The sequence below is a fragment of the Lacihabitans sp. CS3-21 genome (assembly GCF_024343675.1).
Taxonomy (GTDB): domain Bacteria; phylum Bacteroidota; class Bacteroidia; order Cytophagales; family Spirosomataceae; genus Leadbetterella.
Genome location: NZ_RJUD01000016.1, coordinates 1 through 92,544, shown reverse-complemented (window position 1 = coordinate 92,544; position 92,544 = coordinate 1). Strand labels below are relative to the sequence as shown.

Sequence of the window (92,544 nt, the reverse complement as noted above, 5' to 3'; positions counted from 1 at the left end):
CAAAAGAGATCCTGTTAGACGCCAAACAAAAAGGCTATGCAGACAGACAGCTGGCTCATTTGCTTAGATGTAAAGAAAGCGAGGTGACTTCTAAGCGTAAAGGTATGGGCATCAACAGAGTTTTCAAATGTGTGGATACTTGTTCTGCTGAATTTGAAGCCAAAACACCTTACTTCTATTCTACCTTCTCAGCATCCGAAGAAAATCCTGAAAATGAGTCGATTGTATCTGATAGAAAGAAAATAGTTGTCTTAGGTTCTGGTCCTAACCGTATCGGACAAGGAATCGAATTTGATTACTCTTGTGTGCATGGAGTGTTGGCAGCCAAAGAAATGGGCTACGAAACCATCATGATCAACTGTAACCCAGAGACGGTTTCCACAGACCCAGATATTGCTGATAAACTATATTTTGAGCCAGTTTTCTGGGAGAATGTTTTCGATATCATCGAGCACGAAAAACCTGAAGGAGTAATTGTTCAGCTAGGTGGACAAACAGCCTTAAAAATGGCGGAGAAGTTCACCAAATATGGCATCAAAATCATCGGTACTTCATACGAAGCCCTCGATTTGGCCGAAGACAGAGGTCGTTTCTCTGAAAAATTGAGAGAATTAGACATTCCTTATCCGCCATTTGATACCGTAAGAACTGCAGATAGAGCAGTAGAAGTTTCTAAATCATTAGGCTTCCCACTTTTGGTTCGTCCAAGCTATGTATTGGGTGGCCAAAGTATGAAAATTGTCATCAATGAGACCGAACTGGAGCAACATGTGGTGAAAATCCTGAACGATATTCCTGATAACAATATTCTTTTGGATCATTTCCTCGAGAACGCCATAGAAGCAGAAGCCGACGCCATTTGCGACGGAACTGATGCTTACATCATCGGTATCATGGAGCATATCGAGCCTGCAGGTATTCACTCGGGCGACTCTTATGCGGTATTGCCAGCCTTTGATTTGAGCGAAAACGTCATCAAACAAATAGAAGAATATACCAAGCGTATCGCCATAGCCCTTGACACTAAAGGCCTGATAAACATACAGTTTGCCATCAAAGACGAGAAAGTGTATGTGATAGAAGCCAACCCAAGGGCCTCACGCACGGTGCCGTTTATATGCAAAGCCTACCAAGAGCCGTATGTAAACTACGCCACCAAAGTGATGTTGGGAGCCAAAGTGAAAGACTTTGATTTCAAACCAGTGAAAGAAGGTTACGCCATCAAAATACCGGTATTCTCGTTCAATAAATTCCCGAACGTAAACAAAGAACTCGGCCCAGAGATGAAGTCAACCGGCGAAGGCATCTACTTCATAGAAGACCTCACAGACGATTTCTTCTTACAAGTATATTCTGAGAGGAATATGTACATGAGCAGGTAAGCATCTATTTTTATGATATTTAGAAGCCCCTTGGTATTTGCTGAGGGGCTTTTTTTTTTAAAATTGGGTCGAAATAAATTAAAAATTATTGATTTTAACCATCAAAAAATATATAACAAATTTGAATTCAATATTCATAACTAAAATCACACAATCCTAAACTTAAAACATAAAATTCATTATTTTTACTGTTTATTTCTACAACAAACCTTATTTTGAAACGAGTAATATTAATTGTATTAGATAGTGTAGGTATTGGTGAACTGCCCGATGCAGCCAAATATGGCGATGTAGGCAGCAATACCTTAGGACATATAGCCGAGCAATATTCTGATTTACAGATACCTAACTTGGTAAAACTGGGTCTTGGAAACATAGATTTGAGCAACAAATTAGCCAAAACTGACAGCCCAACAGCTGCCTTTGGAAAGGCGACTGAAGTTTCTTCTGGCAAAGATACCACCACGGGTCATTGGGAAATTTCTGGAATTATTCTCGAAAAACCATTCCCAACTTTCACAGAAAATGGTTTTCCGCAAGAATTTATTGAGCGTTTCGAAAAAGCCATTGGTACAAAAACTTTGGGAAATATTTCGGCTTCTGGAACCGCCATAATTGATGATTTGGGAGATGAACATGTAAAAATGGGCTTTCCAATCGTCTATACCTCAGCGGATTCTGTTTTTCAGATTGCTATGCACGAAGGTGTAATACCCATTGAAAGACAATATGAGATTTGCAAAATAGCCAGAGAAATGTTGGTAGGCGAATATGAAGTGGGCAGAGTTATTGCTCGGCCTTTCGAAGGAGAATCTGGAGATTATCGACGCACTAGCCGAAGGAAAGATTATGCCATTTTGCCACCCGAAACCGTTTTGGATGTTTTAAAAGAAAACGAAAAAGGGGTTTTTGCCATCGGTAAAATCAATGATATTTTTGCAGAAAAAGGCATAACGAGATATAAAAAAACGGCCACAAATCTGGATGGAATAAAGGATACAATAGAAGCCATCAAAAATCCAAACGAAAGCTTTGTATTTACCAATTTGGTGGATTTTGATATGCTTTTTGGGCATAGAAGAGATGTGGTGGGTTATGCCAAATGTCTGGAGGAATTTGATAGTTATTTGCCTGAAATGTTGGAAAACTTAAAGGATGATGATTTGCTCATTATCACCGCAGATCACGGTAACGACCCGACACATCATGGCAATGACCATACGCGAGAATACATTCCGATACTAAACATAGGTAAAAACATAAAAAAAGGCGTTAATTTTGGTGTAAGAAACTCCTTTGCGGATATAGCCGCCACAGTGGCTGAATATCTCGAGGTAGAATACAAAACACAAGGAGAGAGTTATTTAGGGCTTATATTTGAACACGGATAAAACTGATAATCACTGTTTATATTTTTGAATAGAACTTACATCAAATAAAATTTGGCTGAAAATATAATTATCTTAAAAAGATAAAAATGACAGAAATAAGAAATGAAGGAATACCCTTCGACACCCAATACTTCGAAAACATCAATATCAATCGGTCGGCGGTAGAACGCAGAGCCGCCAGTTTGGGTGGACGAAGAACCGTAAAGAAAGAATTTCAGGCCGCATGGTTGTTAAAAGCCATCACTTGTATAGATTTGACCACTTTGGCAGGCGATGACACTGCAGGAAATGTTGAACGTCTTTGTGCCAAGGCCATTTCTCCGGTAAGAAAAGACCTTTTGGAAGCTATGGAGATGGCCGACGCCAACATTACCACGGGTGCGGTTTGTGTCTATCACAATATGATAGCCGACGCCAAAAGAAGTTTGGGCAATTCTGGAATTCCGATTGCAGCTGTTTCAACAGGTTTTCCTGCTGGCAAAATTTCTTTTGAACAGAAAGTCGAGGAAATCAAAAAATCTGTAGAAGCTGGGGCTACCGAAATTGATATTGTGATCAGCCGCGAATTGGTTATTAATTCAAAATGGGAAGAACTTTACAATGAAGTAAAAGCTTGTAGAGCCGCTTGTGGCGATGCCCACATGAAAACAATATTGGCCACTGGCGAAATTCCGACTTACACCAAAGTAGCGAAAGCAAGCTGGGTAAGTATGATGGCGGGTTCTGATTTTATAAAAACCAGTACCGGAAAAGAAGCTGTAAACGCAACATTACCAGTCAGTTTAGTCATGATAAGAGCAATTCGAGAATACCAAGAATTGACAGGAATCAAAGTAGGTTACAAACCAGCAGGTGGAATCCAAAAAGCCAAACAAGCCTTAGATTGGTTAATATTGATGAAAGAGGAATTGGGCGACGAATGGTTGCATCCCAATTTATTCAGATTTGGTGCAAGTAGTCTGTTAGGAGATATCGAACGACAGTTAGAACATTACGTAACAGGCAGATATTCTGCGGGTTATCGTCATGCAATGGCATAAAATTAGATTTAAAAAAAAATCTGTCGCCTTCGGCTTCGCTCAGTCAACAGATTTTTAGATGAAATGTACGCTGTTGCCTTCGGCTTCGCTCAGTCAACAGATTTTTAGGTGAAATGAAAAGAGGAAATAGACAAAGTCCAACTCTTAGCGTCTTTGCGAGAAAAAATATAGAAATGAAAGTAAAAGAAATATTTAATACGATGGCTTACGGTCCAGCTCCCGAGAGTGCAGCTCAAGCAAATGAATTTCTTGATGCACACAACAGAACTTTCGAATTGTTCATAAACGGAGAGTGGAAAAAAGCCGAAAAGCATTTTGAAACCATTAATCCATCGAATATGGAGGTTTTGGCCAATATCGCCGAAGCTTCAGAAAGAGATGTAAATGAGGCTGTTACAGCTGCCAACAAAGCCTTAAAAGACTGGGTGAATCTAGGTGGGAGAGCAAGAGCGAGGTATTTATATGCCATTGCCCGACAAATCCAAAAGCACTCCAGATTATTTGCTGTTTTGGAAGCTCTTGACAATGGAAAACCCATTCGAGAAACCCGCGACATAGATATTCCATTGGTAGCCAGACACTTTTATCACCATGCAGGTTGGGCTCAATTAATGGATACCGAACTAAAAGACTACAAAGAAATAGGCGTGATTGGCCAAATTATTCCCTGGAATTTCCCGCTTTTGATGCTTTCTTGGAAAATAGCTCCTGCCTTGGCAATGGGAAATACTGTGGTTTTGAAACCAGCTGAATTCACTTCTTTGACTGCACTTTTATTTGCTGAAATCTGTCAAAATGTAGGTCTTCCCAAGGGAGTGGTAAATATCATTACAGGCCCAGGCTCTACTGGGGCAGCCTTGGTAAATCACAAAGATGTACATAAGATTGCTTTCACGGGTTCTACAGAAGTGGGCAAAATCATCAGAAAAGCCATCGCGGGTTCGGGTAAAAAAGTTTCTTTGGAATTGGGCGGAAAGTCGCCATTTATCGTTTTCGAAGACGCTGATTTGGATTCTGTTGTGGAAGGAATTGTAGATGCCATTTGGTTTAATCAAGGTCAGGTTTGTTGTGCGGGTTCGAGGCTTTTGGTTCAGGAAAGCATCCAAGACAAGCTTTATGACAAAATAAAAGCCCGCATGGAAAAACTTCGTGTAGGTGATGCTATGGACAAATGCATTGATATTGGGGCCATTGTGGCTCCTGTACAATTAAAAACCATAGATGAATTGGTGCAAAAAGGAATAGCAGAAGGCAACCAAATGTGGCAACCTAGTTGGGAATGCCCGAAAGATGGTTGTTTTTATCCTCCTACCCTATTCACCCATGTTTCGCCTTCTAGTACCATTGCACAAGAAGAAATTTTTGGGCCAGTTTTGGTGGCCATGAGTTTCAGGTCGCACCAAGAAGCAATAAAGTTAGCCAACAATACGAGATATGGATTGGCTTGTAGTATTTGGACAGAAAACATCAATTTGGCTTTAGACATCGCTCCAAAAGTTAAAGCGGGAACCGTTTGGATAAACTCCACCAATGTTTTTGATGCTGGTTCGGGTTTTGGTGGCTATAGAGAATCTGGTTTTGGAAGGGAAGGCGGCAAAGAAGGCCTTTTTGAATATATGAAACCCCGTATTGAGGAACAGTTTTCAGATAAACCGATAAATCCTGCAGTTCAAAAATCGAAAATAACCATTACAGATAGCATAAACCGTACAGCCAAAATGTATATTGGCGGCAAACAGGCTCGACCAGACGGTGGTTACAGCATCACTATAAAAAATCCACAAGGAGAAATAGTTGGAGAGGCTCCAGAAGGAAGCCGAAAAGACATCAGAAATGCGGTAGAAGCTGCTCATGCAAACGGCAAATGGGCAGAAATGACTGGACACGCCAGAGCACAAGTTTTATATTATATTGCCGAAAATTTATCGGCAAGAAAGTCGGAGTTTTCAAACCGATTGGTTCAGATGTGTTGTTACGGCAAAACTGATGCAGATGCTGAAGTAGAAAAGTCTATTGACAGAATTTACACCTATGCCGCTCATGCCGACAAATACGATGGTCAAGCTCACCAAACCATTCAAAGAAATGTAACTTTGGCCATGCCTGAGCCAGTTGGGGTAATGGGCATTGTTTGCCCAGACGAAGCTCCACTTTTGGCGTTTATTTCAACGGTAATTCCTGCAATTGCATTAGGAAATAGTGTTATTGTGATTCCTTCAGAGTCAGCACCATTCAGTGCTACTGATTTTTATCAAATATTAGACACTTCTGATGTTCCGGGAGGAACAATAAATATCATCACAGGACCAAAAGATTCCTTGGCGAAAGAATTAGCCAAACATTATGATGTGGATGGACTTTGGTACTTTGGAAACAAAGAAAGCTCAAAAGATATTGAAAGTCTTTCGGCTGAAAACATGAAACGCACTTGGGTAAACTACGGAAAATACCGCAATTGGATGAATAATGAGCAATCAGAAGGTATGGAATTTCTCAGACATGCTTCTGAGATTAAAAATATTTGGATACCTTATGGGGCCTAAATTACCAAGTTTACCCTGTATTTTCAAAAACATATTTAAAAACAAACGCATATAAAACATTATAAATGAGAAGTTTACACTTAGAAGCGGAAGTTGGAGAAATAGCCGAAACCGTATTATTACCTGGAGATCCATTAAGAGCAAAATTTGTGGCGGAAAATTTCCTGACAGACGTAGTCTGTTACAATAAAGTAAGAGGAATGTACGGATTCACAGGGAATTATAAAGGCCAAAAAGTCTCCATACAAGGCACAGGAATGGGCATGGGAAGTGCAGGCATATACATCCATGAATTGATAAATACATACAAATGTCAAAATTTGATTCGTGTAGGTACTTGTGGTTCTATCCAACCACAACTTGACCTTGGTCAGGTAATTTTAGCCATGAGTGCTTCTGGAGACGCTGACGCCAATAGTCTGTTATTCAAGGGAATGCATTATGCTGCCACGGCCGATTTTGATTTGCTATACAAAGCTTATCAACTTGCCAATGAGCTAAATATCAAAACACATACTGGTTCAGTTTTTAGCACCAATACATTTTATGATCTAGAGCCGAATCGTTGGGAAGTTTGGCAAAAACATGGTGTTTTAGGTGTCGATATGGAATCTCAAATATTATTTACTATTGCGAAAAGGTTCGGAGCAAAAGCTTTAGCATTGTTAACCGTAAGTGATAACATCATAACAGGTACCTCTTCTTCGCAACAGGAAAGAGAAAATACTTTTAATGATATGATGAAAATTGCCTTGGGATTGGCTTAAAAACATGAAGTTATGAATATACGAAAATTTGTCGTTAGCCTATTTTTTTTGATTCAAGGCCATATTTCTTTTGCCCAAAATGAAAAACCAAATGTAGTTTTTATTTTGATTGATGATTTGGGATATGGAGATTTGGCTAATTATGGCCATTTAATAGCAAAAACCCCAAATATTGACAAATTTGCGAAACAAGGAATAAAATTCACTAATTTTTATAGCCCATCTCCACTTTGTTCGCCTTCAAGAGCCTCCATGCTTACTGGTCGAACCCCATATCGATTAGGCATTCAGAGTTGGATTCCAGAAGGTGACAATGTATATCTTCGGCAGCATGAAATTACAATCGCCAATCTTTTGAAAAACAATGGCTACCAATGTTTTTTATCTGGAAAATGGCATTTAAATGGAGGATTAAATGAAAAAACGCATTCACAGCCCCAAGATGCGGGTTTTGACAAATGGACTGCTTTACATGCATTCGCAATTCCAAATCATAAAGATCCAATTAATTTCTTTGAAGATGGTAAACCTTTGGGGAAAATTAAAGGGTATTCAGGAACCATTGTTGTGGACAAAGCCATTCAATATCTTGATGAGAGAGATAAAAACAAACCTTTCTTTTTGTATTTACCTATGAATGAGGTACATGGACAAATTGCAAGTCCATCAAAATATTTAAAGAAATACAATAAATATATCAAAGAAGATATCGATCTGGTAAATCTTAAAGATAATGGTCCAGGTGAATATTATGCAAATATTACCTTCATGGATTCCGAAATTGGTAGAGTTCTTAAATATTTGGACAAAAATGGACTGGATAAAAACACCATTGTCGTATTTGCCAGCGACAATGGTCCTGTTACCTCACAGTGGAGAAAGTTTTATGAAATCAATCTCAATGGCAGCACTGGAGGATTTAGAGGTAGAAAAGCTGACCTTTATGACGGAGGCATTCATGTACCAGCTTTAATGAGATTTCCAAGCCAAATAAAACCAGGTTTGGTTTCATCTGAACCTATCCATGGATATGATTTCTTCCCAACAATTTTTTCAATGCTGAATGTGCCGATTCCCAAAGACAGAGAAATAGATGGGATAGATATTTCACCTTTGTTTACTGAAAAACCAATTTCTAGAAACAAACCCTTATTTTGGGCATTCGAAATGCGTCCTTCGGATGACCCTGAGGGGTATTTTTATGCTGCAAGAGATGGAGATTGGAAAATCATCACTGATTTTGAGGTAAAAAAAGTAAAACTATTCAATCTCAAAATAGATAGATTTGAAGTAAATGAAGTAAGTAAAGCAAACCCAGAAATTGTAAATAAACTAAAAACTTATATCTTGGAAATGAAAAAAAGCATAGAATTGGACCCTTTAAGACCAAAAGATGTTAGTGCTCCCAATATGGATTAAGATATCAATCTAAAAACTTCCAAGAGGCCATTTTATCTTTTTTCAATTCTTCTCCTTTTAAAACTGCTTTTACCATTTCTACGGGCATGGTGTTATTTTGTAAAATGGTATCGTGAAATTGCTTTTCAGTCATTTTCCCAGCATCTACCAATTCTTTCTTTAAACTATAAAATTGCAAACCACCAATCATGTAAGCAATCTGATAAAGAGGGCCATATCTACCTGTGAATGAGCGTCTTACTTCTGCTTCTGCATTGGCTCTTTCGTGTCCAACTTTATCCACCAATAAATCAATACATTGCTGTGGAGTCATTTTTTCTAAATGATAATTCAGTGAAAAAATGATTCTGGCACAACGGTGCATTCTCCAAAACAACATACCGATTTTCTCTTCAGGTGTTCTTGGAAAACCTTTATCCCAGAGATTAAATTCCCAATACAAGGCCCAACCTTCAGTCCAAAATGGGGTCCCAAACGTTCTTCGATAAGGCTTATATCTTTGATTCATAAACTGTTGTAAATGATGACCGGGGATCAATTCGTGCTGCACGGTGGCTCTTGAAAAATACGGATTATTCCCTCTCATGCTCATCATTTTATCATCATGATCCATTGCGGCCGTTGGATAAGCAACCATAATTTGTTCACCACCCAAGAAAAATGGACTTACCTTTTGTGCTTCTGCCGAAAGCATTACTGTTCTCCAAGTTTCTTTTGCCAAAGGAGGAACAGTTACCAAATCTCGATCTTCTACATATTTTATGGCTTCCCAAGCCAATTTATTCACATCTTCTTGCCATTGGCCAGGTGGCACATAAGTTTGTTTCACATGCTCTAAAGCCTTCTTCCAGTCATTACCATAACCAAGCTCATTAGAAGCCTTTAGCATTTCTTTTTCGCACCAAGCAAACTGATTATTGGCTTCTGATATTAATTGTTCAGGCCTATAAGCTATAAATTCAAAACTGAGATCTTTTAAAAGTGCATCTCTTCCTAGTGGTTTTCCAATAATACCACTGCCGTCATCTTTTACTAAGGTATTTGAAAAATGTTTCCTAAGCAAACCCTCATATTCCTCCAAAGTCTTCATCAATTTTTTATTTGGGGCCTGCATCCACCAATTGAACTCTGGATTGTACTCGTAATAAAATTTGTATGATTCTTCTGTAGCCTTTATAAGTTCCTTTACAATATCCGCAGCCAATTCTGCCTTTTGCCAACTATCGTAAGGTTTTTTAGTCTTTAGCGTTATTATTTCAGCTCTGATTTCCTTTTCTACTTGATTAAAATCAGCGGCTAACTTATCAGACTTGGGATTGACACCGGCCTTTCTACTTTCATTAAAAACATAAATTGGTTGTGCCTTTTCGATCACATTTTTCACTTCATTGAAAGCCTTAAACTCTAATCCATGGAAATAATTACTCTTGTCTATTTGATTCCTAAGTAACACATAATCAACCTTTTGCTCTTTGGTTAATCCTTCAAAGCCAAGTTTATCTAAGTCTTTTTTTGCATCAGCGTAAAACTTCGAAAATCTCTCAAAATAAACTTCAGATAGATTATTTGGATATTTTCTTTGCAAAGCTGCTTTATCTGCCTGATAACTAGCTACAATTTCACTAAAATCAGTGGCATAAAGATTAAATGTAATTAAAAATAAAAAAATGGTAAATTTCATCTGATGAAGTATTTTTAAAATTAGTTAAACTGAAATGCAAAATATGAAGCTTGACCTTTTCCCGTGTTCTGAATACCATGAAAGGAGCCTGATGGGAGGTAAAACAAATCACCTTTGCCACCTTGAAAAACCTTATCATCCACGCTCATGGTAGCATCACCATCTATCATCAAAATGATTTCTTCGGCTAAATGTTTGTGCGGCTCATGACTTTTTAGGCCTTCATTCAAAAAAGTAACATGCATTTCTAACCTATCAAGCGTTCCTGTTGGTCTATTGAAAAAATCTCTCCTACCTCCTTTATCATGGGCCTTAAAAACCGTTTCATTCCAATCCAACATGGCCGATTTGCCTTTTTCTAAGCCAACACGGGATTTTTTAGATTTATAAATCAATACATAATAACTTGCATTCGTATTGCCAAAATTGTTCATCATTTGATCATCTCCTGCTAATATAACAATAACGCTTCCAGGCCCAAGTTCCTTAGTTTCCTTATTTATCGTAACGGTGAGTTTTCCCTCTTGAACTATAATCAGTTCCTCATCCGTCTCTTGAATATGGGACGGGCGAAGCTGATGTCCGGGTTTCAGGGTGGTATGATGCATTCTCAAGCTTTCCAAAAACTTTGTACCAATAGGTTTAATAATTGAAGTTGAAATTCGATTTTCATCCTCCATTTTGGCTAGACTCTTAAAATTGTAGACAGTACTTTTTAATGTATCTTTTTGGGCAAAAAGTAGTTCTGAACTCATAATAAATAATAATAAGAGTATATTTTTCATATAAAAGGGTTGATAAACTTAACCAAAAATATAAAAAAATCCCACAAAGTTGTTAAACCTTGTGGGATATATAATAGCTGCTAAATTTTATGTCTAGAATTCTCTGTGAATGGCCTCGTCAAAAAGACGTTCCTTGGGTAAATTCCGGAAATAATCGTAGGTTATTTTCAACCCTTCTGCCCTGTCAACTTTAGGTTCCCAACCCAAAATTTCTTTGGCTTTGGTAATATCAGGTTGTCTTTGTTTTGGATCATCTTTTGGTAAATCCAAATAGACAACTTTCTGTGTTGTCCCAGTAAGTTTAATAATCTCCTCAGCAAAATCTTTGATGGTTATTTCTGAAGGGTTTCCAATATTTACGGGTTGAGCATAATCCGACATCAACAATCTATAAATACCTTCCACTAAGTCATCTACATAACAAAACGAACGTGTCTGTGAACCGTCACCAAAAATCGTAATATCTTCACCACGAAGGGCTTGACCAATAAACGCAGGTAATACACGGCCATCGTTCAATCTCATTCTAGGGCCATAGGTATTAAATATACGTATTATTCTAGTTTCCAAACCATGGTAGGTATGGTAAGCCATGGTCATGGCTTCTTGGAATCTTTTTGCTTCGTCATAAACCCCACGAGGACCTACTGGATTTACATGTCCCCAATACTCTTCTGTCTGTGGATGGACCAATGGATCACCATAAACTTCTGATGTAGAAGCAATTAAAACTCTTGCTCCTTTTACTCTTGCCAATCCCAAGCAATTGTGAATTCCCAAAGAACCTACTTTTAATGTCTGAATAGGTATTTTAAGATAATCTATTGGACTGGCTGGCGATGCAAAATGCAAAATATAATCCAATTGACCTGGCACATGAATAAACTTACTTACATCATGGTGATAAAATTCAAAATTGGGCAATTTAAAAAGGTGCTCAATGTTTCTTAGATCACCTGTAATTAGGTTGTCCATGGCGATTACGTGAAAACCCTCTTTCACAAACCTATCGCAAAGGTGTGAACCTAAAAAACCTGCTCCTCCAGTTATTAATATTCTTTTCATATAAAATTAAGATGCTTTAATTGTATCACGTCCTATTGAATAATATTCAAAACCCAATTTGTCCATGTCTTTAAGTTCATAGAGATTTCTTCCATCAAATATAACTTTATTATTCAATGCTTCACCCAATTTATCAAAATCTGGTGTTCTAAATTCTGGCCATTCTGTCATGATCATCAAAGCATCTGCTCCTTGTACTGCTTCGTATTGGCTAGAAGCGTATTTTACTTTTTTGCCTATCTCTTTTCTTACATTTGGAATCGCTTCTGGGTCAAAAACAACCACTTTTGCTCCAGCTCTTTTCAAAGCTTTTATGTTATACAATGCTGGTGCTTCACGAATATCATCCGTATGAGGCTTAAATGCTAATCCCCAAAGGGCGATCGTTTTGCCTTTAATATCTCCACCAAAATAAGCCTTTAGTTGAGGTATCAATTTGGTTTTTTGACGGTCATTTACAAACATTACCGATTTCAAAATCTTGAAATCATATCCATATTCCTTGGCTGTTTTGCCTAATGCTTGCACATCTTTCGGGAAACATGAGCCCCCATAACCAATACCAGGAAATAAGAACCTCTTACCAATACGGCTATCTGTACCAATACCCTTTCTTACGTTGTCAACGTCTGCACCAGCCAATTCGCATAAATTAGCAATTTCGTTCATAAAAGTAATTTTCATGGCCAAAAATGAGTTAGCCGCATACTTGGTCATTTCAGCAGAACGCTCATCCATAAAAATAACTGGATTACCTTGACGTACCAAAGGAGCGTATAATCTTTCCATTATGGCTTTTGCTCTGTCTGATTTCGTTCCAATAACTACCCTATCAGGCTTCATAAAATCGTCTACTGCAACACCTTCTCTCAAAAATTCAGGATTAGAAACCACATCATATTCTACTTTAGCATTCTCAGCTATTTTTGCTGAAACTTTTTCGGCAGTTCCTACCGGAACTGTGCTTTTATCAACAATTACTGCATAATGATCCAAGACTTTTCCTAAATGTTCTGAAACACCAATTATATATTTTAAATCAGCAGAACCATCCTCACCTGGAGGAGTAGGCAATGCCAAAAATATCACTTCTGCATCTTTAATTCCTTCTGCTAGTTCGGTAGTAAAAGTCAATCTACCCTCTTTTCTGTTTCTTTCAAACAAAACCTCTAAACCAGGCTCATAAATTGTAATCTTACCTTTTTTGAGACTTTCAACTTTTTTTGTGTCAATGTCAATACATGTTACATAATTACCAGTTTCTGCAAAGCAAGTTCCTGTAACTAAACCTACATACCCTGTTCCCACAACAGCTATTTTCATATTTTATAATTTTAATAAATGGAATGTTTGACAAAGGTATTACAAAAGAGATACCCAAAAACACATTCTGGTTATTTTTTTACATATAATTTAAAATAAAGGTACATTTTTAATAAAAAACATCATTAAGTGCCATTTTTTGAATACTCCATGTAATGTTTTGAGATTAAAACAAATTATTATATTCCAAAAATTGGAAATAAAAATTGTATTTTGGAAAATAGTATTCCAAAAAAAAGGCATAAAAAACACAGTAATTGTGATGATAACTGGGGAGAAACTAAGCGACTTTCCAAACAAAGGGATACTTAACACCCTTGTAGTTTTTAATTTCCATATCGATGGTGCCAAAAGAAAAATCTATTTCAATTTTTAGAGGCACCCGATTTCTGTCATCTGAAACCCAAATACGTATGGCATTCTCTCCTTTGAAAAGATCATTTTTGGGTAAAATAGGGTTCAATTTCAGCACTCGAATCTTTCCGAATCTTGTATGAATAATGCCTTTCCCAGCATATTTAATTTTCATACTGTAAAGATCCTCATCAAAAAACAATGGCGATGTGATAGTTTGACCAATCGTGAATTTTGAAAAATCTACCGTTCTTAGAAAATAATATCCTGAGATTACATCTTGAATATTATTAGGCACAGCAAAAGTTTTTGATTGTTCCTTTTCAACTTTCACTACTTCATTCTTTTGATGGTCAAAATTAATTACTTGATCTCTTTTGTAACTATTTTCTCTTGCACTATATATGAATCTATGCGGAATAAACGCCAACGTGTCCACATAGCTTCTATAAGTATTTCTCACTTTGAAAACGTCTGTAAGGCCCGCTGTTTTACCAACCACATTGACTTTAAAACAGGGTCTGTTATTTACAGCATAAATTTTCTCGTCCACATCAACTTCTGCCTCTCCGATGGTCAAAAAACCATACTTTACTTTATAGTCATATGATTCACCTGCTTTAAAACTATCATTTTGAATAGTTCTAAAATCTCCCATAAAAGTAAATGAGCAGAAAAATAAGATTATAATAAAATATTTTGAATTCAACATTAACCTGAGATAATTTAAAAGAAACGCACAAAGTTAAAATTAAATATTTAGCCAATAAGCAAAATCCATCATTTGAACCATTAATAAATAAAAAATGCCTCCAATGAGGCATCTTTTATCTATGACAATAAACAAAGTTCTATACGTTCAAATCTTCTTCACTAACATTTTTATCCATCAATGCGTCTGAATTTCCAGCAACAGTGGCCTTAATTTTCTCTTCAATATCAGCCATGAGCTCTGGATTGTCTTTAATCAAACCTTTTACTGAATCTCTACCTTGACCCAGTTTGTTATCAGCATATGAAAACCATGAGCCTGATTTTTTCACGATTTCCAAATCTACAGCTAAGTCTAAAACCTCTCCAGACTTAGAAATTCCTTCACCATACATTATATCAAATTCGATAACTTTAAAAGGTGGTGCAACTTTGTTTTTTACGACTTTAACCTTTGTGCGGTTACCTATAATGTTCGCATCATTATCTTTGATCTGCCCAATTCTTCTAATATCAATTCTTACGGAAGCATAAAATTTCAAAGCATTACCACCCGTTGTGGTTTCAGGACTACCAAACATAACTCCGATTTTATCTCTAAGTTGGTTGATAAATATACAACAACAACCTGTTTTGTTAATCGTACCCGTGAGCTTTCTCAACGCTTGAGACATCAAACGAGCTTGTAGACCCATCTTGCTGTCTCCCATTTCGCCTTCAAGCTCTGCTTTAGGAACCAAAGCCGCTACTGAGTCAATTACACAAATATCAATGGCTCCCGAAGAAATCAAATGCTCTGCAATTTCTAATGCTTGCTCACCATAATCTGGCTGCGAAATCAACAAATTCTTTGTATCTATTCCTAATTTTTCGGCGTAGCCTCTATCGAATGCATGTTCTGCATCAATAAATGCAGCAATTCCTCCTTTCTTCTGTGCTTCAGCTATTGCATGCATGGCCAAAGTAGTTTTACCGGAAGATTCAGGTCCATAAATCTCCACAACTCTACCTTTCGGAAATCCCCCAACACCAAGTGCCAAATCTAATCCCAATGAACCCGTAGATATTACAGGAACATCCATAACTTTGGTATCACTCAGCCTCATTACGGTACCCTTACCGTAAGCTTTATCTAATTTATCTAATGTAGATTGCAATATCTTAAGTCTATCCGAGCTCTCAGCTGCCATTTTTTTCAGTTTAAAGTTTAATACAAAGTTATATAAATTTTTTAGTAAAATTCTGCTACAAAAATTAGCATTAAATACAATCTATTGATAATTAATTAATTAAAATCAACTAAATTACAATTTAGCAATTTTAATCTTCTTCCATTCCACCCTGATTCCACCTCCATCATGTATTTGCAAAGCTATTTTACCGTCTACTACTCCAATAGCTGGGTCATTCAAATAAATCATTTGTTTACCATTTACCCAGGTAGTCACTTCGGTTCCTACTACTTTGATTTTCATAGTGTTCCATTCGTTCATTTTAACATTATCGATTTCTTTGGGCGGCTTAATCAACCAGCCTCTTTTGTAAGATTCATAAATTCCGCCAGAAAAACTTCCAGGAGGTGCTACTTCTGCTTGCCAGCCCGATACTTTTGTTCCCACAATATCAGAATGAAAAAACACGCCACTATTGCCATTGGCCAATGGCTTAAACATCACCGTAAGCTCAAAGTCCTTGAATTTCTGGGTGGTTGCCAAATACCCGTAGCCTTTATCTGGCCCACTTTCGCAAATCAAATTTTTCTTTTCAACATACCACTTCTCGGTACCAAAAATCTCCCATCCAGACAAATCTTTGCCATTGAAAAGATTGACAGGTTTTGGCTTTTGAGCAAAACTAAAAATTGGAATTAACAGAATCAGAAGTTTTTTCATTATATTTCTTAAGGTTTAATTTCTTGAAGTTTAAAATTAGGCAAGAAATTTAAATCTAAAAATTACTTTTGTATTTAAATATTAAAATAAAAAATGAAATTCAGTGATTTGAATCTTAATAAGTCTTTACTAAATGCATTGGAAGACCTAGGCCTAGATTCTCCAACATCTATACAAAGCAAAGTTTTTTCTATTGTGATGTCAGGCAAAGACATGGGCGGCATAGCACAAACAGGCACTGGAAAAACTTTGGCATACTTACTTCCTTTGATGCGTATGTGGACATTTTCTAAAGATAAACTTCCGCAAATAGTCATTTTAGTGCCTACAAGAGAGCTTGTTGTTCAAGTTTTGGAAACTGCCAAAAAACTTGCCACTTACATAAGTTTTGATTGCGTTGGGGTTTATGGTGGTGTAAACATCAAAACACAAGTTTTAGAGCTTGCCCAAGGTTGTGATTTATTGGTGGCTACCCCTGGTAGGTTCATAGACTTAGCAGCCAGTGGTGCTTTAAAAGTGAAAAACATCAAAAAACTAGTTATTGATGAGTTTGACATGATGCTAGACTTGGGCTTTAGACCTCAGCTAGAAACCATTTTTGATAAAATTCCCGAAAAACGTCAAAACTTACTTTTTTCAGCTACCATTTCTGAAGAAGTAGAGGATTTATTAGAGGATACTTTTAAATCACCCGAAATAATTGAAGACGTAGCAGTGGGTACTCCCCATCAGAATATTGAACAAAGAGCCTATTTCATTCCAAACTTCAGAACAAAAATAAATTTCTTGGAAGTACTTCTTGCCAACGATAGCCAAATGACCAAAAACTTGGTGTTTGTAGGAAACAAGGTTTTAGCAGATGCCCTTTATGAAGAACTAAAAATGAGGGAGGTTGAAAGCATAGAAGTGATACATTCCAATAAATCGCAAAATTACAGATTTAGAGTATTAGAAAGTTTTACGAAAGGCGAAATCAGAACCTTGATAGCCACAGATTTGGGATCTAGAGGATTGGATATACCCAAAATTAGCCATGTGATTAATGTGGATATCCCTGAAGTGGCCGAGGATTATATCCACCGAATAGGTCGCACTGGCAGAGGAAATGAAAAAGGAATATCTATCAGTTTAATTTCTGAAAAAGAGCAGGAACTCTTTGACGAAATAGAAACATTGATGAACTACAAAGTAGCCATTGGTGAGACGCCCATTTATTTGGAGATTTCTGATAGCCTAATGCCTTTTGAAATGGAAAAAATTGAAATGAAAATCTTAGCTCCAAAGAAAAAAATAGAAGTTGGGCCAGCATTTCATGAAAAAGCCGAAAAGAATAAAAAGGTAAACAAAAGACGTGATATAGAAGCCGAGAAAAAGGCAAAATACGGTAAAGCTTATAAAAAAGAACGAAAACTTTAAATTTTTTATAAAGTCATTATTCATATGAAAAATTTAGAAAAATCTGTAGACGAGTACGTAGCAAATGTGTCGGAAAATTATCATGATGCGATTCAAAAACTACGTGAGGTGGTGAAAATGAACATCCCTAAGGGATTCGTTGAAATGCTCAATTACGGTATGATTGGTTTTGTGGTCCCGCATGAATTATACCCAAATGGCTACCATTGTGACCCAAAACTCCCACTTCCGTTCGTCAATATTGCGGCACAGAAAAACTTTATCAGTTTTTATCACATGGGCATCTATGCTAAGCCAAGTCTTTTAGAATGGTTTGTGGAACAATATGCAAAGACAAGTACACAGAAGTTAGACATGGGCAAAAGCTGCATAAGATTCAAGAAAGCAGAGCATATTCCTTACGATTTAATCGGAGAATTGATGAAGAAAATGACGGTTGAAAATTGGATTGAAGTTTATGAAACCGCTTTCGTTTCGAATAATAAAAAATAATGAATTATTCAGAAGATATCATTAGAATTTATGGCAATAAAACAAGAATTCGGGTTTGTGGAATTCTTGAAAAAGATGGAAAATATCTATTGGTCAATCATAGCAAGCTAAATGTTGACAATGTTTTTTGGAATTTTCCTGGAGGCGGAGTAGATAATAATGAATCCATAGAGCATACGCTGACTAGAGAATTCAAAGAAGAAACCAATTTAGATATTACCATAGGTAAATTTCTGTTTATCAACCAAGTGATAACTTCTTCGCTTCATGCTATAGAATTATATTTTAGCGTTTTTGCTGAAAATTTTGATAATAAAACTGGATATGATCCCGAGATTGACATTATTACAGAAACTAAATGGATGACGGAAGCTGAAATTTTAAATCTATCTACAAATCATAAACCTGGTTTCTTTTCAAATTTAAAATCGATAAATGATTTAAATTTTCGGTTTCAGGCTTAAATTTGTTTATGAGTGCATCAAATGTATTTAAAGTAATCGACGACAGATTTTCAATTGACCGAATTGAAGATTATGATTTGTTGATTGAAGTGCAGCAAACTCGTTTGAAGTTTTTATTGCGAGAAACCTCCACCAAAACTACTATTTGGTTAGAAGATCATTATTTAGGCACAAATAATAATCCAAGTACTTTCGAAGAAAACCTCAAATCTGTTATTAATCAACATGAATTCCTTAAAGCTAATTTCTGGAATAGCATAGATGTTACTGTCCATTTCCCTTTTTATGGGGTCATTCCAAAAGATTTTTTCACTCCAGATTTATCCGAAAAATACTTAAAGTTGCAATATCCAGAGCTTGCCGTTGAGAAGTATCAAACCGAAAACTTTCCGATTAGAGAGGACCAATTTATTGTTCTAATTCCTAAAGATTTGATAAAGTTGTTTGAAAGTTATTACCCAGGTAAACCTATAGGCTTTTCCAACACATTTGCTAATGCATTACAATATTTTGAAAAACATGATCGGATTCAGAATAAAAATCTGATAATTATTAATGATAGCTGGATGGAGGCTATTTATGTAGAACCCAAAACAGGACACTTAAAAACTATAGCTGTTTCTTTAAAATCTAAAATATTAACTGATTTTTTAAGTGAAATTGAAAAGAACGGCCAATTAAAAACGCTAATTTTTGGAGAAATAACACCATTTTCCACCATCTACCGGCTTATTAAGAACAAACTAAAGGCCCTTGAGTTTGGCGGAATTCCAAGAAACTGCAAATTAAGCCAATATTTTTCTGAGGTTCCTGAGCAGCGATACTTTACGCTTCTCAATGTAGAATTTTGAATTACTTCCTTAGGTAATAATCAAAACCGTTTTGGACTTTTAGATTATAATCAAAATATTCTATAGCCCTCTGAACAGATTTGCTATTCTTGGCAATAAAATAAGGACGCTTGCCTTTCTTATTTACAAGCCTAGTATCCACTTTGTAGATAGTTCCTTCGGGATATTTTGTGATAAATTTACTAGGAATCGCAATCTTAATATCCTCAGGCACTTGTTGTCCATTGATGGTTTTTAGCTTCATTTTTTCAGCCTTAACATCATAAAGAGCTTCGGCATAAACATCGATAAAATAAGTTTTTGTAAACTCTGGTACCTCGTCTATTAATGACAACTGCATAAGATTTGATTTTTATTATAGATTCTAATGCAAAATAATAGCTTTTTTTTGAAATAAAATATGAATGAGAAGTATTTATTTGTACTTTTGCGGAACTTTTCGGAGAAAAAAATCAAAATGGCAGAAGTAAAAATATTCTCAGGCACGAATTCCAAATACTTGTCTAGTAAGGTAGCTTACTACTATGGAAAGGAACTAGGAAAAATCTCTATACAGCGTTTTGCAGATAGCGAGATTTCTGTAAATTTTGATGAATCAGTAAGAGGTTGTGATGTTTTTCTTTGTCAGGCAACATTTCCTAATGCAGATAATCTGATGGAATTGTTGCTCATGATTGATGCAGCAAGAAGAGCATCGGCCCATTATGTGGTAGCTGTTATTCCATATTATGGCTACGCACGTCAAGATCGTAAAGACAGACCGAGAGTGGCAATTGGTGCCAAATTGGTAGCCAATATGTTGAGAGCTGCAGGTGCAGACAGAATTATGACTTTAGACTTGCATGCAGGGCAAATTCAAGGTTTTTTCGACATTCCTGTTGATCATTTAGAAGGAACTTCGGTTTTTGTGCCTTATTTAAAAACTAAGAACATTGAAAACCTAATTTTTGCATCTCCAGACGTTGGTGGTGTATCAAGGGTTAGAAAGTTTGCTAGTTATTTTGAGGCGGATATCGTTATCTGTGACAAACAAAGGAAAAAAGCAAACGAAATAGCAGGCATGCAATTGATTGGTGACGTGAAAGATGCCAACGTAGTTTTGGTGGACGACATGATTGATACGGGCGGAACGATTTGTAAAGCTGCGGAGTTGATTATGGAAAAAGGAGCGAAATCAGTAAGAGCAATTTGTACGCATGCAGTTTTGTCGCACAAAGCACATGAAAATATCAATAATTCGGTTTTTGAAGAAGTAATTGTTTCGGATTCTATTCCGTTGAAACAAGACAACCCAAAAATCAAAGTCATTTCGGTAGCGGAGCTTTTTGCTCATGCCATCGGAAGGATCAGAGACAATGGATCTATTAGTTCATTATTTATAAATTATCAACATCAAATTACATTTTAATTATGAAAGTAACTGAGATTGTAGGGTTTAAAAGAGCGAATCTCGGTCGTCAGGCTGCTCAAGAATTACGTGCTGAAGGCATGGTTCCTGGTATTCTGTATGGCGGAGAAGAGCAAGTATCATTTTATGCACCTGCGTACCTATTCCGTCCATTGATTTTCACTACAGAAGCTTATGAAGTGAAACTGACGATTGATGGCAAATCGTATACTGCGATTTTACAAGACAAGCAATTCCACCCAGTAAATGACCTATTGGTTCATGTGGATTTGTTAGAAATCACACCTGACAAAATTATCACTACTTACATTCCAATCAAATTGACTGGAACAGCAATTGGTGCTAAACAAGGGGGTAAATTGGTTCAAACATTGAGAAAACTCCGTGTTAAAGGGCCAGCTAAAGCTATTCCAAATTTTGTTAACTTAGATGTTACAGACTTAGGTTTAGGAAAAGCTATCAAAGTAAAATCTATTAATCTTCCTGAATTGACCATTCTTGATTCAGAAGCTAATCCAGTAGCAAGTGTGACTATCCCACGTGCATTGAGAGGTACTTTGCAAGCATCTTAAGTAATTTATTGCTTAGAAATATAGAAAGAGCTCCATTTTGGGGCTCTTTTTTATTATAAACTCTTTGATAATAGTTTCTCTTTCAATTCCTCCAAACCAGCAACTGCATTTTTCTGAATAAATTCTACATTCTTTGTACTGAAAGAATAGTTGGGCAAGGACGGATCTACTACATATTTTTGTACTTCAGTGCCCACATATCCTACCAAGCCTGCGGCGGGATAAACTTGAAGACTAGTTCCAACTACGATAAAAATTTCAGCATTCAGACAAATATCAGCGGCAATTTCAATCATGGGTACCATTTCTCCGAACCAAACAATATGTGGTCGAAGTTGACCTCCATCTTCAGCAGTATCGCCTAACTTTACGGACTTTGCTCCTATTTCATAAACCAAGTCCTTGTTTTTTACACTTCTAACTTTTGATAGTTCGCCATGCAAGTGCAAAACATTTGATGAGCCTGCTTTTTCGTGTAAACCATCCACATTTTGGGTAATGATTTGAACATCAAAGTATTTCTCCAATTCAACCAAAATCTGATGTCCTTGGTTGGGTAGTGCCTCTACTGCCTGTTTCCTCCTTTCGTTATAAAAATCAAGAACAATTTGCGGGTTTCTAACCCAAGCTTCTGGCGTAGCTACGTCTTCAATTCGGTAATTTTCCCACAAACCATTGGAATCTCTGAAGGTTTTCAGGCCACTCTCGGCACTCATTCCAGCTCCAGTTAAGACTACTAATTTCTTTTTCATAATAGTTTTGCGTATCTAATTTCACTGAGTTGCACAGAGATTTTTTTTTAATCACTTTACTTATTTGAGTTTCACAGAGTTTTTCGCTACACTCATTTTTCAAAGTCTTCGTTTAAAACTATGTTATCTATGCTTCTATGTGTTTAAAAATTAACACAAAGATTCTCAGAGTTTTACTCAGAGTCACACAGATTATTAGGTCGTAAAAATAAAGATTTGTTCTTGTTTCGTTATAAAAAAGGCATAAAAAAAGCACTGAATTTCAGTGCTTTTATATTTTCTAGTTATCTTTTAAGCCTCAGCCAGTTTTAAGCAATCTTCTAATGTAAGTTCCTCAGGAACAGTCCCCTTAGGAATTTTTACATTTCGTTTTCCTACTTGAATGTAAGGGCCGTATCTGCCATTTAATACCTTCACTTTATCATTTTCAGGATATTCTCTGATGATTTTTTTTGCCGCAGCTTCTTTTTGTTCAACAATTATTTCGGCCACGCGTTTATCGTCAATTGTTAAAGGATCCTCGGTTTTACCGATGTTGTAATAAACCGCTCCATGTTTAATATATGGGCCAAATCGACCTTTGTTGATCACCACAGCCTGACCTTCATATTCTGCCATATCGCGTGGAAGCGAATTATCTGAGCCGCTCAAACGAGCCTCGATTATTTCGATTGCACGCTCCTTTGTTACCGACAATGGGTCTTCACTTTTCTCAAGATTTATATATTTACCATTGTACAAAACATACGGACCATAACGGCCTTCATTTACCACTATTGCATTTCCTTCATACAAGCCTAACTCCAAAGGCAACTTAGGACCTTTCAGAATGGCCAAGGCCTCATCAAAAGTCATGCTGGATATCATTGTTCCTTTTTTAATAGAAACAAACGTAGGTTTGTCTTCGTCTGTGGCTTCGCCCACTTGCAAATAAGGCCCAAATTTACCAATCTTTGCAAATACTTTTTTACCTGAATCTGGATCTACACCAAGTTCGTAAGAACCTGCTGCTTTTGCTCCATTTTCGCCCGTAGCTTCTTCTATTTTAGTATGAAACTCATTATAAAAGTTACCAATCATTTTTTGCCAAGAGACTTTCCCTTCAGCTACTTCGTCAAATTCGTTTTCAACTTTGGCAGTGAATTTGTAGTTCAAAACATCTTCAAAATTCTCCACCAAATAATCGTTCACAATTATTCCTAAGTTGGTAGGGAACAATTTCGATTTCTCTGTACCGTAATTTTCAGAACCTACCGAACTATTGATTTCTCCATCTTTCAACAAAAACTCTTTGAAATCTCTCTGAAAACCAGGCCTGTCTTCCTTAACTACATATTCTCTACGAATAACGGTTGAAATAGTTGGGGCGTAAGTAGAAGGACGACCAATGCCCAATTCCTCTAGTTTCTTTACCAAACTCGCTTCGGTGTATCTCGCTGGAGGTCTTGTAAAACGCTCCGTAGCTTTCATGTGAATCAAATTGAGACTTTGCCCAACAGAAAGTGGTGGCAACATATCTTTGTTTTCTTCATCTTCATCGTCGGATGATTCCAAATATACTTTTAAGAAACCTTCAAACTTAATAACCTCACCCGAAGCTGTAAGTTCCTCAGGCCTTGTAGAAATCGAAATCTTGGCAATGGTCCTTTCTATAATTGCCTCAGACATTTGTGAAGCAATCGCTCTTTTCCAAATCAAATCATATAAACGTTTCTCGTTTCTTTCTGCACCAGCATCAGTTACAGCAAAATCTGTTGGTCTTATGGCCTCGTGAGCTTCTTGAGCAGACTTATCTTTGGTTTTGAATACTCTAGGCTTGGAAAATTTCTCTCCATATGCACTGATTATCTGACCCTTAGCATTTTCCATTGCTTCTGAAGAAAGACTCGTCGAGTCTGTTCTCATATATGAAATCTTACCAGATTCATACAATTTCTGGGCTAAAGTCATGGTTTGCAAAACTGAGAAACCTAATTTTCTCGAAGCTTCCTGTTGCAATGTTGAAGTCGTAAAAGGAGCTGCAGGGCTTTTCGTGGTTGGTTTCACTTCCAAACCTGCAATAGCATAAACGGCAGGTAAACAATCCTGCAAAAACTTCTCAGCTTCAACTTCTTTTTCAAAATTTTTGCTCAATTCAGCCGATAGTACTTTGTTTTTTTCTACCAAAAAATGAGCAACAACTTTGAAGGAAGACTTTGAATCGAAACTTTCAATTTCTCGCTCTCTTTCTACAACTATTCTTACCGTAACCGACTGCACACGACCTGCAGAAAGGTTTTTTCTGTCTCCCGCTCTGATTTTCTTCCAAAGAACAGGTGAAAGCTGAAAGCCCACCAACCTATCCAAAATACGTCTGGCTTGCTGTGCATTTACCAAATCAATATCTATAGTACGTGGAATCTCAATGGCTTTATTTATAGCATTTTTAGTAATTTCTCTAAAAACAATCCTTTTTGTATTGTCGTCCAAACCCAATGCCTCTTTTAAGTGCCAAGAAATGGCTTCTCCCTCGCGGTCATCATCGGTCGCTAACCATACTTCCTTGTCTTTGGCTAGTTTCTTCAGTTCGTTTACTACCTTTACTTTATCGGCTGAAATTTGATAAGTAGGTTCAAATTCCTTGTCTACATCTACTCCAAGCTCTTTTTCGGGTAGATCTCTGATATGACCAAAACTCGATTTTACAATAAAATCACTTCCCAAATACCCTTCAATGGTTTTGGCTTTAGCTGGGGACTCAACAATTACGAGGTTTTTAGACATATATAGAATTTGTAATGAAATACGTACTTTAATCAGCAAAATAAGTACAATTAAGCCATTAAAAGAAAATTTTTTTATAAAATCGGTCTTTCGATGATCATTCGACTGAATGAAAACCTTCAATAAAAGCAATTAAATACCACAATTGGTAAATAAAGAATTAGGCTCAAAAATGGTTCAAAAATCTTGAAATATTCCTATTTAGGTCCTTATTGAATAAATCGATTTCGAAAAAAAAGCATATCAACTCTTAACTTTTCCTATTTTCAAAAAAAAATCTTTAAAATATATACACAGAAGATAATTTTTAAAATTTTGATTTTCAATATTTTACTCCGCCAAAAACTCATTTACAGTACATTTGTTTGAAAAAAATAAAAAAAATCCTATTTCGAATTAGAAATCAATTTGTATTTTTGACAAATTAAAATTCAATTTTAAAATTTATATACTGATGAAAGTATTTGATTTGGACATGATCAAAGCTGCGTATGCTCGCATGCCTGAGAGAGTAGAAGCCGCCAAAAAGTTATTGGGTAGACCAATGACGCTTGCCGAAAAGATTTTGTATTCGCACTTGTGGGACAATTTAGGAGATAAACCTTTTGTAAGAGGAACTGACTATGTTGATTTTGCCCCAGACCGTGTAGCTATGCAAGATGCCACGGCTCAAATGGCCCTTTTGCAATTTATGCAGGCTCAAAGAGACAAAGTAGCGGTACCTTCTACAGTACATTGTGATCACTTGATCCAAGCGAAAGTAGGTGCTACCGAAGATTTAAAAATTGCAAACGAATCAAATAAAGAAGTTTATGACTTCCTTTCATCTGTTTCAAATAAATACGGCTTAGGTTTCTGGAAACCAGGTGCAGGTATCATTCACCAAGTAGTATTGGAAAACTATGCATTTCCTGGTGGAATGATGATTGGCACCGACTCACACACGCCAAATGCTGGTGGATTGGGTATGATTGCCATTGGTGTGGGTGGAGCTGATGCTTGCGATGTAATGGCTGGTTTGGCTTGGGAACTTAAAATGCCAAAATTAATCGGGGTTAAATTGACAGGTTCATTGAAAGGATGGGCTTCTGCAAAAGACGTAATATTGGAAGTTGCTGGTAGGTTGACTGTAAAAGGTGGAACAGGTGCCATTGTAGAATATTTCGGAACGGGTGCTGACAAACTTTCGGCAACTGGTAAAGGAACCATCTGTAACATGGGTGCAGAGATAGGTGCTACCACTTCAGTTTTTGGATTTGACAAAAAAATAGCAAAATATCTGACTGCAACGGGTCGTAGAAATGTAGCCATAGCTGCTGGAAGAATCAAAGAATATTTAAGACCTGACCAGGAGTGTATCGACAATCCTGAGGCCTATTACGACCAAGTGATTGAAATCAACTTGTCGAAATTGGAGCCGAGAATTAACGGTCCTTTCACACCAGACTTGGCTTGGCCGCTTTCGAAATTTGCTGCTGCTGTTAAGAAAAACAACTGGCCAGCAAAATTGGATGTAGGTTTGATAGGCTCATGCACAAACTCTTCTTATGAAGACATGACCAGAGCGGCATCAATTGCTAACCAAGCTTCTGAAAAACATATCAAAGCGAAAGCAGAATATACCATTACTCCAGGTTCTGAATTGGTAAGATTTACTGCTGAAAGAGATGGTCTATTGGCCACTTTTGGTAAAATTGGTGGTGTAGTTTTGGCCAACGCTTGCGGACCATGTATTGGTCAGTGGGCTCGTCATGGAGCTGAAAAGGGTGAAAGAAATTCAATCATTACTTCGTTTAACCGTAACTTTGCAAAAAGAGCTGACGGAAACCCAAATACACACGCATTTGTGGCTTCACCAGAAATCGTGACCGCTTTGGCGATTGCTGGAGATTTGACTTTCAATCCTCAAAAAGATACCTTGACAAACGAAAAAGGCGAACAAGTGAGATTGGACCCACCTTTGGGCATCGAGTTGCCACCATTGGGCTTTGATGTTCTGGATGCAGGTTACCAAAAACCAGCAAGAAGCGGTAAAAACGTTAAAGTGAAAGTGAGTCCGAAATCTGACAGACTTCAATTGTTGGCTCCGTTTGCCAAATGGGAAGGCACAGACATCAAAGGATTGAAACTTTTGATCAAAGCCAAAGGAAAATGTACCACTGACCACATTTCTATGGCGGGCCCTTGGTTGAAGTTCCGTGGACACTTAGACAACATCTCTAACAACTTGTTGATAGGTGCTGTAAACTTTGCAAACGAAGCTACGAACAAAGTTAAAAACCAATTGACAGGTGAATATGGCGAAGTACCAACCGTTCAAAGAGCCTACAAAGCCGCTGGCGTTGGTTCGATAGTAGTAGGTGACGAAAACTATGGCGAAGGTTCATCAAGAGAGCACGCAGCGATGGAGCCACGTCATTTGGGCGTAAGAGCTATATTGGTGAAGTCGTTTGCACGTATTCACGAGACCAACCTTAAAAAACAAGGTATGTTGGGCTTGACATTTGCAAATCCGGCAGATTATGACAAAATAAGAGAAGACGACAGTTTAGATATCTTAGGGTTGACAACTTTCGCTCCAGGAAAACCTTTGACAGTGGTAGCTAACCATGCTGATGGTTCGAAAGACGAAATCGTGGTTAATCATACCTATAACGATGCTCAAATCGGCTGGTTCAAAGCTGGTGCGGCATTAAACATCATTGCAGAGCAAGCTGGTAAGTAATATTTTCGGATTTGCTTTTGTGGAGAATCCCTGGCTGTTTGGCTGGGGATTTTTTTGTGGTAATAACTGCTAGGATATAATAGTAAATTGCAATACCAAATATTTTAGAATATAAAGCTTTGTGATTTTTGTGACTCCTTTGTGTCTTTTGTGTAAAAGTTATACCACAATAGACACAAAGAAATTCCACAAAGTTTCTCAAAGAGCGAAACGCTAAGAATAACTTATCTCAACGATAAAGAAATAAAAAGTAATTTTTAATCACTATTTTTGAAAATTCAAATAAAAGCCCCAATTTGGATAAAGCTTAAAACAAAAGCTTAAAAATAGAGATATACTTATGAAAATAAAATATGATAAGGAAACAGATATTTTGTAAATCAAATTAATTGATTTACCTGTTGATGAGTCAGATATGGAAAAGTAAGGAGTAGTTCTTGATTACTCTGTTGATGGTCAATTGGTAGGAATAGAAATTCTGGATGCCTCTAAGTCATCTGCAAAACCAAATATCGTTGAATACGAATTGGCTTGATTTTCAAAGTTCAAATACAAATCTGCTGGTTTAGCAAGATGGGAAGTAATATTTCTGAATTTATTTTTTTAAAGAATCCCTGGCTTTTTGCTGGGGATTTTTTTGTTTTTGTATCAAGAAATTTTAGATCAAAAATATAGAATTAAAGAAATAGGAATCTTAATAAATACCCAAGCAAAAGAAAATATAAGTAACTTGCTAAGGAACATTGACACAACCCGAAGCAAACGCAATAGAAAAGAATCTCCCACAAAAAAATGATTAAAATAAATCCTAATCATTTATATTTATATTAAAATTAGTTGATAGAAAAACCTCAAAAAAGCTCAATATGAACACCTCCGAAACGCATAATCAACGAATGGCCAGTATGACGTTTGCATCTGTTTATCCACATTATGTGACAAAAGTCGTTAGAAAAGGTAAGACTGTAGAAGAATTGCACCGTGTTATAACTTGGCTGACTGGCTTTGATGATGCTAAAATTCAAGAATTAATCGAGGCGAAAGTTACTTTTGAAACTTTCTTTGCTGAGGCCAATTTACACCCGAATGCAAGCCTGATAACCGGTATGATTTGCGGCTATCGCATTGAGGAAATTGAAAATCCATTGACACAAAAGGTGAGATATTTAGACAAATTGGTAGATGAATTGGCGAATGGTCGTAAAATGGAAAAGATCCTGAGAGGACAGTAATTTTTACATGTGGCCAATGTTGATCTTTTTGAAAAAAAATGAAAAAAAATTCAATAAAATATTTAATAAATAGGTTATAGTTAAATAAGATGCCTATAGCTGTAACTTCTTGGATAAAATTCTAAATAGGTTTTGAAGCATCATTTATTTGGTTTTGCTGCTATCGTTTTTAAGTTTCTTAAAGATTTCAACAAAATAAAAAAGGGATATTGACCATTCAGAGGAACAATTAGGTCCTGACCTCTTTCGATCTAAAAAATGCCATTTAAGTGGCTTAATCTAAAAATAAATGCCAAATGACTACAACCATAATTATATCTATTTGTGTACTACTTCTCTTGGCATATGTATTTGATATTAGTTCGTCTAAAACAAAAATTCCTTCGGTCATTCTTTTACTTACAGTTGGATGGCTGGTCAGGCAAGGGGCTGTTTTTTTTCAGCTTAATGTCCCAGATTTATCTTCAATTCTTCCGATTTTGGGTACGGTTGGGCTAATATTAATTGTTTTAGAAGGTTCTTTGGAACTGGAGTTAAATAAATCAAAACTAGGCTTCATCGGTAAAACTGTCCTTATTTCCTTCTTACCCATGCTATTGTTTTGTTTTGGACTTGCAGCTGTTTTTCAATATTTTGGGCATATTTCTTTTAAAGACGGCCTCGCCAATGCCATTCCTTTTGGCGTAATTAGTAGTGCAATAGCCATTCCGAGTGTTCAAAATCTGATTTCGAAAGACAAAGAATTCATCACCTACGAAAGTAGTTTATCTGATATTTTTGGAGTGATATTTTTTAATTTTATAACGCTGAACGATAACATTGGAACACCATCTGTAGGACATTTTATTATAGAATTATTGATTATTTTATTGGTCACATTTGTGGCTACCATAGGATTGGCGTTTCTTTTGAGTAAAATCAAACATCATGTAAAATTCTTGCCTATTATTCTGATCATTGTTTTGATATATGCGGTTTCAAAAATATATCATTTACCAGGATTAATCTTTATTCTCCTTTTCGGATTGTTTATTGGCAATTTAGACGAACTCAAAAACTACAAATTTATACAAAAACTTCAGCCTGAAAACTTAAACAAAGAAGTGCATAAATTCAAAGAATTGACCTCCGAAACCGCTTTTCTGATTAGATCTCTCTTTTTTTTGCTGTTTGGTTATTTAATTGAAACCCATGAATTGATTAACCAAGAAACCATAATTTGGGCGGTCGCGATTACCCTTTCGATTTTAGTTTTAAGGTTTATATTTTTAAAACTTTTCAATCAGAATATCAAGCCACTACTATTTATTGCCCCACGAGGTTTGATTACCATCCTCTTATTTTTATCGATACCTATTAATCAAGTAACATCATTGGCCAATAAGTCGTTAATCTTACAGGTTATCATTTTGACAGCCATTTTAATGATGATAGGCTTAATGTCTAATAAAACTAAAACGCTTGAAAAAACCGTAGAGGCGGATATTTAAATTCGCAAATCAGCGGGCTAAAAAAAATTATACATGGATAATTTACTCAAACAAATAAGCTTCATAAAAGAAATAGATAAGCTGAAATTCATTCAACGTAAAACCAAGTTATTCCATAGCGACAGGCACGAAAATGATGCGGAGCACAGCTGGCATTTGGCGATGATGGCCTTAGTTTTGGCCGAACATTCAGATAAACCCATAGATATTCTTAAGGTCTTGAAGATGGTTTTAATCCATGATATTGTTGAAATAGATGCAGGTGACACTTTTATATACGATACCACAAAGAGTCATTCAAACACCGAAGAAGAGCTTTTAGCAGCCAAAAGAATATTTGGAATTTTACCTGCGGAACAAGCAGAGGAGTTTATAACCATTTGGGAAGAATTTGAAGAAGGAACTTCCGATGAGGCCAAATTTGCCAAATCGATGGATAGATTGGAACCCTTATTGCAGAATACTTCAAATAATGGCGGCACTTGGGCGGAATTTGGTGTCAGTTACGAAAAAGTTTATGAAAAGAAAAAAGCCATTAAAAATGGTTCTACCTCCATTTGGAATTATGCAAAAAACCTCCTAAATGAAAGCGTAGATAGGGGAATCTTGGCAAAACAAACTGAAGAGTGATTTCTCAGAAAGTTTGGAAAAAAGTTTGATTTATCGGACTGGTTTTTCTCGAAAAAATAAATAAAATTCGATATCTACTTTTGGCATTCTTTTCTTTGGCATTTGGCATAGAAGGTCAGTGAATGTTCTTTTATTTCCAAACCGCTAAATTCTTCTTGTGTATTTTGAATGTTTTGCAGACGTGGGTCACAAAATTCAAAGACTCTGTTGCAGTCAATGCAAATCAAATGACTGTGTTGCTTTCGGCCGAAAGCTTTTTCATATCTTGCGGCGTGTTTGATGCCAAACTGATGCTTGGTTACAAGACCAATTTCTACCAGCAACTCGAGTGTATTATATACCGTGGCTTTACTGATATTGAATTTATGAATGATGATGTCATGGTAAAGCTCGTCTATTTCTACGTGGTCCTCACGCTGATAAATTTCCGCCAAAATCTTGTACCGTTCTTGGGTTTTCCTTAATCCTTTTTCCTCAATTTTTTTATCGAGAATCCTTTGTGCTTTTATAAGAATTTCGTCATTCATAATTTGTTCTTTTTTTGTTTACCCCACCATATCAAAAAACCAGTTACTGGCAAACTCGCTGCCACCAAAGAAAACAAAAATGCCAATACTTTTCCTGTAAAGCCTAAGATTCCACCAGTATGAATATCATACGTCATCCTGATGAGTTTGTCTGCCGTATCCGCATCTTTTAGTCTTCCATATATAGTATCCGTATGGATTTCTTTTAAAGTATATTGATCGAAATATCTGTAATCGATACTCCAAAAAACGCCTTCTTTGGTATTTACATTTGCTCCAATGGCTGAGGCAGGCTCTATGGTATGTATTTCAAGTGAAACTGCATCTGGATGCTCTATTTTCATTTTTTCCCAAACCAAATCTGTGGCTGGCTTTTTAAAATTTGTCTTAATCGCTCTCTGTGAAACAGGTTCAGTGAACAAAAGTTTTTTTTCGCCCCCAGCTGCTTTGTAAATTATGTATGTAAACCACTGGATTCCGAAGAAAATACCTGTTATAGCAATAATGAGCAGCAAAAACGAACTATAAAATCCTAAAATATTGTGTAGGTCATAATTTTTACGTTTCCATTTGGTGATGTCTTTCCAGCGAAACCAAAAACGTTGGCGGGCAGCTGATTTGTTTTTTGGCCACCACAAAAAGATACCCGAAAAAATCATGAAAACAAACAACAATGTGGCATAAGAAGTAAGTGGCTGGCCTATTTTTGGCGGTAACCATAGGTAAAAGTGACCATCCAGAATCCAATGAAAAAATCTATTCTCCATGTTGACCACCTCCAAAACCTTGGCAGTGTAAGGGTTCATGTAGATGATATAATAATGCTCTGGCTCGAAACTATAAAAAATGGCTTCCACATTACGGCCTGGGGCAGGATAATTGATGGCATGAAGATGTGCATGGGGCAAAGTCCTTCGTGCTTGTTGCTCAAAAATAGAGGGAGGTAAAATGGGTTTGTTTTCAATCTTCGAAAACCTAAATGGTTGAGTGGCATCCTGAATTTCTTGCTGAAATGCGTAAATGCAGCCTGTTATGCTAATTATAAACACCACCAGCCCAGTGGATAAACCGAGCCAGAGGTGAATTTTTTGGATAATTTTATTGAGAGTCATGTAATTCAAAATTTATAATTGATGCTCAAACGATAGTTTCTATGGGCCTCTGTTTGGTAATAATAGAACTTGCTCCAAGAATAATACGCTCCTGAAAACACATCCGCATTGAATAAGTTATTAGCATTTACGGCCACCCCAAATTTGCCAAATTGATATGATGTAGCTGCATCAAATCTGGTGTAGGCTGGCATACTTGGATCTATAGATTTATCGTATTCAGCATACCAAGCAGAACGACCTGCCGCATGAGATGCACCGAAGGAAAAGCCCAAGCCTTCAACTTTTCCTGTGGGTACTCTATAGCTCAGCCATGCATTGGCAATGCTTTTGTCTGTTCCAGGTATTTGTGAATTTACTTGGTTTCCGTCGGTATCTTTTGTTACTTTTCCATCGGTATAGGCATAGTTTAGGGTTACATCGAGCCCACTAAACAATTGTCCTCTTAGGTCAAATTCTATTCCAGAAGTTTGTGTTTGTCCAAGCTGAATAGAGAAAAACTGATGATTTGGATCACCTTTAAGTACATTATTTTTGGTGATTTGATATACCGAAGCCGAAGCTGTCCAACGGCCATTGAGCCATTCTCTTTTTACCCCAAGTTCTTTGTTTGTTCCAGTAATTGGGTCAAATTCTTTGCCTTCAAACGTGGCACCTGCTTGAGGGATAAAAGATTCATCCACAACGGCATAAAGACTTGTGTTTTTATTCAGTGAATAGCTAAGCCCAACTCTGGGTGTGAATTTACCAGCATCTACAGAGCCTGACCATGGGTCTTCGTCTCCCGCGGTAGTGTATCTTCCTGCCAATGTTAACCTTAGTTTATCCTTCAAGAGTCTGATTTCGTCTTGTGCATACAATGCCGTGTAAACATTTTTGTAATGTACACCTCTTTGTTTTACACCCAATATTCTGTTATAAACTGGATATGCAGTGGCAGGAACTTGACCATAAACTGGTTGAGTAACAATAAAAGGAGATGAACCCACAATGGCCCCTCCCTGATTCCAATCATGATAAAAGTCTTTGTCACCCATATCCACACCAGCCAATATTCTGTGTTTTATTTTTCCAGTAAACGCATCCCCATTCACAAAAAATTGTCCAACTCGTATTTGCCCTAAAATATCCCAAACAGACTCTGCTCTTTTGAGCGTGTCGCCACTTATGCTACTAGGCCAAAGACTGCTGCCTAGCTGATTAAACTGTAAATAAGCCAATTGACCTGTAAGTTTCCAGTTGTCGTTGATACTGTGAGAAAGGGTGGTAATAAAGGAGTGATCGTTGATTTTGGTTGGTGTCATATTAGATTCCAAAGTAGAAAATCCTTTTGGAAGCGTACCCAGACCGTCTGATGTGTAGACATATGCTGAACCCAGCGGTGACATGTTTACATATTGATAAGTGTATTCTGTAGTTAATGAAGTTCTTGGATTAATCTGGAATTTCAAAACCGGGGCAACAGAAACTCTGTTGTTAAACTCGAATTTGCGATGCGTACCTTTGGATTGTCCCATCAGGTTTAATCTATACTGAATTTTACCATCTTTACTCAACAATCCATCAAAATCTAAAGTATTCCTGTAGGTGCCAAAACTACCGATGGTCATTCCAACTTCGGACTTTGTAATGCCAGTAGGTTTTTTAGTTACAACATTATAAAATCCGCTTGGCTCACCACTTGCCAACATAAAACCAGCAGGTCCTTTTACGAATTCTATACGCTCCACCATGCTCATATCTTCATTTAAAGGACCCCAAGTTTCGGTCACATTCATGCCGTTTCTGAAAGCTGCTATTCTAGAGCCTCGCATCACAATTCTGGCATAATTTTCCCAATGCTCGGAGCGGGTAGCACCACTTACATTTCGAATTACACCCTCTTGCATATCAAAAATTTGCTGTTCTTGTAGAATTTGACGAGTAATTACTTGGATATTTTGAGGTATTTCAAGAAGCGGAGTTTTCAATCGTAAAGAAATAGAAGGATAATCTGTAACATATTTACTTGGATTGGCTATAACCAATAGTTCTTGTAATTGATTGGCGTCTTCTTCCAAGCTAAAATTGAGTGTGAGAATCTCATTATCTTTGAGTTCAACTTTTTCGGATTTAGACTTGAGGCCTACAAAACTGGCAAGCAAGTTGTAAGAACCAGCTTTAAGATTGTTTAAACTGTAATTTCCCTCTTCGTCAGCAATGGTTCCTTTGGAAGTTCCTTTCAAACTGATATTTACAAATTCAGCCGGTTTTCCATCTGAAGTACTGATTTTACCTTTTATGATAGAGGTTTGAGCAAGAGCAAATTGACTAACAAAGAATAGTAATATTAGGTTTTTCATTATTTTTATTTAGACTAATTATAAACAATAGATTAAAAAAGAAGGAGAATTCAATAATTCTCCTTTGAGAGTATTAGAATTTGATACCGGCTGAGAGATAGAAGGTCCGGCCATCTGCTGGTAGAATACCTGGTCCTGGGTAGCCACCAGCTCTACGTGTGAAATATCGTTCGTCTGTTAGGTTATTTACACCTGCTTTCACATTATAATGTTTCAAAAATTTGAAACTTGCTGAAAGATCCTGCACGGAATAAGCTGGAATAAGACCCGTTGTAGCGGCAGAATTGGCAGTTTCGGTATTTGAAGCATCGGCATAGGCTTTGCCTATATCGCTCATTTGCCAAGTCATAGAAAAACCTTTTTTGTTATAAGTAATTCCAAAACGATTGATTTTACGCGGAGCATTTTCTACTCTTTTTCCTGATAAGTTTCCTTCAACCACCTGACCATTCACTACAGAAGTAGTTTTGAAGTCTCTATAAGTAGCATCAATATATGCCAAAGAAGTAAATATACTTACATAACCAATTTTAGAAGTTTTGAAGAAAGCTGTTACGGGGTCAAATTCTACATAACCTTCAAAACCTTGACTAATTGAGCGACCTAAATTTGTACGGAATTGGTAACGCTGATTTGAGGCATTGGTTTGTGTAATTGTACCGATGCGATTATTATAATTTACGTAGAAATAATCAATATCAAAGTTTAGATAATTCCCCACTTTGCCTCGATACCCAAAGTCAAAATTATAACCACGAGCATCTTGAAGGTTTTCATCAATAACATCAGTTGTAGCAGGAGGAGTTAAGTCTGAAATCAAAACTGGGCGATAAGCTTGTGAAATGTTAGAATAAAACTCCGTTTGCGAAGTGAGATGATATTCAGCACCACCACCGAATAATAAAAAGCTACGCTCACGGGTAATAGGTGTTAAATTATTGGCTTGCCCATTAGACAAACTAAAACGCCCCTGCATAATAGAATTGATGTTTTCCAACCTTGCTCCAGCTGTCATCAAAAACCTTTTTGAAAATCTAAAAATATTTTCAAAATAAGCTGCTTTGTTGATATTATTGAAGTTTAAATCACGCGGATATTCACCTTCGACACTAAATTCCATATCCATACTTGTTGAGCCTTTACCTTGCTGCTGACGGTCGATATTACCATTGTAGTAGCGTAAACCACTGGCCACTGTGTTATTCATCCCCAAAAACTTATAGTCAGTAATAAATCTAAGTTCCGAACCAAAATTATTGTAATAATCTCTATCAACTTGGCGACTTGAAGAGAAATTATCAACTGCCGTAATAGCTGCAACATTTCCAACGCTGCTACGCTCTGCTACAACACCAAATGCTTTCCAACTTAATTTTGTTTTCTCAGTGAAAATATACTCAGCCGAAACAGAAGGTACTAACCACGGCGTGCTGAACCAGTTTCTGCTTCTTACACTCTGACGAGCATCTTGAGCAAACTGAGCGTCAGTCAAACCACCAGCTTGTTGGCTTTTATAGGTCATATAAGTTACTTCCGCTCCTATTTTAAACTTATTTGTAATTGCATAACTCAATTCAGCATGAGCATGGTCAGTGTTATAATAACTGTTGTCTCTCCAGCCATCACCGAAACGTTTCTGATAATAAGCCGTATAACTCAAACGTCCTTCTGTCCCACCTATATAATTAAACGTACTAAACAAGCCATTGCTACCGACAGTATTCTGGGATTCGACGGTGATTCTGGTAGAAATATCAGGCTTACGCAGTACGAAATTCATCAAACCACCAAATTGAGGACCATATTGCAAGGAAGAAGCTCCACGAACGATTTCGATGCGATCGACCACTTCCATAGGAGGCGTATAATAGGCTTCTGGATAACCCATTGGATCGGGCGTAATGTCATAGCCGTTCATTCTAACATTAAATTCCCAAGATCGATTTGGACTCAAACCGCGAGAAGCAACGGATAATTGAATTCCAGAACCATCATTTTCCCAAACAGAAATACCAGGAGTACGACTAAAAATCTGACGGCTATTATTCATCGCCAAATTTGCATTGATATGATCAAGTTTTATGACTTCATTTTTTTTCGTTGCATTAATTGTGTAATTATCTATTTCAGCCAAATGCTCATTTCCTCTCACACCTCTACTGGCTACCACCTGAATATCGTTTAAAGTATATGTTTCATCTTCTAATTCAAAATTGACTGTTTTTACCTCATTTTCTCCTAAAGAAATATTGGTTTCTTTCGCCTTTAGACCTAATAAAGTGGCTACCAAAGTATAATTCCCAGTATTTAATCCCTTAATGATGAATTCCCCATTGCTGTTTGTTTGTACTCCTCTTACGGTTCCTTTTAGGATGATATTCGCTCCGACCAAATCTTGCTTTGAACTGTCTGATACTTTTCCAATAATGCTCGATTTTTGAGAAAAAACAGTTAAGTGGAGCATGAAAAGCATTAAAATAGTATATATTCTTGAAACCATTTGATTTTTTTAATTTTTATTTAGACTTCTTATAAATAACGTGACAAAAGTAAATCTAGATTAGAATCATTCCAAATAAAAATAAAAATTATTTAGATTAAATTTAAATAACGATTATTTCTTCTGAATAAATCAAAACCAAACAAATCAATAATTAAAAATAAATATAATTACAAATATTTGACATTCAATAATATAACCAACAACAAACGCTTATATTCGAATACAAACGACTAATAACCGAATAGATTTTCTGCACCACCCCAATTTTGCAACAACAAATCGAAACAAAGCAAATGAAGTTTCGAACATTATAAATTTTTAAACAAAACAAAAAATGAACTCAGTAAAATTAATCGGAAACGTAGGTGCAGATGTAAACGTGATGAAGTTTGACACAGGCAAAAAAGCTAGCTTTAGTTTAGCCACTACCGACATCTACCAAGACAAAAACAACCAAGAAGTAAAAAATACCGCTTGGCACAATGTAATTGCGTGGGGCAAAGTAGCTGATGAATGCGAAAAGTTAATATCAAAAGGAAAATCAGTACTTGTAGAGGGGAAATTGGTGTACAGAAACTATACCAACAGCCAAAACCAAAAGGTATATGTGACAGAAATTCAAGCTTTTAAAGTTGAGGAGTATGTTTTTGAAAAGAAGTAATTCTTATTAAAAAGTGTAGCAAATAATCAAATTAACACATTATCAAATTAACACATTATCAAATTAACACATTATCAAATTAACACATTAATAAAATGAACACAGTAAAATTAATCGGAAACGTAGGTAACAATCCCAACATAAGAACATTTGAAAGAAGCAAATTGGCGAGTTTTAGTCTAGCAACGAAAGAAACTTACGAAAACCAGAACTCAGAAGAAATTACCAATATCCAATGGCATAATATCGTTGCTTGGGGAAAAATAGCTGAGCAATGTGAGGCATTAATAGGAAAAGGAAAATTCATATTGATAGAAGGAAAACTTCAAACCAGAAACTATTTAAACAAAGAAAACAAGAAAGTCTATATAACAGAGGTACTGGCAACCAAAGTTGAAGAAGTGGCCACTAAACCTAAAACCAAGACATTTTTTCTATAATCCCACGCTTTTTTGGAATCGGGAGTCTATATTTTTAGGCTCTCGAAATCCTATTTATAAAAATTTGCTAATATTCTAGTCTAAACTAACGTTTTTAAAAGAACTATAAACTATAAATTCTGAATGCTCAAATCTATACAAATTTGTGCTTTATTAATTCTATTTCTTACCGAATCATATGCCCAGCAATTGGTTACTATCAGTGGTTTTGTGAAAGAAAAAAAAACCAAAGAGCTATTGATAGGTGTGAATATATATTTGCCTAACACTAATACAGGTATTTCGACCAAAACTTATGGGTATTACTCCTTATCCATTCCTGCTCAAGATTCTGTTACTTTGGTATATTCCATGGTTGGCTTTCAAAGAAAAATAATGCGTTTGCCTTTTAACAAAAATCAAAAACTAGATATTGAATTAGAAGATGAAAATTACCTGCAAGAAGTAGTAATTAGTTCTAAATCAGAGCAAAACAAACAAAGCAATTCACCGAACATGTCTAAAATTGATTTGCCAGTAGATCAAATCAAAAATCTCCCAACTTTAATGGGCGAAAAAGACGTTCTCAAAATCATTCAATTGCTACCTGGTGTACAAAAAGCCTCTGAGGGGCAATCTGGTATATATGTTAGAGGAGGCGGCCCAGACCAAAACCTGATAATTTTAGACGATGCAGTGGTCTATAATGCCAGTCATTTATTTGGCTTTTTCTCGACTTTCAATGGCGATGCACTTAAAAGTGTGGAACTGACCAAAGGTGGATTTCCAGCCAGATATGGAGGCAGACTTTCGTCCGTCATTGATTTGACCATGAAAGACGGCAACAAGGAAAAATTCTCTGGCGAAGGTGGATTCGGACTTATTTCGTCAAGACTTTTGCTCGAAGGACCATTGAAATTCAATAAAAACAAGCCAACAAAAGGCTCTTTCCTCGTTTCGGGAAGAAGAACCTACGTGGACTTTGTAATGCGTCCATTCATAAAAGCTCAAAATCAAGAATCAGAAGGCAAACAAACCTCTGGCTATTACTTTTATGATTTAAACATAAAGCTCAATTACGAAATCAATGCAAAAAACAAGATATTCCTAAGTTCTTACCTGGGCGATGACGTTTTCTATAATAAATATACTTCAGAAACAGACAATTCTGACGCTGGCCTAAACTGGGGAAATATAACCAGTACTTTACGCTGGAACCACGTTTTTGGCCAGAAAACTTTCGGAAATGCCTCTTTGATTTATAGCAATTACGGTTTCAATATTTTCACAAAAGAAACACGTTTGAATTCTTTAGAAGCCAACAATTTTACACTCAACTATGACTCTGGTATTGAGGATTATAGCCTAAAATACGATGTAGATTATTACCAAAAGCCCAATATTAGCTTCAGATTTGGCGTTATGGCTACCCACCATACTTTTACACCCGAAGCCCTGATTTTACAGAATGCTTCAAGTGAAGTTAATCTAAATAAGGACAAATCTTACAAAGTATGGGAAAATGCCATTTATACTGAAAGTATTTGGTCGCCAGTACCCAAAATAAAAATAAATGCTGGCCTGAGACTCAGTCAATATTTGATAACAAACGCTCCTCAGCATAGATTAGAGCCAAGAGTTTCAGCGGCTTACAAAGTCAAAGACGATTTGGCCATAAAAGTCTCTTATGCCAACATGAACCAATATTTACATTTGCTGACCAATACAGGTCTTGGCTTACCAACTGACCTTTGGGTGCCTGCAACTGAAAAAGTGGCACCGCAGAGTTCGTCTCAAATAGCGGCTGGTGCGGTGAAAGACATCAACCAAGACAAAGGTATTTCGATTACTTTGGAAGGCTACTACAAAAAGATGAACAACATCATCAGCTATAAAGAAGGTGCTAGTTTTCTTTCTATAAACTCCAATACCAGTGTAGAAGACAATGGCTGGGAAAACAAAGTTACCTCTGGTCAAGGAGAGTCTTATGGTATGGAGTTTTTGGTGCAGAAAAAGGTTGGGAAATTCTCGGGTTGGGTGGGCTATACTTGGTCGAAAACACTTTGGACATTCGAAGAATTGAACTTCGGAAAGTCATTTTATCCCAAATACGACAGAAGACACGATCTTTCTTTGGTGGGAATTTATAAACTTAAACCAAAAATCACCCTTTCTGGCATTTGGATTTATGGTACCGGAAACGCTCTTACAATTCCAATTGCAGAATACCGAGCGTATTCGAGCACCTATATAAGGGGAGACAATTTGGATAATCCTATTGGCTGGAGGAATTTCACCGTGCAGGAATACGGCGAAAGAAACAGTTTTAGAGCTGAGCCTTATCACAGATTAGATTTGGGCATCCAGTTTCACAAAAAGAAAAAACGATTTGAAAGAACTTGGGACGTGAGTATTTATAACGCTTACAATAGGAAAAATCCGTTTTTCTATACCGCCTCCAACGACCAAACATTTTTTGGAACCTCTACTGGTAGTAATACCAACAATACTTTGACCTTAAAAAGGTACTCACTCTTCCCTATTCTGCCATCAATAACCTATAACTTCAAATTCTAGAAATTATGAGAAATAAATTCAATATATTCATAATCAGCTATTTATCCATAATTTTCCTTTCTTGTGAAACGATCATTGATGATATCCCTTTGAGTAGATTTCCAGATTTGCAAGAAAAATTAGTAATGACGAGCTTTCTTTGTCCGCAAGACACGATGATTTATGTAAGTTTGGGAAAATCAATTCCACTTTTCGGCACTGTAAAAATAGACACCACAAAAGTTTTGATTTACACGGGCGATTCGGCGAATTTTCTGAGGGTAAATAATTATGTTTCTGATGCCATTGTTTCGATCAGTGATGGAATAAAAGGCAGTATTTTAAAGTTTAATCCAAAGCATAAATTTTACGAAATATCCAGAAGAGACTTTAGAATAGAATCGGGCAAAACGTATACCATAAAAGCTAAAAGCGGTAACTTAGAAGTGGAAGCATCTACAAAAATACCTTCTCAAAGGGTTAGAATCAATAATTTACAAATTCGACCATTTATGCAAATCACGAGTACATTTTTTGAAAAAGACACCAATATTGGATATCAACTTCAATTTGACTGGCTTGACATTGCCGGCGAACCTAACTATTATAAGGTTTTTGGCGAAATGACCTACCAGCAATTAGAACCCGTGATAAAAAATGTGGAAAATAAAGAAGAAGTTTCAATAGTAGAAAAAACTAAATATGCATATTTCCGCTGGCCAAATGAACAAAGCTCAGCGGTCAGATCATATTACACAGACCAAAATGCGGATGGGAATCAATTTAAAATTGGAGCTGTCAATTTTTTTGAAAACCGGAGTATATTTAGAACAAAGTCAGGGACTTACAAATCAGAAACTGTTCCAGATTCTGACAAAATCATTAGGGTGCAACTCTCCAACATCAGTAAAGAATTCTACGATTATCAGAAGTCATTATCAGAGCATAATCGTACAGATGACAACCCTTTTGCCGAACCGATTCAGGTTTATACCAATGTGAAAAATGGATTTGGCTGTGTGGCGGGCTACAATAGAACTGAAACTGTGGTAGGGACAAAATAAATTTATTATTTTTGAAGAAAAAACCTTCAAATGAAACTCTTCTCAGCAGAAACCTATAAAAATCGTAGAAATAACCTAAAAAAAGCCATTGGTAAAGGCCAAATTTTGTTTCTCGGAAACAACGAAGCCCCAATGAACTATACAGATAATACGTTCAGATTCCGTCAGGACAGTTCATTTCTGTATTATTTCGGAATAAATTTACCTGGACTTGCTGCACTCATAGACATTGATAATGACCAAGAAATCATTTTCGGGCATGAGTTTTCTATCGACGATATCATCTGGATTGGCCCTCATGAAAGTTTGGCTAGTTTAGCTTTTAAAGTGGGTGTTGAAAAAACGATTTCTCCTTCCGAAATCGACAACTACATTTCTAAAAATGCACTTCATTTTTTACCACAATACAGATTTGACAATCAAATATTTCTCTCAGAACTTCTTGATCAAAAAGTAAGCGAACTAAAGCCTTCATTGTCCTTAATTCAGGCCGTAGTAGCTCAAAGATCAATTAAAACAGCAGAAGAGATTCTTCAAATGACAGAGGCGGTGAATATTACTCGTCAGATGCATATTACAGCTATGAAATCTACCTCTGCAGGAAAAATGGAATATGAGGTTGTCGGAAAAATATTAGAAACCATGCATGCCCATAATGCTGAATTATCTTATCCTGTTATTTTTTCGGTCAATGGACAAACACTGCACAATCATTACCATGGAAACAAAATGCAAACTGGGCAATTGGCCATCAATGATTCTGGATGCGAAACCGAGATGGGTTATGCAGGAGATATAACGAGAACGATTCCCATTTCAGGTAAATTCACACAAAAACAAAAAGATATTTATGAAACTGTGCTTGAAATGGAGGTTTCGTCCATAGAAAATTTAAAACCAAATTTGAAGTATCGTGAGGTGCATCTTCATGCAAATAAAATCTTGTTAACCAATCTAAAATCTTTAGGATTGGTTACTGGAAATGTTGAAGATATGCTAACCCAAGGCGTTGGCGGACTATTTATGCCACATGGTTTAGGTCACATGATAGGCCTAGACGTGCATGATATGGAGGCACTTGGTGAAAATCACGTTGGATACAGAGAGGGTTTGGAAAGAAGTACCCAATTGGGTTTAAAATCGCTACGTTTGGCCAAAGAATTAGAAGCTGGTCATGTAATAACCGTAGAGCCTGGCTGTTATTTCATTCCTGAACTTATTACCAAATACAAAGCTGAAGGCAAATTCAAAGAATTTGTAAACTATTCAAAACTCGAAGACTATCTTGATTTTGGCGGTGTAAGAATTGAAGACAATGTCTTAATTACCGAAAGTGGCTATGAAATTTTAGGAGAAGCCATTCCTAAAACTACAGATGAAGTTGAAGAGATAATGAAGTAGCAGTTAGATTTTAAACCGAACATTGGTCAGACAATGGTCGGAATAGCACGAACAGCGGTCAGACGCTAGTCGGACCTGTAAACCAAGCCACTGAAAGAAGGTGGTAATAGGATCGCAAAAACGCAAATAGCGGTCAGACGATACGCGGCCCTGGAAATTAATGTAAGCAACGGTCAGACGATAGTCGGACATGATAATCGCTTCTAATAGAAATGTTAAAAAGGCCGATGCAACTATAATATTACCACTAAATGCAATTCTATATCAAAACCTTGTCACTCAGGTTTGTCTTTTGTCTAACCGTAGACTTTAAATTACCAATATTAAGTTTTATTAGGTCTGAATAGTTACTGACCGCAGTTAGTTACATGAACTTAAATCAGGACCGACTAGCGTCTGACCAAAACTAAATTGAATACTGATTTTCCCTTAAAATCAAGGAACTGGAACTCCAGCACTTTCAGTCCATAGTGCGAACCAATCTTGTAATTCCATTTCAACCTGGCAAGCTTTGGTCAAATTGGCAATTCTACTAGTATCTGCTGTGCCACAAACGGGTAAAATACCAGCGGGATATTTCAGAATCCAAGCAAGAAGTATAATATCAATGGAAACTTCGTATTTCACTGCCAGCAATTCTGCCATCTTTTTCACTCGCAAAGACTGCTCATTATCCTTTTTGAAAACACTCCCCAAAGGCGACCAAGACATCGGCTGAATGCCACGCGTTTGCATATGATTTAAACTTCCATCTAACATAGCCTCAAAATGGGTGATAGAAAACTCAATTTGATTATAAGCAATTTTGGTTTTTGTCTCGATAAAATCAGACTGATGAGGTGTAAAATTGGAAACTCCGAAATCAATAATTTTACCTTCTTGTTTTAGTTTTTCAACAGCATTGGCTATCTCATCTGCATTCATCAATGGACTTGGTCTGTGCAACAAAAGAAGATCGAGATAATCGGTTTGCAGATTTTTTAGCGATTGTTCTACAGACCAAATAATGTAAGAAGACGAATATTCATAGTGTTTAACTGTGTTTTTTCTTTCCTCAGACAGCATTTGAATTCCGCACTTAGAAATTAACTGAATTTTATCTCTTTCAATTTTGCTTCCAGCAAAGGCTTTTCCAAAACTAGCTTCTGTAGTGTAATCTCCATAAATATCGGCATGGTCAAAGGTAGTTATTTCATTCTCTAAACAAGACTGCATCAATTCAATCATTTGTTTTGTATCACAATTTTTTCCCCATACACCCCAAGTCATGGTGCCGGCTATAATTTTTGAAAATGGTTTTGTTATCATTTGATTTTTAATATCTTGACAATTAAGGTTTTGCTTATATATATATTTAAAATTAAATAGACAGTTTAGAAGAATTGCGGATAGAACTTAAATCAGTTTTTTATTCCGATTTTTGATTTTTGAGGTTCTGTTTATGTAAAACCAAAAGTTAAAACTGACCACACTTCAGGTCCGACTGTCGTCTGACCACAATCTCAGAGCTAAATACTATCCGCACTTACATCAGAAAACTTCTGGCCTTTGATTTTTTCTTGGAGTTTTATCAAGCCTCCCAAGAGTGCTTCTGGTCGAGGTGGACAACCGGGCACGTAAACATCTACTGGAATTATTCTGTCGACGCCCTTGACCACATGATAACCATGCTCCCAGTATGGACCTCCACAGTTGGAGCAGCTTCCCATTGAAATAACATATTTAGGGTCGGGCATTTGTTCATAAAGACGTTTGATTCTGTCTGCCATTTTGAAAGTAACCGTACCTGAAATGATAATTAAATCCGACTGACGGGGTGAGTTTCTTGGAAAAATACCGAACCTTTCAAGGTCATAATTGGAAGCGTAAGTGGCCATCATTTCAATAGCACAACAAGCCAAACCAAAACCCAATGGCCAAAGAGAATTCGCTCTTGCCCAATTGGTTAGCTCATCAACAGAAGTCAGAATAACCTCTCCTTCCCCTGATTTCAATCTATCCACAGCCTCTAAAGAATCGAAATTCATGAATATTTTTCGTTAACGTTTTTATAAAGATTTTCAGGAACAGGTGATTTAAAATCATTCTCTTTTTGAACAGGTTTTATCCAATCCAAATGTCCTTTTTTCCATGCATAAAGTAAGCCTAATGCCAAAATAAACACAAAAATAAACATTTCTGTTCCTGCATAAATGGCCCAAACGCCATTGGTTTCTTCGAAAAGCTGTTTATCGCCAAAAACCGTGGCCCAAGGAAAAAGCAAAACCAATTCTACATCAAAAAGAATAAAAATAAGTGCAACGATATAAAATCTTAAGTTAAAAGAAACATGGGCTGTACCTTCAGTTTCTTCCCCAGATTCGTAAACAGCATTTTTCTCAGGATTCGGTCTAGAAGGCCTAAGAAGTCTGGCGATTCCCAAAACCAAAAGCACCAACAAGATACCTGATACAAAAAACAATAAAACGAATCCAAATTGACTAACCATTTCTATTTAACCAAATTAAGTTTGTGAATGCCTAACACTAAAAAAGACTTATTAGTTTTTAAACCTTTAATTTGCTAAACCAATTGCCATAGGCAGTTGCATATTCTTCTTTTTGAGCCACATTTGGCTCAATCACCTTCAAAAGTGTGAGTCCAGCCATGGCCTCAGCAATGTTGGCAAAAAAGCCTGCTCCTACTCCACTGCCCAATGCCGCTCCTTTTGCTCCATGCGTGTCGTACATTTCTACAGGCACTTGAGTCACATTCACCATAGTTTCCGTAAATAATTCACTCAAAAACATGTTGGCATGTCCCGCTCTGATTACGCTCGGCACAACGCCCAAGTCTTTCATCAAATCAAAACCATATTTCATAGAAAATACAATTCCCTCTTGACCCGCTCTGAACAAATGTGCTTGTGAGTGAACATTAAAATCTAAACCCAAAACCTCACCACCATAAAGCTGATTTTGAAGCATCCGCTCCGAACCATTTCCAAAAGGCATCATCACCAATCCGTCTGAACCAATTGCTATTTTCGATGCTTTTTCGTTCATTTCTTGGTAGCTGATACCTCCTCCCATGTTGTCTTTCAGCCAGCGATTCAAAATACCCGTACCGTTGATGCACAACAAAATACCGATTCTATTCTGATTATCCATTCTGTGGTTAACGTGAGCAAACGAATTTATCCTTGATTTTGGATCAAAAGCCACTTGGTCACTTACAGCATAAACCACACCTGAAGTTCCAGCAGTTGCTGCTATTTCTCCAGGATTAACCACATTGAGTGAAAGTGCATTATTGGGCTGATCTCCAGCTTTATAGGCAATCGGTATTCCAGCCTTAATTCCCAAACTTTGGGCTATTTCTAAAGAAACCTCTCCATGATTTGAAAAAACAGGTTTAATGGTCGGAATAATTGACGTCGAAAAACCAAAAGCTTTCAAAACGTCTTCGGAAACTTTGTTTTCTTGAAAATCCCAGAAAATACCCTCCGAAAGACCTGAATTTGTGGCGGTGATTTCGCCCGTCATTTTCATCGCTATGAAATCGCCAGGAAGCATGATTTTGTCACATTTTTCAAAAACAGCAGGCTCATTTTCTTTTACCCAAGCCAGTTTTGCCGCTGTAAAATTACCTGGTGAATTTAATAAGTGGCTTAGTGCTTTTGCTTGGCCTATGGTCTTAAATGCACTATCACCTTGAGCCACCGCACGGCTATCACACCAAATTATTGATGGTCGCAAAACTTTTTGGTCTTTGTCCACCATCACCAAACCGTGCATTTGGTAAGAAATACCTATAGAAACTATCTGCTGGGCATCAAACAAACCAGAGGCCACAACTCTTTTGATGGCTTGCTGTGTATTTTCCCACCACATTTCGGGCTCTTGTTCTGCCCATCCTTTTTGTGGTGAAGATATTTCAGCCTCCACATCAGGATATTGTGCCGAAGCGATTTCCTTTTTAGAATTGGCGTCAACTATCGACGCTTTTATGGAAGATGTACCTAAGTCTATTCCGAGTAAAAACATTTTATTGATTGATTCGATTTACGATTTTAGATTGAATCGATTATTTGATTTACGATTTACTTTATATTTTTTTTATCTAAACTTTTCCCATTCCCTTTGCGAGATGTGACTAAGCGGAGCCGAAATGAGCGGCGGTCTCTGAGCGAAGTCGAAGTGACTTACTCCGGAAACCCACTTTTGTCCAACCTTGGAATGATTTTCAATGCATTTTTATAATACACCTTTTTCAAAACATCATCAGACAAGCCTATGCCGTACATTGGCCAAAAGGCATGATACTTTTTATGATATTGAAAATACTCATCTTCGGTTTCTAAAACTCTGAAATAGGTTGCATATTCTGAGGGTACCCAAGAGTCTTTACCAAACAAAATTCTATCCTGCCATTTGGTAAAAAACTTGTTGGAAGTTCTCGGTTGACGGCCAATTTCGGCTATTACTGCACCTATTTCTACATACATATTGGGCATGGCAGTCAAAAGACTATCCAATTTCCCGAGGTTATTAGGATACCATCCCATGTGAGCACTGATGAACTTCGTGCCTTTGTGTTTTCTGATAATGTTATGTTGCTGGGCAATAATTTCCTCAAACCCAAAATCTCCCTTCGCTACATCTTTCTTACGTCCAGGATGCGTTTTGAGTTCTAACCAACGCTCATTAAACTGGTTTAAAGGCTCCCAAAAAGAAGCCGGATCAGCTGAGTGAATGATTACCGGAATACCCAACTCACCTGCTTTTGCCCAAACCGCATCAATTCTTGGATCATCTACTCTCACCAAAGAACCATCCGTGTTCTTTACACTAAAACCCAAGTTCTTGTACACTTTCAAACCTACGGCACCTCTCAGTTTAACATCTTCCTCCAATATTTTCGCTGCTTTTTCTGACCAACCTGTTTCATTGATAGCATCAAAATCTACATTTGTAAAAACCGCAAACCTTCCAGGATACAGTTTGCTATTGGTCACATTGTCGCTTAAAGTTTTGGTGGCCTTTTCCGAGTCTTTTGTCCAGCCTCTTCCACTCAAATTGACCAAAATTCGCATATTTAGTTTATCCATTTCTGGAATGAGTTTATCTACATTGTCTTTGCTTTCGCCCATTGCATATTGGTGGTTGTGCACATCAATGAATGGGTATTTAGACCTTATTTTTGGGTTTTTATCTACTACCAAAGTACTTTTCGGGTCGTACTCTTCAAAAGTTACGGCTCCTTTGTTGTCTCCAATGGTTATTTGCTGGGAAAAAGAACTTAAAGAAATGATATTACCGATAAATAGCAAGGCTGCTTTCTTCATATTTAGGCTTGAATTTTCGGTAAAGATAAGGATAAAATACCGAACTGATAGAAGGTTAAAAGCATAAATTGGTAATTCTGACACATTTTAAATACCAAGCACAAAATGAACGGCAAAGAACTTATTCAGAAAATTTTCGATTAAGAAAAACCATTACTGAAAATAGAAATTACATAAATGATGAGTGTTATCCAAGCAGCTAATATCAAAATACCTAAGCTACCTAAAATTATACCCAAACGAGCCCATTTTTTGTTACTAACTTTTCGGACACTCATGATACCCATTATCAAGGCTGCAAAAGAAATTGCTGCACCTATCAGCACAGACAATGTCCCCGCACTCGCTATTCCCAAAACCAACATCGTTCCTAATCCAACAATACCCAATATCCCAGAGGTTTTGGCTATCTTTTGGTGATTTGGCAGCTTTTCTTTTATAACAGAATCTTTTTTAACCACCTGATTATGAACATGAATTTTCAGAGAATCAAAGATAAATTCGCTAGATTTGGTTGTTTCTGTGTTGGCGAAAGTGACTAATGGAAATATTAAGATGATGAGAAGAAATAAGGTGGATTTCATTTTTGGACTTTGTTTGGTTCTAAATTCAAAAATAGTAGAAAAATAATTCAATAGTATTCAGTAGAAATGAAAATTTAAAACCTGCGTTTTTGAAACTAGTGAAAAAAAAGACTTATTTTAGGCCTAAATGCAGTCATATTGAGTAAAACTCAATTGCTCACTACCACCAATGGTAAAACGATACTAGAGCTGGGAAAAAGTAAAATTCCGCTACTCCAAAACCTTTATTAGATATTCTTCTAATTCACTTTTCATCGGGCTAGGTGCTTCCATATTTAATACTTTGCCCTCACTATTGACAATCCAATACCTTGGAACTGATACCAGGTTAAATTTCTTTTTTTCGGACTCAAAACTCTCTTTGGTAACAATATAATTATCGTCAATATTCCCATCCTTATCCCTCACAAACCGCTCCCAATGCACCCAGTTATCATCTATTGAAATCTTGATAACTTTGACTTTGCCCTGATATTTTGCTTTTATTTTTTCTAAGAACGGATTTGCTGCAATACAAGGTCCACACCAAGTTGCCCAAAAGTCGATTAAAATTATCTTATCATTGTATTTCTTAACCTCAAATTTTTCATTGTGAAGATTTACTGCATCAATCTCAAATTTCTGCATGGATAAGGATTGTTTTTGCTTCAAAAAACTCTGAACAAAGTTCAAATGTGCAGAATTTGGATTAGCAATACAGAAGTTTTCTAAAAAGTTTTGAGTTGTTACGTCCAATGGAAGATTAAATTTGGCCATATATCGTATTAAATCACCAAGTATATAAATCTTTAGATTTTCATCAATTTCTAAAGAATTAATCCATGTCTCACCGGCGACCAATAATTCGGCAAAATTGGGTTTGGGAACTTTTAAGTTTTTATAAATTACTGGTAAATGAAAGATAATATATCTTCTTATTGTCTCTAATTCATAATAACTGGACTGTCGATAATCGATTTGAGATAAATTCGCCCATTCTTCCACGTAATTAGTTTCAGCGGATTGCTCAGTGTCAGGAAATTTAAAAAGTTTGTACCCCGAAACCCTGTCAACATAGAGGTTAAAAAAGGTTCTCCTTAAGAATGACTGATCCGAGGTATAAATCTTTCTTTTGTTAAAGGGATCTAAGCCTAAAGAATCCATAAAATCAATGTGATATCTTACAAAAGAGGAAGAATCTTTCCATTTTGGACTCATGTAGCCTATGAATACTTTCGTCTTTTCAAAATAATCGTCATTTTCTTTTTTGAGATTCCATTTATTATTTTGACCGTCATAAGTCAAGGTTATTTTATCCTTTTCTTTGACTTTAAGCAAAATAGCACTTTTACCGATTTGAAAGTAGTAGAATTTTACATGAGAATTATCTAGCTCAAAACTAATGTCTTCTTTGCCAACAACTTTTTGACTGAAAACAACAATTTTTTCTTCGAGATTTTTGGAATAGAAAACAGATAATTCAGACGATGCTTTTACTTGACCTTCGAATTTTATAAGGATTTGAGAACCAAAGGCAGATCTGCCAATGATAATTAAGAAAAATAAAAGTGTAAGGAATAGTTTCATACAATGAAACTAAGAATTTAAGCTGAAGTTCACAAGCTCTCTTTCCGATTTTTTTACAAGAAATAGAAATTATTATTCTTCGCTAATTAAGTATCGGTTAGGTATTTGGCAGGTATTGCTATTTTGTATTTGAAAGTTTAAAGAATTAATTTTACTACAAATCAAGTATAACTCGTACAACAACCCAATGATGGTAGAACCATAGTAAAGATATATGACATTACAATCTTATATCAACAATTATGTTATTCAAGACTATTTAAACATCAATAGTCATTCTTTAATTGAACAAATTAATTTTATCTAAATTCTCGTTCATCCATTTGTAAACATTTTCCGGTTCTCTACTTAATTTTTCCAATCTAATGCTAAGTGTATCTCTACGCTCTTCTAAGTCTGTCCGACTAATCATTTCTTCAAAATCAGGTTTCGAGTTTTTAATCCATTTTTTTACGACATCAAGATAATCCTCGTAATATTTTTCTAAATCATTTGCAATTTCGACAAATCCAAAGAATCTAAATGATTCAATATAAACCTCATGCTCAGTTTCACCGCTTGAGACTGGACTTCTATTAAAAATAAAACCACTACCCCCTCCATTTGCAACTAAAATGGTGAATTCATCGAAGTAAAATAAATGCCTTTGATAAATATTTAAACCCTCTACTCCATTAGAAAATCCATACATACTTATTTCATATAAAATATCATCTGCACTTTTCATCATATATTATTTTGGAAATTAAAGTTAACTTTGAAATTTTAAAGTATCATCAACTCGCAAACCCTGGGATGTTAAAAAAAAATAATTAAGTATTTCGAAAGTGTTAGCTACTAAGGTATCTTATCAATTATGACTAATAAATTTACGTTAAATACGATAAACCTCAAAAATCAGCCGAATCTTCCCTGAACCAATTTGGAGCGAGTATTTGAAAACACATTAATTACAAATTTTGAATACGATTTCTCCCGAAGATGAAAACGCAGTTTGACTAAATTTGAAATAATAGTTTTCTTTAAAAAGTACAACCCCTTCCTTCCGTTTATTTTTATGAATGAGAGTTAATATTGTAAAATCGCCATAGTCGTTTACTTCCCATCGTCCCTTTTCTGCATACCCCAAACTATATGAATTATCTGGAAAAAGTACTAGTGGATTCTCTTCACTAGTATTAGAACAATATTTTCCATATAACTTTTTTTCAATTTCAGAAACAGATTGATTTGTGCAACCAACTATTACCAAAAGAGCAAAAAAGTATCTAATTATACTCATATCCAAAATACGGTGTAAATATCCTCCAAAATCATTTTGTAGGTGTTTCTCAGTTTTTCCTTTATAAGTGCAAAATTCAATCCAAAAAAAAGAGTTGGAAAATTCTAAATTCGCCAACTCTTTTTAAATCAGTTATATAAATATTGAATTACCTACTTACCTCAATCCCGCATTAATCTTCTCCAAAACCTCACTCCCAGGACATAATTCCTTTTCTGTAAGAGAATTAAGCGGTTTGTTTACGGTTCCTATCAGGTCGTTGAGTTCTATGCTTTCGGTGTCAAGGTACAGCAATCCTGTAAGAATTTCGTCTTTTTGGCGGGCTACTTGTAGGGCGTTGATGATAGATAGTTTGTCTTGTGGGTCGAAGCCTTGGTGTAGTTTATTGAGTTTGATAAACGTACCATCGTGCATTTCTACCATCTTGACATCTATTTCATCATATTCAGTCGTAATCTCCTCTTTTACAGGCACAAAATCCAAAGACGAAAGTGCCTCGTTGTGCTCACGCACATAGTCATACGACTTCGTAGAGCCTGGGTTGTTGTTAAAAGTCACGCAAGGTGAAACTACATTGATCAAGGAAAATCCAGAATGTGAAAGAGCAGCTTTTATCAATGGTATCAACTGATTTTTATCTCCACTAAAACTCTGGGCCACAAAGGTTGCACCCAATTCTATGGCTATGGCACACATATCTATGCCTTCAAAGTTGTTGACACTACCCGCTTTCGATACCGAGCCATGGTCAGCCGTGGCCGAGTCTTGTCCTTTGGTGAGGCCATAACAACCATTGTTCATCACAATGTAGGTCATGTTCAAGTTTCTACGAATCACGTGTGCAAACTGCCCAAAGCCGATAGAAGCACTGTCTCCATCACCGGAAACACCCAGATAAACCAAGTCCCTATTGGCTAAATTGGCTCCGGTGGCTACCGAAGGCATACGTCCATGCACAGAGTTGAATCCATGTGAATTGTTAAGGAAGTAGGCTGGAGTTTTGGATGAACAACCAATGCCCGACAGCTTGGCCACACGGTGTGGCTCGATAGACAACTCAAAGCAGGCGTCTACAATAGCAGCCGATATAGAATCATGTCCACAGCCCGCACAAAGTGTAGAAAGTGAACCTTCGTATTCTTTTCTGGTATAACCCAAGGTGTTTTTTGGAGCTCTTGGGTGTTCGAATTTTGGTTTTATATATGACATAAAAATTAGATACTTTGTAGGTTTAATGCACTGATGGGCTGAATAATTAAATCGGCGGTGATAGGTGTTCCGTCAAAATTCAAAACCCTGATCAATTTTTTAGGATTCACCTCCAACTCATTGATGAGCAAGGTTCTCATTTGGGCATCACGGTTTTGCTCTACCACAAAAACCTGCTTGTGGGCGTCGATAAAGTCTTCTACCTCTTGGCAAAAAGGAAAAGCTTTCAAACGCATGGCGTCTATTTTCAATCCATCGGCTCGCATAATATCCAAAGCCTCCTCAGCAGCATATCTCGAAGTTCCAAAGAATATCACCCCGATTTCTGACGTATTGTTTTCTTGGTAAAATGCAGGACTTGGAACCAAAGTTTTGGCGGTCTCCAATTTCTTAACCAATCTGTTCATGATACGCACATAAGTATCCGAATCTTCCGAATAAGCTGCTTTTTCGTCGTGAGAAGAACCTCTGGTGAAATATGCCCCTTTGGTAGGGTGTGTACCCGGCAAGGTTCTATAAGGAATTCCATCGCCATCGACATCTTTGTATCTGCCCCAATCTTGAGCTGCTTCCAACTCTTCGGCGTTTAAAACTTTTCCTCGGTTATATTTTCTGCTATCATCCCATTTGAAAGGCGGACACATGTGTTCATTCATACCCAAGTCCAAATCCGTCATAAACAGCACGGGAGTTTGTAATTGCTCCGCCAGATCAAAGGCATCGGCCATCATTTCGAAACACTCTGTAGGTGTTGAAGGAATCAAAAGCACATGTTTTGTATCTCCATGAGAAGCATATGCTGCCATCAACAAATCAGACTGTTGGGTACGTGTAGGCATACCTGTTGAAGGTCCAGATCGCTGAACATCAGCTAGGACGACCGGAATTTCAGAATAATAAGCCAAGCCCAAAAATTCGTTCATCAACGATAAACCAGGGCCTGAAGTTGCTGTAAATGCTCTTGCACCGTTCCAGTTGGCACCGATAGCCATACCGATGGCCGAAAGTTCGTCCTCAGACTGCACAACTGAGAAATTATTTTTGCCAGTCTCTGGGTCTTTTCTTAGTTTATTGGCATATTTTTCAAATGAACTCACCAATGAGGTAGAAGGTGTAATAGGATACCAAGAAACCACAGATGCACCGCCATAAACGGCACCCAATCCAGCTGCCGCATTGCCATCTATTAAAATCCAATCTTTCACCAAATCTCTTCTTTCTACCCTAAAATCAAGCGGAAAGTCAAAGTTTTCTGCTATGTAATCGCCACCGAGATTCAAGGCTTTAACGTTTGGAATCACCAATTTTTCTTTACCTTTGAATTGCTCCGAAAGCAATTTTTCTATTTCATCAAAGCTGATATCCAGCAACTTAGCCAATGCACCTACATATACGATGTTTTTGAACAATTGTTTCTGACGAGGATCTGAAAACTCTCTATTACAGATGTCCATCAAAGGAATACCGATAAAATTGATATCCTCTCTCAAAAACTCCTCATACAGCTTCTTAGTACTATCGTAAACAAAATACCCCCCTGGTCTTACAGAGGCTATGTCTTTTTTCAAGCTTTGTGGATTGACACTCACCATCAGGTCAATTCCATTTTTTCTACCCAAATAGCCTTTCTCACTCACACGCACTTCGTACCATGTGGGTAAACCTTGAATATTAGATGGAAAAATGTTTTTTGCCGAAACAGGCACGCCCATTCTGAAAATAGACTTCGCAAAAAGGGAGTTGGCACTGGCCGAACCTGTACCATTTACATTGGCAAATCTTACAACAAAATCGTTTATAGTACTCATATCATTCTTTCTTAACAACCTGCTTTTGCAGTTTTATACATAAATTTTTGCATGTCCCAAGCCGAAGTTGGGCAACGCTCCGCACATAAGCCACAGTGAAGACAAACGTCCTCGTCCTTTACCATTACTTTGCCAGTTTTCAATATATCAGACACCAAAATGTCTTGGCTTTTGTCCAAAGCCGGAATCAACAATTTGGCTCTCAAATCTTCTTCCTCAGCGTTTTCAGTAAAATTGATACATTGTGTCGGGCAAACATCCATACAAGCATCACACTCGATACATTTGTCTTCCATAAAGACGGTCTGTACGTCGCAGTTTAGACAGCGTTCAGCTTCTTTAAAAGCAGATTGCAAATCAAAACCCAGCTCAACCTCCTTCTTCCTATCTGCTAAAGTTATTTTCTTGTCTTCTTGTGGAACAACAAATCTTAAATCAGCCGAAACTCCATTGTCATAACTCCACTCATGAATACCCATTTTGGTACTTATTAAAGTTACATCTGGAGCAGGTCTGTCGCTGATATCTTGCCCTTGGCAGTATTTATCTATCGAAATAGCTGCTTGATGGCCTTGTGCCACGGCAGTGATTACATTTTTTGGACCGAGAGCTGCATCGCCGCCAAAAAATACACCTGCACAAGTAGAGGCAAACGTAGTTTCGTCTACCACTGGCATTTCCCATTCGTTAAATTCTACGCCAAGATCCTTCTCTATCCACTCAAAACGGTTTTCTTGACCAATAGCAATAATCACATCGTCCGCCTCTATGAATACATCAGGCTCACCAGTAGGAACCAATTTACGCTTTCCTTTCTCGTCGTATTGAGCCTCCACTTTCTCAAAAAACATGCCTTTTAGTTTGCCATTTTCTGAGACAAAGCTTTTTGGAACGTGATTTTCTAAAATAGGAATATCTTCATGAATCGCGTCTTCTTTTTCCCAAGGAGAAGCTTTCATTTCTTTGAAAGGACTCCTAACCAACACTTTCACCTCTTCACCGCCCAAACGACGAGAAGTACGGCAACAGTCCATGGCAGTATTTCCTCCTCCCAATACAATCACTTTTTTACCAATTTTATTGGTGTGCTCAAATGCTACATTAGCCAACCATTGAATACCGATGTGAATGTTCTCTTTTGCATCCCATCTGCCCGGAAGATTTGGCAAATCCTTTCCTTTCGGAGCTCCCGTGGCCACAAATACTGCGTCATACCCGCCATTTATTATATCCTTTAGGCTGGTAACATATTGGTTAAAATGCTTCACGATGTCCATGTCTAAAATGACATTTACTTCTTGATCCAGCACCGAATTAGGCAAACGGAAAGAAGGAATCTGGCTTCTCATCATGCCGCCACCCTTCGTTTGGTCATCGTACATGTGAATTTCGTAACCCAACGGAGCCAAATCTCTGGCCACAGTCAAACCAGCTGGTCCAGCACCGATGATGGCTATCTTTTTGCCGTTCTTTACTTTGGGTATTTCAGGCAAATATTGAGCGATGTCGTCTTTGAAATCTGCAGCTACTCTTTTGAGTCTACAAATGGCTACTGGCTCCTCTTCTACTCTGCCTCTTCTACAAGCGGGTTCGCATGGGCGGTCGCAAGTTCTACCCAAAACTCCTGGAAAAACATTGGACTCCCAATTGACCATATAGGCTTCGGTGTATTTGCCAGCGGCAATTAGTCTAATGTAATGGGGAACAGGTGTATGAGCAGGGCAAGCGTACTGACAATCAACTACTTTGTGAAAATACTCTGAATCTTTGATATTTGTGGGCTTCATATGCCTCTTGTAATAATATTATTTTTATAATTTATTTGAAATTTCAAATATTGCCAAATATAAATTGTTAGGATTTCTTAGAAAAGAAAAAGACTTTATAATAATTGGGCAAAATGCAAAAAAACAGTTATTTAGATTGGTTATAAATAGAAAATACCATTTTTAATACTAAATTTTGGATAAATAGTATTTTTTTGAATCGTACTTAAAAGTCAAACTTAGGCTTTTTTTGACCTAGAAAAAATAAATAAGAAAATTGGTTTGAGAGCAAAATCTAACTTTTAACTATTTCTATCAATCGTTCTACAAATAGCGTTTCATCATTATGTTGGAATATTATCGTATCCAATTTCAAAAGGAATTTTGCATAATGTCCAGAGATTTCCTCGATATTCGATTGAAAGGGTTTATTACAAATCACAAACTGAAACTGGTCTGTGAAAATATTGAAGACAATTATGGCTTCTTGTTGTCTCGAATTCGGAAAGCAATACAAAAACAGAGGTACGTCTAACAAGCCATAATCTGCGTAACTGTTCACCAAGCAAATATCGAAAAAATTATACTGAAGAAGTTGAGTTTTAAAACCATTTAAAAGTAAAAGATGACTAAGACTTTGGAGCTTAGCCTGAATATATCTCAATGGCTGATGTTTATCCGCTAAAATATTCATGGGCAACCAATTCTTTTTGCCAAAATCAAAAAAAGTAGTGCTTTCTTTGGCCATATCTAGCTTATAATCAAACTGCCCATAACCAGGCACATAATAACCAGGAAAAAAATATTTGTAGCCGTTAGCTTTTAAAAATAGAATTTTTTGAAGGAAAAGGTATTTTCCCAAACTGAATTTTCGATAGGCTGGATCAAAAACACTTACAATGCCTTGAGCCGAAATATCGCCAACATCAAAAACCCCGCACGCAATCAATGAGCCATTGTCATAAATTTCAATATGCCTTGAATCGAAAATATCAAAAAGTGAGTTTCCTGTGAGCAGGTTTTGAAGGGATGGAGCTATAGAAAAGCTTAAACTTTCTCGGTATTTGTAATATAAATCTTCCTTTTGATAGTCTATTTGGCCAGAAGTTACTTTTAAATCAAATCGACTATTTTGTTTTAAAAGTTTTTTTTGAGAGGGTGTAAGTTCAAATTTCTCTAAATCAATCCGAAGCCACAAAGCATTGAATTGCTCATTATTAAATATCAAAAAATTAGTGGTAAACATCGTTTGACCCATTCGAAACCAGCCCATTTGTAGGTATTGGTCCAGTTGAAAAGGCAATATGTATTCCAAATTCCTTACATCGGCCAATTTCCAGTTGCCGATTTCAATGTCATTATTTTCTTGATATTTCAATTATTCACTTATTAAAACCAAAAATTAGAAAACAATCCAATCTCTAAGGTTTCTCAGAAATTGTTCATGTTCACAAAAATATCAAGAAGCTAATGGGAATAATAAAATAGTGAAGATTTTTTTCACAAAAAAAGCGGCCTAGAAAAGCCGCTTTTCAAATTCTACAAATATTGTTAGGAAACAAAGAATCTAAATAAAAGGAACAAACCTGCTGATAACATCATAGAAACAGGCAGCGTAAGGACCCAAGCTATGGCTATATTTTTGATGGTGCCAGCCTGAAGGTTTTTGATGCCTTTAGAGGCTACCATAGAACCCGCAATACCTGATGATAAAGTATGCGTAGTACTAACAGGCAATTTAAAGCCAGAAGCCAAACCAATAGTAACAGCTGCAACTAACTCAGCAGAAGCTCCTTGTGCATAAGTCAAATGCGATTTCCCTATTTTCTCACCGACGGTAACCACAATTCTTTTCCATCCGATCATTGTACCCAAACCTAAGGAAAGAGAAATAAGCATAATAACCCAAAAAGGTGCAAAGTCTGTAGCCCTGCGAATTCCTTTTTCTTCTTTAATCGCCAAAGATGAAATTGTAGCTCTATCTGCAACACTTATACTTACACTTTCATCAGAAAGTAACTTTTTAGAATTACTTGAAATTTTCAATATGGCACCACGCAAACTAAGCTTTGAAAGAGTGTCTTTCGAAGATTGATTTACAACTGGATGTAAATAGGAAATATTAGATTTAATTTCGTTAATGTGTTTCATTTCTGAGGCACCTAACCCCACTGTATCAATTCTGTTTACTATCGTTTCAATTTTAACCAAATCTGGTTGAATATCTTTCAGTTTTTTGGCACTTGTAATAGCAAAATACGAAGGCAAAACTCCTATCAAAATCAACATCATTAATCCGATACCTTTTTGACCATCATTTCTTCCGTGAAAAAAACTCACCAAACCACAAGTAGTGATTAATGTTCCTCGGATCCAGCTAGGCGGTGCTTGATTCTTTTTAGGTTCAGAAAATATTTGATCTCTAACATTTTTACTTACTGTTCTTCTGAGTATAAACATCAAAAATATGGCTAGGGCAAAACCCAAAAGTGGTGCCATTAATAAACCAGTGAAAACATCTTTTACTTTATCCCAATTAATGGCAGCTGCACCTGTCTGATTTTCAGGAAGTAAGGCATAACCTAAGCCTACACCCATAATGGCTCCAATAAGCGTATGCGAGCTAGAAGATGGCAGACCGAAATACCAAGTACCAAAGTTCCAGATGATTGCACTAAACAACATGGCCATCACCATGGCAAGAGAGTGGTAAACGTTTTGGTCAATCAATAACTCCACTGGTAGTAGATTGACTATACTCATTCCCACACCTACACCACCAGTAATAACACCGATGAAATTAAGAATACCTGAGTAAACTACCGCTTGGGTTGGTTTGAGTGAATTTGTATAAATTACTGTAGCAACAGCGTTGGCGGTGTCATGAAAACCATTGATAAATTCGAAAACACAAGCTGCAAATAGAGCAAAAAAGAGAAGAAAGAAAACGTCATTTTCTAGACCAAACATAATAATTAGATTTTAGTTTTAGATTCTGATTCACATTGGTGTTACAAATGTCAGAATTAATTTTGACCTTACATAAAAGTTATCCACATCCTATGTTACGAAATTGTTAATTTTCTTTGATAGCTAACTGTCCACATGCCGCGTCTATGTCTTTGCCTCGGCTTCTTCTTATATTTACGGTAACGCCATTGTTCTCCAAGTATTTAGCAAATTTCTCTATAGCATCGACATCCGCATTTTTAAAATCTGCCTCATTTATGGGATTATATTCTATAATATTTACCTTAGAAGGTACTCTTTTACAGAACTTTAGCAAATCTTTGGCATCTTCAAGGGTGTCGTTAAAACCATTAAAAACAATATATTCAAAGGTGATTTTATTTCCTGTCTTTTTATAAAAATAAGTCAAGGCCTCAGTAAGATTCTTAATGCTATTCGACTCATTGATGGGCATTATGGTGTTGCGTTTTTCGTCATTGGCTGCATGCAGAGACAGAGCCAGATTGATTTTCACCCCATCATCTCCCAGTTTTTTGATCATTTTAGCTATACCAGCAGTAGAAACCGTAATTCGTTTCGGAGACCAGTTTAGTCCTTCTGGGGAAGTTATTTTTTCGACCGACTCCAAAACAGCTTGATAGTTGAGCAATGGCTCACCCATACCCATGTATACAATATTGGTCAAAGGCTGATTAAATCGTTCTTCAGCCTGATTTTTAATTAATATAACCTGGTCATAAATCTCGGCTGCATCTAGATTTCGCTCCCGTTTCATGTAACCCGTAGCACAAAACTTGCAGGTTAATGAGCAACCAACTTGTGAAGAAATACAGGCCGTCATACGCGTTTCGGTAGGAATCAAAACGCCTTCTACCAAGTGTTTATCAAAAAGTCTAAAGCCAGATTTTATTGTACCGTCGTCAGAATATTGTGATTTATAAACAGTTACTGGGTTTATTTCAAATTCACTCGATAAAGTTTCACGAAGCGTTTTCGAAAGATTGCTCATAGCTTGGATATCAGTGACAGACTTTTGCCAAATCCATTCCATAATTTGTTTTGCTCTAAAAGCCGGCTCTCCTTTTTCCTTAAGCCACTCTTTCATTTGCTCCAAACTAAGCTTTCTTAAATCCTGCTTCATCCTTAATTTTTTTACAAAAATCTATATAAATTGGCCTTTTCTCAAGAATATTGGGATAAGTTTTGGATAATCCTAAACTTTTGAATCAATCATTTTGTTTTTCTAATAATATATGGTATTTTTCAAATAAAAAAAATGAAAAATAGAATCCCAGTTCTATTACTTTTTTTTCTTTTCTTTTTGAGAGCATTAAATCCAATTGTGGCTCAAAAAAAAGAAAAGGTAGATAAGTTTGGGTTTTATTTTAAGGGAATAAGGCAAAATACTGCCAAAATCAAGTTTGAGCTCTATTCTAATCTGATTGTCGTAAAAGTAAGAATTAATAAATCCGACACCCTCAATTTTATCTTAGACACAGGCGTGAGTTCATTTATCATCACCGACCCTACTTTAGCCCAAAAACTTAAGTTGAATTTTAGCAGACAAGTAAAAATAAATGGAGCAGGAGAAAAGGACTTTATAAACGCCAATGTTTCTATTGGTCATAGTATAGACCTTGGGTTTGTCAAAGCTGAAAGACAAAATCTTGTGGTTTTGGATGAGGATATTTTGAAGCTCTCAGAATATATGGGTATTCCAATCCATGGTATATTTGGGCATGATTTGTTCGAAAGATTTGTGGTTACAATAGATTTTGGTTCGAGAGAGATATTTCTTAAAAATCATGATAAGTTTAAGCCTAAAAAATCCATGGGCGAGCGGTATCCTTTGATGGTAACGCAATCAAAACCTTATATTGAAGCCATAGAATTGGCTCAGAATGACAACAACGACTTTACAAAACTTCGTTTGGTTATAGACACTGGAGCGGGACATGCTTTACTTTTAAATACCCAAGACAATTCTCCCATTCACTTGCCTGATAAGGTTATAAGAGCCAATCTGGGCAGAGGCCTAAACGGAAGTATTGATGGTCATATAGGTAGAATTGAAAAATTCAGAATAGGGAAATACGAATTTAATGATGTGCTGGCTTCGTTTCCTGATAGTCTCTCGTTTAGTCTTAAATTCAATGAAAATTTTGATGGAAGGCAAGGCAGTATTGGTGGGGAGTTTCTAAGAAGATTTGTAATAACTTTCAATTATAGAGACGGTTACCTTATACTTAAACCCTTACGAACAAAATATAGAGAAACCTTCGAACACGACATGAGCGGTATGGAAGTGAGAGCGAAAGGAAATTTATACAGTGATTTTACAGTGACTTTTGTAACACCTGGCTCACAAGCAGATTTGGCAGGTATCAAAGAAAATGACCAAATCATTTTCATGAACAACAAACACTTTAAAGAATTAAATATCAACGATATATACAAAAACCTAAGCAAAAAAGAAGGCACAGAAATAGAATTATTTGTGCGACGAAATGGAGAACTTAAATTTTGCTATTTTAAGTTGAAGCGTGTAATATAAATTAAAAACTATAACTCAAATTTACACCTAGTCCCCTAATTCCCAAATATGGAACTGGCTTAACAGATTTGATTTCAGCTTTTTCACCAGCTATGTCCAAGGCAAAATATTGCCCCGAAAGACCAAAACGCTCAATTATTTTATCCTTAAGATACATTTTTTCGGCTTCCGAAAGTTTGGAAAGTAACTCAGTTTGAGCTACAGCATAAAAAGCCTTGGCCTTACCAAAATGTGGTCCAATAACCACTAAATCAAGTCCCATGCGGTTCCATTTCCATTGTTTTCCTATCAATAACCCACCCGAAAGTGTATTAAAAGTAAAGTTTACAGGAGTTTTTACATCAACAATCAAACCTTTGTAAAGCACTGAAAGTGAAGCTGGAACAGCCATATCGAAGTCTTCATATTGTCCAAAAAGGGCAACAAAAGGTCTATTTTTCTTTTTCCCAAGATAAAACCTAAGTTCTGGAGCATAACCTTTCACCCCAACCTTTGCTTCATCCATGAAAATATATTTGAATTTGATTCCTGTTAAGCCAACTCCGTATCGTTTTGCCAAGGTATCTACCTGGTTTCCAAATGGAATCAATGATTTTTGTCTGTAAAAAAAAGTATTGTTAAAGGAGATTTTTTTGGTCAGGATCCGCTCATATTGCAAAGAGTAGGTCTGGGTTAGCGGACCAGCGACATTAAATTTTATGGCGTTTTTTTGCTGCGAAAATACTGATAATGAAATACCCAAAAGAAGAAAAAAGACAAAAAAACGCATTATTTACTGATTAGGTTTAATATTTTTTCAAGAGTATTTAACTCCTCTGCTTTGAAATCTAAGTGTGTTACAAAACGAACCAACTGAGGCCCGAAAGCCACCGCACCAACGCCATTTTGTTTTAAAACTTCCAAAAAAGCTGTGTTGGTCCAGTTTTCAACTAACTCAAAAATCACAATATTAGTATCTATAGGCAGAATTTCTTTAACAAAAGTACACTTTTGGAGTATTTGGCCAATCGCCTTTGCATGGGCATGATCTTCTTTGAGCCTTTCTACATTGTTATCTAAAGCATAAATACCAGCCGCCGCTAAATATCCAGCCTGACGCCAACCTCCACCAAATGATTTACGAATTCTTCTCGATTTCTTGATAAAATCTTTAGTTCCCAAAAGCAATGAACCCACCGGAGCACCTAAACCTTTGGAAAGACAAATTGATATTGAATCAAAAGCACTTCCGAAATCTTTCGATGTTTCTGGTGTTTCAACCAAAGCATTGAAAAGTCTGGCTCCATCCAAATGAAATTTGAGATTTTTTTCTTGACAAACTTGCTTGATCTTAAGTATTTCGGCGAAATCATAAATAGAACCACCACCTTTATTCATGGTGTTTTCCAACGAAACCAAAGTACTCAATGGTAAATGAATATCTTCTGGATTGTTGAATGCACCCCTAACTTGCTCAGCCGTTATCCTCCCCTTATCTCCATCAATCAATTTTACAGAAGCGTGCGAATTTGCTGCAATCCCTCCACCTTCGTACAAATAAATATGGGAGTATTTATCACAAATAACCTCAGAACCCGGAAACAAATGAGCCTTTAGGGCTATTTGGTTGGTCATGGTACCAGAAGTACAAAAAAGAGCGGCCTCCATCCCAAACATCTCTGCCGCTTTGGTTTCTAATGCCGAAACCGTGGGGTCATCACCAAAAACATCGTCTCCAACTGCTGCAGAAAACATGGCTTCTAACATTTGCTTGGAAGGTTTTGTAACCGTATCGCTTCTTAAATCTATTGTCATTTATATTTTTTAATTCGGGAATTACAAAGTTAGGAGGTTAATTTGTTAATTCGACAATTTGTTAATTGGTTAATGTATCTTTCTATATGAATAAGATTAGGATTTTAATAATTTACCAGATTTTCAATAAAATTGTCGCATTGCCAAATTAGCACATTGACAAATTATAATCTTTACCAAGATTTTCTTATTTTTACTAAAAAATCAATCTATATGCCGGTATTCAACCTCAATATCAATAACAAAGTCTATAAAATCACCGCTGAGGCAGATATGCCTTTGGTGTGGGCTATCAGAGATTTGGCCAACTTAAAAGGCACAAAATTTGGCTGTGGAATGGCCCAATGCGGTGCCTGCACCGTTCACCTCGATGGTCAGCCTATTCGATCTTGTCAAATGCCGCTTTCGGCTATTTCGAAAAAAGCCAAAATTACCACCATCGAAGGCATAGCAGAACCAACCCTTCATGCCGTTCAAAAAGCTTGGATTGAAGAGCAAGTTCCGCAATGCGGCTATTGTCAATCAGGTCAGATAATGTCTGCAGTGGCATTATTGAAAACCAACAAAAACCCCAACGACGAAGAAATCCTGGCTGCCATGGAAGGCAATCTGTGCCGTTGTGGAACCTACCAAAGAATAAATACAGCCATCAAGAACGCCTCAAAAATGCTATAATCATGAAAAATAACAGAAGAGAATTCATAAAAACACTTGGATTGACTGGAATTGGATTGAGCATCGGCATTGATGGTTTTTCCAATAATATTGGCCTAAAAAAACTTACACCAGCGACGCTGGCTTTGGAGATAAATCCGTTTATCATTATTGAAAATACGGGTAAAATAACGCTTGTAAACAGCCGTCCAGATATGGGACAAGGCTCTACACAGGCTGTTCCATCACTTTTGGCCGAGGAATTAGAGGTAAGCCTTGACCAAGTCAGTATCATACAGTCTGACGGAAGAAGCAAATACGGAAGTCAACAATCTGGCGGAAGTAGCTCAGTACGTGGCCTTTGGATGCCACTAAGACAAGCGGGTGCCGCTGCCAAAGAAATGCTAATAAAAGCTGCAGCCGAAAAATGGGGCGTAAACGCAGGCGATTGTTATGCCGAAGCTGGAAAAGTTTTGTTGAAAGGCTCACAAAAAAGTGTGACCTACGGAGAAGTAGCAGACTTGGCTTCGACTTACGAAGTGCCAAAAAATCCAAAGCTTAAAGATCCAAAAGACTTCAAGATTTTGGGTAAATATAATCCAAGACTCGATGTGCCAGATAGAGTAACGGGAAAAGCGATTTATGGAATAGACGCCGAAATACCCGGTATGGTTTTCGCCAAAGTGGTTCATTCACCAAGAATTCACGACACCATCGCTTCAATTGACGATGCCGCTACTCGTAAAGTAACTGGAGTGCTTGACGTAATAAAAATAGAAAGGGCTATGCCACACACCAAAGTAGATGCCGTGGCCGTAATAGCTCAAAACCAATGGGCTGCTTTGAAAGGTGCAAAAGCATTAACTGTAAATTGGAAATCTGAAAGTGGAAAATACCTTAACCAGAATTCTTCAGAATATTTTGAAGCCGCGTACAATGCCGCTAAAAAGTCAGGAATAAGAGCAGAAGAAAAAGGTGATTTTGATGCTAATTTTGAGTCAGCTTCGCAAAAACTAGAGGCCGTTTACGAAACGCCATTTTTGGCCCATGCAGCCATTGAATCTGAAAATGCCACTGTTCATGTAAAAGACGATGGCTCTGTGGAGGTATGGGCACCCATACAAGGACCTGACGGTGCTTTAAGCCAAGTAGCTCAATATCTGGGAGTTCCTGAAGAAAAAGTAAAAATAAACGTAACACTTTTGGGTGGTTCTTTTGGCAGAAAAGCCTACATGGATTTTTTAAACGAAGCTTGCGATATTTCTCGCAAAATTAAAAAGCCCGTGAAAGTACTTTGGACCAAAGAAGACGACATCGCCCAAGGGCCTTATAGACCAGCCATGCTGAGTCGCATGCAAGGCGTTATAGAAAACGGTCGTGCGAAAGCCTTCCACCACCAAGCTATAGGTGAATCTATTGCAGGTCAGGTGTTTAATGGTTTAAGACCTAATACCGCCGACGATTGGCTGAGCGGTGAACTCAGTCAAGAAAATCACCAATACAATTTCGAAGTCAACAAAGTATCTTATTCTAGGGTAAAAACCAGCATACCAGTCGTTTGGTGGAGAAGCGTTTATGCCTCTAACTTTGGTTGGGGACAAGAATGTTTTATAGATGAAATGGCCCACGAAGCTAAAAAAGACCCTTTAGAGTTTAGATTGAATTTGCTAAAAAATGCTCCAAGATTCACGAAAGTTTTGAATCTGTTGGCAGAAAAAGCAGACTATAAAACACCGCTTCCAGCAGGAAAAGCCAAAGGAATTGCAGTTTTCCGGTCGTTTGACTCGATATCAGCGGCTTGTGTATTTGTATCAAAAACCGACACCGGCATAAAAATAGACAAAGTGGTTTCGGTGATAGACTGCGGAATGTTTGTTAACCCCGACAACGTAAAAGCCCAAACCGAAGGAAACATCATCATGGGTATCCAAGCTGCAACGAAAGGCGGAATAACCTTCGAAAACAACCAATGTGTGCAGTCTAATTACCATGATTATCAAGTACTTCGTAACTCCGAAACACCAAAAATGGAAATACACATCGTAGAAAACTACGAACGCCCAGGCGGTGTAGGAGAACCAGGCCTACCTCCTATCGCTCCAGCCCTTGGCAACGCCATTTTTAATTTGACTGGAAAAAGGGAGAGGAAGTTGCCTTTGGAGGTTTGAGTTATTTTTAGTTTTTCTTAATGAAATGTTTAAAAATGAAACAGATTCTGCTGGTTTCCTTGATATTGTTGTGTTCATCATGTACAGTAAATAAGGCTAATTGTGGGAGGCCAAAGCAACCTGAATTCTTTGGCGGAATGGGCGGTGACGGTGGCAAAGCTGAAAATGGCAAAGATGGTGAAGCCGGAAAGGATGGCAAAAAAGGTGGTTTGAACATCGAGATAAAATGAAATTTTAAAGATAAGGTTTTAAATGGATAGAAAAGATGTCATTTATGACTTCTTTAAGCCTAGTTCGTAATTGTTAATTTTAATTTTACTATTCTACCTGAACTTGACTTACCAAAAACTAAGTTTATGAATTAGAATGTATTTTTATTGATGAGAGCATTTATTAATTTGCCATCTAAAAATATTTTGTTGCATTAGGTTTTTATCGGAATGTTTACTCAGACATATTAAAATATTAATTTACTCAAGTTGTCAAAATAAAAACTCATTTTGTTATAAAACACCATGACCAAATTTCTACTTGTCTGCCTCTTCCTATTTTCTAAAACTGCCCTCTCTCAAGAGATTTGCAATCAAACAATCAACCTGTACATAGACAACAACACATTTCCAAATACAACTAAAAATTATATCAGAAATGTATGTTCAGGTGTAAACTTAACTATTGGAGTGGACAGCCTTCCAAATTCCCAAATCCAATGGTATAAAGATGAAAAAAAAATTGAAGGTGCTACGTCTCGACAAATTAAAACCTTAGAGGGAGGTGTTTATAATGTAAAAATAGCACATCAAGGTTGTGTTTACTATTCAAGTTTATTAGAACTAGTTCGGGTTAAATCAATTCGCCTTTGGGTTGATCACTCTAACTATAGATCAGATAGCATTGTAGGTTTGTGCAAAGGAGGAGTTGTTAGATTAATTACAAATATAGAATCTAGGCTAGGACCTCAAACTATTCAGTATTTTAAAGATCGAGAAAGAATTTACTCAATAGCGAGTATTACTGAGCCGGGTGTTTACTATGCTAGAGTAACTTCGGGTGAATGTCAGGCAACATCGAACTTTGTAAGGGTGATAAATTCGGATAGTCTTTTAATCAAACCAGACTGGAATCCCAATATTCGGAATTACATGGATACAGTATATACCTGTACCAAGACTTACAGAATATATAATGAAATAGCTGGTCAATATTCTTTATTTAAGGATGATGTACTTATTAAGAGTTTTGATCAAAACCAATATTTTACCAACGAAATAACAGAATCAGGGAAATATACTTTTAAATATACTCAAGGAGAATGTTCACATACTTCAAGACCTTTAATCTTTAACTTTGGAAATAAGGCTTCAATAACACTTCTAATAGATACTATAGCTTTCTGTCAGGATAAAGCAACTCTAAGAATTCAAGCTAATGCTTATCCCTATGATAAAGTTGGAAGCTGGTATTACGAGGAAACAAATGAATTGATTCAACCTAACTCATTTGTACTAGTTCCTGAAAAAACTGGGATTTATTATTATCGAAACATAGACCCTAATTGTGAGTTTGTAAGTAATAAAATCCTTGTTAACAATTTTAAACCAGAATTCAAACTTCGTATTTTCGGTTCTAACGGATTAAATCAAAATTCCGTTATTTGTACGGGTAACATTGTTACTTTAATATCAAATTCACTTTATCAACCAAGAAGTTATTTTTGGACACGAAATGGAAAAAAGATAAATTTTGGAGAACATAAGTTCTACAAAATAGATGTATCTGAAACCGGCACTTACCAGCTGCATTTAGATTATGGTTTCTGCCAATATATTTCTAATGAATTTTTCATTAAAATAGATAACACCGCAAATGAGTACACTACAATTAACCTTTCTGCTTGTAATGAAAAGACCGTAAAATTGAGCACGGTAAATTCTCCAATTGCAAAATATCAATGGTTTGTAAATGGTGCTACGCTAAAGGATCAAACTAAAAGTTTTATTGAAATTAAACCTCAGAATTCGGGAAATTATAGTGTACAAGTAAGCTCCGCTTGTTTTGAAAAAACAGTACAAAAATTGATTGGCGTTAAAACAACAAATTCATTGCAGGCTTGTGTTGGTTCCAGAATACAAATAAATGCTGATGGTGTGGATAAAAAATATTCTTGGAACGGCCCAAATAACTTCATCTCTAATAGCAAAGAGAACTCCCTATTTATTAATTCTGAAAATCAATTTGGGACTTACAAAGTAAAAAACTTTACAGATACTTGTCTCTTTGAAGGTACAATTAATCTTACAAAAAAGGTTTTGGGCAAATTTAACCTTAGCGGTTTAAATCAGGTAAGTTGTGAAACCCAGCCTTATGAGTTTAATATTCCGAGGGTAGATTCGTTGACATATTTTTGGAATGGCCCCAATAATTTCATTTCATACAAGAACAAACCAATTATTGAAAAAGTAGATTTCCAAAACACTGGACTATATAAAGTGATAGCAACAGATATCTCTAATTGTTCTATAGAGGATAGTTTAAGAATTGTCGTTAAGGAGTATATCAATCCTTCCGTTTTTGTAAGTGGTGGCAAGGACTTCCTTAAAAACGATTCCTTAGGTTTATTTTTTGATCTAAAATCTTATTCGCCTTGGGAAATTCAGTTGTCGAATGGAATGGTGCTTAATCCTATCCAAAGTCCTTACAAATACAATCTATACCTTGAAAAATCTGAAACATTTACAGTTAAATCAGTTAAAAATATTTGTGGTTTTGGAGAGATTAAAGGTGACGCTGTCTTTAACTTGATTCTTAATAATACAGAACCACCAAATAATCAATTTAGCGTTTTTCCAATACCAACAAATGGCCAATTATCAATAGAATGTAATAATATCACTGAAATTGGAGTTCAAATTTTCGACATTCACGGCAATCGAATTATGAATTTACCAAATTTCAATACGCAATTTCAAAAAGTGGATTTAAGTAAATTCCCAACTGGTCAATATTTAATTCAGGTATCATCAGATAAAGAAGTGTTATCAAAAAAAATTATCAAAATTTGATCCAATCCTAATTCATTCAATACCGATAAACTTCGAACTGAGAATTCGAGTTCATAAAATGACTAGTTCATGTTTCCTGAAAGTTTTAATTGAAACAACAACCAATTAAAATCGGTCTAAAGCTAATAGGGAGCAGCAACCATTACTAATACAAAACCTTTATAATGAATTACTTAAGAACTAAAAAAAGATAATTCACACTTCATAAACTCTCAAAATAATTGAAATTCTTGAGAAAAAGCATTGCTTAGATTCTTTTTCGTTCATCTTGTTGAGTTTTTTCTTAAAAACTATGCAGCAAATCCCACACATTAAAATCACCTTAAAATTTAAGCAACAGCTTCCTTATTTCGAACAATGCAGGTTAAGCAAGGTTACATCATCATTAAACTAAATAATAGTATGAAAAATTTATTGATCGCTTTGTTTTTGGTGTTCTCACCCATGTTCGCCTACTCTCAAACCAAAGATGTTGTAGACATCGCCATTGGTTCGCCTGATCATACTACCTTAGTTGCCGCCGTAAAAGCCGCGGATTTGGTTACAACACTCAAAAGTGCTGGACCTTTTACTGTTTTTGCTCCAACCAATTCTGCATTTGCCAAACTTCCGGAAGGTACAGTGGCAACTTTGTTGAAACCTGAAAATAAAGCCCAATTGGCAAAAATTTTAACTTACCACGTAGTAAGCGGAAATCTTGACGCCAATGCTGTTATAGCTGCTATAAAAGCTGGAAATGGTACAGCTAGCGTAACTACCGTAAGTGGTGGAAAGCTAAGCGTAAAATTATTTGGTGGTAAAGTTGTTATCACAGACGAAAAGGGTGGAATGGCCACTGTTGTCGCTGCAGATTTGAAAGGTTCAAATGGAGTAGTACATGTAATTGACTCGGTGGTTTTACCAAAATAATTCTTCCCGAATTTAGAGAAAACCTATCCAGCAACCTGGGTAGGTTTTTTTATGATTTATTTGATTGTCATAATTCATAACAACTGTGTTTTACCTTATTCTAAGCTTCATTCTTCCGGAAAATTCAAAACTACACTGAATTTGAATGAAATTAGTGTTGAAAATAACTTGTCCATCACAATATAACTCCACGGTACCCTTTCTAGAAAATTAAACGCAACATTTGCAACAAATAGCAGCTTGAAGTATCTTTAATTTATATCAGATTATTCAACTAATAATTTTATTTCAAATGAAAAGTCTCATTCTTCTTATTTTGCTTCCGTTTATACATTTTTCAAAAACTAAAGAAATAGGTTTTGGTGGCCATAAACTTACTTTACAAGAAGCGGAGAGGATTTTGGGAGAAACCTGCGAGTTAAAGGAAAGTGGAAATGAAAGCAAAAATGATGGTCACAAATACATGAGTACACACATTGGCCAATCAAGTGCAAATCATGCCCTTTACTTTATTTTTGAAAGCTATGAAAATGAACTTTCTGCAAAGAAAACTTTCGAAGACTTCAGGTTATCCAATCAATCTTTACGAGGTTTTGAGACCATCGAAAATATTGGAAATGAAGCTTTTTTTCATACTGACAAAGAGAATTTTGGCCTAATAATAGCCTGCAAAGGCAACGAAATAATCCGATTGAAAGTAAATAAGTTGAATGGTAAAACTTCAATTTCGGAACTCAAAAAAGTGGCTGCAGATATAATTGCTCGTACTTAAGTAGTTACATTTCTTTGATCTTAATATTTCTAAAAGAAACCCCTTTTGACCAATCTTGAAGAGCTATTCGCCCTTTGGTGTTTTTGCCAAACAATGGAAAATATTTAAATCCACTGTTCGCCACCATCCCCTTCCATGTTTCTGATGTTAAATCTTGTTCTGCAGTTAGAATTCCGTTCAAATAAAACGCTATTTTACCATTGTTTTGAACGATTCTTGACTCGTTCCATTGTCCTGCTGACTTGGGTTTTGATACATTCTTTTGTGGCATAAAACCATACAAACATGCGGCCCATTTGGTAGAATCTTTGAGATATTCTTTGCCAATACCCTCATGGTCTAGCAATTGATATTCAGGCCCTGACGCCCAAGCTCTAGGAATGGTATCTCGCTCTATTACATTGATAAACACGCCACTGTTGCCAGCGGTTGTAATCTTCCAATCAAATTTGAGTTCGAAATTGGCGTATTCTTTGTCAGAAACCAAATCGCCATGTTCAACCTCAAAAGTGTCAGGATTACAAAACAACTCACCGTCTTTCACAATCCAAGCCGAGGGAGTATTGGCTTTGTTGTATAAATGCCAACCTTGAGCAGTTTTGCCATCAAATAATAATTGCCAGCCATCCTTTTTTTCTGAATCCGAAAGTTCGTTGTTGCCAACTTTCTTTTCTGAACATGAAAAATTCACAAAAGCAAAAGCCAATATCAATAAGAAATACGTAAGTCTTAAATTCATTTTAATTTAAAGTTTAAAATCATCCAAAAACAACTTTCTAATTTAAAGAAAAGCAGAAATCACAAAAGATTATTTTGCTAAAGTATAAAAAATATTTGATTCTGAAGCAAATTACAAAAGAGCTCCATACAATGCTGGATTAAGGGCGGCTGGACATTTTGAACCAGGCGTTTTGAATTCGGTCTTCCGTTCATACAAATCTCTTGATGCACTGTAGGACAATCCAAAAAAGCTCAAATCAACTCCTACCACGCCTTTTAGGCCCAAAATAGTTTGGTTGCATGGCCCAGGTACAAACGGAAGACCACTTTCAAAATAAGATTGAACGCTTGTGTTGTTAAGAATATAAGGCACAACCACCGAATGAAATATCCCTATTTGAAATCTTGGAAATTCAAGACCGACACCCACACCTACTATTCCTTCTGAGGCAGAGCCTGTATCACCAATTCTGGTCACATCGAAACCTGCCAAAGTTCCTGCGGTTTCAATGTTTCTGTTGTTATAATTAAAGCCTTGGGTGCCGTTATAAGTTAACTTTAAATGAGCTTGGCAGGTGCTATTGGCAGCAACTTCTGGGTATACTTTTAAGTTGCATTTAAGAGTAAAAGTTACTGGAATGACCCCGTTAACCAAGATCGTTCTGGAGATTTCTAGAGGAATGCTTATTTGAGCAATCTGACTTAGGCTCAAAAAAGCATATTTTACTTCCAACTCTCCGTTGAGGTCATTGTGTTGGTGGTTATATCCGTCCAAACTACCGTTATTTAAGTTAATATCACTCGAAGCCGAAAAATCAGAAATGAACCCTTTAGCTTCTATTCCTGCTAAATTTCCACGTTTTGCTGTAAGCTCCACATTTAGTTTTCTACCACTACCACCCTCTGGAGTAAGTTTTAGCGAAAGGTTCCAACCGCTAAGTTCTCCACTAAATTCGACTCCATCATCGTTGGTTCCAGCAACGGATTTCATTCTTCCACCTGCCACTTTTATACTGGCATTTTTGATATTGCTTGAAGTCCAATACATTTGCTTCTCGAAATTGACTTTGGCGGATTTATAGTATTCGTTAAACTTAGCATTTGTAGTAGTTACTGTAGTTTTACCTCCAGACTCCGTAACAGAGACAATTTTTCTCAATGAATTTCCTTCGAAAAGAACTATTTGACCATTTTTTAAGGACTTAACACCTGCTGGACTTCCATCAAAAATCAACTTGGAATTATCAAAACTAGCCAATGATTTCATGTCTGAAAGGCTTACCTCAGTGGTATTATTTTGTTTTACAACATTTGTAATAGTTCCCTTGTCAGCCATTTCCATTTTTTCGCCCCCGATGGTCACTATCTCGTTTTCGGGAGCAACTTCACCAGCATCCTTTTTGCAATTAAAAACAAAAATTGTAAGGCTAACTAATAAGGCGATTTTTACCAATTTGTTTTTCATTATCTTTCAAATTTTAAAACTAATTTATTGATTTAATGTATTTTAAACAATCAAAAAACAATAAAAAAGAGAAGGATTTTATTTTGTGGAGAGGAGGTACTTTATACTTTATCCAACAAAATATTTAGCAAAAAGAAAAATACTTCTAAATTTAACTATGAAAGCAAAATTTATTTAGCTTTGAAAAATACTATTAAACACTCCTATTTATACAATGAAAAAAATTAAGTTCATACCAATTGAAATCAAAATTTACATACTTTTTTGTGTACTTGTATCTATAATAAGTCGCATAATTCCAGCATTCAGTAGGGAAACTTGGGAAAAATTCATTCCTTTTACGGGATGGTCCTCAAGTTCTCCGTATATGTCAAGTTTGTCCTTTGTAATCTTTCTTTTTTTTGAAAAAAATCATTTCAGATTCAATATGTACAAGACAATATCATCGGTGTTGTTAATTTTATATATCTATTTTGGAATTCAAGGAATAAGAAACTATGCTGGCATTTCCTACAATAATCCTTACCTTGAAGTCAGTGAATACCGATTTGTATGGGTTATTCTGATTCCCGCTTTATGGATACTGATATTTGTAATCAGTGCGATAATTAGACATTTTCAAGAGTCAAAAACAAAACACAACTTGATTGAAAAAACCATTTGAATTGCTTTTTCTCAAAACTTCACCGCCTTTCCTTCCTTGGATGACTGAATAGCTTTTTCGAGAATTTCTACTACCAAAAGGTTATTTTCTAAAGAAGACAAACTGTTTTTAGGGTTTATTTCTCCTTTTACCACAGCGGTTAAATATAGAAAAGAATCGTTTTCAGGTTTTGGGATAGGCTCTAGTTTTTGACTTTGTTCTGAGGCATCCCTACCTCCTTTCCTTATCTTAAGTTCTTTACTATTAGCAAAAATGGAAGACGTTTGTGTATATATTTCAGTATCTTTTCTATCGAATGGCCAGTTCCAGGAAGCTTCTAAAATCGCCGTAGCCGTAGGATAGGTAAGAATAATGGTGGCTTCATCGTCCACTTTTGGATAGACTTCAGGTTTAATTTGTTTTAATGTCGCAGAAACAGAGAGGGGTCTTTTCCCATTCATAAAATAAGTCATCAGATTGGCTCCATAGCATCCAAAATCAATCACTGCTCCACCGCCATTTTTAACTGGGTCTGTTAGCCAAGACAAAAACTCAACAGAACAACCGATTTCCTTTGGCCCTCTGTGACCATCACGCACAACCATTTTATTGATTGTGCCCATTTCAGTATCATTTTTCATGATTTCATAAGCCATTTTGTGGCTAGGATACCAAGTTGTTTCATAATTGGTCAGCAAGTGAATATTATGTTTTACAGACAAATCAGCCATTATTTTAGCATCTTTTGTATTGGTAGCCAAAGGCTTTTCTACCATTACATGTATGCCTTTGGGAGCACAAACCTTCACAGTATTTAGATGTTCCTGAATACTATTGAAAGCACAAACTGCCTCAGGTTTGGTTTTGGATACCATTTCTTCTAAAGATGAAAAAAGAAGGCTTTCAGAAAGATTATATCGTTTCAAATACCGCATAGCCAAGTCTTTATTTGGCTCTGCTATGCCTACAATTTCAATATCCCCACGTTTGTTGCTGCTGAGAATTTGTCCTACATGGTCGTGAGTAAGGCCATCAACCCCTACTTTAAGCTTAGTTTGAGCACTCAAAACATAGGTTTGTAGAAATACTAAAATGTATAAGAATTTTTTCATGGTTTTTATGGTTGAATTTGATTAACAAGTTAGTTAAAAACTCTCAAAATCAAACAATTTATCAAAAAACCTAAAATCATGAAGATGGGTAGCTATTTCAAAATCACATAAATAGCAACTATAAAAATAAGGACATAGATAATTATTTCAATATTCTGAATATAGTTTCTGGGTGTTTTTTGCATACTATAATTGGAGGGATATTTAAGCGATATAATGACTTAATACCAAAATTTAATTAGATACATTTCAATTATAATGCCATTTGAAGCATTATTTTATAAAAACTGTTTTTCGTATCCGTTCAGTAAATTTTTGATTGAATAAACAAAAATTGTAAATCTAAAATAACTAATTCTAAAAATTTGGCACAGAATAAACTGATTAATAAAAAATAAATGCTACATATTTCAAGCATTTAGTATTTTTGCAACCGAATCAAAACTATCTACAATAAATGTCTAAAGTTCTTATAATTGGTGCTGGAGGAGTTGGAACGGTGGTAGCTCACAAATGTGCTCTTAACGCAAATGTTTTTACCGAAATCATGTTGGCAAGTCGCACAGTTAGTAAATGTGAAAGAATTGCTTCTGAAATAAAAGAAATGCATGGCGTAAGCATTAAAACTGCAGCAGTTGATGCCGACAATGTGCCAGAATTGGTTGAATTAATCAAATCTTTCGGGCCAAAGATGGTTATAAATGTTGCATTACCCTACCAAGATTTGACCATCATGGATGCATGTTTAGAAACTGGTGTGCATTATTTGGACACTGCGAATTATGAACCAAAAGACGTAGCTAAGTTTGAATACAGCTGGCAATGGGCTTACCAAGAGCGTTTTAAGTCTGCAGGATTAATGGCACTTTTGGGTTGTGGATTTGACCCAGGCGTTACTCAGGTGTACACAGCCTATGCCAACAAGCACTATTTTGATGAAATGCATTATTTGGATATCATAGATTGCAATGCAGGTGACCACGGAAAAGCTTTTGCAACTAATTTCAATCCTGAAATTAATATTAGAGAGATTACACAACCAGGCCGTTATTGGGAAAATGGTGAGTGGGTAGAAATTCCAGCTATGTCGATTCACAAACCGATTGATTATCCAAACATTGGACCAAAGGAGTCTTATGTGCTATATCATGAAGAATTGGAATCTTTGGTCAAGAATTTTCCGACCTTGAAAAGAGCGAGATTTTGGATGACTTTTGGTCAGGCTTATATTACACATCTACAAGTTTTGGAAAACGTGGGTATGACGAGCATCGCCCCTATCAAGTTCCAAGGTATGGACATTGTACCACTTGAATTCTTGAAAGCTGTATTACCTGCTCCAGAATCTTTGGGTGAAAATTATACTGGACAGACCTCTATAGGTTGCCAAATAAAGGGAATAAAAGACGGAAAAGATCGTACTTATTATGTGTGGAATAACTGTCATCATGCCGAAGCTTACAAAGAGGTAAGATCGCAGGCTGTGTCCTATACTACAGGTGTACCGGCTATGATTGGAGCCATTTTGATGCTCACAAACGAAGAATGGATGAAGCCGGGGGTTTACAACGTAGAAGAACTAAATCCGGATCCATTTATGGAATTGTTGAATATCCACGGATTGCCTTGGAATGAGCAGTTGGATGGAGTTTTACCGCATGAGTACTAAGGGAAAGCGAACATATTTTATTTAAAAAGCAGCATTCGCTGCTTTTTTTTATTTGAGTTAATTACCTTTGTCTCAGTTTTAGGGTTCAAAGGTGCATTTCTTGTACCGAATGAATAATAGGGAATCACGTTAGAGTCGTGAGCTGTCCCCGCAACTGTGCGGTTTATTTGCTTCATTTTACCTCATTGCCACTGATAAGCTGACACTTATTGGGAAGGCAAAAATGAAAAACCAAGCCAGGAGACCTGCCCCAGAATTATCCTTTTTGCTGTCATACGGTGGATGTGTAGCAACGAGCGGTCGCCCATTTTTTATTTTTTTTGCAAAAAACAAATGTTTCAAACATTCAAAAAAATCCTTTTTGTAGGTTTCTGCCTGCAAGCAAATTTCTCTTTTTCTCAATCTGAAAACCAACTCCAAGATGTAGTGGTTACCGCCAACAAGTATCCGCAAAAGTTGGATCAAACAGGTAAGGTTTTAACAGTTATTGGTGATTCAATAATCAAAGCCAATGTTGGTCTCAATCTTGGACAACTCCTTAGCCAGCAAGTAGGTGTAATGGTAATTGGCAGTGGACAAACAGCCGGAAGCACACAAAATGTATCTCTTAGAGGTGTAAATTTTGGCCATACTTTGATACTTATTGATGGCGTACCCGTAAATGAGGCTTCGGGCATCGGAAGCACTTTTGACATTAATCTATTGTCGTTGCAACAAATTGAGCGAATAGAAATCATGAAAAACGGACAATCAACGCTTTATGGTTCAGATGCTATCGGTGGAGTAGTAAACATCATTACCAACCGAAAAAATAAAGAAAAACAAAGCATTTCTGCAAGTTTAGCTGCTGGATCACAGAAAACCTTACAAGCTAACTTCGGTTTTTTTGGCACTGTAAACAAAACGAATTATAATTTCTCACAGTCGTTGGCTAGCACAGGAGGTTTTTCAACAGCCGCAACAAAAAACGATGCAGACAAGTTTGAAAACGACGGTTTCCAAACCTCCAATTCTCAGCTCTCTATAACCCATGAATTAAAAAAGAATCTAATTATTAACGGATTATACAGGTTCAATGCTTATAAAACTGATCTTGACGAAGGTGCATTTGTGGATGACAAAGACTATACATATTTGAGTAAAAACAATCAAGTTGGTGGTGGATTGCAACTACAGTTACCAAAAGGGAAATTGGTTTTTAATTATTTATACAACCAAACTTACCGAAATTTCAGGAACGATAGTTCGGATATTGCGGCAAGTGCTTTTTCAAGTTTTTCAAATACCGATTATACCTCGAAAGCTTCTTTTGCCGAGATTTTTACAAATTTCAAATTTCACAAAACCATAGAATGGCTAATCGGAGCCGATTATAGATCCCAAAACATGGCTTATGACTATTTCTCAGTAAATGCTTTTGGGCCTTATACTGACACTCCAATTTTGGCGGATATGGCCAACATAGCTAACCAAAGCGTGTACAGTTCATTAAACCTAAACCTCGAAAACGGACTTGGATTAGAATTGGGCGGTAGATTTAACAATCATTCCGTTTATGGAAACAATTTCACGTATTCCATAAATCCATTTTATGTGGTAAACGAGTACATCAAGTTTTTTGCTACCGCTTCAAGCAGTTTCAAGAACCCAGCCCTTTATCAGCTGTATTCTCCGTATGGAAACCTTGAACTGAAGCCTGAAAACGCCAAAACAGTAGATTTGGGCTGGCAGTTTTTTGGAAAATCGAAGTTGAATTTCTTAAGAATGGTATATTTCAACAGACAATACACTGACCTTATTTCGTTTCTTTCTACAAACCAACCACCTTATGGTCAATACATTAACCTTGAAGAACAAAACAATGACGGCTTGGAAGTTGATGGAAATTTGAGCTTAAAAAAAATCTCATTATCAGCCAATTATACTTTTTTAGATGGCAAAATTTCTGACGATTTAAAATCAAACGCTAAAGAAATCAACACTTTTTTGAGAAGACCAAACCACAATTTGAATCTTACGCTTGCTTATAGCTTTAATTCAAAACTCAAAGGTTCCATTACGGCTCAGCATTTGAGTAAAAGAAATGACCTGTACTACAACAGCGATACTTTTGCAAACGAGGCAGTTCTTCTTGATGGATTTACGCAACTACATACCAATTGGAATTATAAATTAAACAATGCAATGGGTGTATTTTTAAACATTCAAAACCTAACAAATAAAACATTTACCGAGGTTTACGGCTATTCATCTAGACCATTTACGGCGTTAGTTGGGTTGAGCTTCACAAAATAAAATTTTAAAAACCGATATTATTACCGCCAATGATTCAATTTCTTTGGCGGTATTTTTTTGATTGAGTATTTTCGCATAAAAAACCAAACAAATGGCAATCGATTTCTCACAAATACCTTCTCCATGCTACGTTTTAGAGGAAAAACTTCTTCGCAAAAACCTTGAATTGATTAACCGAGTTCAGAACGAATCAGGTGCAGAAATCATCTTGGCCTTGAAGGGCTTTTCGATGTACAAAATGTTCCCAATGGTCAAAAAATACCTTTCAGGTGCTACTGCCAGCTCGCTGAACGAAGCCCGACTCATTTTTGAGGAAATGGATTGTCTTGCCCATACCTATGCACCAGCCTATAAACCTGAGGAATTTGAAGAATTGATTGGTTACAGTTCGCATATTACTTTCAATTCCTTGAATCAGTTTCATCAGTTTAAAGACCAAGTGGATGCTTTTGACAGAAAAATATCAATGGGCTTACGAATCAATCCACAATACGCCGAAGTAAGCACCGATATGTACAATCCTTGCGTGGTGGGTTCGCGTTTGGGAATCACAAGAGACGCTCTTGGAGACATTTTGCCTGAAGGAATCGAAGGTCTGCATTCACACACCATGTGCGAGAACGACTCTTATGTTTTGGAAAGAACTTTGGTACATATCGAAGAAAAATTCGGCGATTTGTTGCACCAAATCAAATGGCTGAATCTTGGAGGTGGACATCTTATGACCAAAGAAGGTTATGACCACGCACACCTTATAGCCACTATCAAACGTTTGAAAGCCACCTATAACATTGATATTATTCTAGAACCGGGTTCTGCTATTGCATGGCAAACGGGCTATTTGAGAAGCCGAGTATTGGATATTGTGGATGCCCAAGGCGTTGATGTGGCCATTTTGGATATTTCGTTTGCAGCTCACATGCCCGATACTTTAGAAATGCCCTACAAGCCAAAAGTTTGGGGAGCATCGGATCCTATAGAAGGAAGACCAACTTATAGGTTGGGTGGCATGACCTGTTTAGCAGGCGATTATATGTCAGAATATTCATTCGAAAAACCTTTGAAAATTGGCGATACCATAATTTTTGATGACATGATTCACTATACGATGGTAAAGACCACTACTTTTAATGGGGTTGGATTGCCATCTATTGGTATATGGCATGAGGATGATTCATTTGAGTTAGTAAAAAGCTTCGGTTTTGAGAGTTTTAAGGAGAAGATTTGAGTGTTTGACAACTGTTTTCAAAAAAACACATAGGCACATAGGAATCATAGTTCTATTAATATTTGTGTTTTGAAAGGTACAATTTGTAAAGGTTTTTAGATTGAAAGTTAATCAAAGTATGATTGTAGAGAAAAGCTCTGAGAAACTCAAAACACAAGGTAAGTAAAAATGAAAACTTAAAATACGCTGTACCAAACTAATACGCTAAAGTCAATATTATGAAACGAATCTATGTAATTGCGGGTCCAAATGGAGCAGGAAAGACCACTGCTTCGCAATCGCTTTTGCCTGAGTTGTTAGATTGCCAAGAGTTTGTAAATGCAGACGAAATAGCTAAAGCACTTTCACCTTTCAAGCCGGAGCGTGTGGCCTTGGAAGCTGGCAGAATAATGCTCTCAAGAATAAATCATTTGCTGGAAGCAGGAGAAACTTTCGCTTTTGAAACCACCTTAGCAACAAAAAGCTATAAAAACTTGTTGATAAGAGCAAAGGAGGAAGGATACGAAACATTTCTTATTTTTATTTATTTGAACTCTCCAAATTTAGCAGTTCAAAGAGTTAAAACGAGAGTGGAAGAAGGAGGGCATAACATTCCTCAAGACACCATTATAAGAAGATATTCCAATGGTTTGAAAAACCTCTTCAAAATCTATTTGGCGATTGTTGATGAGTGGATTTTTATTGATAATTCACAAAATGAGTCGAAAATAGTCGCGGAAGGTAATTCATTGAATTATAACATCTTGGATGAAAAAATTTGGGGTTTAATTTCAAAAAATACTATATGAAAAAGTCAGAATTTCAATTACATGACAAAGTCTTGAAAGGGATGGAAGATTCTTACAAAAAAATGGTAGAATACAAGAAATATAAAAAGACTCCAATTGTTAGTTCAATTGACGGAAAAATCGTACACTTAGACCCTTTTTTGGCTGAGCCCGAGATTAAATATCAAAAAATAGAAAAAGAATAATGCTAGGATTTCAGTTTTCAGACTTCAAGCCAGACGAAAAGAAAAATACGGGTTTCGAGAAGCTCCTAGATATTTTTCAGCAACTGCTTTTGATATTTTCGGGCAATGTATCAGAAGCTTTGGCATATATGAACGATTTGGATAGGCAATACAAGCTTACTGACGACAAATATGGCATTGCAGATTTTATTGATGACCTCAAAGAGAAAGGTTATTTGGCCGAAGTAGATGGCGACGGTGAGATGATTATGACGCCCAAGTCAGAGCAAAGTATCCGCAAACGCAGTTTGGAGGAGATTTTCGGAAAACTCAAAAGAGCAAAATCTACAGGAAACCATCGAACTGCTTACACTGGAAGTTCTGACGAAAACAGCAGTGATATCCGATCATTTCAATTCGGTGACAGTCTGGACCAAATAGCCATGACGGAGTCTATCCGCAATGCCCAAATCAACAACGGCATGAGCGATGACTTGGTGATATATGAAAAAGATTTGGAGGTAACCGACAGAGAATCAAACATTCAGACCTCCACAGTTTTGATGATTGACATCAGCCATTCCATGATTTTATATGGCGAAGACCGCATAACACCCGCCAAAAAAGTAGCCTTGGCCATGGCCGAAATCATCCGAACTCGTTATCCGAAAGACACTTTGGATATCATCGTTTTTGGAAACGACGCTTGGCAAATTTCATTAAAAGACATTCCGTATTTGGAAGTTGGCCCTTATCACACCAATACAGTGGCCGGTTTAGAGCTCGCCATGGATTTGCTCAGAAGAAGAAAAACCAAAAATAAGCAAATTTTCATGATCACCGATGGCAAACCTACATGCTTGAAAGAAGGAATCAGATATTACAAGAACAGCTTTGGTTTAGATAGGAAAATCGTAAACAAAACCTTCAACATAGCCGCTCAGGCAAGAAGATTAAATATTCCAATTACGACATTTATGATTGCACAAGATGCTTACTTAAAGCAATTTGTACACGAATTCACCGAAATAAACAAAGGCCGAGCCTATTATAGTAACCTGGATGGATTGGGTGGGTTTGTTCTTGAAGATTTTGAAAGAAATAGAAGACGTAAAGTGAAATGAATTCTAACTGCGGAGAAGTAAGTAAAAGTAATTTTCAATAATTTATATAAGCTAATAGCCCACTGCTAAAAGCTATTTCTAAAATGACCCTAAAAGAACGCTATAAAAGTCTTGTTGAATATTTTGAGGCAAATATGCCCAATCCTGAAACGGAGCTGAGCTATTCCAATCCTTATGAATTGTTGGTGGCGGTGATTCTCTCGGCACAGTGTACCGATAAACGCGTGAATATGGTAACTCCTGAACTTTTCAAGCGATTTCCCAATGCAACAAGCCTTTCGAGATCTGACTCCGACGAAGTTTTTGAATATATAAAAAGTATTTCATACCCCAACAACAAAGCTAAACACTTGGTGGGTATGGCCAAAATATTGGTGGAGGAGTTCAATAACATAGTGCCAGACACCATCGATGAACTCACTAAAATGCCGGGCGTAGGCAGAAAAACTGCCAATGTTATAGCCTCAGTAATTCATAATCAACCTACTATGGCAGTAGATACCCATGTTTTCAGGGTTTCGCATCGTTTGGGCTTGGTGACTTTAAAGGCCAAAAATCCATTATTGGTGGAAAAAGAATTGGTTAAGCTTTTTGATGAAAAAATCATACCTAAAGCACACCATTGGTTGATATTACACGGAAGATATACCTGCTTGGCGAGAAACCCAAAATGTTCAGAATGCGGAATTACTCAATTTTGTAAATCATATGAGAAAATACAGAAGTATGGAATAACTGTAGTTGACAAAAAATTACCTTCAATCAACTAATTATAAGCTTTTTATTTTTTTCAAAACATAAAAACCTACGAAAAAAAACACCATTGGGACCATAGAAAACAAAATGGCATTCAAAAAAGATTCTTCTTCGAAATAATCCCAAGCAACCTTATAAGCCAAAGCCAAAATAGCCGGATAGGCTATAAAACCTAAAGGTAAAAAAAACAAATATAGCGGATTGGCATTTTTGTGTTTGTTAAGCAGATAAAAAAATTCGCTATTGAAAAAAAACCAATAGTAAAGTGAGACTGAACCCAAAACCTGAAAACTTATAATTACAAATTGCATAAAAGGTGTTTCTTTATGCTAAAGTATTGAAAAAACTGTGCCAAAATTTCACTCCGCTCTCACTATTCGATATGTGGTAAGTTTATCAGAATATCTGGCTATTTTATTTTTCCAAATTTTTAATGGCCATATATGCCATTAATCCTGGCCCTATTTCCAAGGCTTTTTCATCAATATTGAAGGTGGAAGTGTGCACACCAGAAATTATGCCAAGTTCTTCATTTCTAGTACCTAATCTATAAAAACAGGCCGCAACTTTTTGGCTATAATATGCAAAATCTTCCCCGCCCATCCACAAATCCAAATTCACAATATTTTCAGCTCCTACATAATCAGTCGCAATGGCTCTCATTTCTTTGGTAAGATCTGGATCATTTTGTAAAAATGGGTAGCCTTTAACAATCCAAAATTCACATTTAGCTCCCATTGCTTCAGCCATTCCTTCAGCCATCTTTTGCATTTTTTCTAATCCCTCGGCTCTCCAACCTTCGTCCATACACCTGTAAGTTCCTTCTATATAAACCTCATTAGGAATAATATTGGTTGCTCCTTCGGCTATAAATTTGCCAAGTGTGAGAACAGAGGGAAAAGCAGGGTTTCTATTTCTGGAAATGATTTGTTGAAGGGCAATAATAATATGAGAAGCGACTACTATGGGGTCGATGGCTTGATGTGGAGCTGCTCCATGGCCACCTTTACCGATAATTTTCATATATATTTCGTCGGTACTGGCCATGTACATTCCTTCTCTAAAGCCAATTTTTCCAACAGGAATATTTGGAGCAACGTGCTGACCAATTATTGCATCAACCCCTGGATTTTGCAATACACCCTCAGTTATCATGACCGATGCACCGCCTGGGGCTTTTTCCTCAGCAGGCTGAAATATCAATTTTATAGTACCTTCAAATTCATCTTTCAAAGAATTTAAAATTCTAGCTGCACCTAACAACGAAGCAGTGTGTACATCATGTCCACACGCGTGCATAACACCCTCATTTTTAGATTTATACGAAATTTCATTCAACTCAACTATTGGCAAAGCATCTATATCTGCCCTCAAAGCAATTGTTCTTTTTTCAGGATTTTTGCCTGATATCAAGGCTACTAAGCCAGTTCCGGCCACTCCCTCTTGCGGTTCTATGCCAATCCCCCTAAGTTCAGCGGCTATATATTTGGCGGTTTCAAACTCACAAAAAGACAATTCGGGATTTTCGTGTAAGTGCCTTCTCAGCCTTACCGTTTTTTCTAAATTTTCCTTTGCTAAGTTTTTTATTTTCTCTAAAATGTACATAGAATTCTTGTTTTCAACCCAAAATTAAAGGGTTGATTTGAAACAATGGGCCTATTGCCAAATTAAATTCTTTTTTTTTAGATTTTTCCGAAACAAAAAAGGAATATTAGATAAAAAGGCCATAATTTTGAAAAAAATTTTACTTTTTTGAATAAAAAAATATTTATAATAATGGGCGTCTCGGGAAGTGGTAAAACCACCCTTGGCTTACTATTAGCAGAAAAACTTGGTCTTGGTTTTTATGATGGAGACGATTTTCACCCTGAAAAAAACATTGCTAAAATGTCGGCTGGAAATCCCTTGACAGACGAAGATCGATATGAATGGTTAGATAGAATTAATAAATCGGCAAAAAATCTCATAAACGATAATAAATCAGCGGTTTTTGCATGTTCAGCCCTCAAAGAAAAATATCGTGAGATTTTATCAGAAAATATTAAAGATGAAATTGTCTTCGTTTATTTAAAAGGCACGAAGGAGATTATTCAGGCTAGAATTAACGCCCGAAAAGGACATTTCATGCCAAGTCAATTACTTGATTCTCAATTTAATATATTGGAAGAGCCGCAAAACGCAATAGATATAGATTTAAGCAAATCACCAGAAGAAATGATAAAAGAAACCTTAGCCAAAATAAACAAGGGTGAATTTGGTTTAGTAGGCTTGGGCGTAATGGGGAAAAGCCTGGCCCGCAACCTAGCCAATAATGGCACGAAACTCTCACTTTTCAATCGGTTTGTAGCTGGAAAAGAGGAGAAAGTAGCAGAAAAATTCATTTCAGATTTTGAGGAACTCCACCAAGCACAAGGATTTGAAGATTTAGAATTATTCTGTAAGTCTCTCCAAACACCAAGAAAGATTTTCTTGATGATAAAAGCTGGTGTTGAAACTGATGAGTTTATTGACAAAATAAAACCCTATTTAGAGAAGGAAGATGTTTTAATAGACGGAGGAAACTCTCATTTTAAAGATACCAAAAGAAGGATTGATTACTTATCGAAAGATGGAATTCATTTTATCGGTACAGGTGTATCTGGTGGTGAAGAAGGAGCCTTGAAAGGCCCATCCATAATGCCTTCAGGAAACTTGGATGCTTATAAATATATTGAGCCGTTTCTTGATAAAATAGCCGCCAAAGACGCTAATGGACAAAGTTGCTGTACCTATATAGGACCAGATGGCTCAGGACACTTTATAAAAATGGTTCATAACGGTGTAGAATATGCAGAAATGCAACTCGTAGCTGAGGTTTATGCACTTTTAAGATATAAAAACGGTTTAGATCCGAACACTATATCAGAAATTTTTGAAGAATGGAATAAGGGCGAGCTCCAGAGTTATCTGTTGGAAATTACGGCCAAAATCCTAACAAAAAAAGAAGATGATAAATGGCTTATTGATATCATTTTAGACCAAGCTGGCAATAAAGGTACTGGAAACTGGACGACTGTAACCGCTACAGAAATGGGCTTGCCAGCTACCTTGATTACCTCGGCTTTGTTTGCAAGATATACTTCTACAATAAGAGAAAAATATAAGCATTTCGCATTTGAAAAAGCTATCTCCGAAAACAAGCTTGATTTAGAAAAAGTAAAAAATGCATACAAACTGGCGAGAATCATTAATCACCAACAAGGCTTTGGATTGATAAAAACTGCCTCTGATGAATTTGATTGGAAGCTCAATTTATCAGAAATTGCTAGAATTTGGACCAATGGTTGTATTATCAGAAGTACACTAATGGAAAAAATAAAGGAGTATTTTAAAATTGAAGATGACTTGTTTAATATCCAAGAAATTTCAGATGAAATAAGCAATTCTAAATATGCTTTGAAAAGTTTTTGCATGGCCAGTATTGAATCAGAGCTTCCAATTCCTTGTATGCTTTCTGCCAACGATTTTGTAAACTCACTAAATGCTTCCCTCCAAACAGCCAATATTATCCAAGCCCAAAGAGACTTTTTTGGGGCCCACACCTACCAAAGAGTTGATGCAGAGCGAGGAAAGTTTTTTCATACGATTTGGAATTGAAATTTTTGGAACAGCATTTGCGTTAGAATAAAAAAAGAATTGTTACCAATGAAAATAAAATTGACTTTTTTAATATTGTTGCTTTCAGTAGTTTTTGCAAATGCCCAAACTAAAATAAATTGGTTGACCATCGAGGAAGCCTATGCCAAACAGAAAATAACACCTAAGAAGGTATTGATCGATGTATATACAGGTTGGTGTGGATGGTGTAAAGTGATGGATAAAGAGACTTTTACAAATGCTGAGGTCATTAATTATGTTAATCAAAACTATTATGCTGTAAAGCTAGATGCGGAGTCTAAAAAAAGCATAAAACTTGGAACCTCTGTTTATAAATTTGATGAAGCGAATCGATCCAATGAAGTAGCCATTGCACTTCTGCAAGGCAAAATGAGCTACCCAAGCATTGTTTATTTAGATGAATCATTCAACATGATTCAACCGGTACCAGGATATATGAATGCTAAAGATTTTCACCAAATCATTACATATTTTGGAGGAAATTTTCACAAAAAAGAACAATTTGAAAACTATAAAGGTATCACCTATAGTAAATTGTTTGCCAAAAAGGCCATGTAAGAAACATAATTAGACCTCACTTAAACATAATCTGACCTTGCTGAGGTCAGTTGGTGCTGATTTTTTATTCATAAAAAATGGCCTCGACGAGACCATTTTTTATATGAAAGCGTAATAAAAAAATTAAACACTTTTTTCTACAAAATATACTGACTCAGGTCTTTATTCTTAATTAGGCTTGCCAATTTTTCAGAAACCATTTCTTTTGATATTTCTATATTTGAGCCTGGGATTATTTTTTCTGGCACATCAAAAAGAATATCATTAAGTAAATGTGACATCACCGTCTGTAGTCTTCTTGCTCCGATGTTTTCTACCTCTAAGTTGGCTTGAAACGCCAAAGATGCCAGTTCTCGCAATGAATCATCGCTAAAAGTTAGGCCTACGCCTTCTGATTCTAGCATGGCCACATATTGTTTGGTTAAAGCATTTTTTGGAGTTTTCAGAATATGGTAGAAATTATCTTCGGTCAAAGATTCCAATTCGACACGGATTGGAAAACGACCCTGTAATTCTGGAATCAAATCGGATGGCTTTGAAACATGAAATGCACCCGCGGCTATGAATAAAATATGGTCGGTTTTAATGGCACCGTGTTTGGTGTTGACAGTCGAACCTTCAACGATTGGCAACAAGTCTCGCTGAACCCCTTCCCTACTTACATCTGGTCCTGACTTCCCACCAGAGGATGCAATTTTATCTATTTCGTCAATAAAAATCATTCCTAAATTCTCAGCTTTCCAAATGGCCTCCTCTTTTACTTCGTCCATATCTATCAACTTGGCAGATTCTTCCTCCATCAATATTTTACGGGCTTCAGCTATACTTACTTTACGCTTTTTATTGTTTTTAGGCATAAAACCACCAATCATTTCTTGGATATTCATCATAGAAACATCGTCAATTGGGCCACCCATTACACCAATTGGTGATACACTAGAACCAGCCACATCGATCTCAATTTTTCTATTATCTAAGTCTCCATTTTTCAGTTTATTTTTAAATGCCTCCCTAGTTTCCTGGTTGAGTTCTGAATCTTCTTGGGCATCCAAATCTAATTCGTCTTTTTTAGCGTTTGATTTTTTTAATGGAGGAATGAGTATATTTAGTATCTTATCTTCGACAGCTTCGGTAGCTTTTATTTTTACCTCCTCTTTCTTTTTTGTCTTAACTATGTTGATACTTTGGTCAACCAAATCTCTCACCATGCTTTCTACATCTCGTCCAACATATCCAACTTCAGTAAACTTTGAGGCCTCTACTTTTGTGAACGGTGCATCAGCAATTTTAGCCAATCTACGGGCAATTTCGGTTTTTCCAACACCTGTCGAACCGATCATAAGGATGTTGTTCGGAATAATTTCTTGTTGCATTTCAGGTGTGGCATTCATCCTTCTCCAACGGTTACGAAGAGCAATAGCTACATTCTTTTTTGCATCTTTTTGACCAATTATATATTTGTCCAATTCCGCTACAATTTGACCAGGAGTGAGGTTATCTATTATTTTGTTCATTCAGAATTTTTAAAATTGAATACAAAAAAACATAAAAAATAAGGCTTTTCAATGTGATTTTTGGAAAAAGGTTGAGCTAAAAAAAAATGGATGAATTTAGGGTTTGGTTTTAGCAGTAAGAAGTAGATAGAAGACTATTACATGAAGGTTTACCAAGGCTCTCAAAGTTATTATTTGAAATCAGATTTCGAAAAGAATCTTTTGTCAACTTCAATAACCTTTTGACGTATGCATACTAGAACTTTGTGTAATAGTAAAGTTTGAACTTATTCAATGAAATATCACAATAATAGCTTCAAAAATCTTTGGAAAGTCTTTGTAAATAAAGCTTTTTGTGACAAAATATTACTGATGTGAAACAATAATTTTTTGACTGAAAGTACGAATCCCATCTACTATAAGACTGTAGAAATATGTGCCATCCACCCAACGATTGGTCTCAACTTTTACTGAGTTGGTAGTTTTGGATAACTCTATCAATTTCATTTGTTTTCCATTGACATTTGAAAAGTTTAAAGCAGCTTTTGCCGCAGTTTTTGGTATCCTATAATCTACTGTCAACAAATCACTTACTGGATTGGGATAAGCCTTAGCCGAACTCAAATCACCTAAATCGCCTTGCGGAACCATCAATGGATTGTCGCAGTCGCAAACATCTTCACCACCAAATTTGCCTGGTTTTTCAGCAGCCAATTCTTTTAAATAAGCCTTTACTGTAGGACCAACACTCTTGGTTTTTTTGTCGCGAAATGCCACATAATAAACACCTGGTTTTTTAGCTCTGAATTTCTTTCCTGTATGTATTTGCTTTTGAGCGAGTTCGTCTTCAAACCAAACGATTTCTGCACCTGCTTCTTTTGTAATAACCAAAAAAGCCGGGGGCATTTGGTCCTCATTGATAAACTGAGTGGTTTCATCCAACACTGGCATACCCAAAGGTTTGGTACAGTTTGGAGCATTCACTATTCTAACGTTCCGACATTTACCTGTTAAGTCACTGGAAACCAGCGTAACATTCGGCATAAAGGCAGGAATATTTTCAATTCTGTAAGAACTGTTGCCCAGTGAAGTCACAAAACCAGAACTTGATGTCAATGGTAAGGTATTGATTCTACTCAAATAGTTGGTAAGTACAGGAAAGTTGAGGTTGGCCATCGCAAAAAACACTTTCTCTATCAAACTATATTTATCATTTTCAAGATGAATTACGATATTGTAACTGTCGACAGTGGTGTTGCAATAAACCGAATCAACCACGATAGGTGGTCCCGAACAAGATTCAACAATAACCGGGCAACAACTACTGATGTTACAGTCGCCTACTTTTTTAGAAAATGAAAACTCACCGCCTTGTTTGATGGTCAATGAACTGTCTGGATTTATAACCGCTAAAGCTGGATTAGTTTTGTCATTAATTTCAGAAAAATTGCCCGAAGCATCTTTATAATACCATTTGATACCCTTGTACTCTTTCAAGACCATTTTATAAACTTCGTCAGAATTAATAGCGATCGGTACGGTTACACAGCTGGTTCCGCTTCGTTTTCCACCTACTATGCCAGAAGCTTGGGCATCGGCATATTCATATATTTTAACACCTTCTTGTGAGATAAATGAAGATAAATAAGACAATCCAGTTGATTTTACTTTCAATCTCAAAACCAACTTTACTGATTTTCCTCCTGAGAGTTTTCCGATTCTCCAGATGTTACCTACCGACGTGAACTGACCTTGTTCGGTATAAAAATTAATGGTTTCTAAACTCAAACTTTGAATCAATCTAACTTCTATGTCCTCAGAAGTTTTTGTTCCTTTATTTTGAATAATCGCTGTAAAAGTGACCAAATCACCTATTTTAGGCGTTGAGTTATCTATGCCTTGAACCAGCTCAACCGTAGCATAATCTCTGTCTGCCGCAAAATTGATATGTTCAAAGGTAACAGTTTCGTCTGTGTAGCAATTTTCGCCTTCATTGTATAGTCTAATTCTATATATCTTTTTACCTGTTGGGTTTGAAATATTTTTTATTTCTATTTCAAATTGTTGCGGCGGTAAAGGAACAGACTGAGCAAAGTCAAAAGGTGTATTGGTGCCTTCGATAATTTCGTAATGTGTGGCGTAGTCTATTGTTGTAATAAGCAATCTTCCATCGCTTGTAGTTGGAGAAGTTACATCATTATGTCTGGTTGTAAAGGTTGGACGTTTACAAATAAAACTTAGGGAATCGTTGTTTTCAGCTTTGCTTTCGAAAGAAAAAAAGAAAAAAATCCCAAAAAGAATTATATGTATTATTATGGATGGATAACGGAAATTCAAATTGAATTTTTCCATTTTAGGTTTTATTGTTTTAAACTTCTACTTTTTGTAATTCACCCAATTTTTTAATTTATTTTTTGGGTTTAAAAAGCAAATACCCGAAGGTTTAATTTCAGGTATTTGCATATTAATCTATCTGATTGAGTTCACGCTTTGAGTTCACTCAATGTTCAAACATTATTTTGTTTTTGTAACCGTTGCAGGCTCACAGTATCCACCAGGACAAGTACAATCTTTGGCTACTAATGGAACTGTTACATCAATAGTACATCCGAAAGTGTTAATTACCCTTACTGAATAATCTTGTGATGCAGACGCAGGATTAGGTAAACTCGATGCAATTATACCTGTTGAAGGTATGGCTGCAAAGGTTGGAGT

77 protein-coding genes, 1 pseudogene and 1 riboswitch are annotated in these 92,544 nt (G+C 36.5%); of the genes and pseudogenes, 39 read left to right on the top strand and 39 right to left on the bottom strand.

Features of this window, described 5'->3' with window-relative positions; all coding sequences use genetic code 11:
* The 6 genes from carB to EGI24_RS11090 all read left to right on the top strand — a co-directional run.
* On the top strand, nt 1-1,382 hold a 1,382-nt coding region (gene carB, locus EGI24_RS11115), incomplete at its 5' end, for a carbamoyl-phosphate synthase large subunit (protein ID WP_255048468.1).
* 215 nt (nt 1,383-1,597) lie between these two features.
* Nucleotides 1,598-2,773 carry a phosphopentomutase gene (locus EGI24_RS11110; RefSeq protein WP_255048467.1) on the top strand — a complete coding sequence of 392 codons (1,176 nt, stop codon included), beginning with the start codon at nt 1,598-1,600 and terminating at the stop codon, nt 2,771-2,773.
* A gap of 86 nt (nt 2,774-2,859) precedes the next feature.
* A complete protein-coding gene (gene deoC / locus EGI24_RS11105) occupies nt 2,860-3,813 on the top strand; it encodes a deoxyribose-phosphate aldolase (protein ID WP_255048466.1) in 954 nt (317 codons plus the stop codon).
* A gap of 113 nt (nt 3,814-3,926) precedes the next feature.
* Nucleotides 3,927-6,356: an aldehyde dehydrogenase family protein gene (locus EGI24_RS11100; RefSeq protein WP_255048465.1), complete on the top strand. Its 2,430-nt coding sequence runs from the start codon at nt 3,927-3,929 to the stop codon at nt 6,354-6,356.
* A gap of 65 nt (nt 6,357-6,421) precedes the next feature.
* Nucleotides 6,422-7,123, top strand: a complete 702-nt coding sequence (gene deoD / locus EGI24_RS11095; RefSeq protein WP_255048464.1) for a purine-nucleoside phosphorylase — start codon at nt 6,422-6,424, stop codon at nt 7,121-7,123.
* Between the two features lie 12 nt (nt 7,124-7,135).
* Nucleotides 7,136-8,542 (top strand): sulfatase, encoded by a 1,407-nt coding sequence (locus EGI24_RS11090; RefSeq protein WP_255048463.1) that lies wholly within the window; start codon nt 7,136-7,138, stop codon nt 8,540-8,542.
* A 4-nt stretch (nt 8,543-8,546) separates the two neighbouring features.
* Here EGI24_RS11090 and EGI24_RS11085 read toward each other — a convergent pair whose 3' ends face one another.
* The 7 genes from EGI24_RS11085 to EGI24_RS11055 all read right to left on the bottom strand — a co-directional run bounded on the left by EGI24_RS11085 (nt 8,547) and on the right by EGI24_RS11055 (nt 16,353).
* The gene (locus EGI24_RS11085) at nt 8,547-10,223 is read right to left on the bottom strand and encodes a DUF885 family protein (RefSeq protein ID WP_255048462.1); all 1,677 of its coding nucleotides are present in this window, start codon (nt 10,221-10,223) and stop codon (nt 8,547-8,549) included.
* A gap of 20 nt (nt 10,224-10,243) precedes the next feature.
* Nucleotides 10,244-11,008: a cupin domain-containing protein gene (locus EGI24_RS11080; RefSeq protein WP_255048461.1), complete on the bottom strand. Its 765-nt coding sequence runs from the start codon at nt 11,006-11,008 to the stop codon at nt 10,244-10,246.
* Between the two features lie 93 nt (nt 11,009-11,101).
* Nucleotides 11,102-12,073, bottom strand: a complete 972-nt coding sequence (locus EGI24_RS11075) for a UDP-glucuronic acid decarboxylase family protein (protein WP_255048460.1) — start codon at nt 12,071-12,073, stop codon at nt 11,102-11,104.
* Nucleotides 12,074-12,079: 6 nt separating this feature from the next.
* Nucleotides 12,080-13,396 carry a UDP-glucose/GDP-mannose dehydrogenase family protein gene (locus tag EGI24_RS11070; RefSeq protein WP_255048459.1) on the bottom strand — a complete coding sequence of 439 codons (1,317 nt, stop codon included), beginning with the start codon at nt 13,394-13,396 and terminating at the stop codon, nt 12,080-12,082.
* 280 nt (nt 13,397-13,676) lie between these two features.
* Nucleotides 13,677-14,408, bottom strand: a complete 732-nt coding sequence (locus EGI24_RS11065) for a DUF3108 domain-containing protein (RefSeq protein WP_255048457.1) — start codon at nt 14,406-14,408, stop codon at nt 13,677-13,679.
* 193 nt (nt 14,409-14,601) lie between these two features.
* The gene (gene recA / locus EGI24_RS11060; RefSeq protein WP_255048456.1) at nt 14,602-15,651 is read right to left on the bottom strand and encodes a recombinase RecA; all 1,050 of its coding nucleotides are present in this window, start codon (nt 15,649-15,651) and stop codon (nt 14,602-14,604) included.
* A gap of 114 nt (nt 15,652-15,765) precedes the next feature.
* Nucleotides 15,766-16,353, bottom strand: a complete 588-nt coding sequence (locus tag EGI24_RS11055) for a DUF1080 domain-containing protein (protein ID WP_255048455.1) — start codon at nt 16,351-16,353, stop codon at nt 15,766-15,768.
* Nucleotides 16,354-16,446: 93 nt separating this feature from the next.
* On the opposite strand from EGI24_RS11055, the gene EGI24_RS11050 reads away from it, so the two are divergent.
* The 4 genes from EGI24_RS11050 to EGI24_RS11035 are packed head-to-tail and all read left to right on the top strand — an operon-like array spanning nt 16,447 to nt 19,576.
* On the top strand, nt 16,447-17,769 hold the full coding sequence (locus EGI24_RS11050; protein ID WP_255048454.1) for a DEAD/DEAH box helicase: 1,323 nt from the start codon (nt 16,447-16,449) through the stop codon (nt 17,767-17,769).
* A 24-nt stretch (nt 17,770-17,793) separates the two neighbouring features.
* Complete coding sequence (locus EGI24_RS11045) at nt 17,794-18,261, top strand: DUF1801 domain-containing protein (protein WP_255048453.1); 468 nt, start codon at nt 17,794-17,796, stop codon at nt 18,259-18,261.
* Entirely contained in the window at nt 18,261-18,725 is a 465-nt protein-coding gene (locus EGI24_RS11040) for an NUDIX domain-containing protein (RefSeq protein WP_255048452.1), read from the top strand. Before EGI24_RS11045 ends, EGI24_RS11040 begins: the two co-directional genes overlap by 1 nt.
* An 8-nt stretch (nt 18,726-18,733) precedes the next feature.
* Nucleotides 18,734-19,576 (top strand): DUF3822 family protein, encoded by an 843-nt coding sequence (locus EGI24_RS11035; protein ID WP_255048451.1) that lies wholly within the window; start codon nt 18,734-18,736, stop codon nt 19,574-19,576.
* A 1-nt stretch (nt 19,577) separates the two neighbouring features.
* Here the strand turns inward: EGI24_RS11035 and EGI24_RS11030 are convergent, their stop codons facing one another.
* Complete coding sequence (locus EGI24_RS11030; RefSeq protein ID WP_255048449.1) at nt 19,578-19,916, bottom strand: hypothetical protein; 339 nt, start codon at nt 19,914-19,916, stop codon at nt 19,578-19,580.
* A gap of 117 nt (nt 19,917-20,033) precedes the next feature.
* Here EGI24_RS11030 and EGI24_RS11025 point away from each other — a divergent pair, with 117 nt between their 5' ends.
* Complete coding sequence (locus EGI24_RS11025) at nt 20,034-20,984, top strand: ribose-phosphate pyrophosphokinase (RefSeq protein ID WP_255037217.1); 951 nt, start codon at nt 20,034-20,036, stop codon at nt 20,982-20,984.
* A 2-nt stretch (nt 20,985-20,986) separates the two neighbouring features.
* Nucleotides 20,987-21,556 (top strand): 50S ribosomal protein L25, encoded by a 570-nt coding sequence (locus EGI24_RS11020; RefSeq protein WP_255048448.1) that lies wholly within the window; start codon nt 20,987-20,989, stop codon nt 21,554-21,556.
* Between the two features lie 53 nt (nt 21,557-21,609).
* Here the strand turns inward: EGI24_RS11020 and EGI24_RS11015 are convergent, their stop codons facing one another.
* Together EGI24_RS11015 and topA are read right to left on the bottom strand one after the other, a co-directional pair.
* Nucleotides 21,610-22,308 (bottom strand): NAD-dependent deacylase, encoded by a 699-nt coding sequence (locus EGI24_RS11015; protein ID WP_255048447.1) that lies wholly within the window; start codon nt 22,306-22,308, stop codon nt 21,610-21,612.
* Nucleotides 22,309-22,599: 291 nt separating this feature from the next.
* Complete coding sequence (gene topA / locus EGI24_RS11010) at nt 22,600-25,071, bottom strand: type I DNA topoisomerase (protein WP_255048446.1); 2,472 nt, start codon at nt 25,069-25,071, stop codon at nt 22,600-22,602.
* A gap of 454 nt (nt 25,072-25,525) precedes the next feature.
* On the opposite strand from topA, the gene EGI24_RS11005 reads away from it, so the two are divergent.
* From EGI24_RS11005 to EGI24_RS10985, 5 genes and pseudogenes are all read left to right on the top strand, one after another.
* Entirely contained in the window at nt 25,526-27,796 is a 2,271-nt protein-coding gene (locus tag EGI24_RS11005; protein WP_255048445.1) for an aconitate hydratase, read from the top strand.
* A 430-nt stretch (nt 27,797-28,226) separates the two neighbouring features.
* Nucleotides 28,227-28,331, top strand: a pseudogene (locus EGI24_RS21975) (DUF2283 domain-containing protein); the annotation flags it as partial.
* A gap of 331 nt (nt 28,332-28,662) precedes the next feature.
* The gene (locus tag EGI24_RS10995; protein ID WP_255048444.1) at nt 28,663-29,028 is read left to right on the top strand and encodes a DUF2200 domain-containing protein; all 366 of its coding nucleotides are present in this window, start codon (nt 28,663-28,665) and stop codon (nt 29,026-29,028) included.
* A 296-nt stretch (nt 29,029-29,324) separates the two neighbouring features.
* On the top strand, nt 29,325-30,518 hold the full coding sequence (locus EGI24_RS10990) for a cation:proton antiporter (protein WP_255048443.1): 1,194 nt from the start codon (nt 29,325-29,327) through the stop codon (nt 30,516-30,518).
* 33 nt (nt 30,519-30,551) lie between these two features.
* A complete protein-coding gene (locus EGI24_RS10985; protein ID WP_255048442.1) occupies nt 30,552-31,148 on the top strand; it encodes an HD family hydrolase in 597 nt (198 codons plus the stop codon).
* 74 nt (nt 31,149-31,222) lie between these two features.
* Here the strand turns inward: EGI24_RS10985 and EGI24_RS10980 are convergent, their stop codons facing one another.
* The 4 genes from EGI24_RS10980 to EGI24_RS10965 form a co-directional block, all read right to left on the bottom strand.
* Nucleotides 31,223-31,675 carry a Fur family transcriptional regulator gene (locus EGI24_RS10980; protein WP_255048440.1) on the bottom strand — a complete coding sequence of 151 codons (453 nt, stop codon included), beginning with the start codon at nt 31,673-31,675 and terminating at the stop codon, nt 31,223-31,225.
* Nucleotides 31,672-32,787 (bottom strand): PepSY domain-containing protein, encoded by a 1,116-nt coding sequence (locus EGI24_RS10975; protein WP_255048439.1) that lies wholly within the window; start codon nt 32,785-32,787, stop codon nt 31,672-31,674. Before EGI24_RS10975 ends, EGI24_RS10980 begins: the two co-directional genes overlap by 4 nt.
* Nucleotides 32,788-32,792: 5 nt before the next feature.
* Nucleotides 32,793-35,129, bottom strand: coding sequence for a TonB-dependent receptor (locus EGI24_RS10970; RefSeq protein WP_255048438.1), 2,337 nt, complete (start codon nt 35,127-35,129; stop codon nt 32,793-32,795).
* Nucleotides 35,130-35,202: 73 nt separating this feature from the next.
* Nucleotides 35,203-37,629, bottom strand: a complete 2,427-nt coding sequence (locus tag EGI24_RS10965; protein ID WP_255048437.1) for a TonB-dependent receptor — start codon at nt 37,627-37,629, stop codon at nt 35,203-35,205.
* Between the two features lie 337 nt (nt 37,630-37,966).
* Here EGI24_RS10965 and EGI24_RS10960 point away from each other — a divergent pair, with 337 nt between their 5' ends.
* From EGI24_RS10960 to EGI24_RS10940, 5 genes are all read left to right on the top strand, one after another.
* Nucleotides 37,967-38,293, top strand: coding sequence for a single-stranded DNA-binding protein (locus EGI24_RS10960; RefSeq protein ID WP_255048436.1), 327 nt, complete (start codon nt 37,967-37,969; stop codon nt 38,291-38,293).
* Between the two features lie 95 nt (nt 38,294-38,388).
* A complete protein-coding gene (locus tag EGI24_RS10955) occupies nt 38,389-38,733 on the top strand; it encodes a single-stranded DNA-binding protein (RefSeq protein ID WP_255048435.1) in 345 nt (114 codons plus the stop codon).
* Nucleotides 38,734-38,856: 123 nt separating this feature from the next.
* Nucleotides 38,857-41,289 (top strand): TonB-dependent receptor, encoded by a 2,433-nt coding sequence (locus EGI24_RS10950; RefSeq protein WP_255048434.1) that lies wholly within the window; start codon nt 38,857-38,859, stop codon nt 41,287-41,289.
* 5 nt (nt 41,290-41,294) lie between these two features.
* Nucleotides 41,295-42,332: a DUF4249 domain-containing protein gene (locus EGI24_RS10945; protein WP_255048433.1), complete on the top strand. Its 1,038-nt coding sequence runs from the start codon at nt 41,295-41,297 to the stop codon at nt 42,330-42,332.
* 30 nt (nt 42,333-42,362) lie between these two features.
* Nucleotides 42,363-43,733 carry an aminopeptidase P family protein gene (locus EGI24_RS10940; RefSeq protein ID WP_255048432.1) on the top strand — a complete coding sequence of 457 codons (1,371 nt, stop codon included), beginning with the start codon at nt 42,363-42,365 and terminating at the stop codon, nt 43,731-43,733.
* Nucleotides 43,734-44,168: 435 nt separating this feature from the next.
* Here the strand turns inward: EGI24_RS10940 and EGI24_RS10935 are convergent, their stop codons facing one another.
* The 15 genes from EGI24_RS10935 to rlmN all read right to left on the bottom strand — a co-directional run bounded on the left by EGI24_RS10935 (nt 44,169) and on the right by rlmN (nt 61,385).
* The gene (locus EGI24_RS10935; RefSeq protein WP_255048431.1) at nt 44,169-45,041 is read right to left on the bottom strand and encodes an aldo/keto reductase family oxidoreductase; all 873 of its coding nucleotides are present in this window, start codon (nt 45,039-45,041) and stop codon (nt 44,169-44,171) included.
* Nucleotides 45,042-45,241: 200 nt separating this feature from the next.
* Nucleotides 45,242-45,760: an NADH-quinone oxidoreductase subunit B gene (locus EGI24_RS10930; RefSeq protein WP_255048430.1), complete on the bottom strand. Its 519-nt coding sequence runs from the start codon at nt 45,758-45,760 to the stop codon at nt 45,242-45,244.
* Nucleotides 45,757-46,221, bottom strand: coding sequence for an NADH-quinone oxidoreductase subunit A (locus EGI24_RS10925; protein ID WP_255048429.1), 465 nt, complete (start codon nt 46,219-46,221; stop codon nt 45,757-45,759). The genes EGI24_RS10930 and EGI24_RS10925 overlap by 4 nt, the downstream gene beginning before the upstream one ends.
* 58 nt (nt 46,222-46,279) lie before the next feature.
* On the bottom strand, nt 46,280-47,758 hold the full coding sequence (locus EGI24_RS10920; protein WP_255048428.1) for a xylulokinase: 1,479 nt from the start codon (nt 47,756-47,758) through the stop codon (nt 46,280-46,282).
* Between the two features lie 158 nt (nt 47,759-47,916).
* A complete protein-coding gene (locus EGI24_RS10915; protein ID WP_255048427.1) occupies nt 47,917-49,059 on the bottom strand; it encodes an amidohydrolase family protein in 1,143 nt (380 codons plus the stop codon).
* A gap of 140 nt (nt 49,060-49,199) precedes the next feature.
* Entirely contained in the window at nt 49,200-49,643 is a 444-nt protein-coding gene (locus tag EGI24_RS10910) for a hypothetical protein (protein WP_255048426.1), read from the bottom strand.
* 210 nt (nt 49,644-49,853) lie between these two features.
* Complete coding sequence (locus tag EGI24_RS10905; protein WP_255048425.1) at nt 49,854-51,209, bottom strand: TlpA disulfide reductase family protein; 1,356 nt, start codon at nt 51,207-51,209, stop codon at nt 49,854-49,856.
* A 280-nt stretch (nt 51,210-51,489) separates the two neighbouring features.
* On the bottom strand, nt 51,490-51,936 hold the full coding sequence (locus EGI24_RS10900; RefSeq protein ID WP_255048424.1) for a hypothetical protein: 447 nt from the start codon (nt 51,934-51,936) through the stop codon (nt 51,490-51,492).
* Nucleotides 51,937-52,155: 219 nt separating this feature from the next.
* The gene (locus EGI24_RS10895) at nt 52,156-52,608 is read right to left on the bottom strand and encodes a hypothetical protein (protein WP_255048423.1); all 453 of its coding nucleotides are present in this window, start codon (nt 52,606-52,608) and stop codon (nt 52,156-52,158) included.
* Nucleotides 52,609-52,647: 39 nt separating this feature from the next.
* Nucleotides 52,648-53,700, bottom strand: coding sequence for a 2-oxoacid:ferredoxin oxidoreductase subunit beta (locus EGI24_RS10890; RefSeq protein ID WP_255048422.1), 1,053 nt, complete (start codon nt 53,698-53,700; stop codon nt 52,648-52,650).
* A 5-nt stretch (nt 53,701-53,705) separates the two neighbouring features.
* Complete coding sequence (locus EGI24_RS10885) at nt 53,706-55,508, bottom strand: 2-oxoacid:acceptor oxidoreductase subunit alpha (RefSeq protein WP_255048421.1); 1,803 nt, start codon at nt 55,506-55,508, stop codon at nt 53,706-53,708.
* A gap of 11 nt (nt 55,509-55,519) precedes the next feature.
* Nucleotides 55,520-57,295, bottom strand: coding sequence for an FAD-dependent oxidoreductase (locus EGI24_RS10880; protein ID WP_255048420.1), 1,776 nt, complete (start codon nt 57,293-57,295; stop codon nt 55,520-55,522).
* A 274-nt stretch (nt 57,296-57,569) separates the two neighbouring features.
* Complete coding sequence (locus tag EGI24_RS10875; RefSeq protein ID WP_255048419.1) at nt 57,570-58,652, bottom strand: hypothetical protein; 1,083 nt, start codon at nt 58,650-58,652, stop codon at nt 57,570-57,572.
* A 173-nt stretch (nt 58,653-58,825) separates the two neighbouring features.
* Entirely contained in the window at nt 58,826-60,244 is a 1,419-nt protein-coding gene (locus tag EGI24_RS10870) for an inorganic phosphate transporter (RefSeq protein ID WP_255048418.1), read from the bottom strand.
* Nucleotides 60,245-60,350: 106 nt separating this feature from the next.
* Entirely contained in the window at nt 60,351-61,385 is a 1,035-nt protein-coding gene (gene rlmN / locus EGI24_RS10865; RefSeq protein ID WP_255048417.1) for a 23S rRNA (adenine(2503)-C(2))-methyltransferase RlmN, read from the bottom strand.
* Between the two features lie 135 nt (nt 61,386-61,520).
* On the opposite strand from rlmN, the gene EGI24_RS10860 reads away from it, so the two are divergent.
* Complete coding sequence (locus tag EGI24_RS10860; RefSeq protein ID WP_255048416.1) at nt 61,521-62,798, top strand: aspartyl protease family protein; 1,278 nt, start codon at nt 61,521-61,523, stop codon at nt 62,796-62,798.
* A gap of 1 nt (nt 62,799) precedes the next feature.
* On the opposite strand, the gene EGI24_RS10855 is transcribed toward EGI24_RS10860, so the two are convergent.
* A complete protein-coding gene (locus tag EGI24_RS10855) occupies nt 62,800-63,567 on the bottom strand; it encodes a DUF3575 domain-containing protein (RefSeq protein WP_255048415.1) in 768 nt (255 codons plus the stop codon).
* Nucleotides 63,567-64,592, bottom strand: a complete 1,026-nt coding sequence (locus tag EGI24_RS10850) for a low specificity L-threonine aldolase (protein ID WP_255048414.1) — start codon at nt 64,590-64,592, stop codon at nt 63,567-63,569. Before EGI24_RS10850 ends, EGI24_RS10855 begins: the two co-directional genes overlap by 1 nt.
* A 213-nt stretch (nt 64,593-64,805) precedes the next feature.
* Here EGI24_RS10850 and EGI24_RS10845 point away from each other — a divergent pair, with 213 nt between their 5' ends.
* From EGI24_RS10845 to EGI24_RS10820, 6 genes are all read left to right on the top strand, one after another.
* Nucleotides 64,806-65,267: a (2Fe-2S)-binding protein gene (locus tag EGI24_RS10845; protein ID WP_255048413.1), complete on the top strand. Its 462-nt coding sequence runs from the start codon at nt 64,806-64,808 to the stop codon at nt 65,265-65,267.
* A 2-nt stretch (nt 65,268-65,269) separates the two neighbouring features.
* Nucleotides 65,270-67,414, top strand: a complete 2,145-nt coding sequence (locus EGI24_RS10840) for a molybdopterin cofactor-binding domain-containing protein (protein ID WP_255048411.1) — start codon at nt 65,270-65,272, stop codon at nt 67,412-67,414.
* Between the two features lie 35 nt (nt 67,415-67,449).
* On the top strand, nt 67,450-67,644 hold the full coding sequence (locus EGI24_RS10835) for a hypothetical protein (RefSeq protein ID WP_255048410.1): 195 nt from the start codon (nt 67,450-67,452) through the stop codon (nt 67,642-67,644).
* Nucleotides 67,645-67,929: 285 nt separating this feature from the next.
* The gene (locus EGI24_RS10830; RefSeq protein ID WP_255048409.1) at nt 67,930-70,476 is read left to right on the top strand and encodes a T9SS type A sorting domain-containing protein; all 2,547 of its coding nucleotides are present in this window, start codon (nt 67,930-67,932) and stop codon (nt 70,474-70,476) included.
* Nucleotides 70,477-70,878: 402 nt separating this feature from the next.
* Entirely contained in the window at nt 70,879-71,385 is a 507-nt protein-coding gene (locus EGI24_RS10825; protein ID WP_255048408.1) for a fasciclin domain-containing protein, read from the top strand.
* A 292-nt stretch (nt 71,386-71,677) separates the two neighbouring features.
* Nucleotides 71,678-72,157 carry a hypothetical protein gene (locus EGI24_RS10820; RefSeq protein WP_255048407.1) on the top strand — a complete coding sequence of 160 codons (480 nt, stop codon included), beginning with the start codon at nt 71,678-71,680 and terminating at the stop codon, nt 72,155-72,157.
* A 4-nt stretch (nt 72,158-72,161) separates the two neighbouring features.
* Here EGI24_RS10820 and EGI24_RS10815 read toward each other — a convergent pair whose 3' ends face one another.
* Together EGI24_RS10815 and EGI24_RS10810 are read right to left on the bottom strand one after the other, a co-directional pair.
* Entirely contained in the window at nt 72,162-72,896 is a 735-nt protein-coding gene (locus EGI24_RS10815) for a DUF1080 domain-containing protein (protein WP_255048406.1), read from the bottom strand.
* Nucleotides 72,897-73,007: 111 nt separating this feature from the next.
* Entirely contained in the window at nt 73,008-74,342 is a 1,335-nt protein-coding gene (locus tag EGI24_RS10810) for a hypothetical protein (RefSeq protein ID WP_255048405.1), read from the bottom strand.
* A gap of 427 nt (nt 74,343-74,769) precedes the next feature.
* Between EGI24_RS10810 and EGI24_RS10805 the strand changes: the two genes are divergently transcribed.
* Entirely contained in the window at nt 74,770-75,006 is a 237-nt protein-coding gene (locus tag EGI24_RS10805; protein WP_255048404.1) for a hypothetical protein, read from the top strand.
* Nucleotides 75,007-75,017: 11 nt separating this feature from the next.
* Here the strand turns inward: EGI24_RS10805 and EGI24_RS10800 are convergent, their stop codons facing one another.
* Nucleotides 75,018-76,097, bottom strand: a complete 1,080-nt coding sequence (locus EGI24_RS10800) for a Gfo/Idh/MocA family protein (RefSeq protein ID WP_255048403.1) — start codon at nt 76,095-76,097, stop codon at nt 75,018-75,020.
* Between the two features lie 457 nt (nt 76,098-76,554).
* On the opposite strand from EGI24_RS10800, the gene EGI24_RS10795 reads away from it, so the two are divergent.
* The 7 genes from EGI24_RS10795 (at nt 76,555) to nth (ending at nt 84,135) form a co-directional block, all read left to right on the top strand.
* Nucleotides 76,555-77,766: a saccharopine dehydrogenase family protein gene (locus tag EGI24_RS10795; RefSeq protein WP_255048402.1), complete on the top strand. Its 1,212-nt coding sequence runs from the start codon at nt 76,555-76,557 to the stop codon at nt 77,764-77,766.
* Between the two features lie 64 nt (nt 77,767-77,830).
* Nucleotides 77,831-78,034: riboswitch (cobalamin riboswitch) on the top strand.
* A 65-nt stretch (nt 78,035-78,099) separates the two neighbouring features.
* Nucleotides 78,100-80,061, top strand: a complete 1,962-nt coding sequence (locus EGI24_RS10790; RefSeq protein ID WP_255048401.1) for a TonB-dependent siderophore receptor — start codon at nt 78,100-78,102, stop codon at nt 80,059-80,061.
* A gap of 91 nt (nt 80,062-80,152) precedes the next feature.
* Nucleotides 80,153-81,289 (top strand): carboxynorspermidine decarboxylase, encoded by a 1,137-nt coding sequence (gene nspC, locus EGI24_RS10785; protein ID WP_255048400.1) that lies wholly within the window; start codon nt 80,153-80,155, stop codon nt 81,287-81,289.
* Between the two features lie 218 nt (nt 81,290-81,507).
* Nucleotides 81,508-82,077, top strand: coding sequence for a zeta toxin family protein (locus tag EGI24_RS10780; protein ID WP_255048399.1), 570 nt, complete (start codon nt 81,508-81,510; stop codon nt 82,075-82,077).
* Nucleotides 82,074-82,262 (top strand): hypothetical protein, encoded by a 189-nt coding sequence (locus tag EGI24_RS10775; RefSeq protein WP_255048398.1) that lies wholly within the window; start codon nt 82,074-82,076, stop codon nt 82,260-82,262. Before EGI24_RS10780 ends, EGI24_RS10775 begins: the two co-directional genes overlap by 4 nt.
* Complete coding sequence (locus EGI24_RS10770; protein ID WP_255048397.1) at nt 82,262-83,365, top strand: VWA domain-containing protein; 1,104 nt, start codon at nt 82,262-82,264, stop codon at nt 83,363-83,365. The genes EGI24_RS10775 and EGI24_RS10770 overlap by 1 nt, the downstream gene beginning before the upstream one ends.
* Nucleotides 83,366-83,448: 83 nt before the next feature.
* Nucleotides 83,449-84,135, top strand: coding sequence for an endonuclease III (gene nth, locus EGI24_RS10765; protein ID WP_255048396.1), 687 nt, complete (start codon nt 83,449-83,451; stop codon nt 84,133-84,135).
* On the opposite strand, the gene EGI24_RS10760 is transcribed toward nth, so the two are convergent.
* Nucleotides 84,136-84,432 carry a hypothetical protein gene (locus tag EGI24_RS10760; RefSeq protein ID WP_255048395.1) on the bottom strand — a complete coding sequence of 99 codons (297 nt, stop codon included), beginning with the start codon at nt 84,430-84,432 and terminating at the stop codon, nt 84,136-84,138.
* Nucleotides 84,433-84,535: 103 nt separating this feature from the next.
* Entirely contained in the window at nt 84,536-85,726 is a 1,191-nt protein-coding gene (locus EGI24_RS10755) for a M20 family metallopeptidase (RefSeq protein WP_262926194.1), read from the bottom strand.
* Between the two features lie 147 nt (nt 85,727-85,873).
* Here EGI24_RS10755 and gndA point away from each other — a divergent pair, with 147 nt between their 5' ends.
* Both gndA and EGI24_RS10745 read left to right on the top strand, forming a co-directional pair.
* Entirely contained in the window at nt 85,874-87,757 is a 1,884-nt protein-coding gene (gene gndA / locus EGI24_RS10750; protein WP_255048394.1) for an NADP-dependent phosphogluconate dehydrogenase, read from the top strand.
* A 48-nt stretch (nt 87,758-87,805) separates the two neighbouring features.
* Nucleotides 87,806-88,336: a DUF255 domain-containing protein gene (locus EGI24_RS10745; protein ID WP_255048393.1), complete on the top strand. Its 531-nt coding sequence runs from the start codon at nt 87,806-87,808 to the stop codon at nt 88,334-88,336.
* A 137-nt stretch (nt 88,337-88,473) separates the two neighbouring features.
* Here the strand turns inward: EGI24_RS10745 and hslU are convergent, their stop codons facing one another.
* The 3 genes from hslU to EGI24_RS10730 all read right to left on the bottom strand — a co-directional run.
* On the bottom strand, nt 88,474-89,850 hold the full coding sequence (hslU, locus tag EGI24_RS10740; protein ID WP_262926193.1) for an ATP-dependent protease ATPase subunit HslU: 1,377 nt from the start codon (nt 89,848-89,850) through the stop codon (nt 88,474-88,476).
* Between the two features lie 345 nt (nt 89,851-90,195).
* On the bottom strand, nt 90,196-92,181 hold the full coding sequence (locus EGI24_RS10735) for a T9SS type A sorting domain-containing protein (RefSeq protein ID WP_255048392.1): 1,986 nt from the start codon (nt 92,179-92,181) through the stop codon (nt 90,196-90,198).
* A 162-nt stretch (nt 92,182-92,343) separates the two neighbouring features.
* On the bottom strand, nt 92,344-92,544 hold a 201-nt coding region (locus EGI24_RS10730), incomplete at its 5' end, for a hypothetical protein (RefSeq protein WP_255048391.1).

Coding starts and splice junctions, on each gene's coding strand:
- deoC (WP_255048466.1), top strand. CDS start 2,860: ATGACAGAAATAAGAAATGAAGGAATACCCTTCGACACCCAATACTTC.
- EGI24_RS11100 (WP_255048465.1), top strand. CDS start 3,927: ATGAAAAGAGGAAATAGACAAAGTCCAACTCTTAGCGTCTTTGCGAGA.
- deoD (WP_255048464.1), top strand. CDS start 6,422: ATGAGAAGTTTACACTTAGAAGCGGAAGTTGGAGAAATAGCCGAAACC.
- EGI24_RS11090 (WP_255048463.1), top strand. CDS start 7,136: ATGAATATACGAAAATTTGTCGTTAGCCTATTTTTTTTGATTCAAGGC.
- EGI24_RS11085 (WP_255048462.1), bottom strand. CDS start 10,223: ATGAAATTTACCATTTTTTTATTTTTAATTACATTTAATCTTTATGCC.
- EGI24_RS11080 (WP_255048461.1), bottom strand. CDS start 11,008: ATGAAAAATATACTCTTATTATTATTTATTATGAGTTCAGAACTACTT.
- EGI24_RS11075 (WP_255048460.1), bottom strand. CDS start 12,073: ATGAAAAGAATATTAATAACTGGAGGAGCAGGTTTTTTAGGTTCACAC.
- EGI24_RS11070 (WP_255048459.1), bottom strand. CDS start 13,396: ATGAAAATAGCTGTTGTGGGAACAGGGTATGTAGGTTTAGTTACAGGA.
- EGI24_RS11065 (WP_255048457.1), bottom strand. CDS start 14,408: ATGGGAGATTTTAGAACTATTCAAAATGATAGTTTTAAAGCAGGTGAA.
- recA (WP_255048456.1), bottom strand. CDS start 15,651: ATGGCAGCTGAGAGCTCGGATAGACTTAAGATATTGCAATCTACATTA.
- EGI24_RS11055 (WP_255048455.1), bottom strand. CDS start 16,353: ATGAAAAAACTTCTGATTCTGTTAATTCCAATTTTTAGTTTTGCTCAA.
- EGI24_RS11050 (WP_255048454.1), top strand. CDS start 16,447: ATGAAATTCAGTGATTTGAATCTTAATAAGTCTTTACTAAATGCATTG.
- EGI24_RS11045 (WP_255048453.1), top strand. CDS start 17,794: ATGAAAAATTTAGAAAAATCTGTAGACGAGTACGTAGCAAATGTGTCG.
- EGI24_RS11040 (WP_255048452.1), top strand. CDS start 18,261: ATGAATTATTCAGAAGATATCATTAGAATTTATGGCAATAAAACAAGA.
- EGI24_RS11035 (WP_255048451.1), top strand. CDS start 18,734: ATGAGTGCATCAAATGTATTTAAAGTAATCGACGACAGATTTTCAATT.
- EGI24_RS11030 (WP_255048449.1), bottom strand. CDS start 19,916: ATGCAGTTGTCATTAATAGACGAGGTACCAGAGTTTACAAAAACTTAT.
- EGI24_RS11025 (WP_255037217.1), top strand. CDS start 20,034: ATGGCAGAAGTAAAAATATTCTCAGGCACGAATTCCAAATACTTGTCT.
- EGI24_RS11020 (WP_255048448.1), top strand. CDS start 20,987: ATGAAAGTAACTGAGATTGTAGGGTTTAAAAGAGCGAATCTCGGTCGT.
- EGI24_RS11015 (WP_255048447.1), bottom strand. CDS start 22,308: ATGAAAAAGAAATTAGTAGTCTTAACTGGAGCTGGAATGAGTGCCGAG.
- topA (WP_255048446.1), bottom strand. CDS start 25,071: ATGTCTAAAAACCTCGTAATTGTTGAGTCCCCAGCTAAAGCCAAAACC.
- EGI24_RS11005 (WP_255048445.1), top strand. CDS start 25,526: ATGAAAGTATTTGATTTGGACATGATCAAAGCTGCGTATGCTCGCATG.
- EGI24_RS10995 (WP_255048444.1), top strand. CDS start 28,663: ATGAACACCTCCGAAACGCATAATCAACGAATGGCCAGTATGACGTTT.
- EGI24_RS10990 (WP_255048443.1), top strand. CDS start 29,325: ATGACTACAACCATAATTATATCTATTTGTGTACTACTTCTCTTGGCA.
- EGI24_RS10985 (WP_255048442.1), top strand. CDS start 30,552: ATGGATAATTTACTCAAACAAATAAGCTTCATAAAAGAAATAGATAAG.
- EGI24_RS10980 (WP_255048440.1), bottom strand. CDS start 31,675: ATGAATGACGAAATTCTTATAAAAGCACAAAGGATTCTCGATAAAAAA.
- EGI24_RS10975 (WP_255048439.1), bottom strand. CDS start 32,787: ATGACTCTCAATAAAATTATCCAAAAAATTCACCTCTGGCTCGGTTTA.
- EGI24_RS10970 (WP_255048438.1), bottom strand. CDS start 35,129: ATGAAAAACCTAATATTACTATTCTTTGTTAGTCAATTTGCTCTTGCT.
- EGI24_RS10965 (WP_255048437.1), bottom strand. CDS start 37,629: ATGGTTTCAAGAATATATACTATTTTAATGCTTTTCATGCTCCACTTA.
- EGI24_RS10960 (WP_255048436.1), top strand. CDS start 37,967: ATGAACTCAGTAAAATTAATCGGAAACGTAGGTGCAGATGTAAACGTG.
- EGI24_RS10955 (WP_255048435.1), top strand. CDS start 38,389: ATGAACACAGTAAAATTAATCGGAAACGTAGGTAACAATCCCAACATA.
- EGI24_RS10950 (WP_255048434.1), top strand. CDS start 38,857: ATGCTCAAATCTATACAAATTTGTGCTTTATTAATTCTATTTCTTACC.
- EGI24_RS10945 (WP_255048433.1), top strand. CDS start 41,295: ATGAGAAATAAATTCAATATATTCATAATCAGCTATTTATCCATAATT.
- EGI24_RS10940 (WP_255048432.1), top strand. CDS start 42,363: ATGAAACTCTTCTCAGCAGAAACCTATAAAAATCGTAGAAATAACCTA.
- EGI24_RS10935 (WP_255048431.1), bottom strand. CDS start 45,041: ATGATAACAAAACCATTTTCAAAAATTATAGCCGGCACCATGACTTGG.
- EGI24_RS10930 (WP_255048430.1), bottom strand. CDS start 45,760: ATGAATTTCGATTCTTTAGAGGCTGTGGATAGATTGAAATCAGGGGAA.
- EGI24_RS10925 (WP_255048429.1), bottom strand. CDS start 46,221: ATGGTTAGTCAATTTGGATTCGTTTTATTGTTTTTTGTATCAGGTATC.
- EGI24_RS10920 (WP_255048428.1), bottom strand. CDS start 47,758: ATGTTTTTACTCGGAATAGACTTAGGTACATCTTCCATAAAAGCGTCG.
- EGI24_RS10915 (WP_255048427.1), bottom strand. CDS start 49,059: ATGAAGAAAGCAGCCTTGCTATTTATCGGTAATATCATTTCTTTAAGT.
- EGI24_RS10910 (WP_255048426.1), bottom strand. CDS start 49,643: ATGAAATCCACCTTATTTCTTCTCATCATCTTAATATTTCCATTAGTC.
- EGI24_RS10905 (WP_255048425.1), bottom strand. CDS start 51,209: ATGAAACTATTCCTTACACTTTTATTTTTCTTAATTATCATTGGCAGA.
- EGI24_RS10900 (WP_255048424.1), bottom strand. CDS start 51,936: ATGAAAAGTGCAGATGATATTTTATATGAAATAAGTATGTATGGATTT.
- EGI24_RS10890 (WP_255048422.1), bottom strand. CDS start 53,700: ATGTCATATATAAAACCAAAATTCGAACACCCAAGAGCTCCAAAAAAC.
- EGI24_RS10885 (WP_255048421.1), bottom strand. CDS start 55,508: ATGAGTACTATAAACGATTTTGTTGTAAGATTTGCCAATGTAAATGGT.
- EGI24_RS10880 (WP_255048420.1), bottom strand. CDS start 57,295: ATGAAGCCCACAAATATCAAAGATTCAGAGTATTTTCACAAAGTAGTT.
- EGI24_RS10870 (WP_255048418.1), bottom strand. CDS start 60,244: ATGTTTGGTCTAGAAAATGACGTTTTCTTTCTTCTCTTTTTTGCTCTA.
- rlmN (WP_255048417.1), bottom strand. CDS start 61,385: ATGAAGCAGGATTTAAGAAAGCTTAGTTTGGAGCAAATGAAAGAGTGG.
- EGI24_RS10860 (WP_255048416.1), top strand. CDS start 61,521: ATGAAAAATAGAATCCCAGTTCTATTACTTTTTTTTCTTTTCTTTTTG.
- EGI24_RS10855 (WP_255048415.1), bottom strand. CDS start 63,567: ATGCGTTTTTTTGTCTTTTTTCTTCTTTTGGGTATTTCATTATCAGTA.
- EGI24_RS10850 (WP_255048414.1), bottom strand. CDS start 64,592: ATGACAATAGATTTAAGAAGCGATACGGTTACAAAACCTTCCAAGCAA.
- EGI24_RS10845 (WP_255048413.1), top strand. CDS start 64,806: ATGCCGGTATTCAACCTCAATATCAATAACAAAGTCTATAAAATCACC.
- EGI24_RS10840 (WP_255048411.1), top strand. CDS start 65,270: ATGAAAAATAACAGAAGAGAATTCATAAAAACACTTGGATTGACTGGA.
- EGI24_RS10835 (WP_255048410.1), top strand. CDS start 67,450: ATGAAACAGATTCTGCTGGTTTCCTTGATATTGTTGTGTTCATCATGT.
- EGI24_RS10830 (WP_255048409.1), top strand. CDS start 67,930: ATGACCAAATTTCTACTTGTCTGCCTCTTCCTATTTTCTAAAACTGCC.
- EGI24_RS10825 (WP_255048408.1), top strand. CDS start 70,879: ATGAAAAATTTATTGATCGCTTTGTTTTTGGTGTTCTCACCCATGTTC.
- EGI24_RS10820 (WP_255048407.1), top strand. CDS start 71,678: ATGAAAAGTCTCATTCTTCTTATTTTGCTTCCGTTTATACATTTTTCA.
- EGI24_RS10815 (WP_255048406.1), bottom strand. CDS start 72,896: ATGAATTTAAGACTTACGTATTTCTTATTGATATTGGCTTTTGCTTTT.
- EGI24_RS10810 (WP_255048405.1), bottom strand. CDS start 74,342: ATGAAAAACAAATTGGTAAAAATCGCCTTATTAGTTAGCCTTACAATT.
- EGI24_RS10805 (WP_255048404.1), top strand. CDS start 74,770: ATGTACAAGACAATATCATCGGTGTTGTTAATTTTATATATCTATTTT.
- EGI24_RS10800 (WP_255048403.1), bottom strand. CDS start 76,097: ATGAAAAAATTCTTATACATTTTAGTATTTCTACAAACCTATGTTTTG.
- EGI24_RS10795 (WP_255048402.1), top strand. CDS start 76,555: ATGTCTAAAGTTCTTATAATTGGTGCTGGAGGAGTTGGAACGGTGGTA.
- EGI24_RS10790 (WP_255048401.1), top strand. CDS start 78,100: ATGTTTCAAACATTCAAAAAAATCCTTTTTGTAGGTTTCTGCCTGCAA.
- nspC (WP_255048400.1), top strand. CDS start 80,153: ATGGCAATCGATTTCTCACAAATACCTTCTCCATGCTACGTTTTAGAG.
- EGI24_RS10780 (WP_255048399.1), top strand. CDS start 81,508: ATGAAACGAATCTATGTAATTGCGGGTCCAAATGGAGCAGGAAAGACC.
- EGI24_RS10775 (WP_255048398.1), top strand. CDS start 82,074: ATGAAAAAGTCAGAATTTCAATTACATGACAAAGTCTTGAAAGGGATG.
- EGI24_RS10770 (WP_255048397.1), top strand. CDS start 82,262: ATGCTAGGATTTCAGTTTTCAGACTTCAAGCCAGACGAAAAGAAAAAT.
- nth (WP_255048396.1), top strand. CDS start 83,449: ATGACCCTAAAAGAACGCTATAAAAGTCTTGTTGAATATTTTGAGGCA.
- EGI24_RS10760 (WP_255048395.1), bottom strand. CDS start 84,432: ATGCAATTTGTAATTATAAGTTTTCAGGTTTTGGGTTCAGTCTCACTT.
- EGI24_RS10755 (WP_262926194.1), bottom strand. CDS start 85,726: ATGTACATTTTAGAGAAAATAAAAAACTTAGCAAAGGAAAATTTAGAA.
- EGI24_RS10745 (WP_255048393.1), top strand. CDS start 87,806: ATGAAAATAAAATTGACTTTTTTAATATTGTTGCTTTCAGTAGTTTTT.
- hslU (WP_262926193.1), bottom strand. CDS start 89,850: ATGAACAAAATAATAGATAACCTCACTCCTGGTCAAATTGTAGCGGAA.
- EGI24_RS10735 (WP_255048392.1), bottom strand. CDS start 92,181: ATGGAAAAATTCAATTTGAATTTCCGTTATCCATCCATAATAATACAT.